The sequence below is a fragment of the Streptomyces odontomachi genome (assembly GCF_024435355.1).
Classification (GTDB): Bacteria; Actinomycetota; Actinomycetes; order Streptomycetales; family Streptomycetaceae; genus Streptomyces; species Streptomyces odontomachi.
On sequence record NZ_JAMJWG010000013.1, the window covers coordinates 57,672 to 173,014 of the forward strand.

96 protein-coding genes and 1 tRNA gene (2 of these 97 cut by a window edge) are annotated in these 115,343 nt (G+C 71.7%); 57 read left to right on the forward strand and 40 right to left on the reverse strand.

Features of this window, described 5'->3' with window-relative positions; translation table 11 throughout:
* Positions 1–530, forward strand: partial view of an ABC transporter permease gene (locus tag NQO67_RS25020; RefSeq protein ID WP_255952492.1) — the 3' portion only. 460 nt of this gene lie to the left of the window's left edge; only the last 530 of its 990 coding nucleotides appear in the window; its start codon lies off the left edge, out of view; it ends in the stop codon at positions 528–530.
* A gap of 34 nt (positions 531–564) precedes the next feature.
* Positions 565–1,251 carry a hypothetical protein gene (locus tag NQO67_RS25025; protein WP_255952493.1) on the forward strand — a complete coding sequence of 229 codons (687 nt, stop codon included), beginning with the start codon at positions 565–567 and terminating at the stop codon, positions 1,249–1,251.
* Positions 1,252–1,308: 57 nt separating this feature from the next.
* Here the strand turns inward: NQO67_RS25025 and ybaK are convergent, their stop codons facing one another.
* The 3 genes from ybaK to NQO67_RS25040 all read right to left on the reverse strand — a co-directional run bounded on the left by ybaK (position 1,309) and on the right by NQO67_RS25040 (position 4,282).
* Entirely contained in the window at positions 1,309–1,821 is a 513-nt protein-coding gene (ybaK, locus tag NQO67_RS25030) for a Cys-tRNA(Pro) deacylase (RefSeq protein WP_255952494.1), read from the reverse strand.
* A 28-nt stretch (positions 1,822–1,849) separates the two neighbouring features.
* Positions 1,850–2,590 carry an LON peptidase substrate-binding domain-containing protein gene (locus tag NQO67_RS25035; RefSeq protein ID WP_255952495.1) on the reverse strand — a complete coding sequence of 247 codons (741 nt, stop codon included), beginning with the start codon at positions 2,588–2,590 and terminating at the stop codon, positions 1,850–1,852.
* Positions 2,591–2,767: 177 nt separating this feature from the next.
* On the reverse strand, positions 2,768–4,282 hold the full coding sequence (locus tag NQO67_RS25040; RefSeq protein WP_255952698.1) for an oxidoreductase: 1,515 nt from the start codon (positions 4,280–4,282) through the stop codon (positions 2,768–2,770).
* A gap of 710 nt (positions 4,283–4,992) precedes the next feature.
* Here NQO67_RS25040 and hisD point away from each other — a divergent pair.
* From hisD to NQO67_RS25090, 10 genes are all read left to right on the forward strand, one after another.
* Positions 4,993–6,315 (forward strand): histidinol dehydrogenase, encoded by a 1,323-nt coding sequence (gene hisD / locus NQO67_RS25045; RefSeq protein WP_255952496.1) that lies wholly within the window; start codon positions 4,993–4,995, stop codon positions 6,313–6,315.
* 41 nt (positions 6,316–6,356) lie between these two features.
* Positions 6,357–7,478, forward strand: coding sequence for a histidinol-phosphate transaminase (locus tag NQO67_RS25050; RefSeq protein WP_255952699.1), 1,122 nt, complete (start codon positions 6,357–6,359; stop codon positions 7,476–7,478).
* A gap of 216 nt (positions 7,479–7,694) precedes the next feature.
* Positions 7,695–8,288, forward strand: coding sequence for an imidazoleglycerol-phosphate dehydratase HisB (hisB, locus tag NQO67_RS25055; protein WP_255952497.1), 594 nt, complete (start codon positions 7,695–7,697; stop codon positions 8,286–8,288).
* 2 nt (positions 8,289–8,290) lie between these two features.
* Positions 8,291–8,455: a CG2302 family histidine operon protein gene (locus NQO67_RS25060; RefSeq protein ID WP_255952498.1), complete on the forward strand. Its 165-nt coding sequence runs from the start codon at positions 8,291–8,293 to the stop codon at positions 8,453–8,455.
* Positions 8,413–9,093 carry an imidazole glycerol phosphate synthase subunit HisH gene (hisH, locus tag NQO67_RS25065; RefSeq protein ID WP_374119104.1) on the forward strand — a complete coding sequence of 227 codons (681 nt, stop codon included), beginning with the start codon at positions 8,413–8,415 and terminating at the stop codon, positions 9,091–9,093. Before NQO67_RS25060 ends, hisH begins: the two co-directional genes overlap by 43 nt.
* Positions 9,094–9,095: 2 nt before the next feature.
* Positions 9,096–9,842 (forward strand): bifunctional 1-(5-phosphoribosyl)-5-((5-phosphoribosylamino)methylideneamino)imidazole-4-carboxamide isomerase/phosphoribosylanthranilate isomerase PriA, encoded by a 747-nt coding sequence (gene priA / locus NQO67_RS25070; protein ID WP_255952500.1) that lies wholly within the window; start codon positions 9,096–9,098, stop codon positions 9,840–9,842.
* Positions 9,839–10,282 (forward strand): RidA family protein, encoded by a 444-nt coding sequence (locus tag NQO67_RS25075; protein ID WP_255952502.1) that lies wholly within the window; start codon positions 9,839–9,841, stop codon positions 10,280–10,282. The genes priA and NQO67_RS25075 overlap by 4 nt, the downstream gene beginning before the upstream one ends.
* Entirely contained in the window at positions 10,279–11,043 is a 765-nt protein-coding gene (gene hisF, locus NQO67_RS25080; protein ID WP_255952503.1) for an imidazole glycerol phosphate synthase subunit HisF, read from the forward strand. Before NQO67_RS25075 ends, hisF begins: the two co-directional genes overlap by 4 nt.
* A 120-nt stretch (positions 11,044–11,163) precedes the next feature.
* Positions 11,164–11,751, forward strand: coding sequence for an ArsR/SmtB family transcription factor (locus NQO67_RS25085; protein WP_255952504.1), 588 nt, complete (start codon positions 11,164–11,166; stop codon positions 11,749–11,751).
* 12 nt (positions 11,752–11,763) lie between these two features.
* Positions 11,764–13,068 (forward strand): MFS transporter, encoded by a 1,305-nt coding sequence (locus NQO67_RS25090; protein WP_255952505.1) that lies wholly within the window; start codon positions 11,764–11,766, stop codon positions 13,066–13,068.
* Between the two features lie 70 nt (positions 13,069–13,138).
* Here NQO67_RS25090 and NQO67_RS25095 read toward each other — a convergent pair whose 3' ends face one another.
* Positions 13,139–13,774: a TIGR03085 family metal-binding protein gene (locus NQO67_RS25095; protein WP_255952506.1), complete on the reverse strand. Its 636-nt coding sequence runs from the start codon at positions 13,772–13,774 to the stop codon at positions 13,139–13,141.
* Positions 13,775–13,857: 83 nt separating this feature from the next.
* On the opposite strand from NQO67_RS25095, the gene hisI reads away from it, so the two are divergent.
* The 14 genes from hisI to NQO67_RS25160 all read left to right on the forward strand — a co-directional run bounded on the left by hisI (position 13,858) and on the right by NQO67_RS25160 (position 31,978).
* Positions 13,858–14,310 (forward strand): phosphoribosyl-AMP cyclohydrolase, encoded by a 453-nt coding sequence (gene hisI, locus NQO67_RS25100; protein ID WP_255952507.1) that lies wholly within the window; start codon positions 13,858–13,860, stop codon positions 14,308–14,310.
* Between the two features lie 11 nt (positions 14,311–14,321).
* Entirely contained in the window at positions 14,322–15,839 is a 1,518-nt protein-coding gene (locus NQO67_RS25105; protein WP_255952508.1) for an anthranilate synthase component I, read from the forward strand.
* Between the two features lie 153 nt (positions 15,840–15,992).
* The gene (locus NQO67_RS25110; protein ID WP_255952700.1) at positions 15,993–16,610 is read left to right on the forward strand and encodes a TIGR02234 family membrane protein; all 618 of its coding nucleotides are present in this window, start codon (positions 15,993–15,995) and stop codon (positions 16,608–16,610) included.
* A 317-nt stretch (positions 16,611–16,927) separates the two neighbouring features.
* Entirely contained in the window at positions 16,928–17,164 is a 237-nt protein-coding gene (locus NQO67_RS25115; RefSeq protein ID WP_255952509.1) for an HGxxPAAW family protein, read from the forward strand.
* Positions 17,165–17,426: 262 nt separating this feature from the next.
* Positions 17,427–17,852: a DUF2752 domain-containing protein gene (locus NQO67_RS25120; protein WP_255952510.1), complete on the forward strand. Its 426-nt coding sequence runs from the start codon at positions 17,427–17,429 to the stop codon at positions 17,850–17,852.
* Positions 17,853–18,117: 265 nt separating this feature from the next.
* On the forward strand, positions 18,118–18,927 hold the full coding sequence (gene trpC, locus NQO67_RS25125) for an indole-3-glycerol phosphate synthase TrpC (RefSeq protein ID WP_255952511.1): 810 nt from the start codon (positions 18,118–18,120) through the stop codon (positions 18,925–18,927).
* Between the two features lie 330 nt (positions 18,928–19,257).
* On the forward strand, positions 19,258–19,470 hold the full coding sequence (trpM, locus tag NQO67_RS44340) for a tryptophan biosynthesis modulator TrpM (protein ID WP_308295698.1): 213 nt from the start codon (positions 19,258–19,260) through the stop codon (positions 19,468–19,470).
* A gap of 167 nt (positions 19,471–19,637) precedes the next feature.
* Positions 19,638–20,987 (forward strand): tryptophan synthase subunit beta, encoded by a 1,350-nt coding sequence (trpB, locus tag NQO67_RS25130; RefSeq protein ID WP_255952512.1) that lies wholly within the window; start codon positions 19,638–19,640, stop codon positions 20,985–20,987.
* Positions 20,984–21,799, forward strand: coding sequence for a tryptophan synthase subunit alpha (trpA, locus tag NQO67_RS25135; protein ID WP_255952513.1), 816 nt, complete (start codon positions 20,984–20,986; stop codon positions 21,797–21,799). Before trpB ends, trpA begins: the two co-directional genes overlap by 4 nt.
* 172 nt (positions 21,800–21,971) lie before the next feature.
* The gene (locus tag NQO67_RS25140) at positions 21,972–22,790 is read left to right on the forward strand and encodes a DsbA family protein (protein WP_255952514.1); all 819 of its coding nucleotides are present in this window, start codon (positions 21,972–21,974) and stop codon (positions 22,788–22,790) included.
* Positions 22,791–22,926: 136 nt separating this feature from the next.
* Positions 22,927–24,024 carry a prolipoprotein diacylglyceryl transferase gene (gene lgt, locus NQO67_RS25145; protein ID WP_255952515.1) on the forward strand — a complete coding sequence of 366 codons (1,098 nt, stop codon included), beginning with the start codon at positions 22,927–22,929 and terminating at the stop codon, positions 24,022–24,024.
* 484 nt (positions 24,025–24,508) lie between these two features.
* On the forward strand, positions 24,509–25,240 hold the full coding sequence (locus tag NQO67_RS25150) for a VIT1/CCC1 transporter family protein (RefSeq protein WP_255952516.1): 732 nt from the start codon (positions 24,509–24,511) through the stop codon (positions 25,238–25,240).
* A gap of 614 nt (positions 25,241–25,854) precedes the next feature.
* Positions 25,855–30,525, forward strand: a complete 4,671-nt coding sequence (gene gltB / locus NQO67_RS25155; protein ID WP_255952517.1) for a glutamate synthase large subunit — start codon at positions 25,855–25,857, stop codon at positions 30,523–30,525.
* Positions 30,518–31,978 carry a glutamate synthase subunit beta gene (locus NQO67_RS25160; protein WP_255952518.1) on the forward strand — a complete coding sequence of 487 codons (1,461 nt, stop codon included), beginning with the start codon at positions 30,518–30,520 and terminating at the stop codon, positions 31,976–31,978. The genes gltB and NQO67_RS25160 overlap by 8 nt, the downstream gene beginning before the upstream one ends.
* Positions 31,979–32,277: 299 nt before the next feature.
* Here the strand turns inward: NQO67_RS25160 and NQO67_RS25165 are convergent, their stop codons facing one another.
* Positions 32,278–33,573 (reverse strand): YeeE/YedE family protein, encoded by a 1,296-nt coding sequence (locus NQO67_RS25165; protein ID WP_255952519.1) that lies wholly within the window; start codon positions 33,571–33,573, stop codon positions 32,278–32,280.
* 422 nt (positions 33,574–33,995) lie between these two features.
* Positions 33,996–34,883: a zinc-ribbon domain-containing protein gene (locus tag NQO67_RS25170; RefSeq protein ID WP_255952701.1), complete on the reverse strand. Its 888-nt coding sequence runs from the start codon at positions 34,881–34,883 to the stop codon at positions 33,996–33,998.
* A 241-nt stretch (positions 34,884–35,124) separates the two neighbouring features.
* On the opposite strand from NQO67_RS25170, the gene NQO67_RS25175 reads away from it, so the two are divergent.
* From NQO67_RS25175 to pepN, 3 genes are all read left to right on the forward strand, one after another.
* Positions 35,125–35,541, forward strand: a complete 417-nt coding sequence (locus NQO67_RS25175; RefSeq protein ID WP_255952520.1) for a chorismate mutase — start codon at positions 35,125–35,127, stop codon at positions 35,539–35,541.
* Positions 35,538–36,416 carry a GNAT family N-acetyltransferase gene (locus tag NQO67_RS25180; RefSeq protein WP_255952521.1) on the forward strand — a complete coding sequence of 293 codons (879 nt, stop codon included), beginning with the start codon at positions 35,538–35,540 and terminating at the stop codon, positions 36,414–36,416. Before NQO67_RS25175 ends, NQO67_RS25180 begins: the two co-directional genes overlap by 4 nt.
* A 66-nt stretch (positions 36,417–36,482) precedes the next feature.
* The gene (gene pepN / locus NQO67_RS25185) at positions 36,483–39,017 is read left to right on the forward strand and encodes an aminopeptidase N (protein WP_255952522.1); all 2,535 of its coding nucleotides are present in this window, start codon (positions 36,483–36,485) and stop codon (positions 39,015–39,017) included.
* Positions 39,018–39,065: 48 nt separating this feature from the next.
* Here the strand turns inward: pepN and NQO67_RS25190 are convergent, their stop codons facing one another.
* A complete protein-coding gene (locus NQO67_RS25190; protein WP_255952523.1) occupies positions 39,066–39,701 on the reverse strand; it encodes a GNAT family N-acetyltransferase in 636 nt (211 codons plus the stop codon).
* Positions 39,702–39,875: 174 nt separating this feature from the next.
* Between NQO67_RS25190 and NQO67_RS25195 the strand changes: the two genes are divergently transcribed.
* Both NQO67_RS25195 and NQO67_RS25200 read left to right on the forward strand, forming a co-directional pair.
* A complete protein-coding gene (locus NQO67_RS25195) occupies positions 39,876–41,336 on the forward strand; it encodes a pyridoxal phosphate-dependent decarboxylase family protein (RefSeq protein ID WP_255952524.1) in 1,461 nt (486 codons plus the stop codon).
* Complete coding sequence (locus tag NQO67_RS25200; protein ID WP_255952526.1) at positions 41,333–42,853, forward strand: lysine N(6)-hydroxylase/L-ornithine N(5)-oxygenase family protein; 1,521 nt, start codon at positions 41,333–41,335, stop codon at positions 42,851–42,853. Before NQO67_RS25195 ends, NQO67_RS25200 begins: the two co-directional genes overlap by 4 nt.
* 62 nt (positions 42,854–42,915) lie before the next feature.
* On the opposite strand, the gene NQO67_RS25205 is transcribed toward NQO67_RS25200, so the two are convergent.
* Positions 42,916–44,751 carry a bifunctional metallophosphatase/5'-nucleotidase gene (locus NQO67_RS25205; RefSeq protein WP_255952527.1) on the reverse strand — a complete coding sequence of 612 codons (1,836 nt, stop codon included), beginning with the start codon at positions 44,749–44,751 and terminating at the stop codon, positions 42,916–42,918.
* Positions 44,752–45,176: 425 nt separating this feature from the next.
* Between NQO67_RS25205 and NQO67_RS25210 the strand changes: the two genes are divergently transcribed.
* Positions 45,177–46,058, forward strand: a complete 882-nt coding sequence (locus NQO67_RS25210) for a sulfotransferase family protein (RefSeq protein ID WP_374119105.1) — start codon at positions 45,177–45,179, stop codon at positions 46,056–46,058.
* A 237-nt stretch (positions 46,059–46,295) separates the two neighbouring features.
* Positions 46,296–47,732, forward strand: a complete 1,437-nt coding sequence (pyk, locus tag NQO67_RS25215; RefSeq protein WP_255952529.1) for a pyruvate kinase — start codon at positions 46,296–46,298, stop codon at positions 47,730–47,732.
* Between the two features lie 90 nt (positions 47,733–47,822).
* On the opposite strand, the gene NQO67_RS25220 is transcribed toward pyk, so the two are convergent.
* Positions 47,823–47,897, reverse strand: a tRNA-Leu gene (locus NQO67_RS25220).
* Positions 47,898–47,997: 100 nt separating this feature from the next.
* On the opposite strand from NQO67_RS25220, the gene NQO67_RS25225 reads away from it, so the two are divergent.
* Positions 47,998–48,654 (forward strand): ANTAR domain-containing response regulator, encoded by a 657-nt coding sequence (locus NQO67_RS25225; RefSeq protein ID WP_255952530.1) that lies wholly within the window; start codon positions 47,998–48,000, stop codon positions 48,652–48,654.
* A 256-nt stretch (positions 48,655–48,910) separates the two neighbouring features.
* On the opposite strand, the gene NQO67_RS25230 is transcribed toward NQO67_RS25225, so the two are convergent.
* The 7 genes from NQO67_RS25230 to NQO67_RS25260 form a co-directional block, all read right to left on the reverse strand.
* Positions 48,911–49,627, reverse strand: coding sequence for an ABC transporter ATP-binding protein (locus NQO67_RS25230; protein ID WP_255952531.1), 717 nt, complete (start codon positions 49,625–49,627; stop codon positions 48,911–48,913).
* Positions 49,624–50,535 (reverse strand): ABC transporter ATP-binding protein, encoded by a 912-nt coding sequence (locus NQO67_RS25235; protein WP_255952532.1) that lies wholly within the window; start codon positions 50,533–50,535, stop codon positions 49,624–49,626. Before NQO67_RS25235 ends, NQO67_RS25230 begins: the two co-directional genes overlap by 4 nt.
* 3 nt (positions 50,536–50,538) lie before the next feature.
* Positions 50,539–52,395 carry a branched-chain amino acid ABC transporter permease gene (locus NQO67_RS25240; protein WP_255952533.1) on the reverse strand — a complete coding sequence of 619 codons (1,857 nt, stop codon included), beginning with the start codon at positions 52,393–52,395 and terminating at the stop codon, positions 50,539–50,541.
* A 7-nt stretch (positions 52,396–52,402) separates the two neighbouring features.
* Positions 52,403–53,332 carry a branched-chain amino acid ABC transporter permease gene (locus NQO67_RS25245; protein ID WP_255952534.1) on the reverse strand — a complete coding sequence of 310 codons (930 nt, stop codon included), beginning with the start codon at positions 53,330–53,332 and terminating at the stop codon, positions 52,403–52,405.
* Positions 53,333–53,448: 116 nt separating this feature from the next.
* On the reverse strand, positions 53,449–54,681 hold the full coding sequence (locus NQO67_RS25250) for a branched-chain amino acid ABC transporter substrate-binding protein (protein WP_255952535.1): 1,233 nt from the start codon (positions 54,679–54,681) through the stop codon (positions 53,449–53,451).
* 503 nt (positions 54,682–55,184) lie between these two features.
* The gene (locus NQO67_RS25255) at positions 55,185–55,718 is read right to left on the reverse strand and encodes a PaaI family thioesterase (protein ID WP_255952536.1); all 534 of its coding nucleotides are present in this window, start codon (positions 55,716–55,718) and stop codon (positions 55,185–55,187) included.
* A 99-nt stretch (positions 55,719–55,817) separates the two neighbouring features.
* Entirely contained in the window at positions 55,818–58,097 is a 2,280-nt protein-coding gene (locus NQO67_RS25260; RefSeq protein WP_255952537.1) for an FdhF/YdeP family oxidoreductase, read from the reverse strand.
* A gap of 680 nt (positions 58,098–58,777) precedes the next feature.
* Here NQO67_RS25260 and polA point away from each other — a divergent pair.
* Positions 58,778–61,519, forward strand: a complete 2,742-nt coding sequence (gene polA, locus NQO67_RS25265) for a DNA polymerase I (protein ID WP_255952538.1) — start codon at positions 58,778–58,780, stop codon at positions 61,517–61,519.
* 360 nt (positions 61,520–61,879) lie between these two features.
* Complete coding sequence (locus NQO67_RS25270) at positions 61,880–63,607, forward strand: lytic transglycosylase domain-containing protein (RefSeq protein WP_255952539.1); 1,728 nt, start codon at positions 61,880–61,882, stop codon at positions 63,605–63,607.
* A 127-nt stretch (positions 63,608–63,734) separates the two neighbouring features.
* On the opposite strand, the gene NQO67_RS25275 is transcribed toward NQO67_RS25270, so the two are convergent.
* Both NQO67_RS25275 and NQO67_RS25280 read right to left on the reverse strand, forming a co-directional pair.
* Positions 63,735–66,506, reverse strand: a complete 2,772-nt coding sequence (locus NQO67_RS25275; RefSeq protein WP_255952540.1) for an ATP-dependent RNA helicase — start codon at positions 66,504–66,506, stop codon at positions 63,735–63,737.
* Between the two features lie 214 nt (positions 66,507–66,720).
* Positions 66,721–67,665, reverse strand: coding sequence for a class I SAM-dependent methyltransferase (locus NQO67_RS25280; RefSeq protein ID WP_255952541.1), 945 nt, complete (start codon positions 67,663–67,665; stop codon positions 66,721–66,723).
* A gap of 410 nt (positions 67,666–68,075) precedes the next feature.
* On the opposite strand from NQO67_RS25280, the gene rpsA reads away from it, so the two are divergent.
* Positions 68,076–69,569: a 30S ribosomal protein S1 gene (gene rpsA, locus NQO67_RS25285; RefSeq protein ID WP_255952542.1), complete on the forward strand. Its 1,494-nt coding sequence runs from the start codon at positions 68,076–68,078 to the stop codon at positions 69,567–69,569.
* 173 nt (positions 69,570–69,742) lie between these two features.
* On the opposite strand, the gene NQO67_RS25290 is transcribed toward rpsA, so the two are convergent.
* Positions 69,743–70,711, reverse strand: coding sequence for a right-handed parallel beta-helix repeat-containing protein (locus NQO67_RS25290; RefSeq protein ID WP_255952543.1), 969 nt, complete (start codon positions 70,709–70,711; stop codon positions 69,743–69,745).
* 326 nt (positions 70,712–71,037) lie between these two features.
* Here NQO67_RS25290 and NQO67_RS25295 point away from each other — a divergent pair, with 326 nt between their 5' ends.
* From NQO67_RS25295 to NQO67_RS25305, 3 genes are all read left to right on the forward strand, one after another.
* The gene (locus tag NQO67_RS25295) at positions 71,038–71,976 is read left to right on the forward strand and encodes a PAC2 family protein (protein ID WP_255952544.1); all 939 of its coding nucleotides are present in this window, start codon (positions 71,038–71,040) and stop codon (positions 71,974–71,976) included.
* Positions 71,977–72,086: 110 nt separating this feature from the next.
* Positions 72,087–72,710 (forward strand): dephospho-CoA kinase, encoded by a 624-nt coding sequence (gene coaE / locus NQO67_RS25300; RefSeq protein WP_255952545.1) that lies wholly within the window; start codon positions 72,087–72,089, stop codon positions 72,708–72,710.
* A gap of 63 nt (positions 72,711–72,773) precedes the next feature.
* Positions 72,774–73,154 carry a tetratricopeptide repeat protein gene (locus tag NQO67_RS25305; protein ID WP_255952546.1) on the forward strand — a complete coding sequence of 127 codons (381 nt, stop codon included), beginning with the start codon at positions 72,774–72,776 and terminating at the stop codon, positions 73,152–73,154.
* Between the two features lie 28 nt (positions 73,155–73,182).
* On the opposite strand, the gene NQO67_RS25310 is transcribed toward NQO67_RS25305, so the two are convergent.
* Positions 73,183–73,443 carry a DUF6343 family protein gene (locus NQO67_RS25310; protein ID WP_255952547.1) on the reverse strand — a complete coding sequence of 87 codons (261 nt, stop codon included), beginning with the start codon at positions 73,441–73,443 and terminating at the stop codon, positions 73,183–73,185.
* A gap of 315 nt (positions 73,444–73,758) precedes the next feature.
* On the opposite strand from NQO67_RS25310, the gene NQO67_RS25315 reads away from it, so the two are divergent.
* Both NQO67_RS25315 and NQO67_RS25320 read left to right on the forward strand, forming a co-directional pair.
* Positions 73,759–74,451: a class I SAM-dependent methyltransferase gene (locus tag NQO67_RS25315; RefSeq protein WP_255952548.1), complete on the forward strand. Its 693-nt coding sequence runs from the start codon at positions 73,759–73,761 to the stop codon at positions 74,449–74,451.
* Between the two features lie 243 nt (positions 74,452–74,694).
* On the forward strand, positions 74,695–75,201 hold the full coding sequence (locus NQO67_RS25320) for a DoxX family protein (protein ID WP_255952549.1): 507 nt from the start codon (positions 74,695–74,697) through the stop codon (positions 75,199–75,201).
* A gap of 200 nt (positions 75,202–75,401) precedes the next feature.
* Here NQO67_RS25320 and NQO67_RS25325 read toward each other — a convergent pair whose 3' ends face one another.
* Positions 75,402–76,037 (reverse strand): RNA-binding S4 domain-containing protein, encoded by a 636-nt coding sequence (locus NQO67_RS25325; protein WP_255952550.1) that lies wholly within the window; start codon positions 76,035–76,037, stop codon positions 75,402–75,404.
* 111 nt (positions 76,038–76,148) lie between these two features.
* Between NQO67_RS25325 and NQO67_RS25330 the strand changes: the two genes are divergently transcribed.
* Positions 76,149–76,931: a uracil-DNA glycosylase gene (locus NQO67_RS25330; protein ID WP_255952551.1), complete on the forward strand. Its 783-nt coding sequence runs from the start codon at positions 76,149–76,151 to the stop codon at positions 76,929–76,931.
* A 160-nt stretch (positions 76,932–77,091) separates the two neighbouring features.
* On the opposite strand, the gene NQO67_RS25335 is transcribed toward NQO67_RS25330, so the two are convergent.
* The 5 genes from NQO67_RS25335 to NQO67_RS25355 form a co-directional block, all read right to left on the reverse strand.
* Positions 77,092–78,867, reverse strand: a complete 1,776-nt coding sequence (locus tag NQO67_RS25335; protein ID WP_255952552.1) for an RICIN domain-containing protein — start codon at positions 78,865–78,867, stop codon at positions 77,092–77,094.
* Between the two features lie 155 nt (positions 78,868–79,022).
* Positions 79,023–79,784, reverse strand: coding sequence for a carbohydrate ABC transporter permease (locus tag NQO67_RS25340; protein WP_255952702.1), 762 nt, complete (start codon positions 79,782–79,784; stop codon positions 79,023–79,025).
* Positions 79,785–79,867: 83 nt separating this feature from the next.
* On the reverse strand, positions 79,868–80,845 hold the full coding sequence (locus tag NQO67_RS25345) for a carbohydrate ABC transporter permease (RefSeq protein WP_255952553.1): 978 nt from the start codon (positions 80,843–80,845) through the stop codon (positions 79,868–79,870).
* An 84-nt stretch (positions 80,846–80,929) separates the two neighbouring features.
* The gene (locus NQO67_RS25350) at positions 80,930–82,174 is read right to left on the reverse strand and encodes a sugar ABC transporter substrate-binding protein (protein ID WP_255952554.1); all 1,245 of its coding nucleotides are present in this window, start codon (positions 82,172–82,174) and stop codon (positions 80,930–80,932) included.
* 83 nt (positions 82,175–82,257) lie between these two features.
* Complete coding sequence (locus NQO67_RS25355) at positions 82,258–84,339, reverse strand: glycoside hydrolase family 127 protein (protein WP_255952555.1); 2,082 nt, start codon at positions 84,337–84,339, stop codon at positions 82,258–82,260.
* A gap of 437 nt (positions 84,340–84,776) precedes the next feature.
* On the opposite strand from NQO67_RS25355, the gene NQO67_RS25360 reads away from it, so the two are divergent.
* The 3 genes from NQO67_RS25360 (at position 84,777) to NQO67_RS25370 (ending at position 87,281) form a co-directional block, all read left to right on the forward strand.
* Positions 84,777–85,796 carry a LacI family DNA-binding transcriptional regulator gene (locus NQO67_RS25360; RefSeq protein ID WP_255952556.1) on the forward strand — a complete coding sequence of 340 codons (1,020 nt, stop codon included), beginning with the start codon at positions 84,777–84,779 and terminating at the stop codon, positions 85,794–85,796.
* A gap of 211 nt (positions 85,797–86,007) precedes the next feature.
* Positions 86,008–86,493 (forward strand): hypothetical protein, encoded by a 486-nt coding sequence (locus NQO67_RS25365; RefSeq protein WP_255952557.1) that lies wholly within the window; start codon positions 86,008–86,010, stop codon positions 86,491–86,493.
* A complete protein-coding gene (locus NQO67_RS25370; protein WP_255952558.1) occupies positions 86,490–87,281 on the forward strand; it encodes a nucleotidyltransferase domain-containing protein in 792 nt (263 codons plus the stop codon). The genes NQO67_RS25365 and NQO67_RS25370 overlap by 4 nt, the downstream gene beginning before the upstream one ends.
* A gap of 64 nt (positions 87,282–87,345) precedes the next feature.
* Here NQO67_RS25370 and NQO67_RS25375 read toward each other — a convergent pair whose 3' ends face one another.
* From NQO67_RS25375 to NQO67_RS25385, 3 genes are all read right to left on the reverse strand, one after another.
* On the reverse strand, positions 87,346–88,266 hold the full coding sequence (locus tag NQO67_RS25375; RefSeq protein WP_255952559.1) for a trypsin-like serine peptidase: 921 nt from the start codon (positions 88,264–88,266) through the stop codon (positions 87,346–87,348).
* Positions 88,267–88,552: 286 nt separating this feature from the next.
* Complete coding sequence (locus tag NQO67_RS25380) at positions 88,553–88,987, reverse strand: hypothetical protein (RefSeq protein ID WP_255952560.1); 435 nt, start codon at positions 88,985–88,987, stop codon at positions 88,553–88,555.
* Entirely contained in the window at positions 88,975–89,451 is a 477-nt protein-coding gene (locus NQO67_RS25385; protein ID WP_255952561.1) for an ATP-binding protein, read from the reverse strand. The genes NQO67_RS25380 and NQO67_RS25385 overlap by 13 nt, the downstream gene beginning before the upstream one ends.
* A 283-nt stretch (positions 89,452–89,734) precedes the next feature.
* Here NQO67_RS25385 and NQO67_RS25390 point away from each other — a divergent pair, with 283 nt between their 5' ends.
* Both NQO67_RS25390 and NQO67_RS25395 read left to right on the forward strand, forming a co-directional pair.
* A complete protein-coding gene (locus NQO67_RS25390) occupies positions 89,735–90,595 on the forward strand; it encodes a Sco1979 family transcriptional regulator (RefSeq protein ID WP_255952562.1) in 861 nt (286 codons plus the stop codon).
* Positions 90,596–90,850, forward strand: a complete 255-nt coding sequence (locus NQO67_RS25395) for a DUF397 domain-containing protein (protein WP_255952563.1) — start codon at positions 90,596–90,598, stop codon at positions 90,848–90,850.
* Between the two features lie 297 nt (positions 90,851–91,147).
* Here the strand turns inward: NQO67_RS25395 and pdxR are convergent, their stop codons facing one another.
* A complete protein-coding gene (gene pdxR, locus NQO67_RS25400; RefSeq protein ID WP_255952564.1) occupies positions 91,148–92,578 on the reverse strand; it encodes a MocR-like pyridoxine biosynthesis transcription factor PdxR in 1,431 nt (476 codons plus the stop codon).
* A 194-nt stretch (positions 92,579–92,772) separates the two neighbouring features.
* On the reverse strand, positions 92,773–94,260 hold the full coding sequence (locus NQO67_RS25405) for a glutamate synthase subunit beta (protein WP_255952565.1): 1,488 nt from the start codon (positions 94,258–94,260) through the stop codon (positions 92,773–92,775).
* A 493-nt stretch (positions 94,261–94,753) separates the two neighbouring features.
* Here NQO67_RS25405 and NQO67_RS25410 point away from each other — a divergent pair, with 493 nt between their 5' ends.
* The 3 genes from NQO67_RS25410 to NQO67_RS25420 all read left to right on the forward strand — a co-directional run bounded on the left by NQO67_RS25410 (position 94,754) and on the right by NQO67_RS25420 (position 97,379).
* Positions 94,754–95,419 (forward strand): nucleoside/nucleotide kinase family protein, encoded by a 666-nt coding sequence (locus tag NQO67_RS25410; protein ID WP_255952703.1) that lies wholly within the window; start codon positions 94,754–94,756, stop codon positions 95,417–95,419.
* Positions 95,420–95,672: 253 nt separating this feature from the next.
* Positions 95,673–96,671: a hypothetical protein gene (locus NQO67_RS25415; protein WP_255952566.1), complete on the forward strand. Its 999-nt coding sequence runs from the start codon at positions 95,673–95,675 to the stop codon at positions 96,669–96,671.
* Between the two features lie 285 nt (positions 96,672–96,956).
* Positions 96,957–97,379 carry a CBS domain-containing protein gene (locus tag NQO67_RS25420; RefSeq protein ID WP_255952567.1) on the forward strand — a complete coding sequence of 141 codons (423 nt, stop codon included), beginning with the start codon at positions 96,957–96,959 and terminating at the stop codon, positions 97,377–97,379.
* 94 nt (positions 97,380–97,473) lie between these two features.
* On the opposite strand, the gene NQO67_RS25425 is transcribed toward NQO67_RS25420, so the two are convergent.
* From NQO67_RS25425 to NQO67_RS25450, 6 genes are all read right to left on the reverse strand, one after another.
* Entirely contained in the window at positions 97,474–98,604 is a 1,131-nt protein-coding gene (locus NQO67_RS25425) for a magnesium and cobalt transport protein CorA (RefSeq protein ID WP_255952568.1), read from the reverse strand.
* Positions 98,605–98,728: 124 nt separating this feature from the next.
* Positions 98,729–99,700, reverse strand: a complete 972-nt coding sequence (locus NQO67_RS25430) for a carbohydrate kinase family protein (RefSeq protein WP_374119106.1) — start codon at positions 99,698–99,700, stop codon at positions 98,729–98,731.
* A gap of 200 nt (positions 99,701–99,900) precedes the next feature.
* Complete coding sequence (locus NQO67_RS25435; protein ID WP_255952569.1) at positions 99,901–100,806, reverse strand: pseudouridine-5'-phosphate glycosidase; 906 nt, start codon at positions 100,804–100,806, stop codon at positions 99,901–99,903.
* Positions 100,807–101,299: 493 nt separating this feature from the next.
* Positions 101,300–102,523 (reverse strand): formaldehyde dehydrogenase, glutathione-independent, encoded by a 1,224-nt coding sequence (gene fdhA, locus NQO67_RS25440; protein ID WP_255952570.1) that lies wholly within the window; start codon positions 102,521–102,523, stop codon positions 101,300–101,302.
* A gap of 269 nt (positions 102,524–102,792) precedes the next feature.
* On the reverse strand, positions 102,793–103,395 hold the full coding sequence (locus tag NQO67_RS25445) for a methylated-DNA--[protein]-cysteine S-methyltransferase (RefSeq protein ID WP_255952571.1): 603 nt from the start codon (positions 103,393–103,395) through the stop codon (positions 102,793–102,795).
* Positions 103,396–103,448: 53 nt separating this feature from the next.
* A complete protein-coding gene (locus NQO67_RS25450) occupies positions 103,449–104,369 on the reverse strand; it encodes a glycerophosphodiester phosphodiesterase (protein WP_255952572.1) in 921 nt (306 codons plus the stop codon).
* Between the two features lie 354 nt (positions 104,370–104,723).
* Here NQO67_RS25450 and NQO67_RS25455 point away from each other — a divergent pair, with 354 nt between their 5' ends.
* The 4 genes from NQO67_RS25455 to NQO67_RS25470 all read left to right on the forward strand — a co-directional run bounded on the left by NQO67_RS25455 (position 104,724) and on the right by NQO67_RS25470 (position 111,238).
* Positions 104,724–105,593 (forward strand): MHYT domain-containing protein, encoded by an 870-nt coding sequence (locus tag NQO67_RS25455; protein WP_255952573.1) that lies wholly within the window; start codon positions 104,724–104,726, stop codon positions 105,591–105,593.
* Positions 105,594–105,654: 61 nt separating this feature from the next.
* Positions 105,655–107,835, forward strand: coding sequence for an excinuclease ABC subunit UvrB (uvrB, locus tag NQO67_RS25460; protein ID WP_255952574.1), 2,181 nt, complete (start codon positions 105,655–105,657; stop codon positions 107,833–107,835).
* Between the two features lie 429 nt (positions 107,836–108,264).
* On the forward strand, positions 108,265–108,843 hold the full coding sequence (locus NQO67_RS25465; protein WP_255952575.1) for a TerD family protein: 579 nt from the start codon (positions 108,265–108,267) through the stop codon (positions 108,841–108,843).
* 382 nt (positions 108,844–109,225) lie between these two features.
* Positions 109,226–111,238 carry a TerD family protein gene (locus tag NQO67_RS25470; RefSeq protein ID WP_255952576.1) on the forward strand — a complete coding sequence of 671 codons (2,013 nt, stop codon included), beginning with the start codon at positions 109,226–109,228 and terminating at the stop codon, positions 111,236–111,238.
* 93 nt (positions 111,239–111,331) lie between these two features.
* Here NQO67_RS25470 and NQO67_RS25475 read toward each other — a convergent pair whose 3' ends face one another.
* Positions 111,332–112,402: a S66 family peptidase gene (locus NQO67_RS25475; protein WP_255952577.1), complete on the reverse strand. Its 1,071-nt coding sequence runs from the start codon at positions 112,400–112,402 to the stop codon at positions 111,332–111,334.
* A gap of 174 nt (positions 112,403–112,576) precedes the next feature.
* On the opposite strand from NQO67_RS25475, the gene aroQ reads away from it, so the two are divergent.
* Positions 112,577–113,050 carry a type II 3-dehydroquinate dehydratase gene (aroQ, locus tag NQO67_RS25480; protein WP_255952579.1) on the forward strand — a complete coding sequence of 158 codons (474 nt, stop codon included), beginning with the start codon at positions 112,577–112,579 and terminating at the stop codon, positions 113,048–113,050.
* A gap of 195 nt (positions 113,051–113,245) precedes the next feature.
* On the opposite strand, the gene NQO67_RS25485 is transcribed toward aroQ, so the two are convergent.
* Both NQO67_RS25485 and NQO67_RS25490 read right to left on the reverse strand, forming a co-directional pair.
* Positions 113,246–113,902 carry an MBL fold metallo-hydrolase gene (locus NQO67_RS25485; protein ID WP_255952580.1) on the reverse strand — a complete coding sequence of 219 codons (657 nt, stop codon included), beginning with the start codon at positions 113,900–113,902 and terminating at the stop codon, positions 113,246–113,248.
* 84 nt (positions 113,903–113,986) lie between these two features.
* Positions 113,987–114,673, reverse strand: coding sequence for a maleylpyruvate isomerase family mycothiol-dependent enzyme (locus tag NQO67_RS25490; RefSeq protein ID WP_255952581.1), 687 nt, complete (start codon positions 114,671–114,673; stop codon positions 113,987–113,989).
* A gap of 260 nt (positions 114,674–114,933) precedes the next feature.
* Here NQO67_RS25490 and uvrA point away from each other — a divergent pair, with 260 nt between their 5' ends.
* A protein-coding gene (gene uvrA / locus NQO67_RS25495; protein WP_255952583.1) for an excinuclease ABC subunit UvrA crosses the window boundary here: on the forward strand, positions 114,934–115,343 show its beginning. 2,503 nt of this gene lie beyond the right edge of the window; 410 of the gene's 2,913 nt are visible here — the first part of the coding sequence; its start codon is at positions 114,934–114,936; the stop codon falls past the right edge of the window.

The following is a 115,343-nucleotide window of genomic DNA, read 5'->3' on the forward strand; positions in this document are numbered from 1 at the left end:
TGCTCGCCCAGTACTTCGGCCAGCTGCGGGCCGGCGGCGGGCTCGACCACTACGCCACCCTGCCGGTACCGCCCGCGGCCGTGGTGCTGGGGGCGGCCGCCGCCTACGCGTCGTTCACGGTGCCGGGCACGGTGGTCACCGCGGCCGTCGGCTGCCTGCTCTTCCAGCTCCCGCTGGCGCATCTGTGGGTGCTGGTGGCCGTGATCCCGCTCGCGGGTGCCGCGCTCTCCGGCCTGGGAGCCGCCCTCGGACTGCTCGCGCCGCGCCCCGAACTCGCCACGCTCCTCGGCCAGCTGGGCATGTCGGCGGCGCTGCTGCTCGGTGTGCTGCCGGCCGGCCGGATGCCGCTGCCCATCCGGTACGCGCGCGACCTGCTCCCGTCGACCTACGGCGTCGAGGCCTTCGAGCGCACCTTCGGTGCCCACCCCGACTGGCCCGTGGTCGGACTCGACCTCGCCGTGTGCGCGGCCGTCGGTGTTGTCTCGCTCGCCGCCGCCGCCTGGGCCTACCGCCGGGCGGCCGTCCGGTGACGCGCGCCACGAGGGCGTTTGGCACGATGTGAGGGTGACCGCACCGTTGACTCCATCACCGCATCATCAGCCCGCGCACGACTCCTGGCCCGTCCAGGACCCCTATCCGGGCGGAGCCGGGCCCGCCGAGCCCCACGGAGAGGACGGTCCCGGATTGAAGACCGAGGTACGGCAGGCCGCAGTGATCGCCGTCGCGCTGGCGGTGTGCGGTGCGCTGCTCGGGCTGCTCTGGCTGTGGCTGGCCCCCCACGTGCCGCTGATCTCCGACGACCATGCGGTGTACCTCAAGGACAGCGAGGGGGAGCAGGCCGTCGGGGTGGACGGCATGTTCACGCTGCTCGCCGCCGGCTTCGGGGTGCTCAGCGGTCTCGTCGTCTTCCTGGTGCGCCGCGCGGGCGGCATCCCGCTGGTCGTCGGGCTCGCCCTGGGCGCCCTGCTCGGTGCGGTGGTGGCCTGGCGGCTGGGGGTCTGGCTGGGGCCCGAGCAGGACGTGGCGGCGCACGCCCGGCAGGTGGGCAAGGGCGTCACGTTCGACGCCCCGCTGGAACTGAAGGCCAAGGGTGCGCTGCTCGCCTGGCCGGTGGTGGGCCTGCTCGTGCACCTGGGGCTCACGGCACTCTTCGGGCCGCGCGACCCGGAGCCGGAGTTCGTGGCCGGACCGGAATTCTCGGACGGGCCGGCGCCGGCCCCGCATCCCTCGCACGGCGAGTCCCAGAAGTAGCCCCACCGGAGTCCCCGGGGCAGGCGCGCGGCGCGGCACGCCAGCTCCCGGGCCCCGTCAGCGCTTGCTGATCGGTGCCACCACCGCCCCGGTGAGGGACGCGAGGTCCTTCGGGGCCAGCTCGACCTCCAGACCGCGGCGGCCCGCGGAGACGCAGATGGTGGGGTGGTCGTGCGCGGAGGCGTCCAGCACCGTGGGGAGCTTCTTGCGCTGGCCCAGCGGTGAGATGCCGCCGCGCACGTAGCCGGTGGTGCGCTCGGCGGCGGCCGGGTCGGCCATGGTCGCCCGCTTGGCGCCGACCGCGGCGGCCAGCGCCTTCAGGTCGAGCGAACCCGCAACCGGTACGACGGCGACCGTGAGCGCGCCGTCCACCTCGGCGACCAGGGTCTTGAACACCCGCTCGGGCGGTACGCCCATCGCCTCGGCGGCCTCCTCGCCGTACGAGGAGTGCGCGGGGTCGTGCTCGTAGGAGTGCAGCGTGAAGTCGGTGCCGGCGGCCGTCAGCGCGACCGTGGCCGGCGTGCCGCCCGCCTGCTGGGCCTTGCGTGCCTTCTGTGCCTTCTTCGCCATGGTCCTGGGAGTTCTCCGGGGTCTGCGTTCAGTTGAGGCTGGTCGGACCCCGGGTCAGGTCGATCGCGGGCAGCGACGGCAGGTTGCGGATGACGGCCGTCTCGGCGCGCAGCAACCGCAGCTCGTCGCGCAACCGTGAGGCCGTGTCGGGCGCCTGGAGCAGCCGTTGCTTCGTGGGAGTGTCGAGCACGGCGGCCGCGGCCACCAGGTACGACACCACCGACGGCTCGTCCGGCAGGTCCGCGTCGGTCGACAACGAGCGTTCCCGGGCACCGGCCAGCCGCTTCTGGTAGGTCCTGAACGCCCGCAGCACGCCCTGGGCGAGCGCCCCTGCCTCGTCGCCCGGCTCCTCCGGCAGCTCCTGGAGCTCCGCCGTCAGAAACGCCCCGGAGGCGTCCACGGACTGCAACCGGACACGGGTGGTGCCCGTGGCGAGCACCTCGAAGCTGCCGTCGGCGCGCTCCCGGATGGTCGCCGCGTCCGCGATGCAGCCCACCCCGTGGAAGGCCTTGGCCGGGTCCGCGCCGAAGCCCGCGGCGGGGCCGCGCTGCGGCGGTGCCGTCTGGTCCGGCATGCCGGGGGCACTGGGCGCCACCTCGTGGCCGTCCCGGATCGCCACGACGGCGAATCGGCGGGGTTCGCCCTCGGGAGTCTTGAGCAGTTCGCGCATCATGGCGCGATAACGCTCCTCGAAGATGTTCAGGGGCAGGACGAGCCCAGGGAAGAGCACCGAGTTCAGCGGGAAGAGCGGCAGCCGGAGGGTCGTCACGAGCGGCAAGCCTAATGGCCCACGGCCCGGTCCGGTGCGGTGTCCACACACGGGTGACGTACGGCTCGCCGAAAACAGGACGTTCGTCGTGCCCCGGGCGGTTCCCGACACGCCCCTCCGGCGGTGGTGTCCCGAAGCGCGGGACGCACCGCCGGAGCGCGCTGGGGTCGCCCGCGCCTACCCCCGCCGCAGCAGCCGCGACGCACCCGCCGCCACCGTCGTCGCCAGGATCCAGCCGAGGGAGATGACGACCGAGGCCGCCCACTGCCAGTGGGCGGGCAGGTCCCAGTGGCCGTCCTGGCCGAAGTCGATCACGGGGATGAGCAGGTCGAGGGCGAACAGCGGTGCGTTCCAGGTGGGTTTCTCCTGGGGGTCGATGGGGTGGTGCGGGGCGTGTGCGAAGGCGATGGCGCCGGCCGCCCATATCACCGCCATCCACAGTGCGGCCCGGCCCGGACGGTAGCCGTAAGCCACCGTCCAGTCCTGGGCGTAGCCCCACAACTTGGCCGCGATCGGCAGGGTCGCCCGGCGCCGGCGCTGCTTGGCGAGCAGCACCCGCCGGGCGTCGGCGTCCTCGCCGCTGCTGCGCAGCACCGCGGCGAGCTTCTCGTACGGCTCCGGGTTGTACTCGGGGGTGGCGGCGGCCAGCCACTCCAGGCGCAGGGAGAGCGGGAAGAAGCCGTGCGCGACCAGGTTCTCGTAGTTGAAGCCCCCCATCCTCAGGCCGCCGGCCAGCGGCCAACTCGCCGAGCGGTCGATGAGGGTGATCACCCGCGCACCGGAGAGCACCACCTGGCCGCGCTCCGGGCGCTCGCCCAGGAAGCGCAGCTCCGGCGTCTGGATGCGGCGCAACGACAGCTCCTGGTCGTTCTCGAAGAAGAAACGGGCCTGGCTCATGTCGATCGAGTCGCCGAACCTGCCGTCGTCGAGCCGGATCCCGCCACGGCACTCGAAGCGCTGCACCCGGGTGCCGCGGGCCGGAGTCGCGCCGCTGGTGAGCGTGGGGTTGGTGGCGCTCGCCGGAGTCAGGTAGAGGGTCCGCTCGACGGACATCTGGGGGGCGTTCAGCGCACGGCGGCCGTAGGCCTGGGTGAGGCGGCTGCCGCGCAGGCTGAGCGAGACGCCGACCTGGGCGCCGCGCAGGCTCAGCTCGCCGTGCGACTCCATCAGCTCGGCCGTGAGGTCCTGGCCGACGGTCAGGCCGTCGCCCATGATCGACCTGCCGTGCCGGTCGCGGTAGATGACGGCCTGATTGAGCAGCAGGTCGGTGCCGATGTGCGCGTCCGTCAGGCGTATGCCGTTCTGCAGGCGGCAGCGGGCCAGGTGCAGATCGCCCTCGGTGTGCAGCCGGGCGGCCTCCACGCGCGGTATGGCGCAGTCGATCAGGCGCAGGGTGGTCAGCCGGGCCTCCGGGAGCAGCATCTCCTGCTCGAAGCGGCACCCGCGCAGCTCGATGTACGGCGTCACCTGGCCGCCGGCCAGGTCGAGGACGCCCGTGACCTGTACGCCCCCCAGCTTCAGCGAGGACACCCGGCCGGGCAGCGCTGGCGGCCCGTCCAGCAGCAGCCAGGCCACGATCCGGGCCCGCACGCTGCGTTCGGGACCCCAGGGGTGGGCGCCGTGCGGATCGTCGACCGCTTCATCGCCGCTGCGCAGGTCGTAGACCGTGCCGTTGCGGAAGGCCTGCCACATGCCGACCTCGGCGCTGGTCAGTCCGTCCGGTGGTTCCCCGGCGGTGGTGATGGTGGCGGTGGTGCCCTCGGCCACGACGTTTCGTCCTCTCCCCGTTCGATGTGGCTGTGTCGTTGGTGCCTGCGCCCGCAGTGTGCCCGCCCTCGGTGTGGAGGGGTCCGTGCCGCGTCGGCACGGGCGCTCGTGCCTGCGGCGTGTGGGTGGACGGGTGCCTGTGTCCTGCGACGGTGTCGTGCGGTGCGTGCGGTGCGTGCGGTGGACTGTGGTGTGGTGCGCGCGGTGGACTGCGGTGCGGTGGGTGTGCGGCTGCGTGCGTGAAAAGGTGCTTCACCTCTGCATGTGGTGCATGTGGTGCATGTGGTGCGTGTGGTGCGTGTGTCTGGTGCGCGTGGTGGGTGCGGGGGCCGGGTGGCGGCCGGCGGGGTGCGGGTGTGCGCCGGTGCGCTCGGCTCCGACCGGCCCGACGGACCGGCCACCTGTTCGCTGACCCGTCCGCTTGCGTCACTCTGTCGCATCCGGACCGTTCGCTACTAGGCACCTTCGTACATCGTTCATGCCCGGAGCGTGACGATTTGAACATCAACGGTCACCATCCGTGGAGAATTCGACGAAACTCTGGGGCGCCAGGCGCGTGTGTCGATCAGTGAGGCGCGTTTCACTCAGTGATACGGGCGCCCTGAGCTGCCGAGCGGTCTGAGAGAATTGGCCATGTGATCTCCCGAATCGATCTGCGCGGTGACGCCCTTCCTGACGGCGACGCCCTGCGCGACCTGCTGCCACGAGCCGAGTTCGACGTCGAGGCCGCCCTGGAGAAGGTGCGGCCCATCTGCGAGGACGTGCATCATCGCGGTTCGGCAGCGGTCATCGACTGGGGCGAGAAGTTCGACGGGGTCCGCCCGGAGAGCCTGCGGGTGCCGGCGAAGGAGATCGAGAAGGCCCTGGCCGATCTGGACCCGGCCGTGCGCGCCGCCCTGGAGGAGTCCATCGCGCGGGCCCGTCGCGTCCACCGCGACCAGCGCCGCGCCGCCGTCACCACCCAGGTCGTGCCCGGCGGCACGGTCACCGAGAAGTGGGTGCCGGTCGACCGCGTCGGCCTCTACGTGCCCGGCGGCCGGTCCGTCTACCCGTCCTCCGTGGTGATGAACGTGGTCCCCGCGCAGGAAGCCGGTGTGACCGCCGTCGCCGTCGCCTCGCCGCCGCAGAGCGAGTTCGACGGCCTGCCGCACCCGACGATCCTCGCCGCGTGCGCCCTGCTCGGCGTCGACGAGGTCTACGCTGCCGGCGGCGCCCAGGCGGTCGCCATGTTCGCCTACGGCACCGCTGACTGCCCTCAGGTGGACCTGGTCACCGGCCCCGGAAACATCTACGTGGCCGCCGCCAAGCGCCTCCTCAAGGGCCGCATCGGCATCGACGCCGAGGCGGGACCCACCGAGATCGCCATCCTCGCGGACGCCACCGCAGACCCGGTGCACGTCGCCGCCGACCTGATCAGCCAGGCCGAGCACGACCCGCTGGCCGCCGCCGTCCTGGTCACCGACGCCACCGAGCTGGCCGACGCCGTCGAGCGCGAACTGGCGCCCCAGGTCGCCGCCAGCAAGCACGTCAAGGACCGCATCGAGCCCGCGCTGGCCGGCAGGCAGTCCGCGATCGTGCTGGTCGACGGCCTGACGGAGGGCCTGCGCGTGGTCGACGCCTACGCCGCCGAGCACCTGGAGATCCAGACCGCCGACGCCGTGGCCGTCGCCCAGCGGGTCCGCAACGCCGGCGCGATCTTCGTCGGCCCCTGGTCACCGGTGTCCCTGGGCGACTACTGCGCCGGGTCCAACCACGTGCTGCCCACCGGAGGCTGCGCCTGCCACTCCTCGGGCCTGTCCGTGCAGTCCTTCCTGCGCGGCATCCACATCGTCGACTACACCCGGCAGGCGCTGGCCGACGTCGCCCACCACGTGGTGACGCTCGCCGAGGCGGAGGACCTGCCCGCCCACGGCGCGGCCATCAAGGCAAGGTTCGAATGGAAGGTGCCCACCGAGTGACCAGCGACGCCACCACCGGCGCCCCGGCCGGCGCCGCCCGCGTGACGCACATCGACGACCTCCCGGTACGCGACGAGCTGCGCGGCCAGTCCCCCTACGGGGCACCCCAGCTGGACGTCCCCGTGCGGCTGAACACCAACGAGAACCCCTACCCGCTGCCCGGGCCGCTCGTCGAGCGCATCGCCGAGCGGGTACGCGAGGTCGCCCGCGACCTCAACCGCTACCCGGACCGCGACGCGATCGCGCTGCGCACCGGGCTCGCCGACTACCTGAACCGCACCGGCGGCGTCGAGCTCGGCGTCGAGCAGGTCTGGGCGGCCAACGGCTCGAACGAGGTCATCCAGCAGCTGTTGCAGACGTTCGGCGGCCCCGGGCGCAGCGCCATCGGCTTCGAGCCGTCGTACTCGATGCACAGCCTGATCGCCCGCGGCACCGGCACCCGCTGGATCGCCGGACCCCGCGAGGCCGACTTCACCATCGACGTCGAGGCCGCCACCCGAGCCATCGCCGAACACCGCCCGGACGTGGTCTTCGTCACCACTCCGAACAACCCGACCGGCAACGCGGTCCCCGCCGAGACGATCGTCGCGCTCTACGAGGCCGCACAGCGCGCCAAGCCGTCGATGGTGATCGTCGACGAGGCGTACGTCGAGTTCAGCCACGGCACCTCGCTGCTGCCGCTGCTCGCCGGCCGGCCGCACCTGGTCGTCTCGCGCACCATGTCGAAGGCGTTCGGTGCGGCCGGGCTCCGGCTCGGCTACCTGGCCGCCGACCCGGCGGTCGTCGACGCCGTCCAGCTGGTGCGGTTGCCGTACCACCTCTCGGCCGTCACCCAGGCCACCGCGCTCGCCGCCCTGGAACACACCGACACGCTCCTGAAGTACGTCGAGCAGCTGAAGGCCGAGCGCGACCGGCTGGTGGCCGAGCTGCGTACGATCGGCTACGAGGTGACCACGTCGGACGCGAACTTCGTGCAGTTCGGCCGCTTCGAGGGGCCCGGTGGAGCGCACGCCGCCTGGCAGCGCATCCTCGAGAGAGGCGTCCTGATCAGGGACAACGGCGTACCCGGCTGGCTGCGCGTCTCGGCAGGCACCCCCAAGGAGAACGACGCGTTCCTCGACGCGGCGCGCGATCTGATCAAGGAGCAGGAGCACAACGGATGACCCGCATCGGACGCGTACTGCATGTCCCGGGGGGCACCCCCCGGACCCCCGGCCGATCGCGTGGCGACGGTTCGGCGGGACGGCGAGCCGCACAAGGAGACCCCCGATGACCCGCATCGGACGCGTACTGCATGTCCCGGGGGGCACCCCCCGGACCCCCGGCCCATCGCGTGGCGACGGTTCGGCGGGACGGCGAGCCGCACAAGGAGACCCCCGATGACCCGCATCGGACGCGTGGAGCGCAGCACCAAGGAAACCTCGACGGTCGTCGAGATCGACCTCGACGGCACCGGTCAGGTCGCCGTCTCGACCGGTGTCGGCTTCTACGACCACATGCTCGACCAGCTCGGCCGGCACGGTCTGTTCGACCTGACCGTGAAGACCGAGGGCGACCTGCACATCGACTCGCACCACACCATCGAGGACACCGCACTCGCCCTCGGTGCCGCCTTCAAGCAGGCGCTCGGCGACAAGGTGGGCATCTACCGCTTCGGCAACTGCACGGTTCCCCTGGACGAGTCGCTCGCCCAGGTCACCGTCGACCTCTCCGGTCGCCCCTACCTGGTGCACACCGAGCCGGACAACATGGCGCCGATGATCGGCTCCTACGACACCACCATGACCCGGCACATCCTGGAGTCGTTCGTCGCGCAGGCGCAGGTCGCGCTGCACGTCCACGTGCCCTACGGGCGTAACGCCCACCACATCGTGGAGTGCCAGTTCAAGGCGCTGGCCCGGGCGCTGCGGTATGCCAGCGAGCGTGACCCGCGGGCCGCGGGCATCCTCCCCTCGACGAAGGGCGCCCTGTAGCCATGAACGCCGGATCCACCGCACTGATCGTCCTCGGCCTCTTCTTCGTCGGCGGGATCATCTCCTTCGTGAAGCAGGGCATGCCGAAGGGCCTCATCGTGCTGGTCTCGCTCGGCTCGGTGGCCTGCCTGGTCCTCGGCTTCATGCGGCTGGAGGTGGGGAGTTGACCGCAGCCAAGAACGTCGTGGTCTTCGACTACGGCTTCGGCAACGTGCGCTCCGCGGAGCGTGCCGTGGCCCGCGCCGGAGCCGACGTCGAGATCACCCGCGACTACGACAAGGCGATGAACGCCGACGGCCTCGTCGTCCCCGGCGTCGGCGCCTTCGCGGCCTGCATGAAGGGCCTGACGGAGGTGCGCGGCGACTGGATCGTCGGGCGGCGCCTGGCCGGCGGGCGCCCCGTGCTGGGCATCTGCGTCGGCATGCAGATCCTGTTCGCCAGCGGCATCGAGCACGGCGTGCAGACCGAGGGCCTGGCCGAGTGGCCCGGCACCGTCGAGCCGTTGCAGGCCGACGTGGTCCCGCACATGGGATGGAACACCGTCGAGTCACCCGAGGACTCCCGGCTCTTCGCCGGCCTCGACCCGGAGGACCGCTTCTACTTCGTGCACTCCTACGCCGTCCAGCACTGGACCCTGGAAACCGTGAACCCGGCGATGCGCGCCCCCCAGGTCACCTGGTCGACCCATGGCGCGCCCTTCGTGGCCGCCGTGGAGAACGGCCCGCTGTCGGCCACCCAGTTCCACCCCGAGAAGTCCGGCGACGCCGGAGCCCAGCTGCTGACCAACTGGATCGAGACCCTGTGACCATGGCCGAGACCCGTACGCTCGAACTCCTCCCCGCCGTCGACGTCCGCGACGGGCAGGCCGTGCGCCTCGTGCACGGCGAGTCCGGCACCGAGACGTCCTACGGCTCCCCCCTGGAGGCCGCTCTGGCCTGGCAGCGCGCCGGCGCCGAGTGGCTGCACCTCGTCGACCTGGACGCCGCGTTCGGCACCGGCGACAACCGTGCGCTGGTCGCCGAGGTCACCCGCGCGATGGACATCAAGGTCGAGCTGTCCGGCGGCATCCGCGACGACGACACCCTCGCCGCCGCGCTCGCCACCGGCTGCACCCGGGTCAACCTGGGCACCGCCGCGCTGGAGACCCCGGAATGGGTCGCCAAGGTCATCGCCGAACACGGCGACCGGATCGCCGTCGGCCTCGACGTGCGCGGCAGGACCCTGCGCGGCCGTGGCTGGACCCGCGACGGCGGCGACCTCTTCGAGACGCTCCACCGGCTCGACACAGAGGGCTGCGCCCGGTACGTGGTCACCGACATCGCCAAGGACGGCACCCTCAAGGGTCCGAACCTGGAACTGCTGCGTTCGGTGTGTGAAGCAACGGACCGGCCCGTGGTGGCCTCCGGAGGCGTCTCGTCCCTGGATGACCTGCGGGCCATCGCCGCGCTGGTGCCCGCGGGCGTGGAGGGCGCCATCGTCGGCAAGGCCCTGTACGCGAAGGCGTTCACCCTGGAGGAGGCCCTGGAGACGGTGGCCGGGACGGGGGCGTCATGACGCAGGACGTGCGGCGGGTGCAGAGCGGCTCGCCCTGGGAGGACAGCATCGGGTTCGCCCGGGCGGTCGCCGCGGGTGACCGTGTCCTCGTCGGCGGCACCACCTCCTTCAAGGACAGCGTGCTCTACGGCGAGGGCGACCCGTACGAGCAGACCAAGGTCGCCTTCGGTACCGCCCTGGACGCCATCGCCGGTTTCGGTCTCGGCATCGACTCCGTCATCCGCACCCGCATGTACCTCACGCACCTCCGTGACGTGGACGAGGCGGGCCGGGCGCACCGGGAACTCTTCGACGCGGTCCGGCCGGTGTCGACGCTGGTGGTCGTCTCCGGCTTCGTCGACCCGCGCATCCTGGTCGAGGTCGAGCTGGAGGCGTACCGGGGCCCGGCACCGGCCGGGCAGGAGCAGTCCGCTCCGGCCGAAGGAGGGACGACGGCATGACCCTGGCGGTCCGAGTCATTCCCTGCCTTGACGTGGACGGTGGCCGGGTCGTCAAGGGCGTCAACTTCCAGAACCTCCGCGATGCGGGCGACCCCGTCGAGATGGCCAAGGTCTACGACGCGGAGGGCGCCGACGAGCTGACGTTCCTCGACATCACCGCGTCGTCGGGCAACCGCGAGACGACCTACGACGTGGTACGCCGCACCGCCGAGCAGGTCTTCATACCGCTCACCGTGGGCGGCGGCGTACGCCGGACCGAGGACGTCGACCGGCTGCTGCGCGCCGGCGCCGACAAGGTCGGCGTGAACACGGCCGCGATCGCCCGCCCCGAGCTGATCCGCGAGATCGCCGAGCGGTTCGGCCGCCAGGTGCTGGTGCTCTCCGTCGACGCCCGCAGGAACCCGGCGGTCGGCGGCAGCGGCTTCGAGGTGACCACGCACGGCGGCCGTCGCGGCACCGGCATCGACGCCGTCGACTGGGCGCACCAGGCCGCCGACCTCGGCGCGGGCGAGATCCTGCTCAACTCGATGGACGCCGACGGCACCAAGGACGGCTACGACGTCGAGATGATCGCCGCCGTCCGCAAGCACGTCACCGTGCCCGTCATCGCCTCCGGGGGAGCCGGCCGGCTGACCGACTTCCCGCCCGCCGTCACCGCGGGCGCCGACGCGGTCCTCGCCGCCTCCGTCTTCCACTTCGGTGATCTGCGCATCGGCCAGGTCAAGGAGACCCTCCGGGAGGCGGGACAGCCGGTGCGGTGAAGCGGCGTTCCGTGTGAGCCCCGGCCACCTGGTGGCCGGGGCTTTCGTCTGCGCAGAAGCGAAAGGAAACTTGCACAAATAATATTGCGCAAGTTTTCTTTCGCTTCTAGGGTCAGGGGCATGGCAAGCAAGGAGAACCGCCGGATCGACGATCTGGACACCCTCAAGGCGCTCGCCCATCCGCTGCGCCTCCAGCTCTACCGGCTGCTGTTCATGGCCGGCTCGGCCACCGCCTCACAGCTCGCCGAGCAGGTCGACGAGGCCGTCTCGCTGGTCAGCTACCACGTGCGCAAGCTCGCCGCACACGGGCTGATCGAGCAGGCCACCCCGCCCCGCCGGGACGCCCGGGAGCGCTGGTGGCAGCCGGCGTCGGAGGGCGTCTCCATCCACGACGAGGACTTCCGGGACGCACCGGAGAAGGTCGCCACCCACCTGGCGGCGTCCCGGCTCTTCCTGGAACAGCGCGCCGCGATGTACCGCACCTTCCTCGACGAGCGCGCCCACTGGGGTCCGGAGTGGAACAAGGCCGCGTCCGACAGTGAGGCCCTGCTCCAGCTGACCGCCTCCGAGCTGGCGGGTCTGAAGGAAGAGTTGCTCGCCGTGGTCAGGAAGTACGACGAGCAAGGGCGGGCCCGGGCGGACGCCGGCGCCACCGAAGGCCGCGAGCACGTGGCCCTGCACATGTACGGATTCCCGTTCCGCGTCTGAGAGGACCCGCCCGTGACCGCCGCCCTCACGCCCTCGGCCACCTCGGCCCCCGGCAGACCGGCCCACCGCGATCGCAACGTGCTGCGCTGGCTCGCCGGCTACACCTCGTCGATGGCCGGCGACAACGTCTACTACGTCGCCCTGTCCTGGGCCGCCGTCCAGGCCGGGTCACCCTCGCAGGCCGGTCTCGTGATGTCCGCCAGCGCGCTGCCGCGCGCCGTGCTGCTGCTGGGCGGGGGAGTGGTCGCCGACCGGTTCGGGCCGCGCAGGGTCGTCATCGCCAGCGACGCCGTGCGCTGCACGGCCGTGCTCGCGGTGGCCGCTCTGCTCTACACCACCCGCCCCGGGCTGTGGCCGCTGGCCCTGCTCGCGCTGGTCTTCGGCATCGTCGACGCCGTGTTCCTGCCCGCGGTGGGCGCGCTTCCGGCCCGCATCACCGGCCGGGAGCAGCTCGCCCGGGTGCAGGGCATGCGCGGCCTCGGACTGCGGTGTGCGACCGTCGTGGGCGCCCCGCTCGGCGGGTTGTGCGTGGCGGCCGGCGGCGCGGCAGCCGCCTTCGGACTCGCCGGACTGCTGATCGCCGCGTCCGTGCCGTTGCTGGTCCTGGTCAGGGAGCGGCAACCGGCTCCGGACGACGACACGACGGCCCCCCGCCCCGCCGACACGACGGCCCCCCGCCCCGCCGGCACGGCGGCCGCCCGCCCCGGCACCGCCTGGCGCGATCTGCTCGCCGGCGTGCGCTACATACGCGGGCACCGGGTCCTGGGCCCGCTGATGGTGGCCATCGCGCTCGGTGACCTCGGCTTCGTCGGCCCGCTGAACGTGGGCCTGACCCTGCTGGCCGACCAGCGCGGCTGGGGCGCCTCCGGCGTGGGCTGGGTGCTCGCCGGGTTCAGCGTCGGCGCCGGGGGCGCGTCGTTGCTGCTGGCCGTGCGGGGCCGGCTGCCGCACGCCGGGCAGCTGGCCGGGTACACGATCCTGGCCGGCTCGGTTGCGATCGGGGCCCTGGCGCAGCTGCCGGGAATCGCCGGCGGTGTCCTGGTGGCCCTGCTGATCGGGCTGTTCACGGGCCTCAGCGGCGCCCTGTGCGGCGCCCTGCTCCAGACCCACGCCGACCCCGTCTACCTGGGCCGCGTCACCTCCGTCGCCAGCCTGGCCAGCCTGGGCCTCGCCCCGCTCAGCATGCCGCTGGCCGCCGCGGCGATCGGGACCTGGGGCACCGGGCCGGTGTTCGCCGGGAGTGCGGCGGTCTGCGGGCTCGGCGGGGTCGTGGCGCTCTGCGTCCCCGGCCTGCGCCGTGCCGAACTACCGCGCTGACCTGCCGTCGCGCCCGGTTCCGGCCCATGCGCCGCACCGGCACGGCACGGGCCGCCGGCGGGGCGCGGTCTCAGAACCCCAGTTCCCTGCTGTCCTGGACCTTGGCGATCGCGTCCTTGTCGCCCTCCAGCTCCACCGAGGCCGCGCTCTGCCGGCCGTACGTGAACAGCAGCAGCTCCGACGGCTCACCGGTCGCCGTCACCACCGGAGTGCTCTTGTTGGCGACCGCCGTCCGGCCGTCCGGGCGGCGCAGCACCAGACCGGTCGGGCTGCCGCGGCCCATCAGACGGGCACTGCGCGTCAGCCGGGACCACAGGGTGTCCTGGAAGACCGGGTCGAGCTCGCGCGGTGTCCAGTCCGGCTGGGCGCGGCGGACGTCCTCGGTGTGCACGTAGAACTCGACGGTGTTGGCCGCCTCGTCGATCTGCTTGAGCGAGAACGGCGAGAACCGGGGCGGTCCGGTGCGGATGAGCTGGATCAGCTCCTCGTACGGCTTCGCGGCGAATTCCCCCATCACCCGCTCCAGGCGGGGCGCGAGCTGCTTGATCAGCACGCCACCCGCGGCGTCCGGGCGACGCTCGCGCACCACCACGTGCGCCGCCAGGTCACGGGTCCGCCAGCCGTCGCAGAGGGTGGGTTCGTCCGGCCCCGCGGTCTCCAAGAGATCGGCGAGCAGTAGCCGTTCGCGCTTGGCAAAGGTCGACATGCGGTCAGCCTACGACCGAGTAGGGGGTCCGCCCAATGGACACCCCCGGAGAGGAGTGCACGGACCGCGGCACAATGGCACCCATGACGTGCACGCCCCCACCCAGCGGCCTGGACCCGGCCGTCGCCGCCCGCCTCAAGCGCACCGCCGACGGGCTGGTGCCCGCCATCGCCCAGCAGTACGACACCGGTGAGGTGCTGATGCTGGGGTGGATGGACGACGAGGCCCTGCACCGCACGCTGACCACCGGCCGCTGCACCTACTTCTCGCGCAGCCGGCAGGAGTACTGGGTCAAGGGCGACACCTCCGGGCACGTCCAGTACGTGAAGTCCGTCGCCCTGGACTGCGACGCGGACACCGTCCTGGTACAGGTCGACCAGGTCGGCGCCGCCTGCCACACCGGCGACCGCACCTGCTTCGACGCCGACGTGCTGCCCCTCGCGCCGGCGGCCACCGACGCCGCGGGTGACCGCACGGCGCAGCCGCGCGGCACCGGTGTCACAGGTGCGCCGGACCCGGCCCGCCCGCGCCGGTAGGGTCCTCGGCCATGGATCTCGACACCTTCCGCAAGCTGGCCACCGACCGCCGCGTGATCCCCGTCAGCCGCAAGCTCCTCGCGGACGGCGACACCCCGGTCGGGCTCTACCGCAAGCTCGCCGCCGAGCGCCCCGGCACCTTCCTGCTGGAGTCCGCGGAGAACGGCCGGTCCTGGTCGCGGTACTCCTTCGTGGGCGTGCGCTCCGCCGCCACCCTCACCGCGCGTGACGGCCAGGCCCACTGGCTCGGCACCCCACCGGTCGGCGTGCCGGTCGAAGGCGACCCCCTGAAGGCGCTGCGCGCCACCGTCGAGACCCTGCACACCCCGCACGACCTGGCCGCCGGCATGCCGCCCTTCACCGGCGGGATGGTCGGCTACCTCGGCTACGACATCGTGCGCCGCCTGGAGAAGATCGGCCCCGGCGACCACGACGACCTGAACCTGCCCGAACTGACCATGCTGCTCACCTCCGACCTGGCGGTCCTCGACCACTGGGACGGCACGGTGCTGCTCATCGCCAACGCCATCAACCACAACGACCTCTCCACCGGCGTCGACGAGGCGTACGCGGACGCCGTCGCCCGGCTCGACGCCATGGAGGCCGACCTGTCACGCGCCGTGGTCCAGCCGCCGGCCGCGCTGCCGGCCTCCGAGCTGCCGGAGTTCACCGCACGCTGGGGCGGCCCGGACTTCCGGGCGGCCGTGGACGACGTCAAGGAGCGCATCCGCGCGGGCGAGGCCTTCCAGGTGGTGCCCTCCCAGCGCTTCGAGACCGAGTGCACCGCAAGCGCCCTCGACGTCTACCGGGTGCTGCGGGCCACCAACCCGTCGCCCTACATGTACCTCTTCCGCTTCCCGTGCGAGGACGGCGCGGCCTTCGACGTCGTCGGCTCCAGCCCGGAGGCCCTGGTGAAGGTGGCGGACGGGCAGGCGCTGCTGCACCCGATCGCCGGGACCCGGCCGCGTGGCGCCACACCCCAGGAGGACCAGGCCCTGGCCGAGGAGCTGCTCGCCGACCCCAAGGAGCGTGCCGAGCACCTGATGCTCGTCGACCTCGGGCGCAACGACCTCGGCAGGGTCTGCACCCCCGGCTCGGTCGAGGTCGTCGACTTCATGTCCGTCGAGCGCTACTCCCATGTGATGCACATCGTCTCCACGGTCACCGGGCGGGTCGCCGAGGGCCGCACCGCCTTCGACGTGCTGACTGCCTGCTTCCCCGCCGGCACCCTGTCCGGTGCGCCGAAACCGCGCGCCATGCAGATCATCGACGAGCTGGAGCCGGCCCGCCGCGGCCTGTACGGCGGCTGCGTCGGCTATCTGGACTTCGCCGGCGACTCCGACACCGCCATCGCCATCCGCACCGCCCTGCTGCGCGACGGCACGGCATACGTGCAGGCCGGCGCCGGGATCGTCGCCGACTCCGACCCGGTCGCCGAGGACACGGAGTGCCGCAACAAGGCGGCGGCCGTGCTGCGCGCGGTGCACACCGCGAACCGTCTCGCGGGACGTCAGCGGTCCGCCGGCTGAGCCGCCCCGCAACCCCGCCGGCCGGGCCTACCCACCCCGGCCGAACGGTTCGCACCGGGCGTGAGGGATAGTGGGGGGGTGACTTCCGCAGTACCACAGCCCCGCACCAACTCCCAGACCGGGTCCCCGCAGACCACGGCGCGCTGGGGGCGCCTGCCACGCCGCTCGGCCGGCGGGGGAGGGCGCCGCAGTCTGGCCGCCGCCCTGCTGCTCGGCTCCGCCGGCGCGGCCGTGGCCCTGCTCGCCACCCGCCAGGGCTGGGCCGAGGGCACGGCCGCGGCAGGCGGCGGACAGGTCTCGCTGACCGCCAAGGGCAGCGATGTCACCGGCGTGCCGGCCGCCCTCGCCATCGTGGGCCTCGCCGCCCTCGTCGCGGTCTTCGCGGTCCGGCGCACCGGGCGCACCCTGGTGTCCGCACTGCTCGTGCTGAGCGGCGCCGGCACCGTGGCGGCAGCGGCCTTCGCCGCCACCGGCGACCAGGCCGGCTCGGCGCTCGACGAGGAGGCCGCACGGGTCTCCGGTGACGCCGCGGCCACCGTGCACGCGCTCAGCCACACCGCCTGGCCGTTCGTCGCCGCCGCGGGCGGTGCCCTCATCCTCTGCGCCGGCCTGCTCGCCCTGCGCTACGGGCGAGGCTGGCCCAGCATGTCAGGCCGCTACGAGCGGGACGGCGCGCCACGCGCCCGCGCCCAGCGCCCCCTGGACCCCGACCGCCCCGAGGACCTGTGGAAGGCCCTCGACCGCGGGGAGGACCCGACGGAAGGGAGCTGAGGCTCCCGGCCGTCCGGCAGAGGCACTGCGTCCGGAGTCCGGCACGGCGCTCCTGCGTCCGGCGTCCGGCGCGGCTCCAGCGGCCGGCATCCGGCCCGGCCGCGGCAGACATCCCGCACGTCCCGCACGTCCCTCCCGCGCCCGGTACCGCCCTCGGGAGCCGTTCGTCCTGGCCACCCCGGAATCGTGTGCCGCCCGCCGTGCGGGACAATGAGCGGCAAGCGGCCACGCCCGCGCCACAAGGGCGTACCGGGTGGGACGCCCGGGGCATCACGCCCCAAGCCGATCGCCTACGCAACAGCTACAAGGAGCACGTCATGGCGGGCAGTACCAGCCACGGACACGGACACACCCCGGCCGCCTGGACCGGTGTCATCATCGCCTTCCTCGGGTTCTGCGTCGCGGGCGCGTTCATGGTCATGGACAACCCCGTCGGCTTCTGGGTCGGCATCGGCGTCATCCTCCTCGGCCCGATCGCCGGCGGCGTCATGCGCCTGGCCGGGCTCGGCCAGGAGCGCAAGTCGGCACCGCACACCGCCGTGTCGGAGAGCTGACCCGGCACCCCCCCCCCCCGCGCGTCCGGGCGTCGCGCCGGGTGCGGGCCGCGGTGTCCGAGAGGCGACCTGGGCGGGAAACCCGATGGGCTGAGAGACTGCACCGGTGTCCCCCTTTTTCAGAGCTCGGTTCGCCTCCGGGCGCCTCAGCCGGTGTCGAGAGGGCGATCGTGCTCAGCCCTCCTTCGTCGGGCCTCCGCGCGGTCGCCCTCTCGACACCGGCGCGCCCTTCGGCTCACTCGCTGCCCCGGACCCACGGGGTATGCACCCGGTACCGTCGGACCGCCCCGGCTCAGCTCTCCGCCGGCTGCTGGTTCCCGGTGGCCTGCTCGTCGTGGTGGGCGCCGCGCTGGCCTATGTCGGCGCCGTCGATCCGAACCGGCCGGGCCACTACCCCGTCTGCCCGTTCCGGGCCCTCACCGGCCTGTGGTGCCCCGGCTGCGGCGGACTGCGCTGCGCCCGTGCGCTGGTGCACGGCGACCTGCCCACCGCCCTGGGGGCCAACGCCCTCGCGGTCGCCGGATTCGCCGCCTGCGCGGTGCTGTGGATCGCCTGGGTGGTGCGCTCGGCCCAGGGGCGACCGTTCGCCGTCCGACTCCGGCCCGGTCACCAGTGGACGGTCGGCACCCTGATCCTGGTCTTCACGATTGTCCGAAACTTTCCCCTGGGTGGCTGGCTCCATCCTTGATCAGCTCGTGATCGTCCAGGTAGTGAGCCGGCGACCGCCCGGATGCGGGGCCGGCGCCTTCCTGCGGATACCATCGCAGTGACCACGGTGTCGCCGCGTCGAGCGGGCGACCCAGTGCACGGTTCGCGGCCTCGGCCGCCGGGCCGTCGGCGACCCTCACAGCGCTGTGGGGGCGTGGCAGTGGCCTCCCACGGCCGGAGTACCGCCGGACAGCGGCCGGAAAGCCGAGGGAAGGCCGTCAGAAGCGTCAGAAGGGACCGCTCGCGTGAGTGTGCTCGACGAGATCATCGACGGAGTCCGTGCCGACCTCGCGGAGCGGCAGGCGCGCGTCAGCCTCGACGAGCTGAAGGAGCGCGCCAAGCAGGCGCCCCGTGCCAGGGACGGGGTCGCCGCGCTGCGGGGCGCGGGCGTGAAGGTGATCTGCGAGGTCAAGCGGTCCAGCCCGTCCAAGGGCGCGCTCGCAGCGATCGCCGACCCGGCCGCCCTGGCCGCCGACTACGAGGCCGGCGGCGCGGCCGTCATCTCCGTGCTGACCGAGCAGCGCCGGTTCGGGGGCTCGCTCGCCGACCTGGAAGCGGTGCGCGCCAGGGTCGACATCCCGGTGCTGCGCAAGGACTTCATCGTCACCTCGTACCAGCTGTGGGAGGCCCGGGCCCACGGCGCCGACCTCGCGCTGCTGATCGTGGCCGCCCTCGACCAGCCCGCCCTGGAGTCGCTCATCGAGCGCGCCGTGTCCATCGGACTCACCCCGCTCGTCGAGGCGCACGACGAGGACGAGGCCGAGCGTGCCGTGGCGGCCGGCGCCAAGGTCATCGGCGTCAACGCCCGCAACCTGAAGACGCTCCAGGTCGACCGATCGACCTTCGAACGCGTGGCGCCGGAGATTCCCGCGAACATCGTCAAGGTCGCCGAGTCGGGCGTACGCGGCCCACACGACCTGATCGCCTACGCCAACGCGGGCGCCGACGCCGTCCTGGTCGGCGAGTCCCTCGTCACCGGCAAGGACCCCAAGGCCGCCGTCGCCGACCTCGTCGCGGCCGGGGAGCACCCGGCGCTCCGGCACGGACGGGGCTGACGCCCCGTGCTCGCCCGCCTGGTGGTACGCGGTGCCCCCGTCGCCTCCTTCTGGCCCTTCGGGCAGCTGACGGTGGGCTCGCTGCGGCAGGGGCAGCCCCCTGGTGCCGGTGACGACGCGCGGGTCTCTCCTCGGTTGCGCGCGCAGTTCCCCGCGCCCCCTATGGGCCTGCGGCCCCGACTGGTTCCCCCTGTCTCCCTCGGGGCTCCGGAGGGCGCCGAAGGCGCCTCTGAAAGGGGCGCGGGGAACTGCGCGCGCAACCACGCCGAGACCCGCGCGTCGTCACCGGGCCCAGGGGGCTGCCCCTGCCGGAGTGCGGCCACCGGCCCTCTGCACAACTCAGCAGGCCGCAGGCCCGACGGCCCGGCCGCGGCACGCAACCCGTACGCCCGGCTCGCCCGCGGCTGCCGTCCCCGGGGCTGCCGCGCGCCCGCGCGGCGGGTCCACGGCAGGCGCGTTCGCTATGTGATCGGCGACGAGCCCGGCCAGGTCAACGGGATGCGATGGCACCGGCGCACGCTGCGCCACCATCCACAGCGCTGATCGCCGTGGCGGCCCCCACTCCGGTGGCCGCCGACGGTCCGCGCCCGCACCGGTCAGGCCCGCCCCGTCGTCGGGGCGCCGACCGGTGGGTGAAACCGTTGACCACAGATCACCGACAGAGCGGTCTCGCGGCCCTGGCCTGCGACGGACCGCCGTGAGGTAACCACATGCCAAGCGAGTTCTTCTTCCCGGACCCCCAGGGTCAAGTCCCCAGCGCCGAGGGCTACTTCGGCGCGTTCGGCGGCAAGTTCATCCCGGAGGCGCTGGTCGCCGCCGTCGACGAGGTCGCCGTCGAGTACGACAAGGCGAAGTCCGACCCGGTGTTCACCGCCGAGCTGGACGACCTGCTGGTGCACTACACCGGCCGGCCCAGCCCGCTCACCGAGGTGCCCCGGTTCGCCGAGCACGCCGGCGGCGCCCGGATCTTCCTCAAGCGCGAGGACCTCAACCACACCGGCTCACACAAGATCAACAATGTGTTGGGCCAGGCCCTGCTCACCCGCCGGATGGGCAAGACCCGGATCATCGCCGAGACCGGCGCCGGCCAGCACGGCGTGGCGACCGCGACGGCCTGCGCACTCTTCGGGCTCGAGTGCACCGTCTACATGGGCGAGATCGACACCCGGCGGCAGGCGCTCAACGTGGCCCGGATGCGCATGCTCGGTGCCGAGGTCATCGCCGTGAAGTCCGGCTCCCGGACCCTCAAGGACGCCATCAACGAGGCGTTCCGCGACTGGGTCGCCAACGTCGACAGCACCCACTACCTGTTCGGGACCGTGGCGGGGCCGCACCCCTTCCCGGCCATGGTGCGCGACTTCCACCGCGTGATCGGCGTCGAGGCCAGGCGCCAGCTGCTGGAGCGCGCCGGGCGACTGCCCGACGCCGCCGTGGCCTGCGTCGGCGGTGGCTCGAACGCCATCGGCCTCTTCCACGCCTTCGTGCCCGACGAGGGGGTACGCCTCATCGGCTGCGAGCCCGCCGGGCGCGGCGTCGACACCGGTGAGCACGCCGCGACCCTGACCGCGGGCGAACCCGGCATCCTGCACGGCTCGCGCTCCTACGTCCTCCAGGACGACGAGGGCCAGATCACCGAGCCGTACTCGATCTCCGCCGGGCTCGACTACCCGGGCATCGGTCCCGAGCACGCCTACCTCAAGGACATCGGCCGCGGCGAGTACCGCGCCGTCACCGATGACGCCGCGATGCAGGCCCTGCGGCTGCTGTCGCAGACCGAGGGCATCATCCCGGCCATCGAGAGCGCCCACGCGCTGGCCGGCGCCCTGGACATCGGCCGGGAGCTGGGCGAGGACGGGCTGATCGTCCTCAACCTCTCCGGCCGCGGCGACAAGGACATGGACACCGCGGCCCGCTACTTCGGCCTGTACGACACGGACGCGGTGGTCGACGAGGATGCCTCCACGGCACCCGGCGACACCGCCGAGATCCGCCAGGACGCCGGTGCCCAGCCGGCCGCCGGGACCGGCACGGCCGCGACGACCGAGAGGGACGCCAGGTGAGCGGGAACATCCAGCTGCTGAACGACACGCTCGCCCGGGCCAGGGCCGAGGGCAGGTCCGCCCTCATCGCCTACCTCCCGGCCGGGTTCCCCACCGTCGACGGGGGGATCGAGGCGATCACGTCGGTCCTGGACGGCGGCGCGGACATCATGGAGGTCGGGCTGCCGCACAGCGACCCGGTGCTCGACGGCCCCGTGATCCAGACCGCCGACGACATCGCGCTGCGCGGCGGGGTGAAGATCGCGGACGTGATGCGCACGGTGCGCGAGGCGCACCAGACGACCGGTAAGCCGGTGCTCGTGATGACGTACTGGAACCCCATCGACCGCTATGGCATCGAACGGTTCACCGCCGAGCTGGCCGAGGCGGGCGGCGCCGGGTGCATCCTGCCCGACCTGCCCGTGCAGGAGTCCGCGACCTGGCGGGAACACGCCGCCAAGCACGACCTGGCCACCGTCTTCGTCGTCGCCCCCAGCAGCAGGGACGCACGGCTCGCCACCATCACCGCGGCGGGCAGCGGCTTCGTCTACGCGGCCTCGCTGATGGGCGTCACCGGCACCCGGGAGTCCGTCGGCGCACAGGCGCAGGACCTGGTGACGCGCACCCGCGCCACCACCGACCTGCCGGTCTGCGTGGGTCTCGGGGTCTCCAACGCGACACAGGCCGCCGAGGTCGCAGGCTTCGCCGACGGCGTCATCGTCGGCTCCGCCTTCGTCAAGCGGATCCTGGACGCGCCCGACCACCCGACGGCCCTGCGCGCCGTCGCCGACCTGGCGGGCGAACTGGCGCGAGGAGTGCGCGGCGAGGCATAGGGCCCCAGCCACCACGGCCCCGGGATCCCGCACGGATCCCGGGGCCGTTTGCGCGAGAAGGCGCCGCGAGAAGGCGCCGGGTACCGGGCGGGTGCGGCGGCGGCATCGCCCGATCGGGTGGTTCCCAGGACGGAAGAGACACACATCGGCCCATCTGGTTCGTTTGCGGAGTGTGAACGACAAGCACCCTGATAACGGACATGACAACGGGTCCGGTGGCAAGAAGCCGAACGGAAAGCGGTCCGCCCGAGAGCGGCTGGCCGTGGAGCGGGAGCGGCTCAAGGCGCGGGACAAGCGCCGGCGGTCGCTGATCACGGGCGGCGCCGTGCTGGGCATCCTGGGCCTGGCCGCCGTCGCCGGCGTGCTCGCCGCCAACGCCGACGGCGGCCGGAGCGACTCCGAAGGCCCGATCGTCGCGCCCACCGGAGCCACCGGCGAAGGCGGGCTCGCCATCCCGGTCGGGCGGCCCGACGCGAAGTCCACCCTCACCGTCTGGGAGGACTTCCGCTGCCCGGCCTGCAAGCAGTTCGAGGGCGGCTATCGGTCCACCGTCCACGAGCTGGTCGACAAGGGCCAGCTCAAGGTCGAATACCACCTGGTCACGCTCATCGACCACAACATGGGCGGCAGCGGCTCGCTGCGCGCCGCCAATGCCGCCGCCTGCGCCCAGGAGGCGGGCAGGTTCACCGACTACCACGATGTGCTCTACACCAACCAGCCCGAGGAGACCAAGGACACCTTCGCCGGCAACGCCACGCTGATCCGCCTCGCCGGCAAGGTCCCCGGCCTGACCACACCCGCGTTCAAGAAGTGCGTCGAGAGCGGCCGGCATGACAGCTGGGTCGTCAAGTCCGACCGTGCCTTCACCGACAAGAAGCTCTCCGGCACCCCGACCGTCCTGCTGAACGGCACGAGCGTCTACGGAAACCCGCGTATCCAGTTCACCCCGCAGAAGCTGAAGACGATGGTCGAGGAGGCCGACCGCAAGTGATCGGGGCGCGGGCGTCCGGGCGCCGTCGGGCGCCGCGCGAGGCGGTGCCCGGGCCGGCCGAGCGGCACCCCGTTATGGAGCCGTAGCCAGCGGGATTCCCGTCAGCACGGTCCGGCGCGGTAGCGTCACTCTTGCCATGGACCTTGCCTTCATCCCCAGCCCGTCGCGCAGTGTGCTCTATTTGGGCCCCGTCCCGCTGCGCGCCTATGCGTTCTGCATCATCATCGGCGTCTTCGCGGCCGTCTGGATCGGCGGCAGACGTTGGATCGCCCGCGGCGGAAACCCCGGCACCGTGGCCGACATTGCCGTCTGGGCGGTGCCGTTCGGCCTGGTCGGCGGGCGGCTCTACCACGTGATCACGGACTACGAGCTGTACTTCAGCGCGGGCCGTGACTGGGTCGACGCCTTCAAGATCTGGGAGGGCGGCCTCGGCATCTGGGGCGCCATCGCGCTCGGCGCCGTCGGCGCATGGATCGGCTGCCGCAGGCGCGGCATCCCGCTGCCCGCGTGGGCCGACGCCGTCGCCCCCGGGGTGGCGATCGCGCAGGCCTGCGGCCGCTGGGGCAACTGGTTCAACCAGGAGCTGTACGGCAAGGCCACGGACGTGCCGTGGGCACTGAAGATCACGTCGTCGGAGGGCGGCCGGGTGCCCGGCACCTACCATCCGACGTTCCTCTACGAGTCCGTGTGGTGCATCCTCGTCGCCCTGGCCATCATCTGGGCCGACCGGCGCTTCAAGCTCGGGCACGGTCGGGCGTTCGCGCTGTACGTGGCGCTGTACTGCATGGGCCGCGCGGGCACCGAGTACCTGCGCGTCGACACCGCGCACCATGTGCTCGGGCTGCGTCTCAACGAGTGGACGTCGCTCCTGGTCTTCCTGCTCGCCGTCGTCTACCTCGTCCTGTCGGCGCGGCTACGGCCGGGCCGCGAAAAGATCGTCGAGCCGGATCCGGCCCAGCTGAGCGCCTCCGGTGCGGATGCGGATGCGTCCGCCGACGCGGCCACGACCGACGGGGCGGCCTCGGCAGACCAGTCCGAAGACAAGCCCGACGCCACGGATACCCCGGACACGGCCTCCACGGAATCGACCACCGACTCCGAAGCCGCCCCGGAGTCCGGCACGGCGGCGACGAAGACCGACACGGCGACGAAGACCGACACCGTCACCGATGCCGACCCGGCCGACGCACCCACCGAGGACCGCGCCGAGGCGGAGTCCGCCAGGAAGGCCTGAGCCAGTCGTACCCAGCGGCCGACCCGGCGTACGGGTCGGCCCGCGGTGTGTGGTGCCGCGGTCGCCATGAGTGCCGCAGACTCGACGCGTGTCGAAGCCGCCACCACCGGCCCGGTGGTCCGGACACGGGCGGCGGCCCCTTCATGACGTCCCCCACGCCTTGAGGGCGCTGAGGTACCCCCATCGACCCGACGGTCTCGTCGTGGCTTGTCGCGCAGTTCCCCGCGCCCCTGGGAGGGCGCTGCGCGCCCTCCTCAGACGTTGCAGGCACCCGCGCGTCCCCGCCGTCCAGGCGCAGCCCGGCGCCCTCGACCGCGTCGGCCAACCCCCCGCGTTTGCGCAGGTAAGTACGGCCTTCCTTGCTAGCGGCAAGAGAAATTCGTGCGTACTTTCGTCTGTGTCGGGGGCGAGCCGGGGATGGGCCAGGGCGCACGGGGCACCTGAGCCCGAAGCCATGGGCCCGAGGAGAAGGAGCACCACACACATGTCCCTCATCGAAACCGAAGCGTCGCTGCACGTGGCACACCGTGACAATCACACGCATCGCGATGTGAACGGTGGTTGGCTGCGTCCCGCGGTGTTCGGTGCGATGGACGGCCTGGTGTCCAACCTTGCCCTGATGACCGGCGTCGCCGGCGGTGCCGTAGCCCCGCACACCCTGGTCATCACGGGCCTGGCCGGCCTGGCCGCCGGCGCCTTCTCCATGGCCGCCGGTGAGTACACCTCCGTGGCCTCGCAGCGCGAGCTGGTCGAGGCCGAGCTGGAGGTCGAGCGCCGGGAGCTGCTGGGTCACCCGAAGGACGAGGAGGCCGAGCTGGCCGCCCTCTACACGGCCCGGGGCGTCGCGCCCGAGCTGGCCCGCGAGGTCGCCCGGCAGCTCTCCCGCGACCCCGAGCAGGCGTTGGAGATCCACGCCAGGGAAGAGCTCGGCATCGACCCCGGCGACCTGCCCTCGCCCATGGTGGCCGCCGCGTCGTCCTTCGGCTCCTTCGCGCTGGGCGCCCTGCTGCCGGTGCTCCCGTATCTGCTGGGCGCCACCACCCTGTGGCCCGCCGTGCTGCTGGCCCTGCTCGGGCTGTTCGCCTGCGGCGCCGTGGTGGCCAAGGTGACCGCGCGGACCTGGTGGTTCAGCGGTCTGCGGCAACTGGTGCTGGGCGGCGCCGCCGCCGGTGTGACCTACGCACTGGGCAGTCTCTTCGGTGCGGCCGTAGGATAGAGCAAGAGGAGGCGCTTCGGGTGTCTCCTCTTCGCTCGCCCGGACGCAAGGACGGCAAAGTGACCGTTACAGCGCGGTTTCAATGCATTGACCTCGGGGCATGAGCGTTAAGCGCCGCGGGCAATGAAGCTCGACGAGCGCACCGGGCCGACGGCCAATGATCTGTCCGTGCTGGTCCTCAAGTGGTTTAGGGCGGTGCTGCACTGTCGGGCCGTACCCTGGCCCAACAGTTCAGTCGTTGTCCATTGCTGCCGGTATACATGCGGTGCCGGTGCGTAGCTGTAGTCGATACGAGGCTACAGCCGGTATCCGACCTCGCCGTGGGCGTACGTATCGACAGGCGCTCGGCCTGGTTCGCGCGGACCGTCGCACGACGATGGATACCACCTGACGTCGCCCGATCGGTGGACGCCGATCACCGGCGACGTCCATATGTTGGAACGTGTATTCCGATTTGTGAGAAGCGTTCCATCATGTAACCTGCCGAAAATTTCTCCCGGCCTCGGCTCCGTCGAACGGGAGGTACCCCCGGAGGGCCAGCGTCGTCCCTCGGTAACCGCACCCCAGGCCAGTTCTGGGAGGTGCCCATAGCCACGACGACGACGGGAGAGCCGATGCGCACGCCGCGCCAGCCGTCCCAGCATTCAGCGCCCTACGGGGCCTCCCCCCGGGAGGTGCCCGCGACCTGGTCGCACATGGATGCTCGGCCTGCCGCCCAAGGGATGTATGACCCGCGCGCGGAACATGACGCCTGTGGCGTCGGTTTCGTGGCCACCCTCACCGGTGAGGCGAGCCACGCGCTGGTCGAGCAGGCGCTGACCGTGCTGCGGAACCTGGAACACCGAGGTGCGACCGGCTCGGAGCCCGACACGGGCGACGGTGCGGGTCTGCTGTCCCAGATCCCGGACGGTTTCCTGCGGGAGGTCGTCGACTTCGACCTGCCCGAGGCCGGCAGCTACGCGGTCGGCATCGCCTTCCTGCCCGTCACCGACGGCACGGGCGCCGACCCCGAGGCACCGGTGGCCACTGACATCGTCTCGCAGGTCGAGACGATCGCCGCCGAAGAGGGCCTCACCGTGCTCGGCTGGCGCGAGGTGCCGGTCGCTCCCGAGATGCTGGGCAGCACCGCACGCGCCACCATGCCCGCCTTCCGCCAGCTCTTCGTCGCGGACAGCGCCGGCAAGGGGACGGCCGCGCAGGGCGTCGCGCTGGACCGCAAGGCGTTCGTGCTGCGCAAGCGCGCCGAGCACGAGGCCGGTGTGTACTTCCCGTCGCTGTCGGCACGCACCATCGTCTACAAGGGCATGCTGACCACCGGGCAGCTGGAACCTTTCTTCCCTGACCTGTCGGACCGCCGCTTCGCCTCCGCCATCGCGCTGGTGCACTCGCGGTTCTCGACGAACACGTTCCCCAGCTGGCCGCTGGCCCACCCCTACCGGTTCGTCGCACACAACGGCGAGATCAACACGGTGATGGGCAACCGCAACTGGATGCGGGCCCGCGAGTCGCAGATCGACTCCACGCTGTTCGGCGAGGGCGGCCTGGAGCGCTCGTTCCCGGTCTGCACCCCCGGTGCATCCGACTCGGCCACCTTCGACGAGGTCCTGGAACTGCTCCACCTCGGCGGCCGCAGCCTGCCGCACTCCGTGCTGATGATGATCCCGGAGGCCTGGGAGAACCACCCCTCCATGGACGCGTCCCGGCGCGCCTTCTACCAGTACCACTCCACCCTGATGGAGCCCTGGGACGGCCCGGCCTGCGTCTGTTTCACCGACGGCACCCAGGTCGGTGCGGTGCTCGACCGCAACGGTCTGCGCCCGGGCCGCTACTGGGTCACCGACGACGGCCTCGTCGTGCTCGGCTCCGAGGTCGGCGTGCTCGACATCGACCCGGCGAAGGTGGTCCGCAAGGGCCGTCTCCAGCCTGGCCGGATGTTCCTCGTCGACACCGCCGAGCACCGCATCATCGAGGACGACGAGATCAAGGCCACGCTCGCCGCCGAGCACCCCTACGAGGAGTGGCTGGAAGCCGGCGAGATCGAGCTGGAGGACCTGCCGGAGCGCGAGCACATCGTGCACACCCACGCCTCGGTGACCCGCCGCCAGCAGACCTTCGGCTACACCGAGGAAGAGCTGCGCGTCCTGCTGGCGCCCATGGCGAAGAGCGGTGCCGAGCCGATCGGCTCCATGGGCACCGACAGCCCCATCGCGGCCCTCTCCAGCCGTCCGCGCCTGCTGTTCGACTACTTCACCCAGCTGTTCGCGCAGGTCACCAACCCGCCGCTGGACGCCATCCGCGAGGAACTGGTCACCTCGCTGCGCTCCTCGCTGGGCCCGCAGGGCAACCTGCTGGCGCCGACCGCCGCGTCCTGCCGCAGCGTCACGCTGCCCTTCCCGGTGATCGACAACGACGAGCTGGCCAAGCTCATCCACATCAACGCCGACGGCGACATGCCCGGCATGAAGGCCGCCACCCTCTCCGGCCTCTACCGGGTGGGCGGCGGTGGCGAGGCACTCGCGTCCCGCATCGAGGAGATCTGCGCCGAGGCCGACGCCGCCATCTCCTCCGGCGCCCGGCTGATCGTGCTCTCCGACCGGCACTCCGACGCCGAGCACGCGCCGATCCCGTCGCTGCTGCTCACCGCGGCCGTCCACCACCACCTCATCCGCAACCGGCGCCGCACCGAAGTGGGTCTGCTGGTGGAGGCCGGTGACGTGCGTGAGGTGCACCACATCGCGCTGCTCATCGGCTACGGCGCCGCCGCGGTCAACCCGTACCTGGCGATGGAGTCGGTCGAGGACCTGGTGCGGGCCGGCACCTTCCTGTCCGACATCGAGGCCGAGCAGGCCATCCGCAACCTCATCTACGCGCTCGGCAAGGGTGTGCTGAAGGTGATGTCCAAGATGGGCATCTCCACCGTCGCCTCCTACCGCGGTGCGCAGGTCTTCGAGGCCGTCGGTCTCGACCCGGAGTTCGTCGCCCAGTACTTCGACGGCACCACCACCAAGATCGGCGGCGTCGACATCGACGTCATCGCCAAGGAGGTCGCCGCCCGGCACGCCAAGGCCTACCCGGCCTCCGGCATCGCCCCGGCGCACCGCGCGCTGGAGATCGGTGGCGAGTACCAGTGGCGCCGCGAGGGCGAGCCGCACCTGTTCGACCCGGAGACCGTCTTCCGTCTCCAGCACGCCACCCGGTCGCGCCGCTACGACATCTTCAAGAAGTACACGGACCGGGTGAACGAGCAGTCCGAGCGGCTGATGACGCTGCGCGGCCTCTTCGGCCTCGCCTCGGGCCGCGAGCCGATCTCCATCGACGAGGTCGAGCCGGCCAGCGAGATCGTCAAGCGGTTCTCCACCGGCGCCATGTCGTACGGCTCCATCTCCAAGGAGGCCCACGAGACCCTCGCGATCGCCATGAACCAGCTGGGCGGCAAGTCCAACACCGGTGAGGGCGGCGAGGACGCGGACCGGCTCTACGACCCGGCGCGGCGCTCCTCGATCAAGCAGGTCGCCTCCGGCCGGTTCGGTGTGACCAGCGAGTACCTGGTCAACTCGGACGACATCCAGATCAAGATGGCGCAGGGCGCCAAGCCCGGCGAGGGCGGCCAGCTGCCCGGTCACAAGGTGTACCCGTGGATCGCCACGACCCGGCACTCCACGCCCGGCGTCGGGCTGATCTCGCCGCCGCCGCACCACGACATCTACTCGATCGAGGACCTGGCCCAGCTGATCCACGACCTGAAGAACGCCAACCCGCAGGCCCGCATCCATGTGAAGCTGGTCTCCGAGGTCGGCGTCGGCACGGTCGCCGCGGGCGTCTCCAAGGCGCACGCGGACGTGGTGCTGATCTCCGGCCACGACGGTGGCACCGGTGCCTCCCCGCTGACCTCGCTGAAGCACGCGGGCGGCCCCTGGGAGCTGGGCCTCGCCGAGACCCAGCAGACGCTGCTGCTCAACGGCCTGCGGGACCGGATCGTCGTGCAGACCGACGGCCAGCTGAAGACCGGCCGTGACGTGGTCATCGCCGCGCTGCTGGGCGCCGAGGAGTTCGGTTTCGCCACCGCGCCCCTGGTCGTCTCCGGCTGCGTCATGATGCGCGTCTGCCACCTGGACACCTGCCCGGTCGGCATCGCCACCCAGAACCCGGTGCTGCGCGAGCGGTTCTCCGGCAAGCCCGAGTTCGTGGTGAACTTCTTCGAGTTCATCGCCGAAGAGGTCCGCGAGCTCCTGGCCGAGCTGGGCTTTAGCACCCTGGAAGAGGCCGTCGGGCACGCCGAGATGCTGGACGTCACCCGCGCCGTCGACCATTGGAAGGCCGCGGGTCTGGACCTGGAGCCGCTGCTGCACGTGCCGGACCTGCCGGCCGGCGCGGTGCGCCACCAGGCCATCGAGCAGGACCACGGCCTGGAGAAGGCGCTCGACAACCAGCTGATCAAGCTGGCCGCCGACGCGCTGAACGCCGGCTCGGGCACCGAGGCCCAGCCGGTCCGTGCCCAGGTCGCCATCCGCAACATCAACCGCACCGTCGGCACCATGCTCGGCCATGAGGTGACGAAGAAGTTCGGAGGCGCGGGCCTGCCCGACGACACCATCGACATCACCTTCACCGGCTCCGCCGGCCAGTCCTTCGGTGCCTTCGTGCCGCGCGGTGTCACCCTGCGCCTCGAGGGCGACGCCAACGACTACGTCGGCAAGGGCCTGTCCGGTGGGCGGCTCGTGGTCCGCCCGGACCGCGACGCCGACCACCTCGCCGAGTACTCCACCATCGCGGGCAACACCATCGCCTACGGCGCCACCAGCGGTGAGCTGTTCCTGCGCGGCCGCACCGGCGAGCGGTGCTGCGTGCGCAACTCGGGTGCGACCGTCATCACCGAGGGCGTCGGCGACCACGGCTGCGAGTACATGACGGGTGGCCGTGCGGTCGTCCTCGGCCCGACCGGGCGCAACTTCGCTGCCGGCATGTCCGGTGGCATCGCCTACGTCGTCGACCTGGACCTGGACAACGTCAACCCGGGCCTGCGGTCGGCCGTCGGACCGCTCGACGACACCGACAGGCAGTGGTTGCACGACGCCGTGCGGCGCCACCACGAGGAGACCGGCTCCACGGTGGCCGAGAAGCTGCTCGCCCAGTGGGACGATCCCACGGGCGGGGTCGGGCGCTTCAGCAAGATCATCCCTGCTACGTACCAGGCAGTGCTCGCCGCCAAGGAAGCCGCCGAGCGAGCCGGTCTCTCCGAGACCGAGATCACCGAGAAGATGATGGAGGCGGCGACCAATGGCTGATCCGAAGGGCTTTCTGCAGCACGGCCGCGAGGTCGCCCAGTCGCGCCCCGTCGCCGAACGCGTCAAGGACTGGAACGAGGTCTACGTCCCCGGCTCGCTGCTGCCGATCATCAGCAAGCAGGCCAGCCGGTGCATGGACTGCGGCATCCCGTTCTGCCACAACGGCTGCCCGCTGGGGAACCTGATCCCCGAGTGGAACGACTTCGCCTACCGGGAGGACTGGACGGCGGCCGCCGAGCGGCTGCACGCCACCAACAACTTCCCGGAGTTCACCGGGCGGCTGTGCCCGGCGCCGTGCGAGACGGCCTGCGTGCTCGGCATCAACCAGCCGCCGGTCACCATCAAGAACGTCGAGGTCTCCATCATCGACAAGGCCTGGGAGAACGGCACCGTCGCGCCGCAGGCCCCGGAGCGGCTGTCCGGCAAGACGGTCGCCGTGATCGGCTCGGGCCCGGCGGGCCTGGCCGCCGCCCAGCAGCTCACCCGTGCCGGGCACACGGTCGCCGTCTACGAGCGCGCCGACCGCATCGGCGGCCTGCTGCGCTACGGCATCCCCGAGTTCAAGATGGAGAAGCGGCACATCAACCGCCGTATCGAGCAGATGCGTGCGGAGGGCACCAAGTTCCGTACCGGTGTGGAGGTCGGCCGGGACATCGACGCCGCGAAGCTGTGCAAGCGCTACGACGCCGTGGTGATCGCGGCCGGCGCCACCACGGCACGCGACCTGCCGGTGCCCGGTCGTGAACTGGGCGGCATCCACCAGGCGATGGAGTACCTGCCCTACTCCAACAAGGTGCAGGAAGGCGACTACGTCACGCCGCCGATCAGCGCCGAGGGCAAGCACGTCGTCGTCATCGGCGGCGGTGACACCGGCGCCGACTGCGTGGGCACCGCCCACCGCCAGGGCGCGCTCTCCGTCACCCAGTTGGAGATCATGCCCCGTCCCGGCGACGAGCGCAGCGACAACCAGCCGTGGCCGACCTTCCCGATGCTCTACAAGGTGACCTCCGCGCACGAGGAGGGCGGTGAGCGCATCTACTCCGCGTCCACCAGCCACTTCGAGGGCGACGAGGACGGCAACGTGCAGTGGCTGCATCTGACGGAGGTCGAGTTCGTCGACGGCAAGATCACCCCGAGGGAAGGCACCGAGCGGAAGATCCCGGCCCAGCTGGTCACGCTGGCGATGGGCTTCACCGGCACCGACCAGGACAACGGCCTGGTCGAGCAGTTCGGCCTGGAGCTGGACGCACGCGGGAACATCGCGCGTGACACCAGCTTCCAGACCAATGTGCCCGGAGTCTTCGTCGCCGGTGACGCCGGCCGCGGCCAGTCGCTGATCGTCTGGGCGATCGCGGAGGGCCGGTCAGCTGCGCGTGGGGTGGATCGGTACCTTGCCGGTACCAGCGACTTGCCGGCGCCGATTCGGCCGACGGATCGGCCGCTGACGGTCTGACGGCAGGGCCGTCGGCCTGGCCTTGCGGCCTGCGGCCGGCACGACGCACCCCCCTGCGGGGCGCCACCGGCCGGGAGGGGCAGTCTGCGTCGGGTCCGGACCATCGGCCGGTGGGTGGTTGCTCGCGCAGTTCCCCACGCCCCTCCGGGCGAGGACCACCGAAACATCCCGTACAACCAAAAATCGTCCCGTACAACGGCGTACGGAACTGAAACGCGGCGCCCGCCGTCCCCGACCGGACACAGCGGGCGCCGCGATGCGTCTCCGTCACGCAGCCGGGGCAGACGGGGTCGCCGGGGTCAGCAGACCCCGTCACCGGCCTTCGGGTTCGCCAACCCGAAGACGGGCCGCAGCTTCAGACCCGCCCAGGTACCGACCAGCGCGCAGGCACCCCACACCCAGCCGTGCACGCTGCCGGAGGCGATACCGGCGAGGTAGGCGCCGATGTTGCAGCCGCCCGCCAGCCGGGCCCCGATGCCCATGAGCACACCGCCGAGCACGGCTGCGACGGCGGTGCGCCACGGCACCGAGCGGTGCAGCATCCAGACGCCGCCGGCCGCCGAGGCGAGTGCGGCGCCCACCATGACGCCGATGTCGGTCAGGCTGGTCTTGTCGGCGAGCACCGGCCCGGCCAGCATGGGCGCGTTGTTGGGCTGCTGCCAGAACGTCCAGTGCTCGGGGTGCCCACCGAACCACTCCACGACGTGGCTTCCCCACAGCGCGAACGCGCTGGTCACACCCCATGCGCCGCCCGACACCAGCAGGACGCCCGCCCCCAGCACGGCCAGCACCAGCGCGCCGGCGGCCAGCGGCCAGGAGCCGCGCACCACGCGTGCGATCCGGCCGCTGACCGACGGCACCGCGTCCACCGGCGGCGGCGTACGGCGCCGCTGGACGATGCGGGAGACGGCCACGATCACCGCGAGCGCCGCGATGGTCACCGCCCAGGAGCCGAACCAGCCGATGTGGTCGGAGAGCACGTACGGGGCGAACTTGGGCAGGCCGTTCCACAGGTCGAACTGCCAGGCGGCAACGGTCGAGCCGATGATGAAGCCGCCCAGCGTCAGCACGATCGAGCTCTGTCCCGCGCCGACCGCGAACAGCGTGCCCGACGCGCACGCCCCACCGAGCTGCATCCCGACGGCGAAGAGGAACGAGCCGACCAGCAGCGCCACGCCCAGCGGCCCGGCGGAGGGTGCGGGCACCGAGCCGAACAGCCCGCTTCCGGTGCCGATGATCAGGGCGAACAGGGTTGCGGTGGTCCCCAGCAGCAGGGCGTGCGAGCGCAGCCCGGCGCCGTTGCCGACGGCTATCAGCTGCCGCCAGGCGGAGGTGAAGCCGAACCGGGAGTGGAACAGCGCGAAGCCGAGCCCGAGGCCGAGCAGCAGCAGGACGCCCGGTTTTGCGCCGTTCGCGGCGAACACGTAGGCGTCCAGTGCGATGCCGATCACCGCCGATACGGCGAGCGGCACCCACCGCACTCCGGGTGCCTCGGGCGCCTCGGGAGCCGGTGCGCTGGTGGGGGAGGGGGCGAGCAGCCCCGCGGGCGACAGCCGTGGCCGGGTCGCGGCGGGGGAGGGCGAGGAGGTCGTCACGAGCGTCTCCTGGACGTGCGGCGGTGGGCGGATATGCGGGGGGTACGGGGATGGGACCGGGGGTAGGGCATGGGGGTGTGCTCTGGGACGGGGCCGCAGGGGACGGCACGGGGCGGGACAGCGGACGCGGCCGGGGCAGGGCGCTGCGGGGCGTCAGGCAGCATTGCCGGGCACTCTTCAGACGCGCGGAACCACGGCCGCGTAAGGGGTCAGCGGTGACAGAGACCGTCGTCGACGCACCATGCCGAACTCGCGAACAACGCGAGGCACAGAAGGCGGGCGGGTGCGGACATGGAGCCATCGTAAGCGACCGCGTCCCGTGGCGGAGTCCCCCGGTCCGCTTAAGCGGCGCATGAGCACTGCCCGTGCGCCGGTCCCTGGCGTCAGGGTTCGAGGGTGTCAGGCTGCCGCGCGCCGGTCGGTCAGGTGTCGCACTCCAGGACCGTGCGACACAGCCCACACCGTGCGCGTACCCGGCCGCGCACCGGGATGCGGATCCGCTGCTGGCAGGTGGGGCAGGTGAACGACACCCGCAGCGGTGAGCGGCCGTCGAAGATGTACGGACCGCTCGGCGGGTACGGCGTGCCGTGCTCCTGGGAGTAGCGCCGGTCCTTCGCGTAGCGCCGGCGGCCGGCCCACCCGGCGGCGGTCAGCGGCGGCTGCTGCGCGTCGCGCTGGGCCATCGCCCGACCCTTGGTGTACGCGGTGTAGGCCTGCGGGCTGGTGAACCAGATGGAGGGGTCCTCGCCGAAGGCGTCGGCCCGCTTGGCCAGCACGTAGCCGAACTCCTCCGGGGTGAGGTAGCCCAGCTTCTGCGACGAGACGTCGTCCTCGCGGAACGCGTCCAGCAGCAGCCACCCTGCGCCCAGGTAGGTGGTGGCGGTGTCGGTGAGCACCTCGTTGTCCCAGGTGTCGGGGCAGGTCAGGTCGAGGCGGTGCAGGTAGACGTGCATCACCTCGTGTGCGAGTGCGGCGCCGATGTCGCGGCGGTGGGTGCGGAAGCGATCGTTGAGCTCGATGAAGTACTCCGGGCCCGCGGCCAGCTCCACGTTGGCCGCGTGCGTCATCTCGCGGAAGCTGACGATCACCCGGGCGTCCGGCAGCCGGAAGTGCCGCACCAGTTCGCGCGCCACCCGTTGCACCCCGAGGTGCAGGTCGTCCTGGTCGCTGAAGGCCACGTCGGCGGGGACCACGCTGGTGGCGAAGGCGTGCACGGTGTCGTACGAGAGGCGCCGGTACAGCGCGGTCAGGGCGGAACGCACCGTGTCCAGGTGCGGAAAGCCGTGCTCCACCGGTCCGCCGTCCGCCATGCCGCACCCCCTGTCGGTCATCGGGCCGTGCCACCGCGCCGCCTCCACCTTACTCAGGTCGGCCCCCGCGGCATCCGTGCCGGCCGCCCCGGCTGACCTGCTTTTCCGGCCGGGGTGCGCGGCCCGGGGGCGTAAGGTGCCCGGCCGGGCACGTCGGGTAGCGGGGCCGACAGCGACCGACCCGGGGATACGGCACCGGTGATTCCGGTCCGTGTGCCGCCACGGACTAGGGTTTGCACCCATGACGACCAGCAACGCGCACGACGCCGAGCCGATCCCCGGGTCCGGCCCCGACACCGGCCGGGCCCAGCACGAGGAGGACCCGGCGGCGTCCGGTGCCGCCGTCGACCCCGAGGTACGCGCCGAGCTGACCCGGCTGCGGGACAGCATCGACAACATCGACGCCGCCGTCGTCCACATGCTCGCCGAACGCTTCAAGTGCACCCAGCGGGTCGGCCACCTCAAGGCCGCCCACCGGCTGCCGCCGGCCGACCCGGCCCGCGAGTCCCAGCAGATCACCCGGCTGCGCGCGCTCGCCGAGGACGCCAAGCTCGACCCGGCGTTCGCCGAGAAGCTGCTGAACTTCATCATCGCCGAGGTGATCAGGCACCACGAGCGCATCGCGGACACCGCCCAGCCGCAGCAGGACGGCCGATGACCGGAGCCGAGCCGTCCCCCGTGGCCCCGGACGACCCCCGCTTCACCGTCACCCGCGCCACCCTCGACGACTGGGCGCCGGTCAGCGCCTGGGCGGCCGACGAAGGCTGGGACCCGGGTCTTTCGGACCTCGGCCCGTTCTTCGCCCAGGACCCGGACGGCTTCCACCTGGGCCGGCTGGACGGTGAGCCGGTCTCCGCCGTCTCCGTGGTCCGCTACGACGCCGGGTACGCCTTCCTCGGCTTCTACCTGGTCCGTGCCGACCTGCGCGGCCACGGCTACGGCCTCGCCACCTGGCGCACCGCGCTGGCCGGTGCGGCCGGCCGCACCGTCGGCCTGGACGGCGTGGTCTCCCAGCAGCACAACTACCGGAGTTCCGGCTTCGTCCTCGCGCACCGCAACCACCGTTACGTGGGCGTCGCCCCCGGCTACGTCCCGCAGCCCGAGGGCATCGTGCCCGCCGGCTCGCTGCCCGCCGAGGCGGTCGCGGCCTACGACAGCGCCTGCCACCCCGCCGACCGGCCCCGTTTCCTGGCCGCCTGGCTCACAGCGCCGGGGCACCGCGCGCTGGCCCGTGTCGCGGGCGACCGGGTGACGGGGTACGGCGTCATCAGGCCGGCCCGCAGCAGCTACCGGATAGGTCCGCTGTTCGCCGACACCCCCGACGACGCCCGCGCCCTGTTCGACGCGCTGACCGCCGGCACCGGCCGCACCCCGGTCGCCCTCGACGTGCCCGAGTCCAACCCGGCGGCCGTCGCGCTGGCCGAGGAGCGCGGCCTCGTCCCGTCCTTCGAGACCGCCCGGATGTACACCGGACCGGTACGTGCGACGGCCGAGGAGCGCGTCTTCGCCGTCACCACCCTCGAACTGGGCTGACCTGCGCACGCCCGGGCGGCCCTGCGCGTGCACCTGCCCTGCGCCGTCCGGGCACCATCGGGCAGCATGTGCCCCATGTCCGTACTGACGCGCAACGAAGCGCAGACCCGCGCCCAACTCCTCGAAGTCCAGCGGTACACGATCGAGCTCGATCTCACCCGTGGCGAGGAGACCTTCGACTCCCGCACCACCATCCGGTTCACCGTTCGCGCGGAGGGCGCGCAGTCCGCTTCAGACACGTTCGTGGAGGTGAAACCCGCCGAACTGCGCTCCGTCACCCTGGACGGGGAGCCTCTCGACGTGGCCCTGCTCGACGAGAACCGGCTGCCGCTGACCGGCCTGGCCCCGGGGCCGCACGAAGTGTGCGTCGACGCCGCGATGCGCTACTCGCGCACCGGTGAGGGCATGCACCGCTTCACCGACCCCACCGACGGCGAGGTGTACGCGTACACGCAGCTGTTCATGGAGGACGTGCAACGCATCTTCGCGGCCTTCGACCAGCCCGACCTGAAGGCCGTCTTCGAGGTCTCCGTGACCGCCCCCGACGGCTGGACCGTCCTGGCCAACGGGGTCACCCAGCACCTCGGCGACGGCCGTTGGAAGGCGGCGCCCACCCCGCCGATCTCCACCTACCTGGTCGCGGTCGCCGCCGGGCCCTGGCACTCGGTGCGCACCGAGCACGGCGGCCTGCCCTTCGGCCTGCACTGTCGCCGCTCCCTCGCGGTCCACCTCGACACCGACGCCGACGAGCTGTTCGAGATCACCAAGGCCTGCTTCGACCGGTACCACGAGAAGTTCGAGGAGCCCTACCCCTTCGACTCCTACGACCAGGCGTTCGTCCCCGAGTTCAACTACGGGGCGATGGAGAACCCGGGCCTGGTCACCTTCCGCGACGAGTTCGTCTACCGCTCCGCCGTCACCGACACCGAGCGGCAGACCCGGGCCATGGTCATCGCCCACGAGATGGCCCACATGTGGTTCGGCGACCTCGTCACCCTCAAGTGGTGGGACGACATCTGGCTGAACGAGTCCTTCGCCGAGTACATGGGCTACCAGACCCTCGTCGAAGCGACCCGCTTCACCGGCACCTGGGTGGACTTCGGCGTCACCCGCAAGGCCTGGGGCTACGAGGCCGACCAGCGCCCCTCCACCCACCCCGTCGCCCCGGAGGGGATCGACAACACCGCCGACGCCCTGCTCAACTTCGACGGCATCTCCTACGCCAAGGGCGCTTCCGCGCTGCGCCAGCTCGTCACCTGGCTCGGTGAGAAGGACTTCCTCGCCGGCATCAACACCCACTTCGCCCGGCACCGGTTCGCCAACGCCACCCTCCACGACTTCATCGACTCGCTCGCCCACCACACCGACCGCGACATGCACGCCTGGGCCGCGGCCTGGCTGGGCACCACCGGCGTCGACACCTTCACCCCCACCCTGACCGGCACCGACGGCCGCTGGACGCTGGACGTCGGGCACGCGGGGGAGCGTCCGCACCGGCTCTCCATCGGCCTGTACGACCGCTCCGCCGGCGAACGGACCGCACGGGACGAGCCCGCCCGGCTCGTGCTGCGCGACCGCATCGAGCACGACTTCCCCGCCGAGGGCGGCCAGGCCCGCATCACCGGCGACGGCGCGCGCCCCGCCCTCGTCCTCCTCAACGACCAGGACCTCAGCTACGCCAAGGTCCGGCTCGACGCGCAGTCCTGGGACACCGCGGTGGACGCCCTGTCCTCGCTGCCCGACCCGCTGAGCCGTGCGGTCGTCTGGAACGCCGCCCGCGACATGGTCCGCGACGGTGAACTCGCCCCCACCGCCTACCTGGACGCCGCCCGCAGCCACCTGCCGCGCGAGAGCGACCTCGCCATCGTGCAGGGCGTCCTGGCGTTCGCGGCGCGCCAGGTCACCGGCCGCTACCTGGCCGGCGACGCGCGCGCCGCCGGACTGGCCACCCTCACCGAGCTCAGCCGCGATCTGCTCCGGCGCACCGAGGGCGGCGAGAACCCGGGGCTGCGGCTGACCGCGGTACGGCACCTCATCGCCGCCGCGGCGCACCCGGACACCATCAGCGCCTGGTTCGCGGACGGCACCGTCCCCGGCGGGCCCGAGCTGGACCCGGAACTGCGCTGGCAGATCCTCACCCGGCTCGCCGTGCTGGACGCCGTCGACGAGTCGACCATCGCGGACGAGCTGCGGCGCGACCCCAGTGCCACCGGCCAGGAGGGCGCCGCCCGCTGCCGCGCCGCCCTGCCGGACGCCGCGGCCAAGCGCCACGCCTGGGACAGCATGTTCCACGACGACGAGCTGTCCAACTACCTGTTCATCGCCACCGCGGTCGGCTTCTGGCAGGCCGAACAGCAGGAACTGCTCCAGGAGTACGTCGCCCGGTACTTCCCCGACGTGGTCGCCCTCGGTGTCCGGCGCGGGCCCGCCATCGCCGAGGCGGCGGCACGTTCCGCCTTCCCGGTGTACGCCATCGACGCCGAGACCCTCCGCCTCGGCGAGCGGTGCCTCACCGAGTCCGACCCCGTGCCGGCCCTCCGCCGCCATCTCGCCGACCAGCTGGACGACCTGGCGCGGGCGTTGCGGGTCCGGGGGGCCTGAGGTCCCCCGTGCGTGAGGGTGCGTGGGGGAGGGGCGCCGGCCGGTGTGCTACCGGCCGGCCACCCGCACCTCGACCCGGTGCACGGCACCCGTCTCCCGGGGGCCTGCCCGCCGGTTGCCCACCTCGGCAGGCACCGGCGCCGCCGCGCTGAGCGTGCCGCCCAGCGCGGTCACGAACGCCTCGCCCGCCGGCTGGCCCACGGGGACGGTCGCCGTCACCCGTCGGATCCCCTCGTCCGCGGCGCGCTCCAGCAGCAGGCCGGCGAGCCGGGTGCCCAGGCCGGTGCGGCGGGCCTCCGGCGCCACCAGGAACAGGCCCACCGCTGCGGTGTCGGGCCGTGGATGGTGCAGCACCACGTCGACCACGCCGACCACGGCACCGCCGGCCTCGGCGAGCAGGATCCGCTTGCCGTCCGGGTCCGCGCCCTCGGGCAGCGCGTAGAAGAGGCTCTGTAGGTCGCCCGGCCCGGACGGCAGCCCGGTCGCCGCCGTGAACCAGTCCCCGCAGGCCTCGAACAGGGCGAGGACGGCGGGCTCGTCGGCGGGTTCGGCATCGCGCACCACGAGGTGGGGCGGTCGCCCGGCGGGGTCGCGGGGCGCTGCGCCCTGGTGGCCCCCGGCGTCCTCGGCCGCGCCGGCGGCCCTGCCTCCGTGCCCCGTCCCGGTCCTGTCTTCGTGCGTCATCCGAGGGACGGTAGGCCGGTCCCGTGCGGCACGCCACTGTTTGTTACCACACGAGGGCTCGTTCCGCGGAACGATCGTCCCTCTTTCGGGCAGGGTTGTCCCGTTCTGGGCCGGACGGCCGGGGCGGCGGGTCACGCTGGACATCCCGAAACACCCGCACCGAAGGACGCCCTGATGAGCCCCCCGCAGCCCCTTGCCTCGGGCGCCCAAGGCCCCGCGGCCCTCCGCCCGTTGCTCGCCACCGTGCTTGACGCGCTGCACGAAGGCGCCGTCATCCGTGGCGGCCCGCTGCCGGAGGGCGGACCCGAAGCCGTCGCCGCACGGGTGCGCGAGACCGTCGCCGTACCGTTGCCCCGGCACGGCGCCGGAGCCGACGCCGCCCTGCGTGACCTGGTCCGTCTGCTGGCCGAGGGCGCGGCCGACCCCGCGGACCCGCTGTGCGCCGCCCATCTGCACTGCCCACCGCTGGCCGTGGCCGCCGCCGCCGACCTCGCCGCGTCCGTGCTCAACCCCTCCATGGACTCGTGGGACCAGGCCCCGGCCGCCTCCGAACTGGAGGCCCTGCTCACCCGGGCCCTCGCCGCCGAGATCTATCCGGCCCGGCCCGGCGCCGCCACGTCCGGCACGCACCTCGGCGACCCGGTCACCGGCGCCCCCGAGGCCCCCGCACCCGACGCCCTGGTCACCACCGGCGGCACGGAGGCGAACCAGCTGGCGCTGCTGCTGGCGCGGGAGCTGACCGGTCCCGTCCAGCTGGTGTGCGGTGCGAACGCCCATCACTCCCTGCACCGTGCGGCCTGGCTGCTGGGGCTCCCCGCGCCGGTCATCGTGCCGGCGCCCGCCGGAGTCCTCGATCCGGTCGCGTTGGCCGAGGAGCTGCGGGTACGCGGCGGCGGGCACCTGGGCACCACCGGGTACCCCGTGCTGGTGGCCGCCACCGCGGGCACCACGGACGCCGGGCTGGTCGACCCGCTGCCGAGGATCGCGGAGATCTGTGCCGCCGCGGGCGCCCGGCTGCACGTCGACGCCGCCTACGGGGGCGCGCTGCTGTTCAGCGAGCGCCTGCGGCCGTTGCTCGCCGGGCTCGACCGGGCCCACACGGTCACCCTCGACCTGCACAAACTCGGCTGGCAGCCGGTCGCGGCCGGTCTGCTCGCGGTGCGTGCGGCGGGCGACCTCGCCGTGCTCGACCACCGCGCCGACTACCTGAACGCGGACGACGACACCGAAGCCGGCCTGCCCGACCTCCTCGGACGATCCCTCAGGACCACCCGACGCCCCGACATCCTGAAGATCGCCGTCACCGTGCGGGCGCTCGGCCGCAGCGGGCTCGGCGCGCTCACCGAGGCCGTCTGCGACCAGGCCCGCGAGCTGGCCGCGATGGTCGTCGACCACCCCGGCCTGGAACTGCACGGCCCGCCCGTCATCAGCACCGTCCTCTTCCGGCCCGTCGACGCCGACGACCACCAGGTCGCCGCGGTACGGCGCCGGCTGCTCACCGAGGGCCGCGCCGTCATCGGCCGTGCCCGGCTCGGCGGGCGGCTCTGGCTCAAGGCCACCCTGCTCAACCCCCACACCGGCACCGACGACTTCGCCGCCCTGCTGAAACTGGTGGAAGGACCTCACCCACGATGAGCGCGACGACCCCGGCGGCCCACCGTCCCCCCGCGGGCCACCAGCCCCCCGCCTCCCGGGCCCCGGCACCCCGCGGCCCCGGCGCGCCCTTCTCCCGCGCCTCGGCCCCCCGCGCGTCCGCCTCACGCGCCGTCGCGCCAAGCGCCTGTGCCGCCTCCGACGACACCGCCCCCCGGGACCTGGTCGGCGTCGGCATCGGGCCCTTCAACCTCTCGCTGGCCGCCCTCGCCCATCCCCTCAGCGCCCTCGACGCCGCCTTCTACGAGCAGCGGCCCGCCTTCCGCTGGCACCCGGGGCTGCTCATCGACGGCGCCACCCTCCAAGTGCCGTTCCTCGCCGACCTGGTGACGCTCGCCGACCCGGCCAGCCCGTGGTCGTTCCTGGCCTATCTGCGCAGCATCGACCGGCTGTACCCGTTCTACTTCGCCGAGCGGTTCCACATCCGTCGGGCCGAGTACGACGCCTACTGCCGCTGGGTGAGCGAGCGCGTCCCCGGGCTGCACTTCGGCCACCGGGTCGACACCATCGGCTGGGACGCCGAACGTGCTCTGTTCCGCCTGGACCTCACCCGGCTCGGCGGCGCCGGTGCGGCGGGTGCGCGCGGTGCCGTCCACGCCCGGAACGTCGTCCTGGGCATCGGCACCACCCCCGATGTGCCCGCGGCACTGGCACCGCTGCTGACCGGCGACACCGGTGCCCCGGTGCTGCACTCCGCGGACTACCTGGAGCACCGTGCTCGCATCCTCGCCGCCGAGCACATCACCGTCGTCGGCTCCGGCCAGTCCGGCGCCGAGGTCTTCCTCGACCTGCTCCGGCACCGTCCCGCGGGCGCCGAACGGCTGCACTGGCTGGCCCGCACCGAGGCCTTCGCGCCGATGGAGTACTCGAAACTGGGCCTGGAGCAGTTCACGCCCGACTACACCCACTACTTCCACGCGCTGCCCGAGCGCACCCGCGAGGACCTGGTGGCGCGCCAGTGGCAGCTGCACAAGGGCATCGACGCCGACACCATCGCCGCCATCCACGACGAGCTCTACCAGCGCACCCTGCACGGCGGCTGGCCCGACGCGGTCCTCACCCCGGGCGTACGGGTGCACGCCGCCGGGCGCACGGCGCACGACACCGTCGAACTCCACCTGGAGCACACCCAGCAGGGCACCCGCACCCGTCTCACCACCCACGCCGTGGTGCTCGCCACCGGCTACCGCGAGCGCCCCCTGGACGGTCTGCTCGCCCCCCTCACGGCGCTGCTGCGCAGGGACGGCGCCGGGCGCCCGCTCGTGGACGCGCACCACCGCCTCGTGCTCGATCCGACCCGTACGCACCCCGGGTGCCACGTCTACGTGCAGAACGCCGAGCGGCACACGCACGGCGTCGGCGCCCCCGACCTGGGCCTGGCGGCCTGGCGCAGCGCCGGCATCCTCAACGACCTCACCGGCAAGAACCCGTACCCCCAGCCGCCCCGCACCGCCTTCACCACCTTCGGCCTGCCCGCCGAAGGACCCACCCGCCCCTGAAGCGGCTTCCCCCGCCGTGCGCCGTCGGGCCGGCACGGCGGGGGAAGGCAGGGCCGACGCCCCTACCGGCCGGCCGTCTCCGCGTCGTCGAAGACCGGCACACCGTCCCGCGTGAGCTGCCAGTCCAGGGTGAAGAAGTCCGCCGGGTCCAGCGCGCCCTTGGCCTGCACCCAGGCGATCATGGTGTTCCGGATCTCGTCGGAGTTCGCCCACACCTGCTGGGCGTTCGGCACGTGCGGGAAGTTGCCGCCGCCTCCGGCGCGGTAGTTGTTCACCGCGAGGACGAACTGCGTGCCGTCGTCCAGCGGCTTGCCCTGGAACTGGAGGTCCTTGATCCGGGAACCGGTCGGCTGTGCGATGTCGATGGTGTAGGTCAGGCCCGAGACGACGTCGTAGTTGTAGTCCGGGGTGTCCTCCGCGTTCGTCAGCTTCGCCGGGTCCACCGGTGCGTCGGGTGCGGTCTGCACGTAGTACTTCGCCGAGTACTCCAGGTAGGCGCGCACCTGTGCGCCGGTGATCAGCCGGGCCTCCAGCGTGTTGTCGAACGGGTAGAGCCCCGCCGCGTCCTTGATGGTCACGTCCCCGGCCGCGACCTTCGCGGTGCGGGAGAAGCACGACGCCTGCGACAGCACCGGCAGGTCCGCATACTGGCCGCCGGCCAGTGCCGCCCGTACCGTGTCCGTCTGCACCTGGTTGATCAGGTCGATGAGCGGAACGTCCTTGTACGGGCCCTCGGCGGTGTCCATCGCCACCTTCGAGGTGCCGATGACCTGGTTGACGTAGGCGACGACCTTCTGGTGCTCCGCGGCCAGCAGCCCGGTGATCTTCGGGTCCTCGGCCGCCGTGTTCGAGTTGAGGACGCTGGCCCCCACGCGCTCCACGGTCCAACGGCCCCTGGACCACACCAGGTCGAAGTCGAACAGCGTCAGCCGCTGCCCCCACTTCAGCGGTTCGGAGAGCACGACCTGCTGTCCGGTCTGCTCGTTCGTCACCAGCCGCTCGGGGATCTCGACGTGCGCATGGCCCACCAGGACCGCGTCGACCCCCGGCACCTGCTCCGCCACCAGGGTGGCCGCGTTCTCCACGTACGGCAGTTGGTCCCCGTACGACGAGGTGCCGTCCGCGCCCGAGTGCGCGGACACGATCACCACGTCCGCGCCCATCGAACGCAGCTTCGGCACCCAGATGGCGGCCTGCTCGGGCAGCCCGGGGAACGTCATCTTCCCGGAGACGTTCGCCTTGTCCCAGATCGCGATGCCCGGATTGGTGAGCCCCAGGATCCCCACCCGCACCGGCCGTCCGTGCGGGGTGCGCAGTTCCTTGATGACGTACGGCGGAAAGGCCGGCCGCTGCGTCTTCGCGTCCAGCGCATTGGCACCCAGCAGCGGGAACTCGCACTGCTCCTGGAATTTCCGCAGAAGCGGAATGCCGTAGTTGAATTCATGGTTGCCGAGCGCCGCCGCCTGATATCCCATCGTGTTCATCGCCCGCGCCATCGGATGCACCGGGCCGTGCTCGGCGGTGATCGGGTCGACCCGTGCGTAGTAATACGACAGCTGGGTGCCCTGAATGGTGTCACCGGCGTCGATCAAAAGGGTGTTGGCGCGCCCGCGGTCCGCCCGGATCTGCTCGACGAGCGTGGAGATCTTCGCCAGGCCCACGTCATTGTGGGCGGCGTCGTCGAATTCCCGGTCGGTGAAATAGTCCCAGTTGTAGACGTTGCCGTGCAGGTCCGTGGTGCCCATGACGGTGAACGAGTACCGCTTGGCCGGCCGGGCGCCGCCGGGTCCGCCGGCCGGCTCCTCGGCGACGGCGGGTGTGGTGGCGGCGCCCGCCAGGGCGACCGCGGCTCCCGTCGCGGCGGACCGGCCCAGGAACGTCCTTCGGTCGAGCGGCATCTCGTCTCCTCGTGGTGGCAGGGCGCGTGGCATGTGCATGCGCCAACGCGCGTAGATTCTGCCGCGCATGGCACGTACGGGACCAGCCCTGCGCGCTCCCCACCGCCGACCCGGCCTGCCCTGGGGGCGGATGGCGCCCCGCGGGACCGCCTTCCGCCGGGCGGTCTCGAACGGGGCCCGAGCGGTTCGCGGTATTCCCACGAACTCTTAAGGAAACTGCAAAGTAGCAGGTCGGATAGCGTTTGTGGATCGGTGGACCGCAGAGTCGTCGCCTCTCGGACACCTCGCGTTCGCCTGGTCCCCCTGGGATGGCGACCGGGGGAGGCGAACGAGCCGGTTGCACCGGTCGCCCTGGCGGCGGCGGACCACGGTGGCGTCCGGCAGGCAACAGCGACAGAAGAGGTGTCGACGTGCACAAGCAGCGGATGTCCTCCCTCGGCAAGGGACTCAAGCGCCGCGGCAGACTGATGGCCCAGGCGGTGCGCCCGCCCCGCCGGCCCGCCCCGTGCGCCGCGGACCGCCGCGTACACCCGGACGCCGACGGCCATCACCCCGTCACCGGCTATGTCGCGCCGCGCGCCCCCCGGCTCGTCGAGTCGCCCGTCTTCGTGCTGTCCTGCGTGCGTTCCGGGTCCACCCTGCTGCGCGTGGTGCTGAACAGCCACAGCCGGATCCGCGCACCGCACGAGATGCACCTGCGCACCCTGCACGTCCACCTCTCGCGCGGCTTCACCGCCGAGGCCATGCGGGAACTGGCCCTGGACAAGGAGGAGCTGGAGCATGTGCTGTGGGACCGGCTGCTCCACCTGGAGCTGACCCGCAGCGGCAAGGAACTCATCGTCGACAAGACTCCGCCGAACACCCTGATCTGGCCCCGGCTGCACCGATGTTGGCCGCACGCCCGCTACATCGTCCTGCTGCGCCACCCCGGCGCCGTCGTCACCTCCCTGACCCACCGCCGCGCCGACCCCGACCCGGCCGGGATCCGCGCCGAGGTGCTGGAGTACAGCGAGAAGCTGGAGGAGGCACGCCGGGCCCTCGACGCCCATGTGGTCAGGTACGAGGACCTGACAGCGGAGCCCGCTCGGACCACCCGCGACCTGTGCGACTACCTCGGCGTCCCCTGGGAGCCCGGCATGCTCGACTACGGCAGCACGGACCACGGCGCCTTCCGGCCGCAGCTGGGCGACTGGAGCGACGACATCAAGTCCGGCCGGATCCACTCCGCACGCGGCGCCGATCCCGGGGTGCGGCTGCCCGTCCGGCTGACCGAGCTCGCCGAAGCCTGGGGGTACCGCACGGCCTGACGCGCGCGGCAAGGGGGAGCGAGTGCGCGCCTACCACGGTCCGAGCGGCCCGCGGCCTTCGGCTACGGGCGTCCGCGGGCACCCGGTGCGGCCCGCGGCGGAGCTCCCGGGGATTTCTCGCTCATCAGAGCAACGGGGCGCACAATTCAACACTTGTCAATAACCTTTCATGCAAAGGTTGTTGGGTAGTCATGTGCGGCCAATTCTTTACCCACCGGTAGCCCCTAGGCTCGACGCATGCGCCGAGCAAAGATCGTCTGCACTCTGGGACCCGCAACAGACTCGTACGAGCAGATCAAGGCACTCGTCGAAGCTGGAATGGACGTGGCCCGCCTTAATCTCAGCCACGGCAGCTATGCCGAACACGAGGAGCGCTACCAGCGCGTACGCAAGGCCGCCGAGGAGACCGGCCGCAGCATAGGGCTCCTCGCCGATCTTCAGGGCCCGAAGATCAGGCTCGGTCGTTTCCTCGAAGGTCCTGTACTCCTTGAACGCGGCGACAGCTTCACCATCACGGTGGAGCGGGACGCCGAGGGCGACCGGCAGTGCTGCGGCACCACCTACGAGGGCCTGGCGGCCGACGTCACCGCAGGTGAGCGCATTCTCGTCGACGACGGCAAGGTCACCCTCGAGGTGACCGACGTGGACGGCCCGCGGGTGCGCACGGTGGTGATCGAAGGCGGCATGGTCTCCGACCACAAGGGCCTGAACCTTCCGGGCGTGGCGGTGTCCGTCCCCGCGCTCTCCGAGAAGGACCAGGACGACCTGCGCTGGGCGCTGCGCACGGGTGCCGACGTCATCGCCCTGTCCTTCGTACGCAGCGGCCGCGACATCGACGACGTGCACCGCATCATGGACGAGGAGGGGCGCCGCGTCCCCGTCATCGCCAAGGTGGAGAAGCCGCAGGCGGTCGAGAACATCGAGGAGATCGTCGCGGCGTTCGACGGCATCATGGTGGCCCGCGGCGACCTGGGCGTGGAGATGCCGTTGGAGCAGGTCCCGATGGTCCAGAAGCGGGCCGTCGCCCTGGCCAAGCGGAACGCCAAGCCGGTGATCGTCGCCACCCAGATGCTGGACTCGATGATCGACAATTCCCGGCCCACCCGCGCCGAGGCCTCCGACGTGGCCAACGCGGTGATCGACGGAACCGACGCGGTGATGCTCTCCGGGGAGACCAGCGTCGGCAAGTATCCGGTCGAGACGGTCCGCACGATGTCCAAGATCGTCACCGCGGCGGAGGAGGACATCCTCGCCAAGGGCCTGCCCCCGATCAACGAGCGCACCAAGCCCCGTACGCAGGGCGGCGCCGTCGCGCGGGCCGCGGCCGACATGGGTGACTTCCTCGGCGCGAAGTTCCTGGTGGCCTTCACGCAGTCCGGCGACACCGTCCGGCGGCTGTCCCGCTACCGCTCGCCGATCCCGCTGCTCGCCTTCACACCGGACCCGGCGACCCGCGCCCAGCTCAATCTGACGTGGGGCGTGGAGACCTTCCTCGGACCGCACGTGGACTCCACCGACGCGATGGTGCGGCAGGTCGACGAGGAGCTGCTGAAGATCGGACGGTGCGCCAAGGGCGACATCGTGATCATCACGGCCGGCTCCCCGCCCGGCGTGCCCGGTTCGACCAACCTGGTGCGGGTCCACCACATCGGGGAGGACGACTCTCCGCGCTAGCACGACGACGGCCGCTGGCGGGGCGTGGTGCCCGGCAGCGGCCGTGGTGTGAGGCCTGCGCGACAGTGCGTCGTGGAAAGTAAGGGGAAGTGCCCCAGGTGGGATTCGAACCCACACTGTCCGCTGTTTGAGAGCGGCCTCTCTAACCAATTGGAGTACTGGGGCCTTGGAAAGGAAGGGCGTGGCCACCCCCCTCGGCCCACTACCCTACCGCAGCTCGGTAGGCTCTTACGAGCAGGAACCTGCCCCGCACCGAGGAGCCCACGTGACCGCCCCCGAGTCCCCTCAGCCCGACGCTGCCGACGACAAGGCGCATGTCCCTCCGCAGACGACCCGGGTCGTCATCGCGGAGGACGAGGCGCTGATCCGTCTCGACCTCAAGGAGATGCTGGAGGAAGAGGGCTACACCGTCGTCGGCGAGGCGGGGGACGGTGAGCAGGCCGTCGATCTGGCCCGCGAGCACCGGCCCGACCTGGTGATCCTCGATGTGAAGATGCCCAGGCTGGACGGCATCTCGGCGGCCGAGAAGATCGCCGAGGAGTCCATCGCCCCCGTGCTGATGCTTACCGCGTTCTCCCAGCGTGACCTGGTCGAGCGGGCCCGTGACGCGGGCGCCATGGCGTACCTGGTCAAGCCGTTCAGCAAGAGCGACGTGGTGCCCGCCATCGAGATGGCAGTCTCGCGCTTCACCGAGCTGAAGGCGCTGGAGAAGGAGGTCGCCGACCTCACCCAGCGCCTGGAGACCCGGAAGCTGGTGGACCGCGCCAAGTCGATCCTCCAGACCGAGTACGGCCTGTCGGAGCCCGCGGCCTTCCGCTGGATCCAGAAGACGTCGATGGACCGCCGCATGTCGATGCAACAGGTGGCCGAGGCGGTCATCGAGGACTCGGCCGAGAAGAAGGCCAAGGGCCAGGGGCAGTAGAGCCCCTGGCCGAGCCGGCACCTTGGCGGGCAACGGTAAGTACGTCGCACGTAAGGGGCGCGGGGAACGGCGCGAGCAACCACCTACTGGCCGGTGGTCGGGGTGCGACGGGAACTGCCCCTTCGGGCCGATGGCGACCGGCAAGGTCGCGTCGTGGCCGATCGCGCCCGCGCGGCGGAGCCGCACATTGACACAGCCCCGCGCCCCTGGGTGGGCGCCCCCTGGAAGGGGCGCACCCCGACATGACTCGGCGACGCTAGTCCTCGCCGAGGTACGCCTTGCGTACCGATTCGTCGTGGAGCAGGTCGTCCCCGGTGCCGGAGAGGACGATCTTGCCGACCTCCATGACATGACCGTGATCCGCGAGCCTGAGCGCCGCCTGGGCGTTCTGCTCGACGAGCAGGATGGTCATGCCCTGACCCTTCAGCTCGGCGATGGTCGACATGATCTTCTGCATCATGATCGGCGAGAGGCCCATGGAGGGCTCGTCGAGCATGAGCAGCTTGGGCCGGGACATCAGCGCCCGCGCCATCGCGAGCATCTGCTGCTCACCGCCGGACAGGGTGCCCGAGGTCTGCTTCCGGCGCTCACCGAGGATCGGGAACAGCTCGTAGTACCGCTGTATGTCCTTGTCGATGCCCTCCCTGTCGGTGCGCAGATACGCACCGAGCCGGAGGTTGTCCTCGATGGTCATCCGGGGGAAGAGGTGCCGACCCTCGGGGGAGTGGGCCAGGCCCAGGGCCACGATCCGGTCGGCCCGGTAGCCACGCAGCACCTTGCCGTTGAACCTGATGTGCCCGCTCACCGGCTTGAGCAGGCCGGACAGGGTGCGCAGGGTGGTCGTCTTCCCGGCGCCGTTGGTGCCGATGAGGGTCACGACGGAGCCGGCCTCGACACTGAAGGAGATGCCCTTGACGGCCTCGATCTTGCCGTAGGCGACTCGGAGGTCCTCGACCTCGAGGAGTGCGGTCATCGGTCGTTCTCCTTGGCTGTGTGCCCGACCTCGGCGCTGGTGATCACACCGGTCTCGGCGTCGTCCGCGGCGTCGGCGTCGTCACCGGGAGCGCCGTCGAAGGGTTCGCCGAGATAGGCGGCGATGACGCGGTCGTCCCCCTGGACGGTGGCGCTGTCGCCTTCCACGAGCTTCTCGCCCTGCACGAGCACCGCGACCCGGTCGCAGAGATTGAAGATGAAGCGCATGTCGTGCTCGATGACGAGCACCGCGATGCCCCGGTCCCGGATCGCGAAGACCAGTTCCTCGGTGGCCCTGGTCTCCTGCGGGTTCATGCCGGCGGTCGGCTCGTCGAGCAGCAGCAGCCCCGGCTCGCTGGCCAGTGCGCGGGCGATCTCCAGCTTGCGCTGCTCGCCGTAGGGCAGGTTGCGGGCGAGGTGCTCCGCCTTGTCGTGCAGGCCGACGAAGGTCAGCAGTTCCAGCGCCCGGGCGCGGCTGCGCGCCTCGGCCTTGTGGAAGCCGGGGCCGCGCAGCAATGCCGACCAGAGCCCTTCCTTCGTCCGGGTGTGCCGGCCGACCAGGACGTTCTCCAGCGCCGTCATGTTGCCGAAGAGCCGGATGTTCTGGAACGTCCGGGCGATGCCGGTCGCGGTCACCTTGTACGGCTTGGACGGCAGCACGCTGCCCTTGAAGCGGACCTCGCCCTCGGTCGGCGTGTACAGGCCGGTCAGACAGTTGAAGAAGGTGGTCTTGCCGGCGCCGTTGGGTCCGATCAGACCGACGATCTCGCCGCTGCCGACGGTCAGGTCGACCGAGCGGACCGCGGTGAGCCCGCCGAACCGCATGGTGACGCCGCGTGCGTCGAGCACGGTCCGCGCGGCCGGGGCGGCCGTGGAGTGGGCCTCGGGGATGGTGGTGTCGGTGGTCATGGCTCAGGCCCCTGCCTTGCTGAGGACTGCGGGCGTCTCGGCGAGCGGCGGCATCTCCGCCTCGTGGAACTCCAGCTGACGGCGCCGGTTGGGAATCAGGCCCTCGGGCCGGGTGCGCATCAGGATGACCAGGGCGAGACCGAAGGCGAAGAGCTGGTAGTCGCCGAGGAACTGGAGCTTGTTCGGGATCAGGTAGAGCAGCGCGGCGCCGACCAGCGGGCCGCTGATGGTGCCCATGCCCCCGAGCACGACGGCGGCCAGCAGGAACGCCGAGTTGGGCGGCACGGAGTTGGCGAACTGGTACTGCTCGGGCGTCACCGTGTACGTCACGTGCGCCTGGACGGTGCCGGCCAGGCCGGCGAGCGTGGCGCCGAGCGCGAAGGCGACCAGCTTGACCCGGAACCCGTTGATCCCCATGGCCAGCGCCGCCGTCTCGTCCTCACGGATGGCGATCCAGGCGCGCCCGATCCGGGAGTCCCCGCTGCGCCGGAAGACGAGCACCACGACGAGCGTGATGAGCAGCATCAGCAGCATGTAGTTGGCGAACCGGCCGATGGTGAAACCGACGATGTCGTGGGTGACGCCGAAGTCGAACCCGAAGATCTTCAGGTCCGGGATGGAGGGGATGCCGTTGGAGCCGTTGGTGATGTCGGGACCCGAGGTGCCGTCCAGGTTGTTGGCGGTGATCCGGAAGATCTCACCGAAGCCGAGGGTCACGATCGCCAGGTAGTCGCCGCGCAGCCGTAGCGTCGGCGCACCGATGAGCACCCCGAACACCAGCGAGGCGGCGCCGCCCACCAGCAGCGCCCCCCAGAACGGCAGATGCACGTGGAAGGGCGAGTACGGGGAGCCGGACACCATGGAGGCGGCGTAGGCGCCGACCCCGAGGAAGGCCACGTAACCGAGGTCGAGCAGGCCGGCGAGGCCGACGACGGTGTTCAGGCCGAGCGCGACCGTGGCGAAGATCAGGATGTACACGCCGAGGGTGGCGTACTGGTCGTTGCTCTGTGTGAAGGGGAAGAGCGCCGCGGCGACGAAGGCGCCGACCAGGGTGACGTTGCGGTGCCGCCCGGTGATCGTGGACACGTGCGAGATCAGCCCGGACTTGTTCACGGCAGCGAAGCCGAAGCCGGCGGTGAGCAGGAACCCGACGAACGCCTCGTCGTACTCCGTGCCGATGCCGTAGGTGAAGACGCCGAGGCCGACCACCATCGCCGCGACGATGACGAGGATCTCGGCGACCGCCGGGAGCGAGCGCAGCGGGCGCGCGGCCGGGGCGGCGAAGGAGGCGCGGAAGGTCTCCCAGGACTGCCGGACCTGGTGCCGGAAGCGTTCCCAGGCGGTTGCCTCCGGGTCCGCGGGATGCCGCTCGGGTGGCTGGAAGGGCAGTGCCATGGCGCCGAGCAGGGTGGCCAGCGAGACGACGGCCACGACCCAGCCGCCGGGCTCCAGGTTCGCCAGGCCGCCCAGCTCGACGGCGATGGCCAGAACCGTGTACCAGGCGGTGGTGAAGGCGCCCAGCGCGGCGAGCCGGAGACCGGGGTCGGCCGACGCGGGGGCCAGGAAGCGCAGCGGCTTCACGCCGTACGAGGCCAGCCCCAGCAGCGTCGTCAGGGCGCCGGCGACCAGCACCAGCCATTGCAGGCCGCCCGGGTAGGCGTAGACGGTCAGATCGCCCGGGAAGGCGGCGGTCCAGGTCCAGGACAGGAAGCAGGACAGCACCGTCAGGAAGCCGCCCGCGGTGGCCGTGGCCCGAGCCGCCTTCTCGGGCAGGGGTATCAGTCGGTGCCCGGCGGGCGCGGTGCCGGCGCCCTTGCTGCGGTCCTTCGCGGGGGTGCTCTGTGTCGGCTGTGTGGTCATCGTGATCTCACGCCCTGTCCGCGACGCGCTCGCCGAAGAGACCCTGCGGCCTGACGAGGAGTACGACGATGAGGAGTACGAAGGCCCAGACGTCGGCCCAGGTCTGGCCGCCGAGTTGCTCCATGCCGGGCACGTTGGAGATGTAGGCGGTGGTGAGGGTCTCGGCGACGCCGAGGACCAGACCGCCCACCATGGCTCCGTAGATGTTGCCGATGCCACCGAGGACGGCCGCCGTGAAGGCCTTCAGGCCCATCAGGAAGCCCATCCGGTAGTTGATCTGGCCGTACTTCAGACCCCAGGCGACGGCGGCGATGCCGGCGAACGCGGCACCGAGGGCGAAGGCCACCACGATGACCCGGTCGGTGTTGATGCCCATCAGCTTGGCGGTGTCGGGGTCCTGCGCGGTGGCCTGCATGCCGCGCCCGATCCGGGTGCGCATCACGAACCAGCCGAGGAACGCCACGCACAGGACGGAGGCGACGATCAGGAAGACGTCACCGGTCTGGATGTCGGCGCCGAGGATGTGGAACGGCCCGCCGGCGATCTGCGGGAAGGTCCGTGACGACTTGGCGCCCGGGTACCACGCCCAGACGGCCTGCTGGAGGGCGAGCGAGAGGCCGATCGCCGTGATCAGCGGTGCCAGTCGCGGTGCGCCGCGCAGCGGCCGGTAGGCGAAGCGTTCCGCACCGATGCCGATCAGTCCGGCGATGACGATCGCACCGATGATCATCAGGGGTAGGGCGACCCACATGCTGGTGCCGGACGGTAGCCACAGCCACACGGTCAGGGCGCCGAAGCCGCCGGTCATGAAGATCTCACCATGGGCGAAATTGATGAGCTGGACGATGCCGTAGACCATCGTGTAACCGATGGCGATCAGGCCGTACATGGCTCCCAGGAGCAGGCCGTTGACCAGCTGTTGCGGCAGTTCGTGCACCGCGGTCCCTCCGACTTTTCGGGGTGCCGGGCACCGTGGCCCGGGGTGACGCCGCGCGGGCGCCATGGTGGGCGTCCCGCGCGGCCGGTGGGTTGTGGGTGTTGCTCGGGGGCTTGTCAGCCCTTGAACACGCCCGAGTGCACGGCGACGAGCTTGCCCTTCTGCACCTCGTACACGGTGATCTGCTTGTTGGTGGTGTCACCGAACTCGTCGAAGGCGACATCGCCGGTGACGCCCTTGAACGACACGTCCTGCGCGGCCTTCGCGATCTTGGCGCGGGCGTCGTCGGGCAGCTTGCCGTCGTTCTCCTCGACGACCTTCTTCACGGCCTCGATGACCGTCCAGGTGGCGTCGTACGAGTAACCGCCGTAGGTCTCGTACGGGTCCTTGTAGCCGGCCTTCTTGTAGTTGCTGATGAACTCCTTGGCCGAGTCCAGCTGCTCGACGGGCAGGCCGACCAGGGTGGCGAAGTCGCCGTTGTTGTTGCCGCCCGCGAGCTTGATGAACTCGGGGGACTCCAGGGCGTCGCCGCCCGCCAGCGGGGCCTTCACGCCGGCCGCCTTGAGCTGCTTGCTCAGCGGACCGCCGGCCGGGTACTCGCCGCCGTAGTAGACCAGGTCGGGCTTGGCGCTCTTGATCTTGGTGACCACCGCCGAGAAGTCCCTGGCCTCGGGGTTCACGTGGTCGGTGCCGACCACCTTGCCCCCGAGCTTGGTGAACTCCTGCTTGAAGGTGCCCGCGAGACCGGCGCCGTAGGTCTTCTTGTCGTCGACGACGAAGACCGACTTCAGCTTCCTGGTCTTGTAGTAGTAGTCCGCGGCGAACGGGCCCTGGACCGCGTCGGTGGTGCAGGTGCGGAAGTACGTGGAGTACGTGCGCTTCTTCTCGCCCTTGCTCCAGTTCTGTCCCTGGGACAGGGAGGGGTTGGTGTTGGCGGGCGAGACCTGCAGCATGTTGGCGGTCGAGTAGACCTTCTGCATCGACTCGGCGACGTTCGAGTTCAGCGGGCCGACGGCGGCGAGCACCTTCGAGTCGCCGGTCATCTTGGTGGCGTTGGTCTGGCCCGAGGAGGCCTGGGCCTGGTCGTCCAGCGGCTCGATCTTGAACGTGACGCCGTCGACGTACTTCTTGGCGTTGGCCTGCTTGGCGGCGAGGTCCGCGGAGTTGCGGATGCCGATGCCGACCGCGGAGAGGTCGCCGGTCAGCGGGGTGTCGACGCCGATGACGACCGTGGTGGTGTCGCCGCCGCCTCCCGACGTGTTCTTGTCGTCGCGCGAGCCACAGGCGGTGAGGGTGAGTGCCCCCGCGGTGAGAGCTGCGGTGATGGCTATGAGCGAACGTTGGCGCACGATCAGTCCTTTCGGGGACAGCCGTCCCTTCCTGGGAGGCCGGGTCGAGCGCTGGAACCGAACTGACAAAGAATCCGGTGGGCGCGGTGACTGGCCGTGACTCTAAACGCGCGTTTGTGGATAGTGGAGTGTTCAGGCCAATGCTGTGACGCTCTTGTTATGAGTCGGACTATTACGACGTTAAGCCAGGGGTGGCTGGGGGTTGATGACTCCTAGGGGCCAGTCTGGCGGGTGTGAACCGGCAGGAGCGTCAGTGTAGTTTGCTCATGACACCGCCGGTCGGGAGCGCGCGGCGGTGTCCGTCGTGAAAAGACCGGACGGGTATGCCGAGTGGCCGGAAACTCGGCGCCAACTTTGCGCGCACATTACGCAGTGTTACTTCCAGGAAAAGAAGTCCGTCATTCCGTGGTGCTTTTGCACATTCCCGTCCGTGTATCACTCGGGCCGGAAGCGGCGGGTTCACGATATTCCGGCGAGCCGGCACCCGCCGCGCCGGGGGCTGCTCAGCCCGCTGCGCCGTTCGCGGTGCCGTTTGCAGAGCCGTTCGACGCGCTGTTCGACGCGCCGTTCGCGTGGGCCTCCCGCAACAGGCAGGTGAGACGGGCCGTGCACACCCGCCGGTCCTGCTCGTCCGTGATCACGATCTCGTAGGTGGCCGTGGCGCGACCCCGGTGCAGCGGCGTGGCGACACCGGTGACCCGGCCGGAGCGGACGCCGCGGTGGTGCGTGCAGTTCAGGTCGACGCCGACGGCCACCCTGTGCGGGCCGGCGTGCAGCATCGCGCCGATCGAACCGAGCGTCTCGGCGAGCACCGCGGACGCGCCGCCGTGCAACAGCCCGTAGGGCTGGGTGTTGCCCTCGACGGGCATGCTGCCCCTCACCCGGTCCGCCGCGGCATGGCTGACCTCGACGCCCATCCGGTTGCCGAGCGCGCCGGCGGAGAACAGCGCGGGCAGGTCGACGCCGAGCGTCGCGAACTCGTCGATCACCTCCTGCGGGAACGTCACGGAATGCTGCGTGGCGTGCTGCTCCGCCATGGGTCGGGCTCCATTCGTGGTGCGTGGCGCATGGTGCGTGGTGCTGGTCGGGGGTGTGCGGATCCATCTCATACGCACCGGCCCCGACTGAGCAAATGCTTAGCCGCCGGCCGGCTGCTCGAGACGCACCACGACGGACTTGCTCGCGGGGGTGTTGCTGGTGTCGGCGGTCGCGTCCAGCGGCACCAGCACATTGGTCTCCGGGTAGTACGCGGCGGCGCAGCCGCGCGCGGTGGGGTAGTGCACCACCCGGAACCCGGGCGCCCGGCGCTCCACGCCGTCCTCCCACTCGCTGACCAGGTCCACGTACGACCCGTCGGCCAGGTCGAGACCGGCGGCGTCGTCCGGGTGGACCAGCACCACCCGGCGCCCGCCGCGGATGCCGCGGTAGCGGTCGTCCAGGCCGTAGACGGTGGTGTTGTACTGGTCGTGCGAACGCAACGTCTGGAGCAGCAGCCGGCCCTCGGGGAGCTTCGGGAACGTCACGGGAGCGGCGGTGAAGAGGGCCTTGCCGGTGGCCGTGGGGAAGCGGCGCTCGTCGCGCGGGGCGTGCGGCAGGGCGAAGCCTCCCGGGTTCGCCACCTTGGTGTTGAAGTCCTCGAAGCCCGGGACGACCCGGGCGATGCGGTCCCGGATGGTGCCGTAGTCCTTCTCGAACTCCTCCCAGGGCGTGGCCGACTCCGGGCCCAGCACGCGGCGCGCGAGCCGGCACACGATGGCCGGCTCGGACAGCAGGTGGGCGCCGGCCGGATCCAGCCGGCCCCGTGAGGCGTGCACCATCCCCATCGAGTCCTCGACGGTGATGAACTGCTCACCGCTGCCCTGGAGGTCGCGCTCCGTGCGGCCCAGGGTGGGCAGGATCAGCGCCCGTGCGCCGGTGACCGTGTGTGAGCGGTTCAGCTTGGTGGAGACGTGCACCGTCAGACGCGCCCGGCGCATCGCCGCCTCGGTGACCTCGGTGTCCGGAGAGGCCGACACGAAGTTGCCGCCCATCGCGAAGAACACCTTCGCGTGACCGTCCCGCAGCGCCCTGATCGCGTTCACCACGTCATAGCCGTGCTCTCGCGGCGGGGTGAAGCCGAACTCCCGCTCCAGGGCCGCCAGCAGCGCGGGCGTCGGACGCTCGACGATGCCCATGGTGCGGTCGCCCTGCACGTTGGAGTGGCCGCGCACCGGGCACACGCCCGCGCCGGGGCGGCCCACGTTGCCGCGCAGCAGCAGGAAGTTCACCACCTCGCGGATGGTCGGCACCGCGTGCTTGTGCTGGGTGAGGCCCATGGCCCAGCAGACCACGGTGCGCCGGGACGCCAGCACCATGCCGAGCGCCTGCTCGATCGCGGCGCGGGTCAGGCCGGTCGCGGCCAGCGTCTCGTCCCAGTCGGCGGCGCGGGCCGCGGCGACGAACGCGTCGTAGCCCTGCGTGTACGCGGCGACGAACGCCTCGTCCACCGCGCCGTCCGTCTCGATGATCAGCTTGTTCAGCAGCCGGAAGAGGGCCTGGTCGCCGCCGAGCCGGATCTGGAGGAAGAGATCGGTGAGCGGCGCGCCCTTGGTGAGGCCCTTCGGCGTCTGCGGGTTCTTGAACCGCTCCATGCCGGCTTCGGGCAGCGGATTGACGGTGATGATCTGCGCACCGCCCGCCTTCGCCTTCTCCAGCGCGGAGAGCATCCTGGGGTGGTTCGTCCCCGGATTCTGCCCTGCAACGATGATCAGATCTGCCTCGTAGAGATCCTCCAACGACACGCTGCCCTTGCCGACCCCCAGCGTCTCGGTCAGTGCGGAGCCGGACGACTCGTGGCACATGTTGGAGCAGTCCGGCAGGTTGTTCGTGCCGAACTCGCGGGCGAACAGCTGGTACAGGAAAGCCGCCTCGTTGCTGGTCCGGCCCGAGGTGTAGAAGACCGCCTCGTCGGCCGACCCGAGCGCGCCCAGCTCCTCGGCGACGATGTCGAACGCCTGCTCCCAGCTCACCGGCTCGTACCGCTCGGCGCCCTCCGCCAGGTACATGGGATGGGTCAGCCGGCCCTGCTGGCCCAGCCAGTAACCGCTGCGGCGGGCCAGGTCCGCCACCGGGTGGGCGGCGAAGAAGTCCGGCGTCACCCGGCGCAGCGTGGCCTCCTCGGCGACCGCCTTCGCGCCGTTCTCGCAGAACTCCGCCGTGTGCCGCTCGGCCGGCTCCGGCCAGGCGCAGCCCGGGCAGTCGAAGCCGTCCTTCTGGTTGACCCGCAGCAGGGTGAGCGCCGTGCGGCGCACGCCCATCTGCTGCTGCGCCATGCGCAGCGAGTGCCCGATGGCGGGCAGCCCGGCGGCCGCATGCCGCGGCTGGGCAACCTGCGGGGCGTCCTGCACCGGATCGCCCTTCGGCGGCTTACTGGCCATCTCGGTTCCCTTTCGCGCACACTTCTGTCCTGCCGGCCGCCACGCGCGACGCCACGATGCCGGCGCCGCGGCCCTACGGGTACCCCGACCCCGTCCATCCGGGGTCCGCCACCACCGGCAGGGCACTCACACCAACGACCCCGTGGCACCGATCGTGCCACGTCGGACCCCGTTCCGGGACGCGGAGCCGCCGCGCACGGCAACGGGCTCCTGACGGCCCCAGCCGCTTGCCCCCCGGCGGGCTGGGAGCGCCGTAGGGGCACGGGGTGCCCCATCCGCCCGGTGGCGACCTGCCGGCAGCAGGGGGATGGTCGCGCAGTTCCCCGCGCCCCTTCTCGGGACCGCCGTTGCCCCGGCGCCGCAGGATTCACCGTTTGCCCGTTGCTCGCCATACGGCTCGGCCGCGTGAGCGCAAGCAAACTCACGCTCGCAGCGGGTGGTGGGGGGCGCCGGAGGCGCCTGAATGAAGGGGCGCGGGGAACTGCGCGAGCAACCACCCACCGGGCTGGCGTCCCGAACGAGACCGCACCCACCCCCCGGCCGGGGGGCGCCGCGAGGCGCCCGCACAAGGGGCGCGGGGAACGCCGCCCGGCGCCAACCCCGAGGGACCCCGGGCACCCGGGCCACCCGGCGGCCGCCGGGTGGCCCGCGGTGTCAGTGCCGCGTGGCAGGATCGACCCGTGGCAGAGAACGCATCGAAGCAGAGCAAGAAGTCGACCGGGAAACCGTCCGGCGGGACCCCCTCGCGCCCCCGCCTGATGCTCATGGACGGACATTCCCTGGCATATCGCGCGTTCTTCGCGCTGCCCGCGGAGAATTTCACGACCGTCACGGGCCAGCCGACCAACGCGATCTACGGCTTCGCGTCGATGCTGGCGAACACCCTCCGTGACGAGGCGCCCACCCACTTCGCCGTGGCGTTCGACGTCTCCCGCAAGACCTGGCGCTCCGCGGAGTTCGCCGAGTACAAGGCGAACCGCTCCACTACCCCGGACGAGTTCAAGGGCCAGGTCGAGCTGATCGGCGAGTTGCTGGACGCGATGCACGCGGACCGGTTCGCCGTCGAGGGCTTCGAGGCCGACGACATCATCGCCACCCTCGCCACCCAGGCCGAAGAAGCCGGCTTCGAGGTGCTGATCGTCACCGGCGACCGCGACTCGTTCCAGCTCATCAGCGAGCACACCACGGTGCTCTACCCCACCAAGGGCGTGTCCGAGCTCACCCGCTTCACGCCCGAGAAGGTGCAGGAGAAGTACGGCCTCAGCCCGGAGCAGTACCCCGACTTCGCCGCGCTGCGCGGTGACCCGTCGGACAACCTTCCGGGCATCCCCGGCGTCGGCGAGAAGACCGCCGCCAAGTGGATCAACCAGTTCGGTTCGTTCGACGAGCTGGTGGCCCGCGCCGACGAGGTCAAGGGCAAGGCCGGTCAGAACTTCCGCGACCACCTGGACGCCGTCAAGCTCAACCGCCGCCTGACCGAGCTGCACCGCACCGTCGAGCTCCCCAAGGTCGTCGCCGACCTGGAGCGCGCCGCCTACGACCGCAAGGCCGTCGCGATGGTCCTGGACACCCTGGAGATCCGGAATCCGAACCTGCGCGAGCGGCTGCTGGCCGTCGACCCCGGCGCCGCCGAGGCGGAGGCCACCCCGGTCACCGAGGGCATCGAGCTGGACGGCGCCGTGCTGGGCACCGGCGAGCTGGCGCCCTGGCTAGCCGAGCACGGCAACGCGGTCCTCGGTCTCGCCACCGTCGACAGCTGGCGGCTCGGCACCGGCGCGGTCGCCGAGGTCGCCCTGGCCGCCGCCGGAGGCGCCGCCGCCTGGTTCGACCCCACCCAGCTCGACGAGTCCGACGAGAGCGCCTTCGCCGCCTGGCTGGCCGACCCGACCAAGCCCAAGGTGCTGCATGACGCCAAGGGCGCCATGCGGGTCTTCGCCGAGCACGGCTGGCACGTCGAGGGCGTCAGCATGGACACCGCCCTGGCCGCGTACCTGGTCAAGCCGGGCCGCCGCAGCTTCGCGCTCGACGCGCTCTCGCTGGAGTACCTGGGCCGCGAGCTGGTGCCCGCCGCCGAGGCCGACGGCCAGCTGGCCTTCGGCACCGATGAGCACGCCGAGGCCGAGACCCTGATGGTGCAGGCCCGCACCATCCTCGATCTGGGCACCGCCTTCGGCGACCGGCTGAAGGAGGTCGGCGCCGCCGAGCTGCTCACCGACATCGAGCTGCCCACGTCCGCCCTGCTGGCCCGCATGGAGCGGCACGGCATCGCAGCCGACCGCCCGCACCTGGAGACCATGGAGCAGACCTTCGCCGCGGCCGTGCAGCAGGCCGTCAAGGAGGCCCACGCCTCCGTCGGCCACGAGTTCAACCTGGGCTCGCCCAAGCAGCTCCAGGAAGTCCTCTTCGGCGAGCTGGCCCTGCCCAAGACGAAGAAGACCAAGACGGGCTACACCACCGACGCCGATGCGCTCGCCTGGCTCGCCACCCAGACCGACCACGAGCTGCCGGTCATCATGCTGCGCCACCGCGAGCAGGCCAGGCTGCGGGTGACCGTCGAGGGCCTGATCAAGTCCATCGCCGCGGACGACCGCATCCACACCAGCTTCAGCCAGACCGTCGCCGCGACCGGCCGTCTGTCGTCCACCGACCCCAACTTGCAGAACGTGCCGGTCCGTATCGAGGAGGGCCGCGCCATCCGCCGCGGCTTCGTCGTCGGCGAGGGCTTCGAATCCCTCATGACCGCCGACTACAGCCAGATCGAGCTGCGCGTCATGGCCCACCTCTCCGAGGACGAGGGCCTCATCGAGGCGTTCACCTCCGGCGAGGACCTGCACTCGACCGTCGCCTCGCAGGTGTTCGGGGTGGACCGCTCCGCCGTCGACGCCGAGATGCGCCGCAAGATCAAGGCCATGTCGTACGGCCTGGCCTACGGCCTGTCCGCCTTCGGCCTCTCCCAGCAGCTGGGCATCGAGGCGGCCGAGGCCCGTGCCCTGATGGAGACCTACTTCGAGCGCTTCGGCGGTGTGCGCGACTACCTGCGTCGCGCCGTCGACGAGGCCAGGGCCACCGGATACACCGAGACCATGCTCGGTCGCCGCCGCTACCTGCCCGACCTCAACAGCGACAACCGCCAACGCCGCGAGATGGCCGAGCGCATGGCGCTGAACGCGCCCATTCAGGGCACGGCCGCCGATATCGTCAAGATCGCGATGCTGAAGGTCGACCAGGCCCTGACGCAGGCCGGGTTGAAGTCCCGGATGCTGCTCCAGGTCCATGACGAAGTCGTCCTGGAGATCGCCCCCGGCGAGCGTGGCGCGGCCGAGGAGATCGTCCGCCAGGAGATGGCCTCAGCGGTCGAACTGCGCGCCCCGCTGGACGTCTCGGTGGGCGTGGGCCCGAACTGGGAGTCGGCGGCGCACTGAGGCCTTTCGTCACCTTGTGACCCCATGGCCCCATATGGGGTCGCGGGGCCATCGGCTCATGTTCGCGTGCCGGGCCAAGAGTCCGGCGCAGGCAGTGCGCGCGCCGGGGCGGGCCTCTCCGCCCCTGCCCCCGCCCTGGCGTACTGGCGTTCGGCCGCTAACACGCCTGGGCTACGGTGGGAGTGCATCCCCGGCCAGCACCGTACGAATCCCGTCGGCATGATGTCGTGTATGTAGCCAATCGGTGAAATCCGGGCAGTAACAGGTGTCTCTGCATAGGAAGTTGCCGTAGGGTCACTGGAATTGTCGTGCCGGGAGCGCACGGCGAAGACGACCGGTCGAACGGAGGGGTTGGCTGCAATGGCGGCGCAATTCGGCAGGAGGCTTCGCAGGGGAGCGGCGACGACCGCGCTGGCCGCGGCCGCGATCGCGGCACTCTCCGCGTCCCAGGCCCCCAGCGTGATCGAAGGCTCCCATCACGGGCACACGTCCGACTCGATACCTGACGACGACTCGTCAGCGACGGGCGATTCGCCCTACTACACGGACCTTCCCCCGCTCAACAGCCCCACGGCGCCCCCCTCCGTGGACCATCCGCCGACTGCCGGCGGCACCGAAGCGGGCATACCCGCCACGCTGCTCGACGCCTACAAGAAGGCGGAAGCCTCGCTGGGCCGCTCCCAGCCGGGCTGCAACCTCCGCTGGGAACTCCTCGCCGCCATCGGCAAGGTCGAGTCCGGCCAGGCGCGTGGCGGACAGGTCGACGCGCAGGGCACGACCCTCGCCCCCATCCTCGGTCCGGTGCTCGACGGCCATGGCTTCGCGGCGATCCGTGACACCGACGGCGGTCGCTACGACGGCGACACGGTGCACGACCGTGCCGTCGGGCCGATGCAGTTCATCCCGTCGACGTGGGCCCGGGGCGGCCCCAACCACCAGGGCTGGGGCGCCGACGGCAACGGCGACGGCAAGAAGGACCCCAACAACATCTATGACGCTGCGCTCGCCGCAGGCCACTACCTGTGCGCTTCGGGCCGTGACCTCTCCCAGACCGGCAACCTGCACGCGGCGATCCTCAGCTACAACCGCTCGCAGGACTACCTGAGCACCGTCCTGTCCTGGTACGAGTACTACCGCAAGGGCACCCACGAGGTGCCGAACGGCTCGGGAGCCGTGCCGCAGGACCGCAGCGACGGGTCCACCGGCACCGATCCGGGTTCCAAGGACAAGACCCCCGCCAAGCCCCACAAGCCCGGGAACGACACGGGCGGCTCCCCGCCCGCCACCCACGAGCCCGGTGACCCGGATCCCGGCTCGTCGGACCCCGGGGACGGCTCGAACAGCCCCCAGACCCCCGAGGAGACCGTCACCGGCATCAAGAACGCGGGCACGGGCACGCTCACCGCAATGGCGGGCGACGCGTTCACCGAGCGGGTGAAGGCCCGTACGCAGGACGCCGACGGCGCTGCGGTGAGCCGGGTCCGGGTGCAGTTCGCCATCGTCGGCGTCACGGACGCCAGTTTCGAGGGCGGCGCCACCACCGCCTCGGTCCTGACCGGCACCGACGGCATCGCCACGGCACCCGTCCTCCAGGCCGGCGACGAGGTGGGCGACTTCACGATCCGTGCCACCGTCGTCGGAAGCACCGTCCCCGCACTGGACTTCGACGCGAGCGTGACCGCGCGCCAGGCCGACGCGCTGGCCCGCACCAGCACCGACGAGCTGGTGTGCAAGCCGGGCGAGCAGTTCGAGCAGGCGGTGGAGGTCAAGGCCACGTACAAGGGCGCTGTCGCACCCGGTGTCGCGGCCACCGCCACGCTCATCAAGTCCGCGGACGACCCGTCGACCAACGTCAAGGGCCCCTACTTCAAGAGCGACGCCGGGCTGACGGTGCGCACCCTGGACGACCTGAAGACCGACGCCAACGGCGTGCTGAAGCTCCCGACCCTGTACGCCGACGACACCACCGGCACCTTCCTGCTCCGCATCACCACCGAGGGCGGTGCCCAGCTCGACGTCCAGCTGAAGGTCGAGGCGGACTCCGCCACGGCGACACCGACGGCGACGTCTTCGGCGACGGCGTCCTAGGACGGATGACGCACGCGGGTTCGTAAGCCGAGGTACGAACGCGGCGCCCGGCATCCCTGGAGGGTGCCGGGCGCCGCGTCGTTCTGCGGGAGTACCGGGGCTACCGAGGTCCCGCGCGCCCGCCCGCTCACGGGCGCTTGGCCTTGGTGAAGCGGGTCGCCTCCGCCCGCGAAGGATCCTCCGGCCAGGGATGCTTCGGATACCGGCCGCGCAGCTCGGCCCGGACCGCCCGATAGCCCTCCTGCCAGAACGACGCGAGGTCCGTGGTGACCGCTGCCGGGCGGCCCGCCGGCGACAGCAGATGGACCAGGACCGGCACACCGGCCACCTCCGGCGTCCGCGCCAGACCGAACATCTCCTGCACCTTCACCGCCAGCACCGGTTGCCCGGGGTCCGCGTAGTCGACCCGGATCCGGGACCCGCTGGGCACCACGAGCCGTTCCGGCGCCAGGTCGTCCAGCCGGGCCGCCTCACCCGACGCCCAGGGCAGCAGCCGCCGCAGACAGGCACCCGCGTCGATCCGCGCCAGGTCCGCCCGCCGCCTGGCCTGCCCCAGCTCGGGCTCCAGCCATGCGCCGGCTCGCGCGACGAGCGCCCCATCCGACACATCGGGCCACCCCGGGCCGACGCCCCCTCCGCCGGCACCTCTGCCGCTTCCCCTTCCCGCGCTCGCGTTGCCCGCATGCTGCCCGCGGCCCTCGCCCACCTGCCCACCGGCGTCGCCCCGCTTCCCGTCATCGTCGTGGGCCACCGCCCGCCGGTGCAGGAACGCCAGCCGTTGCCGCAGTTCCCGGGCCTCCCGGGTCCAGCGCAGCAGGCCGAGGCCCTCGCGTTCCAGACCGGTCAGCAACGCGTCGCGTACCAGGGTGGGATCCGGCTCGCGCAAGGGGCGGGCCGCCAGCTCCACCGCGCCGAGCCGTTCGACCCGGCGGGCCACCACGTCGCCGTCGATCCAGCCGACCTCCTCACCCTCGCCGTACAGGGTGACCGCGGCCCGGCGCGCAGTGTCCTCGTCCACCGGCGCGGCCAGTCGCACGCGGGCGTGCGCCCGGTCCACGGGCCGGTCCGCCACCGCGACCGCCAGCCACGGCGCACCCCGCAGGGGCGACCCGTCCAAGAGCTCGGCGCCGGTACCGGACACCATCAGATAGGCGGCACCGCCCCGCGCCCTGGCCAGCCGCTCGGGGAACGCCAGAGCGGCAACCGCCCCGGCCGCCCGGTCGTCCCCGGGGCCCGGGCCCGGCCCATGCCCGGTGCCGTCCCCGGACTGCGGCTCGACTCGTGCCCGCGGCCCGGGAGAACCGGGTCGGGCGGGCGCCGACGCGGGTCCCTGCGCGCCTCGGTCGTCGTCCTCGCCGCGCAGCGCCGCGGTCGCCGCCGACCTCAGCCGGTCCGCCTCCCGGCGCCAGCGGGCGGCGTACGCCTGGTCGCCAGGGCCCGCGCCGGGGCGGGCGGCGTCGCGGCGTGCGGTGCGCCAGGCGGCCGTCAGATCGTCGCCGTAGGAGCGCGGCGGCTCCTCACTCAGAAGGGCGACGATCTCGGCCGCGCGCCGCACCCCCACCTCGCGCGCCCCGTCGAGCAGCGCACGTGCCAGCCGGGGCGGCAGTCCGATGCGGGACAGTCGCACACCGCGCTGAGTGGCACGGCCCCGTTCGTCCACCGCGCCGATCGCCGTCAGAACCGCGCGGGCCGCCGCCAGCGCACCCGCGGGCGGCGCGTCCAGCAGGCCGAGCCCGGTGGCATCCGGGTCGCCCCAGCACGCTGCCTGGAGCGCGAACGCGGTCAGATCCGCCGTCCGGATCTCCGGTGTGGCGAACCGTGCCAGCCGGGCCTGCTCCGCCTCCGCCCAGCAGCGGTACACCGTGCCCGGCGCCTCACGGCCGGCCCGGCCCGCCCGCTGCCGCGCCGACGCCTGCGACGCCCGCACCGTCGTCAGCGCACCGAGTCCCCGCGCGTGATCCGTACGTGGTTCACGGGCGAGTCCCGAGTCGACCACGACCCGCACGCCCGGCACCGTCAGGCTCGACTCCGCGACGGACGTGGCCAGCACCACCCGCCGGCCCGTGCCACCGGTCAACACCGCGTCCTGCACCGCAGCGGGAGCCCGGCCGTGTACCTGGAGGACCTCGACGTCCGGCAGCGCCCCCAGCAGCCCGGCCACCCGGCCGATCTCGCCGACGCCCGGCAGGAAGCAGAGCACGTCGCCGTCGCGTTCCACGAGCGCCCTGCGCACCACCGACGCCACATGCGCCAGCAGCGCCGGATCCACGGCCATCCCGTGCGGCGGCCGGACCGGCGCGGAGGGCGGTGCCCACACCGTCTCGACGGGATGCGCGACGCCCTCGGCCTCGATCACCGGCGCGCCGCCCAGCAGCCGCGCCCAGCCCTCGGCGTCCGTCGTCGCCGAGGCCGCCACCAGACGCAGCTCGGGCCGCAGCGCCGCCCGCACGTCCAGCAGGAAAGCGGCCACCGTGTCGGCGTCCAGATGCCGCTCATGGCACTCGTCGAGGACGACGGCGTCGACCCCTGCCAGCTCCTGGTCGTGTTGCAACCGTTGCAGCAGGACACCGGTCGTGACGACCTCCACGCACGCGTCCGGACCGACCACCCGCTCGCCACGGACCGTGTACCCCACCCGCCCGCCGACCCGCTCACCGAGCAGCCACGCCATCCGCCGGGCGGCGGCACGGGCCGCGATGCGCCGCGGCTCGGCTACGACGACGCGCCGCACCGGCCCGCCGTCCGCCAGCAGCCCGGCCAGCGCCAGGGGCACGAAGGTCGTCTTGCCGGTCCCGGGCGGCGCGCACAACACCGCGGTGCCGTGCCCCTCCAACGCCGCGTCGAGCGAAGGCTGGGCGGCAGCCACCGGCAACTGATCGAGAACGTCACGCCGTATCACGGGCCCCAGTCTTCCGGACCGCAGGGAGCCGGTTCACGACGGTGCACGGGCCGGCGCGACGACACCGCTGCTCGGACCGAACGGAACACCCGGCTGCGCACCGCCTGACCCTGCGGCGCCGTATAGACCCACGGTTCGGGATCCGGCCGGCCTGCGCCCCGCAGCGGCCCGCCCCGAGCCGGCCCCGGCCGCCTCCGGAGGCGGCCAGAATGCGTCAGCCTTCGCAGTCCTCGCACACGAATACGGCCGTCCCCGGGATCAGGTTCCCCCGCAGCGGCGACCAGCCGCCCCACTCCTGGCTGTTCCAGGCCGGCCACTCCGGTTCCACCAGGTCGACCAGGCGGAAGCCGGCGGCGACCACGTCCCGTACCCGGTCGCCGAGCGTCCGGTGGTGCTCCACGTACACCGCGCGCCCCTGCTCGTCCTGTTCCACATACGGCGTGCGGTCGAAGTACGACGCGGACACCGACAGGCCCTCGGGCCCCGGCTCGTCCGGGAACGCCCAGCGGATCGGATGGGTGACAGAGAAGACGAACCGTCCCCCCGGCCGCAGCACCCTCCGCACCTCCCGCAGCACCCGCACCGGATCAGCGACGAACGGCAGCGCCCCGTAGGCGGAACACGCCAGGTCGAAGCTGCCGTCCGCGAACGGCAGCGCCCCCGCATCCGCCTGCACCAGACGGACACCGGAACCTGCCGGGGCGCCCGCACCGGCGCCGGGGCCGCCCGCAGCGCCCGTTCCCGCGCGCTCCGCGCCGGCGAGCCGCAGCGCGTGCTGGAGCTGCCGGAAGGAGAGGTCGAGGGCGACCGGGCGGGCGCCCTGCGCGGCCAGCCAGCGCGCGCACTGCGCCGCGCCCGCGCCCAGCTCCAGCACGCTCTTGCCACGGAGCGTTCCGGCCGGCCCCAGCAGCCGTGCCGCCGCCTCGTCGAGGCCCTCAGGGCCCCACACGAAACGGTCGTGACCCAGGAAGTCGCCGTGCTCGCGCTGGTAGTCATCGGCGTTCTGATCCCACCAACCGCGGTTGGCGCGGCTGCTCTCCGTCGCCGTGGCGACACGGCGCGTGGCCTCAGGCTCGAACGGCTCGAACGGCTCGAAAGCATCGCTCGCGCGATCTTGGGGCACTTCGGTCACATCGCGCTCTTGGATGATGGGCTCCATCGTCGTATTCTCCGGTCGGACCCAGGCGGCCGTGCCCGTGGTGCGACGCGCCGGGGCCGGCGGCTGTTGTGTGCCCGTGCGGCAAGTGTGGCCTGAGGCAACGGGAAGTGTGCCGGGTATGCGGCGATCTGCCCCGGGTGTGCCTCTTCGTGCATTGACCCTGTCCGGCTGCCCCCGTATGCTACAAGTTGCGCTGCGGGCCTGCGCGCTTCAGACAGAGCAGGCTGCGCTCGCATCTGTTGTATGTCCCCTCGGTTGTCGAGGCGCATTCTGGTTCCTCCCGGTTCTTGGGCGACCCGGTGGGAGGTGGGAGCGCGTCTCCAGGCTGTCCGGCTTCTACAGAGCGAAAACGGCTCTCGGCGTAATGCAGTACCTACGACTTCAATGTCCGTACCGGAGCCCTTTCCCACATGACGAGCAGCACCGAGACCACCGCCACCACCCCGCAGGTAGCGGTCAACGACATCGGTAACGAGGATGCCTTCCTCGCCGCGATCGACGAGACGATCAAGTACTTCAACGACGGCGACATCGTCGACGGCGTCATCGTGAAGGTCGACCGGGACGAGGTCCTGCTCGACATCGGTTACAAGACCGAGGGCGTGATTCCGTCCCGCGAGCTTTCGATCAAGCACGACGTCGACCCGAACGAGGTCGTGGCCGTCGGCGACGAGATCGAAGCCCTTGTCCTTCAGAAGGAGGACAAGGAAGGCCGCCTGATCCTTTCGAAGAAGCGTGCCCAGTACGAGCGTGCCTGGGGCACCATCGAGAAGATCAAGGAAGAGGACGGGATCGTCACCGGTACCGTCATCGAGGTCGTCAAGGGTGGACTCATCCTCGACATCGGCCTCCGCGGCTTCCTGCCGGCCTCCCTCGTGGAGATGCGTCGTGTCCGCGACCTCCAGCCCTACGTGGGCAAGGAGCTCGAAGCCAAGATCATCGAGCTGGACAAGAACCGCAACAACGTGGTCCTCTCCCGCCGTGCCTGGCTGGAGCAGACCCAGTCCGAGGTCCGCCAGACCTTCCTCACCACCTTGCAGAAGGGCCAGGTCCGCTCCGGCGTGGTCTCGTCCATCGTCAACTTCGGTGCCTTCGTGGACCTCGGTGGCGTGGACGGCCTGGTGCACGTCTCCGAGCTCTCCTGGAAGCACATCGACCACCCCTCCGAGGTCGTCGAGGTCGGCCAGGAGGTCACGGTCGAGGTCCTGGACGTCGACATGGACCGCGAGCGCGTCTCCCTGTCGCTGAAGGCGACCCAGGAAGACCCGTGGCAGCAGTTCGCCCGTACCCACCAGATCGGGCAGGTCGTCCCCGGCAAGGTCACCAAGCTGGTGCCGTTCGGTGCGTTCGTCCGGGTGGACGAGGGCATCGAGGGTCTGGTCCACATCTCCGAGCTGGCCGAGCGCCACGTGGAGATCCCGGAGCAGGTCGTCCAGGTCAACGACGAGATCTTCGTCAAGGTCATCGACATCGACCTGGAGCGCCGCCGCATCAGCCTCTCGCTGAAGCAGGCCAACGAGTCCTTCGGCGCCGACCCGTCCGCGGTCGAGTTCGACCCGACCCTGTACGGCATGGCCGCGTCCTACGACGACCAGGGCAACTACATCTACCCCGAGGGCTTCGACCCCGAGACCAACGACTGGCTCGAGGGGTACGAGAAGCAGCGCGAAGAGTGGGAGCACCAGTACGCCGAGGCGCAGCAGCGCTTCGAGCAGCACCAGGCGCAGGTCATCAAGTCGCGCGAGGCGGACGCCCAGGCGGCCGCCGAGGGCGGCGAGGCGGCCGCTCCGGCTCCCTCCGGTGGCGGCTCCTACTCCTCGGAGGCCCAGGACAACTCCGGCGCCCTGGCGTCGGACGAGGCCCTGGCCGCCCTCCGGGAGAAGCTGGCCGGCGGCCAGAGCTGATCATCACCCGCCCGGGCGGGTGAGCGAGGGTGCCGAGATGCGTCCGGCACCCCCGCTCCGCCCCGGGCGGCGGCTCGTCGCCGCGTAAGCCACGAACCCATGGCTTGGCACCACCCGGGGCCCGTATCCACTGGATGCGGGCCCCGGGTGTTCTTGTGTACGGCCGAGGAAGGTCAGGGCGTGACGTCGACGTTCGTCAGGCCCTTGCCGCCGGTCACCGTGTTGCTGCTGTAGACCGTGGTGGGGCAGTCGCTGCTCTCGTTGGTGACATCGACGGCGAGCTGGTTCGAGCCGCCGGCGCCCGTCAGGTCCGAGGCATTGCCCTTGAAGACGGTGCCGCAGCCCCAGCCGTCCTGCTGGGTGTGCGTCTGGTAGCCGTCATTGCTGGTGTGCGTGCCCCTGTTGTTCTCGACGACGACGTCATTGCCCTTCACGTCGACCCAGGAGTCGTCGTAGTTGTTGCCGGTCAGGCCGCTGCCGTCGAACGTGTTGCCCGACACCACCGTGCCGGTCGTGCCCTCCTTGATGTCGATGTTCTCGCCGCCGACGTCCGGGCCGATGGTGTTGTCGAGGATCTGGACGTTGTCGCTGACGTCGGAGCCGACGCCGCCGGCGCTGCCGACGTAGACACCCTCGCCCATGCCGCTGTCGTCGTTGCCGGTGTCGTAGATCGTCGAGTTCCGGATGATGCCGTCGCTGCTCGACTTGCGGAAGTGCACGCCCTCCATGTCGAGACCGTGCACCGTCACCGAGTCGATGACGACGCCGCGCGCCGCGTCCATCACGATGCCTTTCTGGCCGCCCGTGATGGTGATCCCCTTGACCCGCCAGTACGACGCGCCGTTCAGATACAACCCGTAGCCACCGCCGGCGGTGAACACCACCTTGGAGGAGCCGGTGAGGGTGATCGGCTGGGCTGAGGTGCCCGCGACGGTGGTCTTGAAGTTGCCGGTGTAGGTTCCGTCGGCGAGCTGGATCGTGTCACCGGGGACCGCATCGCTGAGCGCCGTCTTGAGCTCTGCGGCCGTGCTGACCTCGATGGTCCCGGCCGCCCGGTCGGGCACGGCGGCGAGGGCGGCCGACGCGGCACCGACCACGGTGAGAGTGGCGAGCAGCGGGATGAGCAGCGTTCGGGTACGCATGGAGAAAGGCCTTCCCGTAGGCATCGATCGTGTCGACGGTCGAGGAACGGATGAGGAACGGATGAGGAACGGACGAGGGTGAGCAGGGACGATCTCATGGAGCGCCGGGAGGGGACCCGAAGATCGTTATGGGATGCTTTATCGTGATTTTTGTTCGCATATATGATCGATGAGCGCAAATGTGAACGGTTGGTAGGTCGAGACGGTAAAGGGGTTGCATGTTCGCGTCAAGGTCTGGACCAGATCCTGGGTGACCGGTTGCGTGAAGAGGGAATGATCCGGGCTGTGCGGCACGTTCTTCAGGGCGGATGTGAGGAGGAGCAGTCGTGCTTGATCCGCAGGGTTTGTACGAGTGGGATCCGAAGGGCCTGGCCGTCGTCGACATGGCCCTGGCCCAGGAGTCGACAGGCCTGGTCATGCTGTACCACTTCGACGGCTACATCGACGCGGGGGACACGGGAGAGCAGATCGTCGAAGGACTCCTTGACACGCTGCCCCAGCAGACGGTGGCCCGGTTCGACCACGACCGGCTCGTGGACTACCGCGCACGCCGGCCGATGCTGACCTTCCGTCAGAGCAGCTGGACCGACTACGAAGTCCCCTCCCTTGAGGTGCGGGTCGTCCAGGACGCCACCGGTGCGCCGTTCCTGCTGCTCTCGGGGCCCGAGCCCGATGTGGAGTGGGAACGCTTCACGGCCGCCGTGCAGGAGATCGTGGACCGGCTCGGTGTACGCCTGTCGGTGAGCTTCCACGGCATCCCCATGGGGGTCCCGCACACCCGCCCCGTCGGCCTCACCCCGCACGGCAACCGCCGGGAGCTCGTCCCCGGCCACCGCAGCCCCTTCGAGGAGGCGCAGGTGCCCGGCAGTGCCGAGGGCCTCATCGAGTACCGCCTCTCCGAGGCCGGCCACGACGTACTCGGCGTCGCCGCCCATGTGCCGCACTACGTGGCGCGCTCGGCCTACCCCGATGCCGCGCTGACCGTCCTGGAGGCCATCACCGCCGCGACCGGCCTGGTGCTGCCCGGCGTTGCGCACACCCTGCGCACCGATGCGCACCGCGTCCAGACCGAGATCGACCGGCAGGTCCAGGAGGGCGACGAGGACCTGGTCACCCTCGTGCAGGGGCTTGAGCACCAGTACGACGCCGCCGCAGGCGCCGAAGCCCGCGGCAACATGCTCGCCGAGCCCGTCGACATCCCCTCCGCAGATGAGATCGGGCAGCAGTTCGAGCGCTTCCTGGCGGAGCGCGAAGGGGACAACTGATCGGATACGCTGCCCGCCGTGCTCCGGTGGGTCCGGCCGGCAGGGTCGGAAGCGGTACCGGAACCGGGAAGCACCCCCGCGAGCGGGGGCGATGAGGTGGAGGCGCGGTCATGCTGTCCGTGGGGCTGACCGGCGGCATCGGCGCCGGCAAGAGCGAGGTGGCGCGACTGCTCGTGGAGCACGGCGCGGTGCTGGTGGACTCCGACGCGATCGCACGGGAGGTCGTGCAGCCCGGCACCCCGGGACTCGCGGCGATCGTGGAGACCTTCGGCACAGGTGTGCTCGCCGAGGACGGCTCCCTGGACCGCCCCCGGCTGGGCTCGATCGTCTTCGCCGACCCCGGCCGGCGGGCCGCGCTCAACGCGATCGTGCACCCGCTCGTGCGCGAGCGGTCCGCGGAGCTGGCCGCGGCGGCACCGCCCGACGCCGTCGTCGTCCATGACGTGCCGCTGCTCACCGAGAACGGGCTCGCTCCGCTGTACGACCTGGTGCTCGTCGTCGACGTGCCGCCCGCGACCCAGCTGGACCGGCTGGTGCGGCTGCGCGGCATGACCGACGAGGACGCCCGCGCCCGCATGGCCGCACAGGCCACCCGCGACGAACGACGCGCCGTCGCCGACATCCTGATCGACAACGACGTCCCGCTGGAGCGGTTGCAGCGCACCGTGAGTGACATCTGGGCGGAGCTGCGACAGCGGGCGCGTGCAAGCGTGCGGGGAGGCGCGCAGGCATGAGCCGCGTGGAATAGCGTCCGCGCGGTGCGGTGTTGAACGACACAGCGAGGGAAGGACTGAGCCGTGCCCGACAGCAGCGGATCCACCGGACGGACCCCCGAGACCGATGTCATCGACTTCCGCGCCGCCGAGCAACTGCTGGCCGCGCGCGACCCCCGGGGCGCGGTGAAGCTGCTCGACCCGGTGATCGCCGCACACCCCGAGAACACCGCGGCCCGCCTGCTGCGCGCCCGCGCGTTCTTCGCGGCCGCACAACTACGCTCCGCCGAGCTTGAATTCGGCGTCGTCCTGGAACGTGAACCGGACAACGCCTTCGCACACTTCGCGCTGGCCCGCACCTACGAGCGCGCCGGCCGCCCCGAGCAGGCGCTGCGCCATTTCAGACTGGCGGCCGCCCTCGACCCGCGGCCGCAGTACGTGCAGGCGGCACGCTTCGACACCTGATCCCATACAGGGCGCACCGTGTGCCCGGTCAGCGGCTCGACGGCGGCTGGTAGGGCGGGACGTCCGGGCCCGGCTGGAAGTGCGGCCCCTGGCGGATGTGCCGCACGATCATCACCAGATCCACGACGACGATCAGCCAGAGCACCGCGCACGCGGTGGCCCACTCCGCACGCCCGGTCAGCGCGAACGCCACGGTGCCGCCGGTGGTCCAGATCAGGCCCCAGATGCTCAGCCAGAAGCGCATCCGCAGCGGGCTGCGCGCGGTCATCGGCTCACTGCCCGTCCGCATCACGATCACCCTCCTCACGCCACTCCACCACCCAGGAGCGCGGTACCGCCCCGCCCCGTCACGTCGAAAGTGGCCCTGCCACCACGCGGAACGCGATGGTGCACGACCGTTCCGGCCTGCGTTCTCCTGCTCCCTTCGTTCCAGTGTGCGGCGCCGGCGCCGAGAGCGGAAACGGCGGACTCGCCGGGAGGAACCGTGGACGGGGGCCGGCCGTTGAAAGGGGTGGTGAGGTCGCAGCGACGCGACGCGACGAGCGTGCGGCGGCCGGGCAGGGCTTTGTCCAGCAAGGCCTACGAACAGGGGGCGGTCGGCGTCATGAGCAGCGTCACGCGTAAGGGGTACAAGGGCACGGGACCCGGTGCGATCACGCCGGACGGCTGTGCGGTGGAGCTGTACGCGCGGCTGTCCGCCGGCAGCGAGCCGGACGTCATCGCCGGTGCCGTGCCGGCCGGCGCCCGCATCCTGGAGCTCGGCAGCGGAGTAGGGCGGGTCACGCATCCCCTGGTCGAGCGGGGCTTCACGGTGACCGCGGTGGACGAATCCGCCGAGATGCTGGAGCACGTCCGCGGTGCGCGCACGGTCCTCTCACCCATCGAGAGGCTGGACCTGGGCGAGACGTTCGACGTGGTCATGCTCGGCTCGTTCCTGGTGCATGCCGGAGACCCCGACGTGCGCCGCGGCCTGCTCGCCACCTGCCGCCGCCACGTCGCCGCCGACGGCTGCGTACTCATCCAGCGCGAGGGCGCCGGCTGGCACACCGACCTGCCGCGCGAGCGGGTCGACCCGAGTGGATACACCGCGCGGATCGTCTCCGCGACACCGGCCGGCGACGGGGTGAACTCCGTGCTGGCCGAGTACCTGTTCCCCGACGTCACCTGGACCCAGACGTTCCTCTCCCGCCCGCTGACCGACGCCGCCTTCGACGAGGCGCTGGCGGAGGCCGGACTGAAGGTCGACCGGTACCTGACGGACGACCGGACATGGGTACGGGCCGTGGCGGCCGCCTGACACCCGGCAGGGTCCCCCGGCGGCGGCAGCCGCGTGGCGAACGGGCCGGTGAGAAAAGTGCGCGGACAGCGATGAGTTGCGGCGAGCGGGCCGGTCTGTATCCGTGAAAGCCGACGGGACTCCCGGCCGCTTCGGCGGACCTCCGGGGGACGGGCGCTCCGTGCCGTGGGCTTTCGCACCACAGCCGCGGGTGATCGATGCCCGCGGCGCCCGTGACGTCCCCACCGCACCGAGGAGACCACCGTGTCCGACACGCCCGCCGTTGCCGCCGTACCCACGACTCCCGCGTCGGAGAGCACTGGCACCCACGCCAAGGCCACTTCCGCCGCCAGCGCCAGCGCCTCCGAAGCCGGCGCGGCCCGACCCGGGCGCCGCGCGCACATCGCGCTGTATGCCCTGCAAGTCGTGCTGGGCCTGTTCTACGCGGGTGCCAGCGCGCTGCCCAAGCTGATCGCGCACCCGTCCGCGGTCCAGTCGTTCCATGACCTCGGGTGGGGAAGCGGCGCGATGTACACCATCGGCGCGCTGGAGCTCGCCGGCGGCATAGCCCTGATGATCCCGGTGCTCTCCGCGGTGTCCGCGGTGGCCCTGATCGCGCTGATGATCGGTGCCTTCATCACCCAGCTCACCGCCTTCGACGGGCAGAACGCGGCGACCCCCGCCCTCCTCGTCGTCCCCCTCGCGCTGATCGCCTGGGCACGACGGCACCGGACGGCGGAGTTGCTGCGGCTGCTGCGGTTCCGCCGGTAACCCACCGGAGGCCCGGGAAACCCGGGAGCCCCACCCGGGGCGGACCACGGCAAGGCACGTACGCGCGGCCGCGTACCACGGGGGTACACGGCCGCGCATACCCTTGCGTGAACCTCGCCCGCGCCGCGCACCTCGTGCGCACCGTGCGCACCGCGCGTGTCAACGGCTACCGTGCGTCGCCGGCCACCGGCTGCGGAGCGCTACCGGCCGCGGCCGGATCCGCCCGACCCGCCCGTCCCGCCGAGCCTGCCCGGCGCACCCGGTCCCGCCGGCCCGCCCACGCTCCGCAGGCGTTCCATCTCGCGGCGGTCGCGCTTCGTCGGGCGGCCGGCGCCGCGATCGCGCACCCCGGCCGGCGCGACCGCCTCGCGCGGTGGCGGCGGCGGGCTGTTGTCGATGTAGCAGAGCGCGGCGACCGGCGCGCCGACGCGCTTGCGGATGACCCGCTTGACCACCACGATCCGCTCCCGGCCCGCCTGGCGCAGCCGCACCTCGTCGCCCGAGCGGACGTTGTACGCCGGCTTCACCCGCTCGCCGTTCACCCGCACATGCCCGCCGCGGCAGGCGTCGGCGGCCATCGAACGCGACTTCACCAGGCGTACCGACCAGATCCAGCTGTCCACCCGCACGGGCCCTGACGTCTCCGCGTCGGCGGCCATCTTGGCCGCGGCGGCACGCTTCGGGTCCGCCGCCGACCCGCCGCCCGATGCGTTCGGCACCGGCTGCTCGCCGGCCGCGTCCGTCGTCCCTGCATCCGCGGCGGCCGAGGTCGCCACGGTCCCCGTCGTCGATGGCGTCCGTGCCGCCACCGTCTCGCTCGAAGCCTCTGAAGCCATGTCTCGACCTTAGCCGCCCGGTCGCGCCGACCCCGAACGCTTTCCGTCCGCGCGGTGTCGCACCCGGCGCCGGGGCGGGCCCGGCTCCCGGTTTGCCCGTACCGTGGGGGCATGGACCCCCTGGCAGCCTCCGCCGACTCCCACGCCGTGCCCCCCACCGGCGCCGGCGCGCCGGCCGCCTCCGGTTCCCCGGCATCGCTCCAGGAGCTGGACGCCCGTATCGCCGACTGCCGGGCATGTCCCCGGCTCGTCGCATGGCGCGAGGAGGTCGCCCGGACGAAGCGGGCCGCCTATGCGGACTGGACCTACTGGGGGCGCCCGGTGCCCGGTTTCGGGCCGCCCGACGCCCCGTTGCTGATCGTCGGCCTCGCACCCGCCGCGCACGGCGGGAACCGGACCGGTCGGATGTTCACCGGGGACAGCTCGGGCGATGTGCTGTTCGCCGCCCTGCACGCCGTGGGCCTGGCCTCCAGCCCCCGCGCGGTCAGCGTCGACGACGGCCTGACCCTGCACGGTGTACGCATCACCTCTCCCGTGCACTGCGCCCCGCCCGCCAACAAGCCCACGCCGACGGAACGGGACACCTGCCGGTCCTGGCTGGCGGCCGAGCTGCGGCTGCTGCGGCCGTCGCTGCGTGCCGTCGTCGTCCTGGGGGCCTTCGGATGGCAGGCGACCCTGCCCGCGCTGAACGCGGTGGCCTGGACGGTGCCGCGGCCGCGTCCGGCCTTCGCGCACGGTGCCCGGGTGACCCTGGACGCGAGGGACGACGGGCCGCCGCTGGACCTGTTCGGCTGCTTCCACGTCAGCCAGCGCAACACGTTCACCGGCCGGCTGACCCCGGCCATGCTCCGCGCGGTCCTGACGGACGCGGCCCGCACCGCCGGCCTGTCCTGACCCACCTCGCGGGCCTGGTCGGCGGCGCCGGTCCGGATCACCGGCCCGTGCACGCGAAGGCTCCCGCACCCACCTGCCCGGGCAGGTGGGTGCGGGAGCCTGGGACGGGAAGGACCAGCCCCTGGAGACGGACCCGTGGAGGCGGACCCGTGGAGAGGGTTCAGCGGGAGGTCAGCTTCCACAGGTGGTCGTCGGTGCCGTTGTCGTCCCACTGGAGGACCCGGGCGCCGGTGGCGGTGCTCATGTCGGTGACGCCCAGCAGGAGACCGCTGTTGTAGTTGGCGAGCTTGTAGTAGCCGCTGCCGGCCGAGATCGGTTGCCACAGGTGGTCGTTGGTGCCGTTGTCGCCCCAGATCAGCGCGGTGGCACCGGCGCTGGTGCTGGCGTCCGTGATGCCCAGCAGCAGACCGCTCGCCTTGTTGACGATCTTGTAGAGGCCGGAGCCCGCTGAGGTCAGCGTCCACGTCTGGCTGCTGCCGCTGCCGGCGGCGGCCTGGACGACGGCGGTGCCCTGCGCGGTGCCGGCGTTCTGGGTGTCCAGTGCCATGCCGCTGTTCTTGTTGGTGACCTGGTAGGTGCCGGCCAGCGAGGTGCCGGAGCCGCCGGGGGTGATCACCAGGTGGTAGCCGTCGGTGGCGTTGGTCGTCACCGGCACGGTGACGGAACCGTTCGAGACGGCGTAGTCGCTTTCGGAGACGGTCAGCGGGCCGGAGACGGCGGTGGTCCGGCCCTTCGACGGCGTGTACTCCAGCTTGACGTGCACCGTGCTGCCGAAGGCCGACAGGGAGCCGAGGCCGTTCACGGTCACCGCCGACGAGCCGCTGCCCCCGCCGAAGATGACGCTGACCTGCTTGCCGTCGCTGCTCAGCGCGGCGGCGCCGTCGATACCGGTCTGGGCCGGCGGGGTGGTGGTGAGCATGTTCCCGGACATGTCGCCGTACCACTTGTACAGCCAGTAGGAGCCGTTGGGCGAGCCGCCGGTGTCGGTGAGGGTGTCGCCGAGGGTGCCGTAGTGGTTCCAGAAGGCGAGTTCGGCGTCGTGCACACCGGCCCGTTCGAACTTGGCGACATAGCTCACCAGGGGGCCGGGCACGCCGACCTCGCTGGTCGTGCCGTACTCCTCGATGGAGATCGGGCGCGCGCTGATGCCGAGGCTGCTCTCCAGCGAGCGGTAGGCGGCGACGTGCGAGGCGATGTTCTGGCTGCCCCCGAGCTCGTGCCAGGAGACGATGTCGGGCAGGGTGCCACTGGCCTTGGCGGCGCTGAGGAACTGCTGCATCGCGCTCTGGTTCCAGGAGGAGTAGCTGGGGCCCTGGGTGGGGGTGGAGGTGTCCTTGGTCCGGATCTGCTTGACGGTCCTGGCCCAGCCGTCGTTGAAGCTTCCCGCGGCCGAGTTCCAGGTCCAGTCGGGCTCGTTCCAGGGCTCGTAGGCGCTGATGTTGCCGGCCCCGGAGGACTTGACGGCGGTGACCTGCTTGTCGACGGCGGACAACCAGTCGCTCCAACTCACCCATTTGTAAGGGAAGTTGGGATACCAGTCCGGCATCCGCACGACCACCTTGGCGCCGGCCCTGGCCGCCTTCGACGCCACCACCAGCGCATCGCCCGCGGGCTTGGGCTCGCCGTTGGGGAGCTGCGAGCCGCCCGGTGCCATCTGCACGAAGGTGTTCGGCTTCAACGCGCTGACCAGGCTGTCCGAGGGGGTGCTCGCGTCGGCGAGACCGTACAGGCCACCGCTGGCCGCATGGGCGACCGGGTGCAGGGTCCGGCTCGCGTCGACGACCAGGGTGGTGGCGGCGAGCGAGTCGGCGTGCGCGGGCGCGGTGGTGAGGCCGGCGGTGGCCGCGACCAGGGCGGCCGTCCCGAGCGTGGCGGCCAGACGGCCGGACGGTCGACGCCGGTGACGTCCGGGATCGAGGGTTATCGGGCGATTCATGGCAGGAGTTCTCCTGACGGGGACGGATAAGGACGGAGTCTCATGTGCTGGTGCTGGTGCTGGTGCTGGTGCTGGTGCTGGTGCTGGTGCTGGTGCTGGTGCTGGTGCTGGTGCGTGCGGATGCGGGTGCGGGTGCGGGTGCGGGTGCACGCGTGTCAGTCCTTGACGGCGCCCGCGGTCACGCCGGCGGCCACGTAGCGCTGTGCCAGGACGAGCAGGACGGCCGTGGGGATGGAGGCGACGACGGCCGTGGCCATGATCGCGTTCCATTCCTGGTTGTTGTTGCCGATGTAGCGGTAGAGGCCCAGGGTGATCGGGCGGAGCTCGCCGCCGCCGTCGAGCGTGCTGGCGAAGACGAAGTCGGACCAGGCCCACAGGAAGCTGAAGAGCGAGACGGTGACGACGGCGTTGCGGCTCACCGGCAGGACGACCGACCAGAAGGTGCGCCAGGCGCCGGCGCCGTCGATGCGGGCGGCCGCGGTGAGTTCGTCCGGGATGCCCGCCATGAACGCCGTGAAGATCATCACGCCGAACGGCACGGCGATCGTGGAGTCGGCGATGATCAGGCCCCACCAGAAGTTCAGCAGGCCGAGGTCGAGGAAGATCCCGTAGCAGCCCATCGCCATGACGACACCGGGGATCATCTGGGCGATCAGCAGCGCCAGGCCGAGCACGCCGGTGCCGTGCGGGCGCAGCTTCGCCAGCGCGAAACCGGCCGGCGCGGCCAGCACGAGGGTGACGGCGACGGTGCCCAGGCCGATGAGCAGGCTGGTGCCCAGGTACGGCACCTGGTCGTGCAGGACGGCCCGGTACCCCTCGAACGTCGGGTGCAGCGGCAGCAGGTCGGGCGGGGACTTGCGCATGTCCTGCTGCGGGGTGAGGGACACGTTCAGCATCCAGTACACCGGGAACAGCATCAGCGCGGTGAGCACCACTCCCAGGACGGTGGTGCGGCGCGAGCGCCGAACGCCCCGGGGGACCCGGGCGGTGCCACGTGGTCTCACGGTGCCGACCTCCTCTGGACGCGGATGTACAGCAGCCCGAAGACGAGGGCGATGAGGATGAGGATGTTGCCGACCGCGGCGCCCGGCCCGAACTGGGGCAGCAGGGTCCCGAAGCCGAGCCGGTAGGACCAGGTCGCCAGGGTCGACGAGGAGTCTCCCGGACCCCCTCTGGTCATGATCCAGATCAGGTCGAACACCTTGAGCGTGTAGACCAGCCCCAGCAGCAGGGTGATCGCCGACACCGGCCGCAGCAGCGGGAACGTGATCCGCCGGAACCGCTGCCAGCCGTCGGCGCCGTCCAGTGCCGCCGCCTCGTACAGCTCCGCGGGGATGTTCTGGAGGCCGCTGTAGAGGATGACCAGGTTGAACGGGATGCCGATCCAGATGTTGGCGATGATGACCGAGACCAGGGCCCAGTGCGGCGAGGTGAGCCAGCCGACCGGTGCCACGCCCACCAGGTGCAGGGCGTAGTTGACCACCCCGGACTCGCTGTTGAACATCCATGACCAGGTCGACGCCGACACGATGAGCGGCAGCAGCCACGGGACGAGGAACAGCGCCCTGAGCGTGGCGGCGAGCCGGAAGTGCCGGTTGAAGAAGACCGCGAGGGCCAGCCCGGCCGTGTACTGGAACGCGATCGAGACGAACGTGAAGACCATCGTGTTGCGCATCGCCGGCGCGAACGACGGGTCGTGCAGCACCTGGGAGAAGTTGTCCCACCCGGAGAACGGCGCGTCGCCCGCCACGAACGACCGTACGGTGTAGTGCCGCAGGCTCAGATCGAGGTTGCGGTAGAGCGGGTAGACGTAGAACGCGGCGAGGTAGCACACGAGCGGGGCGAGGAAGGCCAGCGCGGTCAGCCGGCCCGGCTGGAGCCGGCGGCGCGGCTGCGGGGCGTCGCGCCGGCCGTCGGCGCCGGCCGCCCCGGGCACGGCCGGCGGTCGCCGCGGGTGCGCGACTCTGGCGAGGGTCATGCGAACTCCTGAGTGCGGATGGCGGTGTCCGGGGCGCGCCGCGGGCGTGTGCCGCGGCCACGCACCGGTGACCGGGCCGGGGCGTCAGCCCTTGCCCTTGGCGGCGGTCTGCTGTGCCGTGGTGAGGGCGTCCTTGGGGCTCTTGCCGCCGGACAGGGCCGCCTGCACGGCGTTCCACATCGGCTGCGAGATGGTCGGGTACCTGGTGCCCAGGCCGCCGCTGGTGCGACCGCGCGCGGCGGCCACCGCCTTCACCCACGGCACGAGCTTCGGGTCAGCCTTGGTCTGCCGGCTCTGCACGGACTTGGTGGGGCCCACGTACATCAGCGTCGTGTCGGTGGCCAGCAGGCTCTTCGAGCTGGTCAGACAGGTGACGATCTTCTTGCTGACGTCGTAGCGCCCGGTGTCCTGCTGGACGGGCACGGTGACGAACTCGCCACCGGTCGGAACCGGCGCCGCGCCCCCGTGCTGGGCCGGGATGTTGATGACCCCGTACGGGAAGCCCGCCTTCTCGGCGTTGCCGAGCTGCCAGGTGCCGTTCTCGCCGAAGGCGTAGCTGCCGGTGGCGAACTCCTGCCAGGTGGTGGTCTGGGTGTTGTTCAGGACGTCTTTGGGCGCATACCCCTTGTCGACCCACTGCTTCCACAGCGACAGGGCGGCCACGCCCTGTGCCGAGTCCAGCTTGGTGAGGTCGCCGCCGGCGCCCCAGAACCACGGGAGGAACTGGAAGCTGCCCTCCTCGGTGTTGATGGCGGAGAAGGTGATGCCCTTCTTGCCGGTCGCTTCGACCTTGGCCAGCGCCGCCGTCAGGGAGCTCCAGTCCTTCACCGAGGCGGGGTCGACGTGGGCGGCCGCCAGGATCTTCTTGTTGTAGTAGAGGGCGAGCGTGTTGGCGCCGACCGGGATCCCGTAGGCCGCGCCGTCGAGCGTGCCGGCGCCGATGATGTTCTTCTGGAACGACGCCGTGTCCAGGCCGAGTTCGCCGGTCTTGGTGAGGATCCCGGCCTCCACCATCGTGGACACCACCGGGTTGTCCACCAGCATCACGTCGGGGGCGTTGCCCTGCTGGGCGGCGAGCAGCGCCTTGTTGCCCAGGTCCGTGGTGTCGTACGCGGTGCGCTTGAGCGTCACGCCGGCCGTCCGGCCGCACGACGTGACCCGCTTGCCCCACTCCGAGCCGGCGTCGAGCTGCGGATACGGGTCCCAGAAGGTGTACGTCGAGGACGAGCCCGACGAGGCGGAGCCGGAGCCGCCGGAGCAGGCGGCGACGGACACGAGCGTGCCCACGGCTGCGAGGGCGGCGATCAGGGTACGGCGTGGGTGTTTCACGGGAGCGACCTCGCTGTCGGCGGGTGGTGGCTGAGGGGGCGGACCGGGGCCTTCGAGGGCCGGGGAGCGCGGAACGGGGCGGGTCAGGAGGTGGGCAGCCAGACGCGCATGCTGCCGGAGCGCCGGTTGGCCCAGGCGTAGTAGGGGATCGCGGTCAGCTCGACGGGCTCCCCGGGGGCGGGCCCGCCGGTCGGCGGTGCGGGGTCGACGGCTTCGACGGTGCCGCCTGCGGCTTCGACGGTGCGGTAGGGCCACCAGCCGCCGGCCGGCGCGCTGCGGCGATGACCCGTGGCCAGCACGGTGGTGACGCCGCCGAGCAGGTCGGGACGGTGCCGCAGGGTCAGGCCGTGCGCGGTGTCGAGGACGATGTCGTCGAGCCCGCCGCCCGGGTGGTCCACCTGTTCCAGGCAGTACACGAGCGGACCGCGTTCGATCGCCACACAGCCGCGTACCGCGTCCACGCGCGGGTCCGCCGCGGTGAGCCGCGGAGCGAGGTCGAGTTCCAGGACGACCTTGTCGCCGGGCGCCCAGGTGCGTTCCAGCCGCAGCCAGCCGTCGGCGGCGGGAGCGTCGTCCTGGTCATGGCGGTCGTGCCGGTGGTCGGGCCGGTGGTCGGGCCGGGTGTCGCACCGCACCCGGTAGCTGCGGCACCACTGGGGGACGCGCAGCGACAGGGTCCACGGTGCGTCCCCCGGAGCCTCCTCGACGGTCAGGGTGATCGTGCCGTCCCACGGGTAGTCCGTCTCGGCCCGCACCACGACCGGGCCGCCGTCCGCGCCCTCGATGTGTCCGGTGTGGCGCCCGGTGACGTACTGGTGGATCCGCAGGCCCCGCCCGTCGGCGTCCGTGGTGCACACGTAGTGCTCCAGGCCGGCCAGCAGCCGCATGACGTTCGGCGGGCAGCAGGCGCAGCGGAACCAGCGGGTGCGGCGGGCCGACTGGTCGCCGCCGTGGTCGGTGTGGCCGTCCCTGACCTGGAGCGGGTTGACGTACAGCCAGCGCTCGCCGTCCAGCGAGACGCCCGCGAGGAAGCCGTTGTACAGGGTGCGTTCGATCAGGTCGGAGTAGCGGGCCTCGCCGGTGAGCAGGGCCATGCGCCAGCTCCACTGGATCGAGGCGATGGCGGCGCAGGTCTCGCAGTAGGCGCGCTCGTTGGGCAGCTCGTACGGGTCGCCGAAGTCCTCTTCGTCGTGGTGGGCGCCGACCCCGCCGGTCAGATGGGTCTTGGTCGAGGTCATCGCGTGCCACAACCGCTCCGTGACGGCGCGCAGTTCGGCGTCCGCGGTCTCGGTGGCCAGGTCCGTCGCGGCGGCCAGCAGGTAGAGCTGGCGGACGGCGTGGCCCTCGACGGTGGCGGCCGCGCGCAACGGCACCCGGTCCTGGCAGTAGGCCTCGCCGCCGAGCAGACCGTGGCCGTGCCGCTCGACGAAGTAGCCGGCGAGGTCCAGGTAACGCCGCTCGCCGGTCTCCCGGTACAGCTCCACCAGGGCGGTCTCGACCTCGGGATGGCCGTCGATGCCGTCGATGGGCCGGCCGCTGCCGGGCGCGCCGAAGACCGTGTCGATGTGGTCGGCGAAGCGCCGTGCGACATCGAGCAGTGCGGTGCCGCCGGTGGCACGGTGGTGTGCCACGGCCGCCTGGATCAGGTGCCCCGCGCAGTACAACTCGTGTCCCCAGCGCAGGTCCTGGTAGCGCTGGTCGCCCTTGCGCACCTGGAACCAGGTGTTGAGGTACCCGTCCGGCCGTTGGGCGTCGGCGACCAGGGCGATGATCCGGTCGACGTCGGCGGCGAGCCCCCCGGGCCCGGGATCGGCGCCGGAATCCGCGCCGGGATCCTCGGGCGTGGGGTCGCTCGCGAGGGAGGGCTGCTGGGCGAGCTGCCAGCAGGCGGCCTCCAGCCACTTGTAGACGTCGGTGTCGACGAACGGGTAGGCGCCCTGGTACTCGCCCTTGGTGGTGCCCGCGGCCAGCCGCAGGTTGTGCAGGTTGCCCGCGGCCTCCAGCAGGTCGGGGCCCTGCGGAATGGACGTGCGGGCGTTGACTTCGCGTCGGGTGTGCCAGAAGCCCGCGTCGATGCCGGCGCCGGCCGGACGCAGCGCGGTGCGGGCATCCGGGCCGAGGCGGACCGGACCCGTGGCGGACGACTCGGGGCGTGTGCGGGGCATGACCTCTCCGAGGAGTGGGGGAGGGAACGGGGCCGGCGGCGGCCGGTCGCCCGGGTGCGCGCGACCGGCGCGACCGGCGCGACCAGGCGTGGCGGGCGCGGTGGAGCGTGGGGTGGCGCGGTGTGACGGGGCGCGACATGGCGGTTGCCGTGGGTGTCGTGGCACAGCGGGTCGCGGTTTGCGCAAAGGTTTTCCTGCCCTGAGAGTACAGAGGAGCGGGGTAGGCGGGGTCAAGGGTGATGACGCAAGATTCTCTGTTTTCCCGCTAGTTGCCGGATGCTCAGGTGGTGCGGAGCCCAGGTGGTGGCCCGGGGTCTGGTCCTCGTCCGCGCCGGCTGCGACGATGAAGCGGTCGCCGGGGCAGCGGCGGCGCCGAGGAGGACAATCGAGGGCGACGTCGAGGGCGACGCAGGGAAAGTCAGAGAAAAGGATTGCTCGTGAGCGTTGCGCCAGGTTCTCCCCCCTTCGGCCGGGCCAGACTGACGGACGTCGCCGCGCTGGCGGGGGTCAGTGTGGGCACGGCATCGAAGGCACTGAACGGCAGTGGCCGGATGCGCCCCGAGACCCGGCAACGGGTCCTGGACGCCGTGGAAGCCCTCGGGTTCCGGCCCAACCAGCATGCGCGAAGCCTGCACACCGGCCGGAGCTGGACGGTCGGGCTGATGACCACGGACGGCATCGGCCGGTTCAGCACCCCCGTCCTGCTCGGCGCCGAAGACGCGCTCGGCCTGGGCAAGATCTCCGTACTGCTCTGCGACACCCGAGGTGACGCCCTCCGGGAGCAGCACCATCTGCGCAACCTGATGGACCGCCGGGTCGACGGCATCATCGTCACCGGCCGCCGCATGGATCCCCGCCCCCCGCTGAACGGCGTCGACCCGATCCCGATCGTCTACGCGTTCTCGCCCTCCACCGACCCGGCCGACACCTCCGTGATCTCCGACGACCAGGCCGGCGCCCACCTCGCCGTCGAGCATCTGCTGGCCACGGGGCACACCCGGATCGCGCACGTCACGGGCCCGGAACACCATGCGGCCGCGCGCGACCGCGCCCGGCACGCGGTCCAGCACCTGGAGCGCGCCTCGCTCACCCTGGCCACCGGACGGGTGCACTTCGGCGAGTGGAGCGAGGCCTGGGGCCGCCGGGCCGCCGGCGCCGTGCTGCGGACCGCACCGGACACGGACGCCTTCTTCTGCGGCAACGACCAGGTCGCGCGGGGCGTCACGGATGCGCTGCGGGAGCGCGGCGTGAGCGTGCCGGGGGACATCGCCGTCGTGGGCTACGACAACTGGGACACCATGGCCCTGGCCAGCCGGCCGCCGCTCACCACGATCGACATGAACCTCGCGGAGATCGGCCGGATCGCCGCACTGCGGCTGCTGGAGGCCATCGACACGGGGCCGGTGCCCGGGTTGCACACGGTGCCGTGCCGGCTGGTGGTGCGGGAGTCCAGCTGAGGCCGGGGCCGGGTCGGCGGCGGGGCGTGGGCCCGGCGACGGAGATGTCTGCGTCGACGCGACGCGGACGCCGCAGCACGGCGAGCTGATGTGAGACGTGCGGGGCGAGGCGGGGCGACCGCGACGCGCGTGGGAGCGGGGCGTCCCGTCGTGCGGCCCGCTACCGTGGGAGCTTCCAGGTGACGTGCCACGACATGCTCAGGAGGGGGCCATGGAAGCGGAGTTGGCGACGCTGGCCGCAGCGGGCGCGACGGCGCTGGTGCAGCGGATGGTCGGCGACGGCTGGGAGCGGGCACGCGGGCTGCTGGCCCGGGTGGTCGCACGCCGGCGCGGCAGCGCGGAGGGGGAGACCGACGGCGCGGACGAGGCCGTACGGGAGGCCGAGGGAGAGCTGGACGCCGCACGCGAGCAGTTGCTCGCCGCCCGCGACTCGGGCGACGAGGAGACCGTGGCCGACGTCCAGGCCGAGTGGCGCAGCCGGTTGCGCCGCACCCTGGAAGCGGATCCGACGCTGGCGGCCGAACTGCGCTCCGTGCTCGACGAGCTGACCCCGTCCGCCCCGCAGGACGGGGGCAACATCACCTACACGTACAACACGATGACCGGGGGCTCGCACGGCACCGTGATCCAGGCCGGTTCGATCGGCGCCACGCACCACCACCACACCGGTCCGCCGCCCCAGCAGCCGCCGCGATGAACGACGACGCGTTCCTCGCGCACGTCGCCGACCGGCTCGCCGCTCTGCCCGCCGTGCAGGCCGTCGCGCTCGGCGGCTCCCGCGCCCAGGGTGCTCCCGGGCAGGGCGGCGACGATCCGGGCGGCGGCCCCAGACCGGACAGCGACTGGGACCTCGCCGTCTACTACCGCGGCACCTTCGACCCGGACACGCTGCGTGCGCTGGGCTGGCCGGGCGAGGTGTCCGACCTCGGCGGATGGGGCGGCGGCGTGTTCAACGGCGGCGCCTGGCTGACGATCGACGGCCGCCGCGTCGATGTGCACTACCGCGATCTCGACGTCGTCGAGCACGAGCTCGCCGAGGCGCGGGCCGGGCGCTTCCACATCGAGCCGCTGATGTTCCATCTGGCCGGCATCCCGAGCTATCTCGTCGTCGCGGAACTCGCCGTCAACCGCGTCCTGCACGGGCAGGCGCCGCGCCCGGACGGCTATCCGGAAGCGCTGCGGCGCACCGCGCCGGAGGTGTGGCGCGGTCGGGCGGACACGACCCTGCACTACGCCAAGCACAACAATGCGCCCCGCGGAGGGCTCACCGAGGTCGCGGGCGCCATCGCCATCGCCGCCATGCAGACCGCCCACGCGGTGCTCGCCGCACGCGGCACCTGGGTGACCAACGAGAAACGGCTCCTGGAACGGGCCGGACTCCGCGACGTCGACGCCGTCCTGGCCCGCCTGGACACCGCCACCGACACGCTGGTCAAGGCGGTCGACGACGTGACGGCCCGATTCCGCGCCGCGCTGCCGGACTAGCACGGGGGCGCGCCCTGACAAGGACGCGCCCCCGAAAGGCGCCAAGGCGCAAAAGGTGGTGCCGCTACGCCGACGGCTTCGGCAGCGTGCAGCCCTCAGCGGTCAGGTCGATCTTGTTCCCGGTACCGACGCAGGCCGGGATGATGTACGTCTCCTCGGCGTAGTTGGTGCCCTGGTGAACGGTGACGTTGCCGCTCTCGTCGACCTCACAGGGGTTGTTGACGGTGCACTGCTGGCCGTCCTCGTTACCGGTGTTGTTGACGGCGATGACCTGGCCGGTGGCGTCGTCGACGACCGGGGAGCCCGAGGTGCCGCCGATGGTCTCGCACTCCGGGGTGTAGCGGACGGAGTCCTTCCAGGTCCAGTCGCCCTCCTTCAGCCGGTACACGAAACCGTCGATGTCGCAGCTGTAGGTCTCCTGCCAGTAGCCGGAGACGACGGTGATCGCGGTACCGGCCGTGGGGTGCTGGTCGGACAGGTCGAGCGGCTGGATGCCGGTCTGGTCGGCGATCTGCTGGTAGGTGCTGGTGAGCTGGTACAGCGTGATGTCCGTGTCGGTCATCGTCGAGTACGCCACCTTGCTCGCCCTGAGGGTCGCCACGGAGTCGGCGTTCGCGTCGAGCAGCTGGAAGGTGCGGGTGGAGGACTGGTCGACTATGACCTCACCGGGGTCGGGGAATCCGGTCTCGAGGCAGTGACCGTTGGTCAGCACCAGGGCCGGGTCGGTGGGTTGCGAGTTCGGCATCCGGATCAGCGATCCCGAGCAGTTGCTGAGCCCCACGGTGCCGGCGAAGTCGACCGCGCGGACGGTGGGGTGGTGGGCGTCCTTCGCGCGGGTGTGCGCCGGGGCGGTCGCGCTCGCGGACTTCCCGACGCCGTCCGCAACCCGGCTCAGGTCGCCGGACGGGCTGGTGGCGAACGCGGGGGCGGCCCCGGCGCCGAGCAGCAGCAGGGTGCAGAATGCGCCGACGAGAGGTCTTTTCATGTGGGGGGTCCTCTTCGGTCCGTGTTTCCCTGTGGATGCGGTGCTGTTGGCCCGCATTTGTCATGCGCATTCTTTACGGCGCGGCGGCGCAGGACAACGGTACGAAGGAAGACTCCGAACTCCATCGCGCCCGAACGGCCCGTCACCAGCGGTAAGACGGCCATCCGGCAGAGCGCGACTCGCCGGCGGTGCCCGGCGGACAGTGGCTCGCGGTGCGGAAGGATTGCTTCCGATCAGCTGTTACCGCGGCCGGGGCAACGGTGACGGCACGGCGCGTGGGCGGGCGTCACGCCGACAACGCACTCGACCACGCGGGTGTGACCCCCGTGAGGCGGCACAGTGCCAAGTAGAGCGGGATCGGCGGGGTGTACGGCACGGTCCCGTCCGGGCGGTGGACCAGGTGCGGCGGGCGGCGTGCGTCCTGGACGAGTGCGCCGGTGGCGTACCGCGCGGGAGCGGGCCATTCCAGGGCCACGTCCGAGTCGGACGGCACGATCCACCACCAGGAGGCCCCGTCGCCGTAGATGCAGCCGACCCGGGGCAGCCGGTCGAGGACGCGGCGACCGTAGACGGCGGGGAGGGCTACGGCGTCGTAGCCGAGCGGGGCGGTCATGCCCTCCGGCATGATCAGCCGGGCCGGGGCCGACTCCCGTGGCCGGCTTCTGCGTGAGAGGCCGACGAGCGTGTCAAGGCTCAGCAGGGACGGTGTCATGACACCCATTCGGCCCCCGTTCCGCGGACGGTGTCCGCTTCGATCCCCGTTCGATGGTCCGCCGTACACGGCAGCTCCGCCCACACCTGGAGGCCCGAGCCCCATTCCTGGGCGCCCCAGGCGCTGCACACGGCCGCCACGAGGAGCAGCCCCCGGCCGTGCTCCTCGCCGTCACGTTCGGCCGAGCGGCAAGGGGGCGCGTCCGATGTGCATCCCTCGTCGCCCACCGTGATGCGCACCCGGTCCGTCTCGTCGGACAGCTCGCACACGATCTGCCGCGACGAGGTGTGCACGATGGCGTTGGTGACCAGCTCCGACACCACCAGGGCCGCCGAGTCGCAGGTTTCGTCGGACACCTGCCAGGCCGTCAGCCAGGTCCGTGTCATCCGCCTGGCCTGTGCCGCCGCGCAGGGCTCGGCAACCAGGCCGAACCGTAGGCGGCGCGGGTTGACGTCGATGCCCACCGGACGCACCGCCCCGGCGGTATCACTACCGGTGCCGGAGTGGGGGGCTGCTGCTCTGGTCGACGCGGGCGGAGTCACGCTTGCCACTATCTCCCCGCCGTGAACACTTGGCAAGTGGCACTCTGAAAATTGCAGAGTGCACTGTGTCTGTGCGAAAGCCCATGGCACACTGCTCGCAGCAGCCCGCACGCGTGGGCGATCCCGGTCTGCTCACGGGCCTCCGGACCGCTCCGGCGGCCGGCGCGGATGCAGGTGGGCCTGACCTGAAGAGCTGACTAGGTGGAGGTGGGACGTGAGCGAGCCGCGGTCCGCACCGACGGTTGGGCAGGTCGTCCTGGGCAGGCGCCTACAGGACCTGCGTGAACGCGCCGGCCTCAAGCGCGAGGAGGCCGCGGGTGTGCTGCGTGTCGCCCCTGCCACCATCCGGCGCATCGAGATGGCCGAGGTCGCCTTCAAGATCCCCTACGTGCAGATGCTGCTCCAGGCGTACGGCGTCGGCGACGACGAGGCGGGGGCCTTCGTCAAGCTCGCCGAGGAGGCCAACAAGCCAGGTTGGTGGCAGCGGTTCCACGACATCCTTCCCGGCTGGTTCTCGATGTACGTCAGCCTGGAAGGTGCGGCCAGCCTCATCCGGTCGTATGAACCCCATTTCGTGCCGGGCCTGTTGCAGACCGAGGGCTACGCCCGCGCCGTGCTCCAGTCCGGTGCGATCGGCCAGACCCGGCCCGAGGACATCGAGCGGCATGTGGCGCTGCGCATGCAGCGGCAGGCGTTGCTCGCTCGTGAGAACGCCCCGCGGCTCTGGGCCGTCATGGACGAGACCGCCCTGCGCAGGCCGGTGGGGGATGCAGATGTGATGCGGGGGCAGATCGACCGCCTGTTGGAGGCATCGAAACTGCCCAATGTGACGATTCAGGTTGCCCAGTTCGCGTCGGGACCTCACCCCGGCACGTATGGGCCCTTCGTGCTGTTCCGATTTCCCGTGCCGGAACTCCCCGACATGGTTTACAGCGAGTACCTGACCGGTGCCGTCTATCTCGACGCGCGCCATGAGGTGGCAACCCATCTCGAGGTCATGGACCGCATGGCGGCGCATGCCGCCACAGCACATCGCACAAAGGAGCTCCTGAGGGATCTCCGCAAGGAGTTGTGAATGCATCAGCCCCCCAACCGCACCCCCATATACAACGGAATGCCATCCAGGGATCTGGGGACCGAGGGCTGGCACAAGCCCTGGAGCGGCGGCAACGGCGGAAATTGCCTGGAAGCGATGAAACTCGCCGACGGCAGGGTCGCAGTCCGCCAATCCGCCGATCCGGACGGTCCTGCACTCATTTACACCGTCGGCGAAATCACCGCGTTCATCCTGGGCGCCAAGGCCGGCGTCGCGGATTTCCTGTTGTCCTGAACGGGCCCTGAACGGCTCGCATCCCGGCGCCCCTGAAAGGGTGCGGATGCAGAAAACGGTCGGCTACGGAAAGCGGCCGGCCACGGGCTGACGGTGACGGGTAACGCGTCGCGATGGCGTACGGCAGAGCGTCGTCACCGTCAGTGAATTAATGATCACGATCGTTGTTTGTCGTTCTGTTTTCCCTGTCGTTGTGTTTCTCCTGTTGTTTGTGTTTCTCCTTGAGGTGCGTTGTTCTCGCTGCTCTGCCCTCGGGAGATGCTGCTTTGCCCCTCAGCGGGGTCGGTTCCGGCCGGCTCAGGCCGGTGGCAGGGTCGCGCAGAGTGCGTCCAGGGCGGCCTCGTAGGCGTGCTCGGGCGGGGTCGCATAGCCCACGACGAGGCCGTCGGGTGCCGGCCCGGTGGCCGCGGGGTGGCGGAAGTCGGCGAGCCCCGACAGGGCCAGGCCGCGGTGCTGCGCGGCCAGCAGGGTCGGCCGTTCGGTACCCGGCGGCAGCCGCAGTACCGCGTGCAGCCCGGCCGCGATGCCGGTCACCGCGACATGCGGGGTGCGCGCGGCGAGCGCGCCGACGAGCTGATCGCGGCGGCGCCGGTAGCGCTGCCGCATGCGCCGCACATGACGGTCGTAGCGGCCCGACTCGATGAAGTCCGCGAGCGCCAACTGGTCCGTGAGGTTCGTCCACATCTCCCGCTCGCCCTTGACCGCCAGCACCGCGTCGACCAGCCGCACGGGCAGCACCATCCAACCGATCCGGAGCGCCGGTGACAGGCTCTTGCTGACCGTGCCGACATGGATCACCCGCTCCGGGTCCAGGCCCTGCACGGCGCCGATCGGCCTGCGGTCGTAGCGGAACTCGCCGTCGTAGTCGTCCTCCAGGACCAGGGAGTCATGGGTGCGGGCCCAGTCCACGACGGCCGACCGGCGCTCCGGGTGCAACGGGCCGCCGATCGGGAACTGGTGCGCGGGGGTCAGCAGCACCGCGCGCTCCATCGCCAGCGTGGCCACCTGTGCGCCGTGCTCGTCCACCGGCAGCGGCCGACTGCGTACCCCCGCGGTCCTCAGCAGCATGCGGTGGTGGGCCAGGCCGTAGGACTCGACGGCGAGCGGGCCGCGCAGCACCTCCGACCCGGGCATCCCGAAGAGCAGCCGCAGCGCATGGCTGAAACCGGAACAGATCACGATGCGACCCGCATCTGCACGCACCCCCCGTACGCGGGCCAGATACTCCGCGAGCGCCTCGCGCAGTTCGATGCGCCCCTGGGGGTCACCGGGGCCGAAGGCGTCGTGGGGCGCGGCGTTCAGTGCACGGCGGTACGAGGTGAGCCATGCGGCGCGCGGGAAGGAGGCCGTATCCGGGCTGCCCGGCCGTAGGTCGTGCCGGGGGCGGTGGGTCGGGGCAGGGCCGCCCCCGGCCCCGGATGGGCGGTCGGCCAGCGGTTCGGCCCGCTCGGCGACCCGGGTGCCGGAGCCTTGCCGCGCGGTGAGCCAGCCCTCCGCGATGAGCTCTGCGTAGGCGTCGGCGACGGTGTTGCGCGCCATGCCGAGGTCGGCGGCGAGGGAACGGTACGGCGGCAGCCTGGTGCCCGGCGCGAGCCGCCCGGTGCGCACGGCGTCCCGCAACGAGTGGATGAGCGCGGCGCGACGTCCCCCCTTGCCGCGGGGGTCCGCCAGCTCGATATGCAGGTCGGAACCGAGACGTTCCGCGTAATTGACCCACGAGTCGGTCATGACCCGCACAGTATGTGGTGGTCTTTCAAGGGTCTTACGCGCCCCTGAACGCACCACCTTGGGCGCTGAGTGCGCCGTGGTGCGCCCCCTGCGAGCGCGGCGCACGTCGTACGTGTGCGCGCTCCCCGTGACGGGCTCCGACACCACGCCGTCGGCCACGCCATATGGGCGGTGTATGGGCGGTATGTGGGCGGTCATGCCGTCATGGGGCGGTCGTACGGACCGATCGGTGCGGGAAGCCGCCTCGCGCCCGTCAGCTCCCGGTCCACCGCCGAGGCGGCGGCGCGGCCCTCGGCTATGGCCCAGACGATCAGCGACGGGCCGCGTGCCGCGTCACCGGTGACGAAGACGCCCGGCGCGGAGGTGGCGAACTCCCGATCGCGGGCGATCGTGCCGCGTTCGTCGAGGGCGAGGTCCAGCTGGTCGACGATGCCGTCGGCGCGGTCGGGCCCCGAGAAGCCCAGCGCCAGGAGCACCAGGTCGGCGGGGAGTTCGCGGTCCGTGCCCGGCTGGGGCCGGCGCTCGGCGTCGACCTCCACCAGGTGCACCGCACGCACCCGTTCCGCCTCGTCGCCCGTGAACCGCAACGTGGACGCCGCGAACAGCCGCGCGTCCAGGTCCGCGGCCGGCGCGGTGCGCAACTCGCGCGCCTCCTCGTGCGCGGCCTCCATCCGGTAGATCTTCGGATACGTCGGCCAGGGCTCGGCGGCCTCGTCCCGCTCGACACCCGGCTGCGCGTAGATGTCGAGCTGGGTCACCGACCGGGCACCGTCGCGGATCGCCGTCCCCAGGCAGTCCGCACCCGTGTCGCCACCACCGATGATCACTACGTCCCGTCCGGCCGCGCACAGCGGCGAGACGTCCAGGTCGCCCTCCTGCACATGATTGGCCAGCGGTAGGTACTCCATCGCCTGGTGGATGCCGGCCAGCTCGCGTCCCGGCACCGGCAGCTCCCGCCAGGAGGTGGCACCCATCGCCAGGACCACCGCGTCGTAGCGCGCGCACAGCTCCCGTGCGCCCAGGTCCCGGCCCACGGCCGTGGCGGTGCGGAACTTGGTGCCTTCCGCGCGCATCTGCGCCAGGCGCCGGTCCAGGTGGTGCTTCTCCATCTTGAACGACGGGATGCCGTACCGCAGCAGCCCGCCCGGCCGGTCGTCGCGCTCGTACACGGCGACCGTGTGCCCGGCCCGGGTCAGCTGCTGGGCGGCGGCGAGCCCTGCGGGACCCGAGCCGACCACCGCGACGGTCCGGCCGGTGAGCCGGTCCGGGGGCTGCGGCGGCGCGTAGCCCTGCGCCCAGGCCTGGTCGGCGATGGCCACCTCCACGTTCTTGATGGTCACGGCGGGCTGGTTGATGGCCAGCACACAGCCCGGTTCGCACGGTGCCGGGCACAGCCGGCCGGTGAACTCGGGGAAGTTGTTGGTGGCGTGCAGGCGCTCCGCTGCGGCCCGCCAGTCGCCTCGGGCGACCAGTTCGTTCCACTCCGGAATGAGGTTGCCGAGCGGACAGGCCTGGTGGCAGAACGGGATCCCGCAGTCCATGCACCGCCCGGCCTGTGCTCGGACGATCGGCAGCAGTTCACCGGGCTCGTACACCTCGTCCCAGTCGCGCACCCGCTCCTCGACGGGGCGACGCGGCCGGTCCTGGCGCGGGGTCCGGAGGAAGCCCATGGGGTCGGCCATGATCGACTCTCCTGGCAGCGTGGCCCGTGACCGTGCGAGCCGACCGCGTCCGGAGGCGCCGGTGCCCCCGGTGGCCCACGAGCCTCGGCGGTCTCGTCGTGCACCTGGCGTGCCTCGGTGGTGCCCGCCTGCCCGCCTGCCCGCTTGCTTCGGCTGCCCGGCTGGCCTTGATCCTGTGGACGGTCCTGAGGGTCGTGGACGGTCCGGGTGGCGTGCCTGACCTGGCCGGCCGGCCTCGCCCGCCGGGGTGGCCCGGGTGATCTGCTGGTCCGGGAGCGGCGGCATCGGGGGCAGAGGTACGGGGCCTCGGTGTCCGCACGGTCCATGCGGTCGTAGCGGATATGACCGCATATCGGGCGTTTTCTCCACGGTACGCCCGAGGGGGGCCGGCACCGGAGGGCCCACAGGAGCGGATGCGGTGGCGTGCCGGGTCGCCAGGAAGGGGCGGGTACGGGCGGACGCCGGTTCGGGTCACGGTCGGCCTCCGGGCATCATGGGGCGGGTGCGACTGGAAGCGATCACCTGGGAACGGCTCGGTGACCTGCTCGCCGAGCGGCTGGCCGACGTACGGCCCGAGGACGGCGGCAGCTGGCCGCGGATCGCCTTCGACGGTGCGCCGGCGGCGCGGCCGGGCGAACTGGCCGAGCGGGTCGCCGGGGCGCTGCGGTTGCGCGGTCGGCCGGCCTGCACCGTCGACGTCGAGGGGTTTCTGCGGCCCGCCTCGCTCCGTCTGGAGCACGGCCGGGAGGACGTCGACGCCTACTACGCGGGATGGTTCGACACCGGTGCGCTGTGGCGGGAGGTGTTCGGGCCACTGGAGCCGGGAGGCGACGGACGGGTGCTGCCCGACCTGTGGGACCCCGATACGGACCGGGCGACCCGCAGCCCGCGCGTCACGCTGCCGCCCGGCGGGCTGCTCCTGCTGCACGGGCCGCTGCTGCTGCACCACTGGTTCCCGTTCGACCGGACGGTCCACGTGCAGCTCTCATCGTCCGCCCTGCGCCGGCGCACGCCCAGCGGTGCGCACTGGACCCTGCCCGCCTTCGAACGGTACGAGGCCGAGGCGGACCCGTCGGGCACGGCCGATGTGCTGGTGCGCGCGGACGACCCGCGGCGCCCGGCGTGGACGGGGTGGGGCGGGGACGGCGGTGGGGGATAGGCCGGAGCCCGAGCCCTGGTGGGGGAGGGGGTGGACCCGGACCCGGACCGGGCTGCGCGGCCGGGCAGCCGGTACGGGCCTGGCGGGGGCGTCGAGGAGCGGTGGGATGCGGGAATGGGGAGGGAGCGAACGGAGGGCGGCCTGGACGCGGGCCGAGGGTGCGCCGATATCATGACCTCTGGCGCGTACGCGTCAAGAGCGTTTCTTGTGACCGTAAGCCGGGGCGGGCGACAGGATCAGGAGACCATCTGTCATGAGTCCGTCCTTCATGCGGTCCGTTGTGCATTCCTTCCGGCGGCTCGTGATGCCGTCGTTCCGGCCGGCCGCACCAGCGCCGTTGCCGTCCGTCGTCCGGCCCGCGGGAGTGGCTCCCGCCCGCTCGCCGAAGCCCTTCGCGGCGTGGGCCGAGGCTTCCGCCGCCCGTGGGAGAAGCCCGCTGCTCGCCGGTGTCGCCGCGCTGTTGCTCGTCGCCACCGCGCCTGCCGCCTGGGGAGCCGCCGGCGGAGACCACACGCACCGGCCGGGCCACCCGTCGGTACCCCGGTCCGGCTGTGCCGGCACCTCGCTGCTGTTCTGCGAGGACTTCGACGCCCTGGCGCCCGGCACCGCCCAGAGCTCCGCCTGGGGCACCGTCGCCAACAACGGCACCCTCACCGTGGAACCTGTCGCCTCCGGGGGCAACGACCTGCACATCGGGACACAAGGGAACGGCAGCGCGTTCCTACAGGTCGACAACTTCACGGCGCCCGGCAACAGCTTCTGGGGACGAGTCCGGCTGCGCGTCGGCGCCTTCCCCACCGCCCCGGACTGGGCGCACTGGACGATCGTCGAGGCCACCGGCGACGGCGCGGGCTACATCCGTCCGCTCGGCGGCCAGTACGTGCCCGACGCGGGCACCGATCTGTGGGGCGTGGGCTCCGACGGTGGTCCGACCGGGGACTGGACGGCCTGGCAGCGGTCGGTCCCTGCCCAGGCGGGCGCCTGGCAGTGCGTGGAGTGGCAGATGGACGCCACCGACAACCGGATCTCGGTCTGGATCGACGGAGAGCCGAAGTCGGACCTCACCGTCGACACCACCCACCACGGCGGCAACCCCGTCGACTTCGTCTTCCCGACGTTCCACACCGTCAAGCTGGGCTGGCAGCTCTACCAGGGGAACCCCACGCCGGCCGGGTACGACGTCCGGCTCGACGACATCGCCCTGAGCAGCGAGCGCGTCGGCTGCGGGGACGGGACGACGAGCGGGCGATGAGGGCGGACCGCATCGAGCCGTGAGCCCCCCGGGCGTAGTGGTGGACGGCTGCTCCACCGCGCATGCATCTCAGCGGGGCACACCACACAGGTGGCGGGTGCCCCATGCCCCGACGGCCATGCGGGGTATTCGCCCGACAAGACGGTCACGGGCCGGTGGATACGTCATCGGACTACCGGCCCGTGACCGACTGACGAACGACCCCCCGGCCGCCACAATGAAGGGAGCCGGGACTCAGCGACGCGTCCCGCGCCGCGCCGGCCGTCCGGCAAGGGGAGGTAATACATGACCACCGCCGGAGACATCATGCACCGTGGCGCCCAGTGGATCCCCGCCACCGAAAGCCTGGACCGGGCCGCACAGTTGATGCGCGAGCTCGATGTGGGCGCGCTTCCCATCAGCGACACCAACGAGCGCCTGATGGGCATCCTCACCGACCGTGACATCGTGGTGGGCTGCGTCGCCGCCGGGCACGATCCAGCCCGGACCACGGCAGGTGACATGGCCAAGGGCACCCCGCGGTGGATCCCTGCGGACGCCGACATCAGCGATGTACTCCAGGAGATGCAGGGTCACCAGATCCGCCGGCTTCCGGTGATCGACGAGCACAAGCGCCTCGTCGGCATGATCAGCGAGGCCGACCTCGCGACCCATCTTCCGGAGGACCAACTCGCCCAGTGGGCCAGCAACGTGTACGCGGGACGCTGACGCGACCGATCAGGACGGTCGGCTGACTGCTTCGACGGTCGCCGCGCCTCGGGCGCCGGCGGCCGCCGGCAACGTCATGCGCCCCGCGCCGCCGTCACAGCCATCCGTTGCGCCGGAACCCCCGGTACAGCAGGCAGCAGGCTATCGCGATCACCACCATCACCAGCGGATAGCCGAACCTCCAGCGCAGGAGCGGCATGTGATGGAAGTTCATGCCGTAGACGCCGCAGACCATCGTGGGCACCGCGATCACCGCGGCCCAAGCGGTGATCTTGCGCATGTCCTCGTTCTGCGCGACGGTCACCTGTGCCAGATGGGCCTGCAAGATCGAGTTGAGCAGGTCGTCGAAGGACGCGGTCTGCTCGATGGCACGCGTCAGATGGTCGTCGACGTCGCGGAAGTACGCCCGGGTCTCCAGGTCGATCATGCGCAGCGGCTCCGTCGCGAGCATCCGTAGCGGCCTGCCGAGCGGCAGCACGGCGTGCTTGAGCTCCAGCAGCTCCCGCTTGAGCTGGTAGATGCGGCCCGGGTCGGTGCGCGCTCCGTTCGGCGCGAAGACATCGGTCTCGACCTGGTCGATGTCGTCCCGGACGGCGTCGACCACGGCCAGGTACTCGTCGACGACGTGGTCCGCTATCGCGTGCAGCACGGCCGCGGGGCCCTTGGCGAGCTGCTTCCGGTCGGCCTCCAGGCTCTCGCGTACCGGGCCCAGGGAGCCGTGCCGGCCATGTCGGACCGTGACGACGAAGTCCGGGCCGATGAAGACCATGATCTCGCCGGTGTCCACCACCTCGCTCGTCGCGGTCAGCTCCGCATGCTCGATGTAGCAGACCGTCTTGAAGACGGAGAAGAGGATCTCGCCGTACCGCTCCACCTTCGGACGCTGGTGGGCGTCGATGACGTCCTCCACGGCGAGCGGGTGCAGGCCGAACAACTCCGCCACCTCAGCGAACTCGGCCTCGCTCGGCTCGTGGAGACCCAGCCAGACGAATCCGTCACCGCTCTTGCGGACCCGCTCGACCGCCTCCCGCAGTCCCTTGCCGCCGGGCTGGCGGGTGCCACCGCGGTACGTCACGCAGTTGACCACCGCGGAGCCGAGTGGGGAGCGTGCCGGATGACTCAGGTCGACGGCGTGGCTGCGTCCCCGCGTGAGACGTGCCACTTTCCGCAGGCTGCTCACCCCGCGGAGGTGTCGAACCCTGCGCAGATTGCCCGCCATCGACATGTCTGCTCCTTGCCCTGGACTGTGCTGCCGGCGGGCCAGTCTGCCAGTCCGCGCTGATCCGCGCGGAGGCCTGTGGACAACCTCACGAACGGTGCACTGCCGCCCTGTGGTCCGTACCGGGATCTCACCCTGCGCGGTCGGGTACCTCGGGCAGTTCCGATGGCGACGGCGCGCGGCGGGGTGGCCTGCCGCCGAGTCGGGCCACGGCCTGTGCGCCCGCGCGGCAGCCTTCCGCCGCCGCCTCCTCGGGGTCCGCACCCGCGAGCAGACTCGCGAGGAAGGCGCCGGTGAAGGCGTCCCCGGCACCCGTCGAGTCCTGCGGTTGCACGGCGACCGCGGAGACCTGCGTAGGGAGGCTGCCGTTGCGGGCCACCAGGGCGCCGCCCGCCCCCTGCTTGGCCACCACCAGCGGGAAGGCACGGCTCAGCCGCGCCGCCGCCTCGCCCGCGTCGGGCAGCCCCGTGAGCAGCTGGGCCTCGTCACGGCTGGGCAGCAGTACGTCCACGCCGTCCAGCAGCGCCAGAAAGCGGGCGGCACCCAGCTCCCGTATGAAGCCCGCCGACGCGGGATCCACGCTCACCGGCACCTCGCGCGCCCGTGCCGCCGCCACCGCCGTGCGGACCAGCGCGCGGCCCGGGTCGGAGAACAGCAGGTAACCCGACAGATGCAGCCGGGCGATCCCGTCGAGCAGGGACGGCGAGAAGTCGGTGGGGGAGAGCCGCAGGGAGGCGCCGCTGTCGGTGAGGAAGGTCCGCTCGGCGCCGTCCGCCACGTCGACCAGGCAGATCACCGTGCCCGTCGACGCCTCGGGATCGACGACGAGCCGCGCCGCGACCCCAGCCGACCTGAGCGCCTGCCGGTGCCAGTCCACGGACTCCGCTCCGACGCAGCCGAGCAGGCGCACATCGGCACATCCCCAGTACGCCGCCCAGCAGGCGGCATTGGCGCCGGCCCCGCCCGGCAGCATCCGCACCTCGGCCGCCGTGTCGGTGCCCCGGGCAAGGGCGCCGCGGTGCCGGGCCACCACATCGGTGACGACATCGCCGACCACCAGCAGGCCCTTGGGCGCGCCGCCCGCTGCCGCCTTCTTGAACAGGCCGTCGGTGCGAAGGCCTCTCCTGGGGGAACGGTCGGTGTGCGGCTCCTTGAGGTGATCGTCGGCGCGCGGCCCGTCGGGCGACGCAACGGGGCGCGGGACGGCACCCGTTTCCCTCGCCCGCTCCGCGCCGGCCGGGCGCGTCGTGCCCGCCGTGCGCCCTTCGCTCACCCCGTCTCCCGGGTCCGTCGGTGTGCCGCTCACACTCCTGCCCATGCGGCCGCGATGCGCGCGGCGAGGCGGACGTTGCCGCGTACCGCGGCCAGGTTGGCGGCGAGGGAGGCGCCGCCGGTGTGCCGGACCAGGTGATCCAGCAGGAACGGTGTGACGGCCTGTCCGGTCACCTGCTGCTCGTCGCACGCGCGCAGCGCATCGGCCAGCACGCGCGCGTGCAGCTCCGGATCGAGCTGTTCGGACTCCGGCACCGGCTGGGCGACGATCAGTGCCGTGTCGGAGGTGCCCAGGACGTCCTGCGCCCGCATGACGTCGGCGACTTCAGCCGGTGTGTGGAGCGTCCAGTCCACCGGGAGGCCCGAGTCGGACAGGTAGAACCCGGGGAAGTGGGTCGAGCGATATCCGGCCACCGACACGCCCAGTGTCTCCAGGCGTTGCAGCGTCGCCGGGACGTCCAGGATCGACTTCACGCCGGCGCACACCACCGTGATCTTGATACGGGCCAGGAGCCCCAGGTCCGCTGACTCGTCCTGGGTGACCGTCCACTGCCGGTGCACGCCGCCGAGCCCGCCCGTCGCGAAGACCCGGATCCCGGCGCGCGCCGCCAAGAGCGCGGTGGCCGACACGGTGGTGGCACCACTCGCGCGTGTGGCGATCGCGAGCGGCAGATCACGGTGGCCCAGCTTGCGGATGCCGTCCTCGTTCGCCACCCGCTCCAGTTCCTTGGCGTCGAGACCGACGTGCGGCCGGCCGTCCAGGACGGCGATCGTGGCCGGTACGGCGCCCTCGTCGCGCACGGCCTCCTCCAACTCCCGGGCCACCTGCTCGTTCTGAGGGCGCGGCAGCCCGTGCGCGATGATCGTGGACTCCAGTGCGACGACCGGGCGCCCGGCCGCGAAGGCCTCCCGCACCTCTTCCGACACGATCAACACGAGCGTCCTCCCACCAGTAGAACCTGTTAGAGCTGTTAGAGCTGTTAGAGCTGTTAGAGCCGTTAGAGCCGTTAGGGGCCTGTGGACCGTCTCCCGCCCCCCGAAGTCGCCCCTGAGCGCTGGCCGAACGCTGCTGGGGCGGTCGTACACGCGCCGGCAGCCCCGCGCGGCCGGCCATCCACTGCCCTGGCCCTCTTCCCGCACGGGCCGTGCCGAGAAATCGCCTGCCACCGGACCGTGCCGGAGGAACTCGCCTGCCGCAGGAGCCGCCTGCGGTAGCCGCCCCGTAGGCCTTCCCCCATCCGCGGCCGTTGACGCACACGCCGCGCATCGCGCGCTGCAACCTCCACCTCCTGCGCGCCAGCGCGACGGGCCACAGCAGAGCTCCGTCCCTCGCTTGCTGTGGCCCGTCCTGTCGGGCAGGGCTACCGCCGTCCGGCCGCGGGGTACGCCGCTGCCCTGGCCGGTGGGTGCGCTGGTGGCGCGGTCCGGCTCAGGCCGCCTGGGCGCCCTGTAGCGCGCCGTGCGGATCCAGCACGTACTTGCGGCTTGCTCCCTTGTCGAACTCGGCGTAGCCGCGCGGCGCGTCCTCGAGGCTGAGCACGGTTGCGTTGACGGCCTTCGCTATGTGCACGCGGTCGTGCAAGATCGCCTGCATCAGTGCCCGGTGGTAGCGCATCACGGGGCACTGCCCTGTGGTGAATACATGGCTCTTGGCCCAGCCGAGTCCGAGGCGCATCTTCAACGTGCCTGCCTGGGCGTCGGGGTCGGCGCTGCCCGGGTCGTCGGTGACGTAGAGCCCGGGGATACCGAGCGCGCCGCCCGCGCGGGTGAGCGTCATCAGGGAGTTGAGGACGGTGGCGGGGGCCTCTTCGGCGTTCTTGGCGTGCTCCCGTGCCTCGAATCCGACCGCGTCCACGGAGGCGTCGACCTCGGGCACCCCCAGGATCTGGTCGATCTGCTCTTCCGGGCTCCCCTTGGTCAGGTCGACGGTCTCGCAGCCGAAGCTGCGCGCCTGGGCGAGCCGCTCGGCGTTGAGGTCGCCGACGATGACGACGGCGGCGCCCAGCAGCTGGGCCGATGCGGCGGCCGCGAGCCCGACGGGCCCTGCCCCCGCCACGTACACCGTGGAGCCGACGCCGCCGCCTGCCGTCACCACGCCGTGGAACCCGGTCGGGAAGATGTCCGACAGCATGGTCAGGTCCAGCAGCTTCTCGCGTGCCTGGTCGGGGTCGGGAAAGACCAGCAGGTTGAAGTCCGCGTAGGGGACCATGACGTACTCGGCCTGGCCGCCGACCCAGCCGCCCATGTCGACGTAGCCGTAGGCCGCGCCGGGACGAGCCGGGTTCACGTTGAGGCAGATGCCCGTCTTGCGTTCCTTGCAGTTGCGGCAGCGGCCGCATGCGATGTTGAACGGTACCGAGACGACGTCTCCGACCTGCACGAACTCCACGTCCGGGCCGCGTTCCACCACCTCGCCGGTGATCTCGTGGCCCAGGACCAGGCCGGCGGGGGCGGTGGTGCGGCCACGGACCATGTGCTGGTCGCTGCCGCAGATGTTGGTGGACAGGACCTTGAGGATCACCCCGTGACGGCACTTGCGGCCGACGTTCGCCGGGGCGACTCCCGGTCCGTCCTTGAGTTCCAGACCGGGGTAGTCGATGGTCTCGACCTCAACTTTTCCCGGCTCGATGTACGCGACTGCGCGGTTGCTCATGTGCCTTCGCCGTCCCTTCGGCTTCCGTGCGGATACGGATCCCCGTGGGGGGCACGCGCAGGGTGGTGGCCCGGCGGCTCTCGGTGTGCCCGGCCGTGCTGCCACCGGGACACCGGACATGCCGTCGGAAGCGCCGCCGACCGTGATCCGGTCGCCGGCGGGGCCTCCTCTGAGCGATCCCCCCACCGACTTCCCCGAGGCGCCGCATCCAGTCACGGCAGCCGGCAGGCGCTCGCGCCCGGTCGCTTCAGGCCTGGTCGCCCTGCCGGTCAGAACAGCGGCTCTGGCAGCACTCCCTCCAGCGCCAGCAGTCTCCGCTTGGTCTCCAGGCCACCGCCGAAGCCGCCGATCCCGCCGTCGCTCTCGACGACCCGGTGGCAGGGCACGACCACGGGGAGGGGATTCGCGCCCATGGCCGTCCCCACCGCTTGGGCCGCGCCCGGCTGGCCGACCCGACCGGCCAGGTCCCCGTAGCCCACGACGGTGCCGTACGGGACGCCGGTGGCCAGCTCGCGGAGCACCTCGCGGTGGAAACCGGTGATCAGCGACCAGTCGAGCGGCAGCGCGAAGCCCTGACGTGTCCCTGCGAAATAGTCCGCGACCTGGCGTATGGGCTCGGCCAGCAGCGGGGAGTCGGGAACCTCCACGGCCGTGCGGCCCAGCCGGGCGGTGAGGCGGTCGAGGGCCCGGTCACGCGCCCGGTCCGTGGCGTGGAAGACCACCTGGACCAGGCCGCGCTCGGTGGCGGCGAGCAGCAGCGGGCCGATGGGGGTGTCGACGATGGTCCACACCACCCTGGCCGGCCGTCCCTCCGCGTCGGACGGCGCACTGCCCTCCACCCCGGGCCCGTCCTCGCGCCGATCAGTATCCATGCCGTCACCCTACGACCGACCACTGACAACGCCCCCGCTCGTGGCCGCCGGCCTCAGGGGACGCAGGCCGGGAGCCGTTTGCCGGATGGGGCCGGCGAGGGGGTGCCGAGCGCCGCCCGGACGACGTCCGGGTAGTTGGTGATGACCCCGTCCACGCCGTGACCCGCGACGTTCCGTGCCGTGTCGGCGTCGTTCACCGTCCAGGTGTACGTCTCGAGCCGTGCGCCGTGCGCGCCCTTCAGGGCGTGCACGGCGGCGACGTAGTCCGCCGAGACCGTGGTGTGGTCGGGGTTGATCTGGTCGGTGAACGCCGCGTAGGCGGGCAGGTCGGCCACGGCCGGGGTTCCCAGGAAGCCGGTCTTGATGTCGGGTCGCAGCGTGTGCACGGTACGGACACTGTCCGCGCTGAAGCTCTGGATGATCAGCCGGTGCCTCAGATGGCCCGGGTCCAGCCAGTGCTCCCGGCCGAGCACCTTGAGGACGTCGCCTTCGAGGCCCGGATACAGCTCGGGGCTCTTGATCTCCATGAGCAGGTTCTGGCCGTTCTCGTCGATGCGGCGCAGGTACTGCGTCAGGGTGGGGATCCGGGTGCCTGCGAAGCGCCGGTCCTTCCAGCTGCCCGCGTCGAGCCGGGCGATCTCGGCGGCGGTGAAGTCACCCACACGCCAGGGCGAGCGGTCCGGGAAGACCTCTTCGGCATCGGTGGTGCGCTTGAGGTCGGTGTCGTGGATGATCACCAGTACGCCGTCCTTGGTGCGCTGGACGTCGTTCTCGACCCAGTCGATGCCCAGGTCATGGGCCGCGTCAACGGCCTTCAGGGTGTTCTCCGGGGCGTAGCCCGAGGCGCCGCGGTGCGCGACGACGACCGTTCTCGTCGGCTCCTGGGCGGCTGACGACGCGGACGGGACGGGCCCGAGCAGGGTGCAGATCCCGAGGAGAGCGGCGGTCGTGGCTCGGGTGGCGCGTGCGAACACAGGCACTCCTGAGGCGTGGGAGCCGTCATTCCCTACGAGCATGACGGGGAGGGCCTCGAGGAGACAGCTGTGGAGCGTCCTTAGAGTGAACGGGCAACTACGGAACGAAGGGCTCCATCTGTACCGGATCATCACACGGGCTACGTCTGATAAGCCCATTTTCTTTGCCGGAATATCGTTCATGTGTTCCGGGGCGGGCCGTACTCTCGCCTCACCGCGGTTTCTGATCGATCAACAGCCCACGGTGCTGGGCCGGCGGCAGGGAACCGCCCGCGCGCGTGAGAAGGGGCTTGCGACGCGCAGGGGCACCACATGCGCGTCGCGGGGCACGACAGGGATGGAGGGCTGTCACGCATGTACGCCACGGCCTGGGATTTCGGCCGCGAGCTGGGCACGTTCGCCGCGGCTTTCCTGGCGTCCTGCCTGGGCGGCGCCCTTGGCCTGCACTGCCTCCTGAGGTCCCTGCGGGCGGCCCGGCTCAGGCGGATGACGTGGCTGGTGCTCAGCGCCGCTGCCATCGGCGCCGGCATCTGGGTGACGCACACCGTCGGGATGATGCACTTCTCCGCCGACGGCAGGCCGGTCGGCTACGACCCGCTGACGCTCTACGCGAGCCTCGGTGTCGCCATCGTCATGATCGGCATCGGCATGTTCATCGTCGGCCACCGCGGGATCACCGGCACCGCACTGTTCACCGGCGGCACGCTCACCGGTCTCGGCATCGCGTCGCTGCACTACCTGAGCATGGCCGGCGTCCGGTTCGGCGGCCGCCTGGAGTACAACACCCTCGTCGTCGCCGCCTCCGTGCTGATCTCCGTGCTGGCCGCCACCGTGGCGCTCTGGGCGGTCGGACAGCGCAGGGGACGTCGTTGGGACGTGGGCGCGGCCCTGGCCATGGGCCTGGCCGGCATCGGCATGCACTACGTCGGCATGGCGTCCGTGCGTGTCCGGCTGTACACACCTGCGGCCGCGGGAGCCGCCCTGCACGGGGCGGGCTCGCCCGTGCGGACCCTCGCGGTGCTCCTGATCGGCCCCGTCGCCTTCCTGGCGCTGCTCACCGTGCTCCTGCTGACACGCTGGCGCCCGGCGTCGACCCTCCGGGCCGACGACAGGGACCCCGCGCCGGCACGCCGTCTCACCTTCCTGCCGGCCCAGCGCTCCGGCCAGCGTGCCGGCCGCGCTGACCCGCACCGCAGCCGCTCGGGCGCCGGGCAGAACCGCTGATCACAGCCCGCTGCCCGTCGACCGGAGCCCGTTGTCAGTGCAGGGTCGTACGGTTGATGACATGCGGCCCGTAACCGAGATCGAAGAACTCCGCCGGCACAGCGACAGGCCCTTCGAGGTCATCAGCCCCTATCAGCCGAGCGGAGACCAGCCGACGGCCATCGCCGACCTCGACCGGCGCATCCGCGCCGGCGAGAAGGACGTCGTCCTGCTCGGCGCCACCGGCACCGGCAAATCGGCCACGACCGCATGGATGGTCGAGAAGCTCCAGCGCCCCACCCTCGTCATGGCGCCGAACAAGACCCTCGCCGCCCAGCTGGCCAACGAGTTCCGCGAGCTGCTGCCGCACAACGCCGTCGAGTACTTCGTCTCGTACTACGACTACTACCAGCCCGAGGCGTACGTCCCGCAGTCCGACACCTACATCGAGAAGGACTCCTCGATCAACGAGGAGGTCGAGCGCCTCCGACACTCCGCCACCAATTCGCTGCTCACGCGACGTGACGTCGTCGTGGTCGCCTCCGTCTCCTGCATCTACGGCCTGGGCACCCCCCAGGAGTACGTCGACCGCATGGTGACCCTCCAGGTCGGCGAGGAGACGGACCGGGACGAGCTGCTGCGCCGCTTCGTCGACATCCAGTACACGCGCAATGACATGGCGTTCGCCCGAGGCACCTTCCGGGTCCGCGGCGACACCATCGAGATCTTCCCGGTCTACGAGGAGCTGGCCGTCCGCATCGAGATGTTCGGTGACGAGATCGAGGCGCTCTCCACGCTGCACCCCCTCACCGGCGAGGTGATGAGCGACGACACCCGGCTGCACATCTTCCCCGCCTCGCACTACATCGCGGGACCCGAGCGCATGGAGCGCGCGATCCGCGACATCGAGACCGAGCTCGGCGAGCGCCTGGGCGACCTGGAGAAGCAGAACAAGCTCCTGGAAGCCCAGCGGCTTCGCATGCGCACCACGTACGACCTGGAGATGCTCCGCCAGATCGGCACCTGCTCCGGCATCGAGAACTACTCGATGCACTTCGACGGCCGCCAGCCCGGCTCCCCGCCGCACACCCTCCTGGACTACTTTCCGGATGACTTCCTCCTCGTCATCGACGAGTCGCACGTCACCGTCCCCCAGATCGGCGCCATGTACGAGGGCGACGCATCCCGCAAGCGCACCCTCGTCGACCACGGCTTCCGGCTGCCGTCCGCGCTGGACAACCGCCCGCTGAAGTGGGAGGAGTTCCAGAAGCGCATCGGGCAGGCGGTGTACCTGTCGGCCACCCCGGGCCCCTACGAGCTGTCCCGCTCCGACGGCCATGTGGAGCAGATCATCCGCCCCACCGGCCTCGTCGACCCGGAGGTCGTGGTCAAGCCCACCGAGGGCCAGATCGACGACCTGGTGCACGAGATCCGCACCCGCAGCGAGAAGGACGAGCGCGTCCTGGTCACCACCCTCACCAAGAAGATGGCCGAGGACCTCACCGACTACTTCATCGAACTGGGCATCCGCGTCCGCTACCTGCACAGCGACGTCGACACCCTGCGCCGTGTCGAGCTGCTGCGGGAGCTGCGCGCCGGTGAGTACGACGTCCTGGTGGGCATCAACCTCCTGCGTGAGGGTCTCGACCTGCCCGAGGTGTCCCTGGTCGCCATCCTCGACGCCGACAAGGAAGGCTTCCTGCGCTCGGGCACGTCCCTGATCCAGACCATCGGCCGCGCCGCCCGGAATGTCTCCGGCCAGGTCCACATGTACGCCGACAAGGTCACTCCGGCGATGCAGAAGGCCATCGAGGAGACCAACCGCCGCCGCGAGAAGCAGCTCGCCTACAACAAGGAGCGGGGTGTCGACCCCCAGCCCCTGCGTAAGAAGATCAACGACATCGTGGCCAGCATCGCCCGTGAAGAGGTCGACACCGAGGCGTTGCTCGGCACCGGCTACCGCAAGACCGGCAAGGACGGCCGGGGCGCCAAGTCCCCGGTGGCGACCGCCACCGGAGCGAACGGCGCGGGCGGCAAGGCCAAGACGACCGCCCAGGCGGGCAAGGGCAAGGCAGGCAAGGCCAAGGAGCCGGTGCCCACCGACCGCCCGGCGGCCGAACTCGCGGCGCAGATCGAGGAGATGACCGACCGCATGCGCGCCGCGGCAGCCGACTTGCAGTTCGAGATCGCGGCCCGGCTGCGCGACGAGGTCTCGGAGATGAAGAAGGAACTGCGCCAGATGAAGGAGGCGGGCATCGCCTGACGGAGGTGGGACCGCGGGCGCTGCGCGCGGTACGGCACCCGGAGCCGGCAGCGCGGAGCCCGCGGTCCGGGCTCGGCCGGTGGGCGGCCGGCACCGGGAAGGCCGGCGAGCAGGAGGCCGTGGGCCTTTTCGTCCGGGCGCCCCTGCACACCCGGTGTGCGCCGATGCGCCCCCAGGGCGCGCTGCACCGCGCCGGGCGCGTGCGCTGCCGCCGCGGCATCCGTCCCGCCGAGCACACCGGCCACGTCCGTCGTATGCAGAACGCATGATCGGATCCGATGTGTTGCAAGAGCGACACAAAGTCCGGCCCATGGTGCGGCACCGTCAGCGCTCCTGCGTAGGGTTCTGGAACACCGCGCACCTACGCGGTACAGGGGAAACCGCGCTGCGCGCGGCATCAAGGGGACAGTCCGAGAGGGGAACAAGCGCGTGACGGTCAATTTGTCCAAAGGACAGGGCATCAGCCTGCAGAAGAACGACGGGGGCACCCTGACCGCGGTGCGCATGGGGCTTGGCTGGAAGGCGGCGCCACGGCGCGGCCTGTTCGGCAGCCGCACCCGGGACATCGACCTCGACGCTTCGGCCGTGCTGTTCGCAGAGAAGCAGCCCGTGGACGTGGTGTTCTTCCGCCACCTCGTCAGCGACGACGGCTCCGTGCGGCACACCGGTGACAACCTGGTCGGCGGCGCCGGCCAGGGCGGCGACGACGAGTCGATCCTGGTCGACCTCCAGCGCGTACCGGTCCACATCGACCAGATCGTCTTCACGGTGAACTCGTTCACCGGCCAGACGTTCCAGGAGGTGCAGAACGCGTTCTGCCGCCTCGTCGACGAGACCAACGGCCAGGAGCTGGCCCGCTACACCCTGGACGGCGGCGGAGCGTACACCGCACAGATCATGGCCAAGGTGCACCGCAACGGTCAGGGCTGGACCATGACCGCGCTGGGCAGCCCGGCCAACGGCCGCACCTTCCAGGACCTCATGCCGACGATCCTGCCCCACCTGTAACAGGAAGGCGGGCCCGTCGGCGTGCCCCGCCGCACCCGCGGTGCCGGGCGTCCGGGTACGGCCCGGCAACCGGCGCCGCCGGTCGCAGGGCACACGGCCTGTGGTCGCACCGAAGCGGTGCGGGCCCGGGGCATGGGCGTGCTCTGGCTGACCAGGGCGTGCGGTGGCTGCGTCCCACCCGTGGCGCGATGACCAGCGCACATGGGCACTGATCGGCCGTGCCGGGGCGCTGGGGTGTGGCACAGCGCCCTGTCGCGCCGTGCGTTCCCCGGCCGACCCACGCCGCCGCACCGGCCTCGGGCACCACACGCAGCGGCCCGGCACACACCGGCAAGAGCCTCGGCACGACCGGGGAGAAGCGAACAGAAGAGGGGAAGACGTCATGGCGGCCGAGCTGGTCAGGGGGCAGAACCATCCCCTCACCCAGACCCGTCTGGAGATCCGGATATCCGCCGGCAGACCGATCGTGGCAGGCGCCACCCTCGGGGACGTCCAGGGCCGTCTGCTCGGCCCCGACCAGGTGGTCCACCCCGGCTCACCCACCCTGCCGGGACTGGAGGTCTCCCAGCAGGCCGCAGCCGACCATCGCCTCGCCGTCGACCTCGACGCCATGAAGGACACCGTGCACCGGGTCAGCGTCCTCCTGGCGCTGCCCCAGGGTGTCGACGGGCCGGTCCGCTTCCGGGACCTGGCGGCCCCCTTCGTCGCCGTCACCGGTCTCGACGGCGCAGAGGTCGCCAGCTACACCATCATCGGCCTGGACACCGAGTCCGCCGTCGTCGCCGTGGAGCTCTACCGCAGGCAGGGCGCCTGGAAGGTGCGCGCCGTCGGCCAGGGCTACGCGGGCGGCCTCGTCGACCTCCTCGCCGACCAGGGCCTCCCGGACGCCCCCCGACTCGCCACCGTCATCAACGACGCCGTGGCGCAGGGCGTCGCCCGCTCCGTCGCCACCCCGCCGCCCCGTCCGTCGGGCGACACCCGCACCAGGGCCGTCCCCCCGGAGGCGCCGGACTCCCCGACCGTGGCCGGCCCCGGCGCGGGCCCCACCCAAGCCGCTCCCACCCCGCCACCACCCTCGCGCCCCCCGAACACCGCCCCGGACGGCGCCACGGGTCCAGGTGCCGGCAACGGCCACACGGCGGCATCCGGCGCAGACCCGGCCCAGACGGTCGACGCCGGCCGCGTGAACTACACCCACCCCACCCGCACCACCACCCCTCCGCCCCCGTCCTCCGCGCCGCCCACCCCACCGGACCAACCCGCGCCGCCCGTCGCCGGCGACGCCACCGGCTGGACCATGGAGGAGCGGCTCTACAACCAGGTGTGGGGCATGTTCGAAGACCTGGCCCGCAGCGCCGCCGCATACCGCAGCGCCGTCGACTTCGCCGACTCCCGCAGGGAACAGGAACTCGACAAGGTCCTGTCCGATCCCCGCAGCCGCATGGGAACCGCGGGCGACGCGGCCCGTGAAGCGGCCGGCGAGCGCTACGACGCCCTGGTCGCCCAGGCCCGGCAGGCCTTCGACCGCGACCTCGCCCAGCTCATCGCCGAGTCCGCGGTCGTCGAGCCCGCCCTGCCTGCTGCCTTCGCCCGATGGGACAGCCCCGTCTGGCACGCCTACCGCATCCCCACCGAGCCCCCGATGGCGCTGCGTCTGGGCGACCTCCAGCTGCCCGAGAGCACCGGACTGCGCATTCCGATGCTGGTACGGCTGCCCCTGGAGCGCGGCCTGTGGATCGACAGCGGCCGATCCGGCCTGGAGACGGCCATGTTCGCGGACGACGCCGAACTGCGGGGCCGCGCCCTGGACACCGCGACCGCCCTCGCGGCCCGGCTGCTCGCCGCGCACCCGGCGGGCGACTTCGCCGTGCACATCATCGACCCCGCCGGCACCGGCGCCACCGCGCTCGGCCCGCTGCTGCGCTCCGGCGTCCTGAACGAGCCACCGGCGGCCGGCGCCACGGGCGTCTCGGCCGTGCTCGCCCAACTCACCCGGCGCGTCGACCTCGTGCAGATGGCCGCGCGTAACGGCGCCGCCGACGCCCTGCCGCCCGATGTCGACACCGCCCAGCACCTGCTCATCGTCCACGACTTCCCGCACGGCTTCGACGACCGGGCGGTCAACCAGCTGCGCTACCTCGCCGACGAGGGCCCGCGCGTCGGCGTCCACCTGATGCTGATCGCCTCCCGCGAGGACACGGAGTCCTACGGGCCGCTGCTCGACCCGCTGTGGCGCTCGCTGCTGAGGCTCACGCCGGTGCCCGACGACCACCTGGCCGACCCCTGGGTCGGCCACGCGTGGACCTACGAGCCCGCGCTCGCCCCGCCCGGGAGCGACGTGCTCCACCAGGTCCTCTCCCAGGTCGCGACGGCCCGCCATCCCTGGAACCGCTGAACGGCACCCGGGTGCCGATGGGCGGTGCCCCGCCCGACCGTGCTCCTGAGGAGGACGGTCGGGCGGGTGGCACGGGCGGCGTGTGCCGCCCGGTCAGTAGGTCACCGTGATGCGCCGCGCCGGGCCGTCCACCCGCACCGCGCCCCCGTAGGGGATCACCACCTGGGGATCGGTGTGGCCGAGGTCCACGTCGAAGACCGCCATCATGTCCGGGGCGTAGTCCGCGAGGGCGCGCAGCACGGCCTGCCGTTGCTCCTCGGCGTGACGCGCCTTGGCGGCGGCGTCCTGGGGTCGTTCGAAGGACCAGGCCTTGGCACGACCCATGAGCAGCGCGGAGAACCGTGCGAGCAGTCCCCGCTCACCCATGGTGCGCAGGATCCTGAAGACCTCGGTGGCACTGGGCAGTTCCTCAGAGGTCTCCAGGAACAACACGCACCCGTCGTACGCGGTCAGGTCCGGCGCTATCTCGCGGTCCGCGGCCAGCAGCCAGGAGAGGATCACCAGCTCGCCGCCCCAGGAGCGGCCCTCCACCACCCGCTCCGGACGGTGCCACGTCCAGCCGCCGCCCGGCTCCGTCTCCGGCTCGGACTCGAAGGTCCGCGGGTCCTGCCAGGGGCGGTTGACGTCCGTGAAGCGTGCGGCGGGCCGCAACTCGTAGGGGCCGGTGGTGAACAGCGCCGCACGCAGCGACTCGGCCGTCAGCGGGGCCATCGCGCCTGGCCGGCCCAGCTCGAGCATCACCGAGGCGCCGTGGTACCCGACGATGCCGGTGCTCCAGAGGTACGCGAGCAGGTTGGTGTTGTCGCTGTAGCCGAAGAACGGCTTCGGGTTCGCCCGCAGCAACGCCCGGTCGAGCAGCGGCAGGACGGTGATCTGGTCGTCGCCCCCGATGGTCGCCATCACCGCCTTCACCGAACGGTCGGAGAAGGCCGCGTGCAGGTCGTCGGCCCGCTGCTGCGGCGAGACCGCCAACTTGCGGGTGCCGGGGTACTCGACGGGTTCGAGGCCGAAGTCCGTGCGGAGCCGTTCGAGTCCCAGCTCGTACGGCTGAGGGAAGAGCTCGGGCAGTCCCCTGGACGGGGAGACGATGGCGATGCGGTCGCCAGGGGACGGCTTGGGCGGCGTGACGAAGCCCTTGGTCAAGTCGGCGGCTGCGGTTGTCATACCCGGAGGTTACGGCCGCAGGGCGGTGGGTGACCTCTGAATTTGGATGCGTGCGTCCCTGTGCGCGGCCTGGGCCGCGCCGGTCGGCGCCCATCGGGTGCGGAGGCCGAAGATCGTCCGCGTGGGCACCGTGATAGACCGTCTGGGAACGCTGCCGAAAGCCCGGAGGTTTCCGTGCCCCGCACCCTCGCGACCGCTCCGATCATGGTCCTGAACGGCCCCAACCTGAATCTCCTGGGCAAGCGCCAGCCCGAGATCTACGGCTCCGACACGCTCGCCGACGTCGAGGCCCTGTGCGCCCGCACCGCCGAGGCCCACGGCGGCACCGTGGACGCCCGCCAGTCCAACCACGAGGGCGAACTCGTCGACTGGATCCAGGAAGCCCGCCAAGGCCACATCGGGATCGTGATCAACCCCGGCGCCTACTCCCACACCTCGGTCGCCATCCTGGACGCCCTGCACGCCTGTGACGGCATGCCGGTGATGGAGGTCCACCTCTCCAACATCCACCGGCGCGAGGAGTTCCGGCACCACTCGTACGTGTCACGTCGGGCGGACGGGGTGATCGCGGGCTGCGGCATCCAGGGCTACGCCTTCGCGATCCAGCGGATCGCGGCGCTGGTGGCGCCGGCGGAGGTGCAGGTCTGAGACCCCGGGGCGTCCGGAACCCGGGCGCTCCGGTCCACACGGCCCCGCCCCGTTCGGCGTGATCATCAGAATCCCCTGGTCACGGCCGTCGTCACGGCCGGGCGGGATCGATTGTCAGTGGCGGGTGCCACGATCGGGGGCATGGGACACGCACCGACGACCATGCGGAGACCGGGGCCGCACGGACCCCGACCGTCACCAACCGCGTTCGCGCCACTCGGGCAGATGCGGGCGCTCGGCGCCGAGCGTGGTGTCCTTGCCGTGGCCCGGATAGACCCATGTCTCGTCGGGCAGCCGGTCGAAGATCTTCGTCTCCACGTCCCGAAGGAGACTTGCGAAGGCATCCGAGTCGTCGAAGGTGTTGCCGACCCCGCCGGGGAAGAGGCAGTCGCCGGTGAAGAGGTGCGGGTGCCCGTGCGGGTCGTCGTAGAGCAGCGCGATCGACCCCGGGGTGTGGCCCACGATATGGCGGGCGGTGAGCTCCACCCGGCCGACCCGGATGGTGTCCCCGTCCTCCACGGGCACGTCCGTGGTCACGGGGATGCCTTCCGCGTCGTACCGCCCGGCGTAGGTGCGTGCCCCCGTCGCGCGGACCACCTCGTCCAGCGCCTGCCAGTGGTCGCCGTGCCGGTGCGTGGTGACGACGGAGGCGATGCCGTCGTCACCGATCAGCGACATCAGCGTCGGCGCGTCGTTGGCGGCGTCGATCAGCAGCTGTTCGTCCGTGGCACGGCAGCGCAGCAGATAGGCGTTGTTGTCCATGGGACCGACGGCAACCTTGGAGATCATCAGCTCCGGCAGCTCGTGCACGTCCGCGGGCCCGCCGACCCGTACCTCTCCGGTGTATGTCATGACACGCAGCCTACGCAGCCGGCAGGCCCCGGACGCGCTGGGTCACGGCATGATCCGCCGGGCGGCGCGCGGCTCGTGGGCCGCCTACAGCGCGGGCAGCTTCGGCAGCGCCCCGCCCGAGACCGTCAGCGCGCCGCCGTCCCGCCGGCCGCTGAGCCAGCCGAGCAGGTCGGCCGCGGTGCCGTCCACCGTCACGTGATCACCTGCGGTGCCGCCGGTGCGCCAGGTGTGGCCGCTGTCGTCGGCCAGTGCGGTCGGCGGCACGTCCGGATGAGCCTCGAACCGTCGCGCGAGGTAGCCGATGGCCCGCTCGGTGAAGTCGCCGGGCAGCGCCTCCAGGGGATATCCGGCGCCGAGGTCCACATGGTGCAGCTCGACCTCGATCAGCCGACGGAAGGGCAGGTTGGCAGCGGCATCGGTGACGCCGTTGCGCAGCAGCACGATGCGCGACCAGTCCGGCAGCGCGGCGGCCGCCTCCTGGAAGCGGGCCGCGGTGTCGCGTACGTCGGCGAGCTGGACGGCCGGCGCACGTGGCGCGTCCCGTCCGATGTCCGCGTCCCGGGCCGTGTCGGAGAGGTACATCGGACGGCCCTCGAGGACGTTCACCAGAGCGTCGGCGTTGCGCGCGATGTGGGCCAGGACGTGGCCGCGCGTCCAGCCGGGCAGCAGGGACGGACCGGCCAGCGCGGCATCGTCGAGCTCGGCCGCCGCGCTGAGCAGCCGATCGGTCGCGGTACGTACGGACGACAGGTCGCGGACATGATCACTCATGGGAATGACGATAGCCCCGCCACACGTTCGGGTGAAGGTAGGCGGGCACCGCCGCTAATCGAATGCACGTGCTATAGGCTCAGTCGAAGCATCGGGCATGCTTGGTAGTCCGGGTCGCCATCCGAGTGACGTTCCTGGACATGACAGGTGCCTCCACCGACCAGGCAAACCCACCCCATCATCGACGGCGGCCCCCCATAGTCTGTGGCAGACGGGGGCCGGCGCCCCTGTCGCTTCTCTCAAGAAAGGTGCGGACCGGCGTGGCCGACCGTCTCATCATCCGTGGCGCACGCGAGCACAATCTGAAGAACGTCTCGCTGGACCTCCCGCGTGATGCGCTCATTGTGTTCACCGGCCTGTCGGGCTCCGGCAAGTCCTCGCTCGCCTTCGACACGATCTTCGCGGAGGGGCAGCGTCGCTACGTGGAGTCGCTGTCCTCCTACGCCCGGCAGTTCCTCGGCCAGATGGACAAGCCGGACGTCGACTTCATCGAGGGCCTGTCGCCCGCCGTGTCCATCGACCAGAAGTCGACGTCCCGCAACCCTCGCTCCACCGTCGGCACGATCACCGAGGTCTACGACTACCTGCGTCTGCTGTTCGCCCGCATCGGCAAGCCGCACTGTCCCGAGTGCGGCCGCCCGATCGCCCGCCAGTCGCCGCAGGCCATCGT

What these genes read in the sequence shown, in the direction of transcription:
- NQO67_RS25040 (WP_255952698.1), bottom strand. Translation starts at nt 4,282, where the DNA reads ATGTGGCAGGCCTTCCGCAACGGCACGGTCTACGACCTGCGCAGCGGC.
- NQO67_RS25160 (WP_255952518.1), top strand. Translation starts at nt 30,518, where the DNA reads ATGGCTGATCCGAAGGGCTTTCTGCAGCACGGCCGCGAGGTCGCCCAG.
- NQO67_RS25445 (WP_255952571.1), bottom strand. Translation starts at nt 103,395, where the DNA reads ATGGATACTGATCGGCGCGAGGACGGGCCCGGGGTGGAGGGCAGTGCG.
- fdhA (WP_255952570.1), bottom strand. Translation starts at nt 102,523, where the DNA reads ATGAGCAACCGCGCAGTCGCGTACATCGAGCCGGGAAAAGTTGAGGTC.
- hisB (WP_255952497.1), top strand. Translation starts at nt 7,695, where the DNA reads ATGACCCGCATCGGACGCGTGGAGCGCAGCACCAAGGAAACCTCGACG.
- NQO67_RS25075 (WP_255952502.1), top strand. Translation starts at nt 9,839, where the DNA reads ATGACGCAGGACGTGCGGCGGGTGCAGAGCGGCTCGCCCTGGGAGGAC.
- NQO67_RS25060 (WP_255952498.1), top strand. Translation starts at nt 8,291, where the DNA reads ATGAACGCCGGATCCACCGCACTGATCGTCCTCGGCCTCTTCTTCGTC.
- NQO67_RS25475 (WP_255952577.1), bottom strand. Translation starts at nt 112,402, where the DNA reads ATGACAACCGCAGCCGCCGACTTGACCAAGGGCTTCGTCACGCCGCCC.
- NQO67_RS25490 (WP_255952581.1), bottom strand. Translation starts at nt 114,673, where the DNA reads ATGAGTGATCATGTCCGCGACCTGTCGTCCGTACGTACCGCGACCGAT.
- NQO67_RS25210 (WP_374119105.1), top strand. Translation starts at nt 45,177, where the DNA reads ATGTCCTCCCTCGGCAAGGGACTCAAGCGCCGCGGCAGACTGATGGCC.
- NQO67_RS25410 (WP_255952703.1), top strand. Translation starts at nt 94,754, where the DNA reads ATGGGGCGGGTGCGACTGGAAGCGATCACCTGGGAACGGCTCGGTGAC.
- NQO67_RS25085 (WP_255952504.1), top strand. Translation starts at nt 11,164, where the DNA reads ATGGCAAGCAAGGAGAACCGCCGGATCGACGATCTGGACACCCTCAAG.
- NQO67_RS25340 (WP_255952702.1), bottom strand. Translation starts at nt 79,784, where the DNA reads ATGCTGTTCCCGGTGTACTGGATGCTGAACGTGTCCCTCACCCCGCAG.
- NQO67_RS25200 (WP_255952526.1), top strand. Translation starts at nt 41,333, where the DNA reads ATGAGCGCGACGACCCCGGCGGCCCACCGTCCCCCCGCGGGCCACCAG.
- NQO67_RS25175 (WP_255952520.1), top strand. Translation starts at nt 35,125, where the DNA reads ATGACGACCAGCAACGCGCACGACGCCGAGCCGATCCCCGGGTCCGGC.
- NQO67_RS25270 (WP_255952539.1), top strand. Translation starts at nt 61,880, where the DNA reads ATGGCGGCGCAATTCGGCAGGAGGCTTCGCAGGGGAGCGGCGACGACC.
- uvrB (WP_255952574.1), top strand. Translation starts at nt 105,655, where the DNA reads ATGCGGCCCGTAACCGAGATCGAAGAACTCCGCCGGCACAGCGACAGG.
- NQO67_RS25485 (WP_255952580.1), bottom strand. Translation starts at nt 113,902, where the DNA reads ATGACATACACCGGAGAGGTACGGGTCGGCGGGCCCGCGGACGTGCAC.
- NQO67_RS25370 (WP_255952558.1), top strand. Translation starts at nt 86,490, where the DNA reads ATGAACGACGACGCGTTCCTCGCGCACGTCGCCGACCGGCTCGCCGCT.
- rpsA (WP_255952542.1), top strand. Translation starts at nt 68,076, where the DNA reads ATGACGAGCAGCACCGAGACCACCGCCACCACCCCGCAGGTAGCGGTC.
- NQO67_RS25425 (WP_255952568.1), bottom strand. Translation starts at nt 98,604, where the DNA reads ATGTCGATGGCGGGCAATCTGCGCAGGGTTCGACACCTCCGCGGGGTG.
- NQO67_RS25120 (WP_255952510.1), top strand. Translation starts at nt 17,427, where the DNA reads ATGCACCCGGTACCGTCGGACCGCCCCGGCTCAGCTCTCCGCCGGCTG.
- NQO67_RS25230 (WP_255952531.1), bottom strand. Translation starts at nt 49,627, where the DNA reads ATGACCGCACTCCTCGAGGTCGAGGACCTCCGAGTCGCCTACGGCAAG.
- NQO67_RS25380 (WP_255952560.1), bottom strand. Translation starts at nt 88,987, where the DNA reads ATGGGTGTCATGACACCGTCCCTGCTGAGCCTTGACACGCTCGTCGGC.
- NQO67_RS25280 (WP_255952541.1), bottom strand. Translation starts at nt 67,665, where the DNA reads ATGGAGCCCATCATCCAAGAGCGCGATGTGACCGAAGTGCCCCAAGAT.
- NQO67_RS25290 (WP_255952543.1), bottom strand. Translation starts at nt 70,711, where the DNA reads ATGCGTACCCGAACGCTGCTCATCCCGCTGCTCGCCACTCTCACCGTG.
- NQO67_RS25205 (WP_255952527.1), bottom strand. Translation starts at nt 44,751, where the DNA reads ATGCCGCTCGACCGAAGGACGTTCCTGGGCCGGTCCGCCGCGACGGGA.
- NQO67_RS25395 (WP_255952563.1), top strand. Translation starts at nt 90,596, where the DNA reads ATGCATCAGCCCCCCAACCGCACCCCCATATACAACGGAATGCCATCC.
- NQO67_RS25365 (WP_255952557.1), top strand. Translation starts at nt 86,008, where the DNA reads ATGGAAGCGGAGTTGGCGACGCTGGCCGCAGCGGGCGCGACGGCGCTG.
- NQO67_RS25310 (WP_255952547.1), bottom strand. Translation starts at nt 73,443, where the DNA reads ATGCGGACGGGCAGTGAGCCGATGACCGCGCGCAGCCCGCTGCGGATG.
- NQO67_RS25355 (WP_255952555.1), bottom strand. Translation starts at nt 84,339, where the DNA reads ATGCCCCGCACACGCCCCGAGTCGTCCGCCACGGGTCCGGTCCGCCTC.
- priA (WP_255952500.1), top strand. Translation starts at nt 9,096, where the DNA reads ATGGCCGAGACCCGTACGCTCGAACTCCTCCCCGCCGTCGACGTCCGC.
- pyk (WP_255952529.1), top strand. Translation starts at nt 46,296, where the DNA reads ATGCGCCGAGCAAAGATCGTCTGCACTCTGGGACCCGCAACAGACTCG.
- ybaK (WP_255952494.1), bottom strand. Translation starts at nt 1,821, where the DNA reads ATGGCGAAGAAGGCACAGAAGGCACGCAAGGCCCAGCAGGCGGGCGGC.
- NQO67_RS25345 (WP_255952553.1), bottom strand. Translation starts at nt 80,845, where the DNA reads ATGACCCTCGCCAGAGTCGCGCACCCGCGGCGACCGCCGGCCGTGCCC.
- coaE (WP_255952545.1), top strand. Translation starts at nt 72,087, where the DNA reads ATGCTGTCCGTGGGGCTGACCGGCGGCATCGGCGCCGGCAAGAGCGAG.
- NQO67_RS25260 (WP_255952537.1), bottom strand. Translation starts at nt 58,097, where the DNA reads ATGGCCAGTAAGCCGCCGAAGGGCGATCCGGTGCAGGACGCCCCGCAG.
- NQO67_RS25455 (WP_255952573.1), top strand. Translation starts at nt 104,724, where the DNA reads ATGTACGCCACGGCCTGGGATTTCGGCCGCGAGCTGGGCACGTTCGCC.
- hisI (WP_255952507.1), top strand. Translation starts at nt 13,858, where the DNA reads ATGACGTGCACGCCCCCACCCAGCGGCCTGGACCCGGCCGTCGCCGCC.
- NQO67_RS25195 (WP_255952524.1), top strand. Translation starts at nt 39,876, where the DNA reads ATGAGCCCCCCGCAGCCCCTTGCCTCGGGCGCCCAAGGCCCCGCGGCC.
- NQO67_RS25315 (WP_255952548.1), top strand. Translation starts at nt 73,759, where the DNA reads ATGAGCAGCGTCACGCGTAAGGGGTACAAGGGCACGGGACCCGGTGCG.
- NQO67_RS25255 (WP_255952536.1), bottom strand. Translation starts at nt 55,718, where the DNA reads ATGGCGGAGCAGCACGCCACGCAGCATTCCGTGACGTTCCCGCAGGAG.
- pdxR (WP_255952564.1), bottom strand. Translation starts at nt 92,578, where the DNA reads ATGACCGACTCGTGGGTCAATTACGCGGAACGTCTCGGTTCCGACCTG.
- trpB (WP_255952512.1), top strand. Translation starts at nt 19,638, where the DNA reads ATGCCAAGCGAGTTCTTCTTCCCGGACCCCCAGGGTCAAGTCCCCAGC.
- NQO67_RS25150 (WP_255952516.1), top strand. Translation starts at nt 24,509, where the DNA reads ATGTCCCTCATCGAAACCGAAGCGTCGCTGCACGTGGCACACCGTGAC.
- NQO67_RS25405 (WP_255952565.1), bottom strand. Translation starts at nt 94,260, where the DNA reads ATGGCCGACCCCATGGGCTTCCTCCGGACCCCGCGCCAGGACCGGCCG.
- NQO67_RS25330 (WP_255952551.1), top strand. Translation starts at nt 76,149, where the DNA reads ATGGACCCCCTGGCAGCCTCCGCCGACTCCCACGCCGTGCCCCCCACC.
- NQO67_RS25325 (WP_255952550.1), bottom strand. Translation starts at nt 76,037, where the DNA reads ATGGCTTCAGAGGCTTCGAGCGAGACGGTGGCGGCACGGACGCCATCG.
- NQO67_RS25375 (WP_255952559.1), bottom strand. Translation starts at nt 88,266, where the DNA reads ATGAAAAGACCTCTCGTCGGCGCATTCTGCACCCTGCTGCTGCTCGGC.
- NQO67_RS25115 (WP_255952509.1), top strand. Translation starts at nt 16,928, where the DNA reads ATGGCGGGCAGTACCAGCCACGGACACGGACACACCCCGGCCGCCTGG.
- NQO67_RS25335 (WP_255952552.1), bottom strand. Translation starts at nt 78,867, where the DNA reads ATGAATCGCCCGATAACCCTCGATCCCGGACGTCACCGGCGTCGACCG.
- NQO67_RS25415 (WP_255952566.1), top strand. Translation starts at nt 95,673, where the DNA reads ATGAGTCCGTCCTTCATGCGGTCCGTTGTGCATTCCTTCCGGCGGCTC.
- NQO67_RS25240 (WP_255952533.1), bottom strand. Translation starts at nt 52,395, where the DNA reads ATGACCACACAGCCGACACAGAGCACCCCCGCGAAGGACCGCAGCAAG.
- gltB (WP_255952517.1), top strand. Translation starts at nt 25,855, where the DNA reads ATGCGCACGCCGCGCCAGCCGTCCCAGCATTCAGCGCCCTACGGGGCC.
- NQO67_RS25190 (WP_255952523.1), bottom strand. Translation starts at nt 39,701, where the DNA reads ATGACGCACGAAGACAGGACCGGGACGGGGCACGGAGGCAGGGCCGCC.
- NQO67_RS25095 (WP_255952506.1), bottom strand. Translation starts at nt 13,774, where the DNA reads ATGTCGACCTTTGCCAAGCGCGAACGGCTACTGCTCGCCGATCTCTTG.
- NQO67_RS25235 (WP_255952532.1), bottom strand. Translation starts at nt 50,535, where the DNA reads ATGACCACCGACACCACCATCCCCGAGGCCCACTCCACGGCCGCCCCG.
- NQO67_RS25180 (WP_255952521.1), top strand. Translation starts at nt 35,538, where the DNA reads ATGACCGGAGCCGAGCCGTCCCCCGTGGCCCCGGACGACCCCCGCTTC.
- hisF (WP_255952503.1), top strand. Translation starts at nt 10,279, where the DNA reads ATGACCCTGGCGGTCCGAGTCATTCCCTGCCTTGACGTGGACGGTGGC.
- NQO67_RS25170 (WP_255952701.1), bottom strand. Translation starts at nt 34,883, where the DNA reads ATGGCGGACGGCGGACCGGTGGAGCACGGCTTTCCGCACCTGGACACG.
- NQO67_RS25470 (WP_255952576.1), top strand. Translation starts at nt 109,226, where the DNA reads ATGGCGGCCGAGCTGGTCAGGGGGCAGAACCATCCCCTCACCCAGACC.
- NQO67_RS25105 (WP_255952508.1), top strand. Translation starts at nt 14,322, where the DNA reads ATGGATCTCGACACCTTCCGCAAGCTGGCCACCGACCGCCGCGTGATC.
- lgt (WP_255952515.1), top strand. Translation starts at nt 22,927, where the DNA reads ATGGACCTTGCCTTCATCCCCAGCCCGTCGCGCAGTGTGCTCTATTTG.
- pepN (WP_255952522.1), top strand. Translation starts at nt 36,483, where the DNA reads ATGTGCCCCATGTCCGTACTGACGCGCAACGAAGCGCAGACCCGCGCC.
- NQO67_RS25420 (WP_255952567.1), top strand. Translation starts at nt 96,957, where the DNA reads ATGACCACCGCCGGAGACATCATGCACCGTGGCGCCCAGTGGATCCCC.